Annotated in this window: 103 protein-coding genes, 2 tRNA genes and 5 pseudogenes (1 of these 110 only partly in view); 49 read left to right on the top strand and 61 right to left on the bottom strand. The window is 71.5% G+C overall.

The features are described 5' to 3' along the window. The 4 genes from VT52_RS29275 to VT52_RS29260 form a co-directional block, all read left to right on the top strand. On the top strand, positions 1-466 hold the 3' portion of the coding sequence (locus VT52_RS29275; RefSeq protein WP_046427674.1) for a ribose-phosphate diphosphokinase. It extends 515 nt beyond the left edge of the window; 466 of the gene's 981 nt are visible here — the last part of the coding sequence; its start codon lies off the left edge, out of view; it ends in the stop codon at positions 464-466. A gap of 199 nt (positions 467-665) precedes the next feature. Continuing rightward, positions 666-1,265 carry a 50S ribosomal protein L25/general stress protein Ctc gene (locus tag VT52_RS29270; RefSeq protein ID WP_046427671.1) on the top strand — a complete coding sequence of 200 codons (600 nt, stop codon included), beginning with the start codon at positions 666-668 and terminating at the stop codon, positions 1,263-1,265. A 75-nt stretch (positions 1,266-1,340) separates the two neighbouring features. Continuing rightward, on the top strand, positions 1,341-1,943 hold the full coding sequence (gene pth / locus VT52_RS29265) for an aminoacyl-tRNA hydrolase (RefSeq protein WP_046427668.1): 603 nt from the start codon (positions 1,341-1,343) through the stop codon (positions 1,941-1,943). Between the two features lie 52 nt (positions 1,944-1,995). After that, positions 1,996-2,505, top strand: a complete 510-nt coding sequence (locus VT52_RS29260; protein WP_107481479.1) for a hypothetical protein — start codon at positions 1,996-1,998, stop codon at positions 2,503-2,505. A gap of 65 nt (positions 2,506-2,570) precedes the next feature. Here VT52_RS29260 and ppc read toward each other — a convergent pair whose 3' ends face one another. After that, entirely contained in the window at positions 2,571-5,303 is a 2,733-nt protein-coding gene (gene ppc / locus VT52_RS29255) for a phosphoenolpyruvate carboxylase (RefSeq protein ID WP_046427661.1), read from the bottom strand. 305 nt (positions 5,304-5,608) lie between these two features. Between ppc and VT52_RS29250 the strand changes: the two genes are divergently transcribed. Continuing rightward, positions 5,609-6,616 (top strand): acyl-CoA desaturase, encoded by a 1,008-nt coding sequence (locus VT52_RS29250; RefSeq protein ID WP_046427658.1) that lies wholly within the window; start codon positions 5,609-5,611, stop codon positions 6,614-6,616. After that, on the top strand, positions 6,613-7,290 hold the full coding sequence (locus VT52_RS29245) for a TetR/AcrR family transcriptional regulator (RefSeq protein WP_046427655.1): 678 nt from the start codon (positions 6,613-6,615) through the stop codon (positions 7,288-7,290). The genes VT52_RS29250 and VT52_RS29245 overlap by 4 nt, the downstream gene beginning before the upstream one ends. 202 nt (positions 7,291-7,492) lie before the next feature. Here VT52_RS29245 and VT52_RS29240 read toward each other — a convergent pair whose 3' ends face one another. Beyond that, complete coding sequence (locus VT52_RS29240; RefSeq protein WP_046427653.1) at positions 7,493-7,855, bottom strand: VOC family protein; 363 nt, start codon at positions 7,853-7,855, stop codon at positions 7,493-7,495. A 2-nt stretch (positions 7,856-7,857) separates the two neighbouring features. Continuing rightward, on the bottom strand, positions 7,858-8,670 hold the full coding sequence (locus VT52_RS29235) for a trans-aconitate 2-methyltransferase (protein WP_046427651.1): 813 nt from the start codon (positions 8,668-8,670) through the stop codon (positions 7,858-7,860). Positions 8,671-8,773: 103 nt separating this feature from the next. Between VT52_RS29235 and tamR the strand changes: the two genes are divergently transcribed. Next, complete coding sequence (gene tamR / locus VT52_RS29230; protein ID WP_046427648.1) at positions 8,774-9,271, top strand: MarR family transcriptional regulator TamR; 498 nt, start codon at positions 8,774-8,776, stop codon at positions 9,269-9,271. Here tamR and VT52_RS29225 read toward each other — a convergent pair. Beyond that, positions 9,230-9,997: a LuxR C-terminal-related transcriptional regulator gene (locus VT52_RS29225; protein ID WP_046427645.1), complete on the bottom strand. Its 768-nt coding sequence runs from the start codon at positions 9,995-9,997 to the stop codon at positions 9,230-9,232. The genes tamR and VT52_RS29225 overlap by 42 nt on opposite strands. A 119-nt stretch (positions 9,998-10,116) precedes the next feature. Between VT52_RS29225 and VT52_RS29220 the strand changes: the two genes are divergently transcribed. Beyond that, on the top strand, positions 10,117-10,560 hold the full coding sequence (locus tag VT52_RS29220; RefSeq protein ID WP_046427719.1) for a GNAT family N-acetyltransferase: 444 nt from the start codon (positions 10,117-10,119) through the stop codon (positions 10,558-10,560). Positions 10,561-10,585: 25 nt separating this feature from the next. On the opposite strand, the gene galK is transcribed toward VT52_RS29220, so the two are convergent. The 3 genes from galK to galT are packed head-to-tail and all read right to left on the bottom strand — an operon-like array spanning position 10,586 to position 13,760. Next, the gene (gene galK, locus VT52_RS29215; RefSeq protein WP_046427642.1) at positions 10,586-11,740 is read right to left on the bottom strand and encodes a galactokinase; all 1,155 of its coding nucleotides are present in this window, start codon (positions 11,738-11,740) and stop codon (positions 10,586-10,588) included. Next, the gene (gene galE / locus VT52_RS29210; RefSeq protein ID WP_046427639.1) at positions 11,740-12,702 is read right to left on the bottom strand and encodes a UDP-glucose 4-epimerase GalE; all 963 of its coding nucleotides are present in this window, start codon (positions 12,700-12,702) and stop codon (positions 11,740-11,742) included. Before galE ends, galK begins: the two co-directional genes overlap by 1 nt. Continuing rightward, positions 12,699-13,760: a galactose-1-phosphate uridylyltransferase gene (gene galT, locus VT52_RS29205; protein WP_046427636.1), complete on the bottom strand. Its 1,062-nt coding sequence runs from the start codon at positions 13,758-13,760 to the stop codon at positions 12,699-12,701. The genes galE and galT overlap by 4 nt, the downstream gene beginning before the upstream one ends. 158 nt (positions 13,761-13,918) lie before the next feature. On the opposite strand from galT, the gene VT52_RS29200 reads away from it, so the two are divergent. Together VT52_RS29200 and VT52_RS29195 are read left to right on the top strand one after the other, a co-directional pair. Continuing rightward, positions 13,919-15,613 (top strand): sodium:solute symporter family protein, encoded by a 1,695-nt coding sequence (locus tag VT52_RS29200; protein WP_046427633.1) that lies wholly within the window; start codon positions 13,919-13,921, stop codon positions 15,611-15,613. A 20-nt stretch (positions 15,614-15,633) separates the two neighbouring features. Continuing rightward, on the top strand, positions 15,634-15,939 hold the full coding sequence (locus VT52_RS29195; protein WP_046427631.1) for a hypothetical protein: 306 nt from the start codon (positions 15,634-15,636) through the stop codon (positions 15,937-15,939). A gap of 52 nt (positions 15,940-15,991) precedes the next feature. Here the strand turns inward: VT52_RS29195 and VT52_RS29190 are convergent, their stop codons facing one another. From VT52_RS29190 to VT52_RS29175, 4 genes are all read right to left on the bottom strand, one after another. Beyond that, positions 15,992-16,684, bottom strand: a complete 693-nt coding sequence (locus tag VT52_RS29190) for a helix-turn-helix transcriptional regulator (protein ID WP_079175349.1) — start codon at positions 16,682-16,684, stop codon at positions 15,992-15,994. Between the two features lie 216 nt (positions 16,685-16,900). Then, a complete protein-coding gene (locus tag VT52_RS29185) occupies positions 16,901-18,751 on the bottom strand; it encodes an outer membrane protein assembly factor BamB family protein (RefSeq protein WP_079175348.1) in 1,851 nt (616 codons plus the stop codon). 76 nt (positions 18,752-18,827) lie between these two features. Next, positions 18,828-20,780: an outer membrane protein assembly factor BamB family protein gene (locus VT52_RS29180; protein WP_046421014.1), complete on the bottom strand. Its 1,953-nt coding sequence runs from the start codon at positions 20,778-20,780 to the stop codon at positions 18,828-18,830. 271 nt (positions 20,781-21,051) lie between these two features. Beyond that, on the bottom strand, positions 21,052-22,860 hold the full coding sequence (locus VT52_RS29175; protein WP_046421013.1) for an ABC-F family ATP-binding cassette domain-containing protein: 1,809 nt from the start codon (positions 22,858-22,860) through the stop codon (positions 21,052-21,054). A 181-nt stretch (positions 22,861-23,041) separates the two neighbouring features. Here VT52_RS29175 and VT52_RS29170 point away from each other — a divergent pair. Further along, positions 23,042-23,634: pseudogene (locus VT52_RS29170) on the top strand (Uma2 family endonuclease). 3 nt (positions 23,635-23,637) lie between these two features. On the opposite strand, the gene VT52_RS29165 reads toward VT52_RS29170, so the two are convergent. From VT52_RS29165 to rsmI, 6 genes are all read right to left on the bottom strand, one after another. Then, positions 23,638-24,531 carry a 4-(cytidine 5'-diphospho)-2-C-methyl-D-erythritol kinase gene (locus VT52_RS29165; protein WP_046421012.1) on the bottom strand — a complete coding sequence of 298 codons (894 nt, stop codon included), beginning with the start codon at positions 24,529-24,531 and terminating at the stop codon, positions 23,638-23,640. Between the two features lie 31 nt (positions 24,532-24,562). After that, the gene (rsmA, locus tag VT52_RS29160; RefSeq protein ID WP_046421011.1) at positions 24,563-25,432 is read right to left on the bottom strand and encodes a 16S rRNA (adenine(1518)-N(6)/adenine(1519)-N(6))-dimethyltransferase RsmA; all 870 of its coding nucleotides are present in this window, start codon (positions 25,430-25,432) and stop codon (positions 24,563-24,565) included. Positions 25,433-25,579: 147 nt separating this feature from the next. Next, the gene (locus tag VT52_RS29155; RefSeq protein WP_079175347.1) at positions 25,580-26,833 is read right to left on the bottom strand and encodes a ubiquitin-like domain-containing protein; all 1,254 of its coding nucleotides are present in this window, start codon (positions 26,831-26,833) and stop codon (positions 25,580-25,582) included. Positions 26,834-26,850: 17 nt separating this feature from the next. Next, a complete protein-coding gene (locus VT52_RS29150; protein WP_046421010.1) occupies positions 26,851-27,780 on the bottom strand; it encodes a TatD family hydrolase in 930 nt (309 codons plus the stop codon). A gap of 77 nt (positions 27,781-27,857) precedes the next feature. Next, a complete protein-coding gene (locus VT52_RS29145; protein WP_046421008.1) occupies positions 27,858-28,274 on the bottom strand; it encodes a hypothetical protein in 417 nt (138 codons plus the stop codon). 261 nt (positions 28,275-28,535) lie between these two features. Beyond that, positions 28,536-29,384, bottom strand: coding sequence for a 16S rRNA (cytidine(1402)-2'-O)-methyltransferase (gene rsmI / locus VT52_RS29140; protein WP_046421007.1), 849 nt, complete (start codon positions 29,382-29,384; stop codon positions 28,536-28,538). Positions 29,385-29,489: 105 nt separating this feature from the next. Between rsmI and VT52_RS29135 the strand changes: the two genes are divergently transcribed. The 4 genes from VT52_RS29135 (at position 29,490) to VT52_RS29115 (ending at position 34,400) form a co-directional block, all read left to right on the top strand. Further along, positions 29,490-31,238, top strand: coding sequence for a dolichyl-phosphate-mannose--protein mannosyltransferase (locus VT52_RS29135; RefSeq protein ID WP_046421006.1), 1,749 nt, complete (start codon positions 29,490-29,492; stop codon positions 31,236-31,238). Between the two features lie 594 nt (positions 31,239-31,832). Further along, positions 31,833-32,135, top strand: a complete 303-nt coding sequence (locus VT52_RS29125) for a hypothetical protein (protein WP_046421003.1) — start codon at positions 31,833-31,835, stop codon at positions 32,133-32,135. A 30-nt stretch (positions 32,136-32,165) separates the two neighbouring features. Beyond that, the gene (locus tag VT52_RS29120; RefSeq protein WP_046421002.1) at positions 32,166-32,594 is read left to right on the top strand and encodes a hypothetical protein; all 429 of its coding nucleotides are present in this window, start codon (positions 32,166-32,168) and stop codon (positions 32,592-32,594) included. A 141-nt stretch (positions 32,595-32,735) separates the two neighbouring features. After that, entirely contained in the window at positions 32,736-34,400 is a 1,665-nt protein-coding gene (locus VT52_RS29115) for a penicillin-binding transpeptidase domain-containing protein (protein ID WP_046421000.1), read from the top strand. A 9-nt stretch (positions 34,401-34,409) separates the two neighbouring features. Here the strand turns inward: VT52_RS29115 and VT52_RS29110 are convergent, their stop codons facing one another. Continuing rightward, the gene (locus VT52_RS29110) at positions 34,410-34,748 is read right to left on the bottom strand and encodes an SsgA family sporulation/cell division regulator (protein WP_046420999.1); all 339 of its coding nucleotides are present in this window, start codon (positions 34,746-34,748) and stop codon (positions 34,410-34,412) included. A 183-nt stretch (positions 34,749-34,931) separates the two neighbouring features. On the opposite strand from VT52_RS29110, the gene VT52_RS29105 reads away from it, so the two are divergent. The 4 genes from VT52_RS29105 to VT52_RS29090 all read left to right on the top strand — a co-directional run bounded on the left by VT52_RS29105 (position 34,932) and on the right by VT52_RS29090 (position 38,781). Further along, positions 34,932-35,981, top strand: coding sequence for an energy-coupling factor ABC transporter permease (locus VT52_RS29105; protein ID WP_046420998.1), 1,050 nt, complete (start codon positions 34,932-34,934; stop codon positions 35,979-35,981). Position 35,982: 1 nt separating this feature from the next. Beyond that, on the top strand, positions 35,983-36,744 hold the full coding sequence (gene cbiQ, locus VT52_RS29100; protein WP_046420996.1) for a cobalt ECF transporter T component CbiQ: 762 nt from the start codon (positions 35,983-35,985) through the stop codon (positions 36,742-36,744). Positions 36,745-36,751: 7 nt separating this feature from the next. Further along, on the top strand, positions 36,752-37,528 hold the full coding sequence (locus VT52_RS29095) for an energy-coupling factor ABC transporter ATP-binding protein (protein ID WP_046420995.1): 777 nt from the start codon (positions 36,752-36,754) through the stop codon (positions 37,526-37,528). Between the two features lie 74 nt (positions 37,529-37,602). Beyond that, complete coding sequence (locus VT52_RS29090) at positions 37,603-38,781, top strand: serine hydrolase domain-containing protein (protein ID WP_107481477.1); 1,179 nt, start codon at positions 37,603-37,605, stop codon at positions 38,779-38,781. 60 nt (positions 38,782-38,841) lie between these two features. Here the strand turns inward: VT52_RS29090 and VT52_RS29085 are convergent, their stop codons facing one another. Next, on the bottom strand, positions 38,842-39,147 hold the full coding sequence (locus VT52_RS29085) for a DUF1876 domain-containing protein (RefSeq protein WP_240509920.1): 306 nt from the start codon (positions 39,145-39,147) through the stop codon (positions 38,842-38,844). 79 nt (positions 39,148-39,226) lie between these two features. Further along, complete coding sequence (locus VT52_RS29080; protein ID WP_046420994.1) at positions 39,227-40,111, bottom strand: NAD(P)-dependent oxidoreductase; 885 nt, start codon at positions 40,109-40,111, stop codon at positions 39,227-39,229. A gap of 310 nt (positions 40,112-40,421) precedes the next feature. Between VT52_RS29080 and VT52_RS39095 the strand changes: the two genes are divergently transcribed. Together VT52_RS39095 and VT52_RS39090 are read left to right on the top strand one after the other, a co-directional pair. Continuing rightward, entirely contained in the window at positions 40,422-41,084 is a 663-nt protein-coding gene (locus VT52_RS39095; protein ID WP_240509919.1) for a hypothetical protein, read from the top strand. A 41-nt stretch (positions 41,085-41,125) separates the two neighbouring features. After that, a complete protein-coding gene (locus VT52_RS39090) occupies positions 41,126-41,557 on the top strand; it encodes a hypothetical protein (protein ID WP_240509918.1) in 432 nt (143 codons plus the stop codon). A gap of 25 nt (positions 41,558-41,582) precedes the next feature. Here the strand turns inward: VT52_RS39090 and VT52_RS29065 are convergent, their stop codons facing one another. From VT52_RS29065 to VT52_RS29040, 6 genes and pseudogenes are all read right to left on the bottom strand, one after another. Continuing rightward, a complete protein-coding gene (locus tag VT52_RS29065) occupies positions 41,583-41,780 on the bottom strand; it encodes a hypothetical protein (RefSeq protein WP_046420991.1) in 198 nt (65 codons plus the stop codon). Next, positions 41,777-42,269 (bottom strand): annotated as a pseudogene (locus VT52_RS29060) (YbaK/EbsC family protein). Before VT52_RS29060 ends, VT52_RS29065 begins: the two are co-directional and overlap by 4 nt. Before the next feature lie 9 nt (positions 42,270-42,278). Beyond that, positions 42,279-42,470 carry a DUF397 domain-containing protein gene (locus VT52_RS29055; protein WP_046420990.1) on the bottom strand — a complete coding sequence of 64 codons (192 nt, stop codon included), beginning with the start codon at positions 42,468-42,470 and terminating at the stop codon, positions 42,279-42,281. After that, positions 42,467-43,312 carry a helix-turn-helix domain-containing protein gene (locus tag VT52_RS29050; RefSeq protein ID WP_167377754.1) on the bottom strand — a complete coding sequence of 282 codons (846 nt, stop codon included), beginning with the start codon at positions 43,310-43,312 and terminating at the stop codon, positions 42,467-42,469. Before VT52_RS29050 ends, VT52_RS29055 begins: the two co-directional genes overlap by 4 nt. 149 nt (positions 43,313-43,461) lie before the next feature. Then, on the bottom strand, positions 43,462-45,675 hold the full coding sequence (locus VT52_RS29045) for an MMPL family transporter (protein ID WP_046420988.1): 2,214 nt from the start codon (positions 45,673-45,675) through the stop codon (positions 43,462-43,464). A 112-nt stretch (positions 45,676-45,787) separates the two neighbouring features. After that, the gene (locus VT52_RS29040) at positions 45,788-46,381 is read right to left on the bottom strand and encodes a TetR/AcrR family transcriptional regulator (protein ID WP_046421018.1); all 594 of its coding nucleotides are present in this window, start codon (positions 46,379-46,381) and stop codon (positions 45,788-45,790) included. A gap of 181 nt (positions 46,382-46,562) precedes the next feature. Here VT52_RS29040 and VT52_RS29035 point away from each other — a divergent pair, with 181 nt between their 5' ends. Next, positions 46,563-49,850 (top strand): S41 family peptidase, encoded by a 3,288-nt coding sequence (locus VT52_RS29035; RefSeq protein WP_046420987.1) that lies wholly within the window; start codon positions 46,563-46,565, stop codon positions 49,848-49,850. Positions 49,851-49,953: 103 nt separating this feature from the next. On the opposite strand, the gene VT52_RS29030 is transcribed toward VT52_RS29035, so the two are convergent. The 4 genes from VT52_RS29030 to VT52_RS29015 form a co-directional block, all read right to left on the bottom strand. Beyond that, a complete protein-coding gene (locus tag VT52_RS29030) occupies positions 49,954-50,163 on the bottom strand; it encodes a hypothetical protein (RefSeq protein ID WP_046420986.1) in 210 nt (69 codons plus the stop codon). Positions 50,164-50,258: 95 nt separating this feature from the next. After that, a complete protein-coding gene (locus VT52_RS29025) occupies positions 50,259-51,143 on the bottom strand; it encodes an SDR family oxidoreductase (RefSeq protein WP_046420983.1) in 885 nt (294 codons plus the stop codon). Then, positions 51,140-52,066 (bottom strand): alpha/beta fold hydrolase, encoded by a 927-nt coding sequence (locus VT52_RS29020; protein ID WP_046421017.1) that lies wholly within the window; start codon positions 52,064-52,066, stop codon positions 51,140-51,142. The genes VT52_RS29025 and VT52_RS29020 overlap by 4 nt, the downstream gene beginning before the upstream one ends. A gap of 20 nt (positions 52,067-52,086) precedes the next feature. Further along, positions 52,087-53,652 (bottom strand): flavin-containing monooxygenase, encoded by a 1,566-nt coding sequence (locus tag VT52_RS29015; protein ID WP_046420981.1) that lies wholly within the window; start codon positions 53,650-53,652, stop codon positions 52,087-52,089. Positions 53,653-53,798: 146 nt separating this feature from the next. Here VT52_RS29015 and VT52_RS29010 point away from each other — a divergent pair, with 146 nt between their 5' ends. Beyond that, complete coding sequence (locus VT52_RS29010; protein WP_046420977.1) at positions 53,799-54,476, top strand: MerR family transcriptional regulator; 678 nt, start codon at positions 53,799-53,801, stop codon at positions 54,474-54,476. Between the two features lie 91 nt (positions 54,477-54,567). Here the strand turns inward: VT52_RS29010 and VT52_RS29005 are convergent, their stop codons facing one another. Continuing rightward, the gene (locus VT52_RS29005; RefSeq protein WP_046421016.1) at positions 54,568-55,362 is read right to left on the bottom strand and encodes an exodeoxyribonuclease III; all 795 of its coding nucleotides are present in this window, start codon (positions 55,360-55,362) and stop codon (positions 54,568-54,570) included. Positions 55,363-55,447: 85 nt separating this feature from the next. Here VT52_RS29005 and VT52_RS29000 point away from each other — a divergent pair, with 85 nt between their 5' ends. After that, positions 55,448-55,924, top strand: coding sequence for a GNAT family N-acetyltransferase (locus VT52_RS29000; protein ID WP_046420976.1), 477 nt, complete (start codon positions 55,448-55,450; stop codon positions 55,922-55,924). Between the two features lie 156 nt (positions 55,925-56,080). Here VT52_RS29000 and VT52_RS28995 read toward each other — a convergent pair. The 7 genes from VT52_RS28995 to galU all read right to left on the bottom strand — a co-directional run bounded on the left by VT52_RS28995 (position 56,081) and on the right by galU (position 61,504). Then, a tRNA-Ala gene (locus VT52_RS28995) sits at positions 56,081-56,154 on the bottom strand. 91 nt (positions 56,155-56,245) lie between these two features. Continuing rightward, positions 56,246-57,409: a divisome protein SepX/GlpR gene (gene sepX, locus VT52_RS28990; RefSeq protein WP_206306631.1), complete on the bottom strand. Its 1,164-nt coding sequence runs from the start codon at positions 57,407-57,409 to the stop codon at positions 56,246-56,248. Between the two features lie 121 nt (positions 57,410-57,530). Continuing rightward, a complete protein-coding gene (locus VT52_RS28985; protein ID WP_172624771.1) occupies positions 57,531-58,139 on the bottom strand; it encodes a GNAT family N-acetyltransferase in 609 nt (202 codons plus the stop codon). 20 nt (positions 58,140-58,159) lie between these two features. Next, positions 58,160-58,660: a MogA/MoaB family molybdenum cofactor biosynthesis protein gene (locus VT52_RS28980; protein WP_046421608.1), complete on the bottom strand. Its 501-nt coding sequence runs from the start codon at positions 58,658-58,660 to the stop codon at positions 58,160-58,162. Next, entirely contained in the window at positions 58,657-59,169 is a 513-nt protein-coding gene (moaC, locus tag VT52_RS28975; RefSeq protein ID WP_046421609.1) for a cyclic pyranopterin monophosphate synthase MoaC, read from the bottom strand. Before moaC ends, VT52_RS28980 begins: the two co-directional genes overlap by 4 nt. Before the next feature lie 104 nt (positions 59,170-59,273). Then, a complete protein-coding gene (glp, locus tag VT52_RS28970) occupies positions 59,274-60,596 on the bottom strand; it encodes a molybdotransferase-like divisome protein Glp (RefSeq protein WP_046421610.1) in 1,323 nt (440 codons plus the stop codon). Beyond that, positions 60,593-61,504, bottom strand: coding sequence for a UTP--glucose-1-phosphate uridylyltransferase GalU (galU, locus tag VT52_RS28965; RefSeq protein WP_046421612.1), 912 nt, complete (start codon positions 61,502-61,504; stop codon positions 60,593-60,595). Before galU ends, glp begins: the two co-directional genes overlap by 4 nt. 183 nt (positions 61,505-61,687) lie before the next feature. Between galU and VT52_RS28960 the strand changes: the two genes are divergently transcribed. Further along, a complete protein-coding gene (locus VT52_RS28960; RefSeq protein ID WP_046421614.1) occupies positions 61,688-62,239 on the top strand; it encodes a 5-formyltetrahydrofolate cyclo-ligase in 552 nt (183 codons plus the stop codon). A 69-nt stretch (positions 62,240-62,308) separates the two neighbouring features. On the opposite strand, the gene VT52_RS28955 is transcribed toward VT52_RS28960, so the two are convergent. After that, positions 62,309-65,176 (bottom strand): penicillin acylase family protein, encoded by a 2,868-nt coding sequence (locus VT52_RS28955; RefSeq protein ID WP_046421615.1) that lies wholly within the window; start codon positions 65,174-65,176, stop codon positions 62,309-62,311. Positions 65,177-65,443: 267 nt separating this feature from the next. Between VT52_RS28955 and VT52_RS28950 the strand changes: the two genes are divergently transcribed. The 6 genes from VT52_RS28950 to mscL all read left to right on the top strand — a co-directional run bounded on the left by VT52_RS28950 (position 65,444) and on the right by mscL (position 71,357). Next, the gene (locus VT52_RS28950; protein ID WP_240509921.1) at positions 65,444-67,030 is read left to right on the top strand and encodes a potassium/proton antiporter; all 1,587 of its coding nucleotides are present in this window, start codon (positions 65,444-65,446) and stop codon (positions 67,028-67,030) included. 291 nt (positions 67,031-67,321) lie between these two features. After that, positions 67,322-68,617, top strand: a complete 1,296-nt coding sequence (locus VT52_RS28945) for an MFS transporter (protein WP_046421617.1) — start codon at positions 67,322-67,324, stop codon at positions 68,615-68,617. 67 nt (positions 68,618-68,684) lie between these two features. Further along, a complete protein-coding gene (locus VT52_RS28940; protein ID WP_046421618.1) occupies positions 68,685-69,005 on the top strand; it encodes an FmdB family zinc ribbon protein in 321 nt (106 codons plus the stop codon). 114 nt (positions 69,006-69,119) lie between these two features. Further along, positions 69,120-69,953 (top strand): S-methyl-5'-thioadenosine phosphorylase, encoded by an 834-nt coding sequence (locus tag VT52_RS28935; RefSeq protein WP_046421619.1) that lies wholly within the window; start codon positions 69,120-69,122, stop codon positions 69,951-69,953. A 180-nt stretch (positions 69,954-70,133) separates the two neighbouring features. Then, complete coding sequence (locus VT52_RS28930) at positions 70,134-70,760, top strand: hypothetical protein (RefSeq protein ID WP_079175344.1); 627 nt, start codon at positions 70,134-70,136, stop codon at positions 70,758-70,760. Between the two features lie 138 nt (positions 70,761-70,898). Beyond that, positions 70,899-71,357: a large conductance mechanosensitive channel protein MscL gene (mscL, locus tag VT52_RS28925; RefSeq protein ID WP_046421621.1), complete on the top strand. Its 459-nt coding sequence runs from the start codon at positions 70,899-70,901 to the stop codon at positions 71,355-71,357. Positions 71,358-71,400: 43 nt separating this feature from the next. Here mscL and VT52_RS37265 read toward each other — a convergent pair whose 3' ends face one another. Beyond that, positions 71,401-71,577: a hypothetical protein gene (locus tag VT52_RS37265; RefSeq protein ID WP_107481475.1), complete on the bottom strand. Its 177-nt coding sequence runs from the start codon at positions 71,575-71,577 to the stop codon at positions 71,401-71,403. A gap of 94 nt (positions 71,578-71,671) precedes the next feature. On the opposite strand from VT52_RS37265, the gene VT52_RS28920 reads away from it, so the two are divergent. The 4 genes from VT52_RS28920 (at position 71,672) to VT52_RS28905 (ending at position 76,258) form a co-directional block, all read left to right on the top strand. Then, positions 71,672-72,922: a low temperature requirement protein A gene (locus VT52_RS28920; protein ID WP_046421622.1), complete on the top strand. Its 1,251-nt coding sequence runs from the start codon at positions 71,672-71,674 to the stop codon at positions 72,920-72,922. A 40-nt stretch (positions 72,923-72,962) separates the two neighbouring features. Continuing rightward, on the top strand, positions 72,963-73,988 hold the full coding sequence (locus VT52_RS28915; protein WP_046421623.1) for a P1 family peptidase: 1,026 nt from the start codon (positions 72,963-72,965) through the stop codon (positions 73,986-73,988). Between the two features lie 151 nt (positions 73,989-74,139). After that, positions 74,140-75,354, top strand: a complete 1,215-nt coding sequence (locus tag VT52_RS28910) for a L,D-transpeptidase (RefSeq protein ID WP_206306630.1) — start codon at positions 74,140-74,142, stop codon at positions 75,352-75,354. Positions 75,355-75,511: 157 nt separating this feature from the next. Further along, positions 75,512-76,258 (top strand): DUF6227 family protein, encoded by a 747-nt coding sequence (locus tag VT52_RS28905; protein ID WP_046421629.1) that lies wholly within the window; start codon positions 75,512-75,514, stop codon positions 76,256-76,258. 73 nt (positions 76,259-76,331) lie between these two features. Here VT52_RS28905 and VT52_RS28900 read toward each other — a convergent pair whose 3' ends face one another. Beyond that, the gene (locus VT52_RS28900; protein ID WP_046421631.1) at positions 76,332-76,580 is read right to left on the bottom strand and encodes a hypothetical protein; all 249 of its coding nucleotides are present in this window, start codon (positions 76,578-76,580) and stop codon (positions 76,332-76,334) included. A gap of 177 nt (positions 76,581-76,757) precedes the next feature. Between VT52_RS28900 and VT52_RS28895 the strand changes: the two genes are divergently transcribed. After that, positions 76,758-77,744, top strand: a complete 987-nt coding sequence (locus VT52_RS28895; RefSeq protein WP_046421632.1) for a helix-turn-helix transcriptional regulator — start codon at positions 76,758-76,760, stop codon at positions 77,742-77,744. A gap of 536 nt (positions 77,745-78,280) precedes the next feature. Here VT52_RS28895 and VT52_RS28890 read toward each other — a convergent pair. The 3 genes and pseudogenes from VT52_RS28890 to VT52_RS28880 form a co-directional block, all read right to left on the bottom strand. Beyond that, positions 78,281-78,679: pseudogene (locus VT52_RS28890) on the bottom strand (TetR/AcrR family transcriptional regulator); the annotation flags it as partial. 992 nt (positions 78,680-79,671) lie between these two features. Next, a complete protein-coding gene (locus VT52_RS28885; protein WP_046421634.1) occupies positions 79,672-80,700 on the bottom strand; it encodes a sigma-70 family RNA polymerase sigma factor in 1,029 nt (342 codons plus the stop codon). Positions 80,701-81,222: 522 nt separating this feature from the next. Then, positions 81,223-82,029 carry a dioxygenase family protein gene (locus VT52_RS28880; RefSeq protein ID WP_046421636.1) on the bottom strand — a complete coding sequence of 269 codons (807 nt, stop codon included), beginning with the start codon at positions 82,027-82,029 and terminating at the stop codon, positions 81,223-81,225. A gap of 130 nt (positions 82,030-82,159) precedes the next feature. Between VT52_RS28880 and VT52_RS28875 the strand changes: the two genes are divergently transcribed. After that, positions 82,160-82,669, top strand: coding sequence for a MarR family winged helix-turn-helix transcriptional regulator (locus VT52_RS28875; RefSeq protein ID WP_046421638.1), 510 nt, complete (start codon positions 82,160-82,162; stop codon positions 82,667-82,669). 19 nt (positions 82,670-82,688) lie between these two features. Here the strand turns inward: VT52_RS28875 and VT52_RS28870 are convergent, their stop codons facing one another. Together VT52_RS28870 and VT52_RS28865 are read right to left on the bottom strand one after the other, a co-directional pair. Then, positions 82,689-84,224: an MFS transporter gene (locus tag VT52_RS28870; protein ID WP_206306629.1), complete on the bottom strand. Its 1,536-nt coding sequence runs from the start codon at positions 84,222-84,224 to the stop codon at positions 82,689-82,691. A gap of 192 nt (positions 84,225-84,416) precedes the next feature. Then, positions 84,417-85,076, bottom strand: coding sequence for a TetR/AcrR family transcriptional regulator (locus VT52_RS28865; RefSeq protein ID WP_046421640.1), 660 nt, complete (start codon positions 85,074-85,076; stop codon positions 84,417-84,419). Between the two features lie 356 nt (positions 85,077-85,432). Between VT52_RS28865 and VT52_RS28860 the strand changes: the two genes are divergently transcribed. From VT52_RS28860 to VT52_RS28850, 3 genes are all read left to right on the top strand, one after another. Then, positions 85,433-86,743, top strand: coding sequence for a M6 family metalloprotease domain-containing protein (locus tag VT52_RS28860; RefSeq protein ID WP_079175342.1), 1,311 nt, complete (start codon positions 85,433-85,435; stop codon positions 86,741-86,743). 99 nt (positions 86,744-86,842) lie between these two features. Further along, positions 86,843-88,003, top strand: coding sequence for an alpha-hydroxy-acid oxidizing protein (locus VT52_RS28855; RefSeq protein ID WP_046421644.1), 1,161 nt, complete (start codon positions 86,843-86,845; stop codon positions 88,001-88,003). Between the two features lie 166 nt (positions 88,004-88,169). Then, a tRNA-Arg gene (locus VT52_RS28850) sits at positions 88,170-88,245 on the top strand. Positions 88,246-89,084: 839 nt separating this feature from the next. Here the strand turns inward: VT52_RS28850 and VT52_RS28845 are convergent. Continuing rightward, positions 89,085-91,853 (bottom strand): type 1 periplasmic-binding domain-containing protein, encoded by a 2,769-nt coding sequence (locus VT52_RS28845; RefSeq protein WP_046421645.1) that lies wholly within the window; start codon positions 91,851-91,853, stop codon positions 89,085-89,087. Positions 91,854-92,497: 644 nt separating this feature from the next. Here VT52_RS28845 and VT52_RS28840 point away from each other — a divergent pair. Beyond that, a pseudogene (locus tag VT52_RS28840) lies at positions 92,498-92,776 on the top strand (hypothetical protein); the annotation flags it as partial. Between the two features lie 94 nt (positions 92,777-92,870). Here VT52_RS28840 and VT52_RS28835 read toward each other — a convergent pair. Beyond that, positions 92,871-93,083 (bottom strand): DUF397 domain-containing protein, encoded by a 213-nt coding sequence (locus tag VT52_RS28835; RefSeq protein ID WP_107481473.1) that lies wholly within the window; start codon positions 93,081-93,083, stop codon positions 92,871-92,873. After that, positions 93,080-93,946 (bottom strand): helix-turn-helix domain-containing protein, encoded by an 867-nt coding sequence (locus VT52_RS28830; protein ID WP_046421648.1) that lies wholly within the window; start codon positions 93,944-93,946, stop codon positions 93,080-93,082. Before VT52_RS28830 ends, VT52_RS28835 begins: the two co-directional genes overlap by 4 nt. Positions 93,947-94,337: 391 nt before the next feature. Between VT52_RS28830 and VT52_RS28825 the strand changes: the two genes are divergently transcribed. Genes VT52_RS28825 through VT52_RS28815 form a run of 3 tightly spaced genes read left to right on the top strand, consistent with a single transcriptional unit; the run spans position 94,338 to position 97,570 of the window. Further along, positions 94,338-94,607 carry a hypothetical protein gene (locus VT52_RS28825; protein WP_046421650.1) on the top strand — a complete coding sequence of 90 codons (270 nt, stop codon included), beginning with the start codon at positions 94,338-94,340 and terminating at the stop codon, positions 94,605-94,607. Beyond that, positions 94,600-95,211, top strand: coding sequence for a DUF6879 family protein (locus VT52_RS28820; RefSeq protein ID WP_046421651.1), 612 nt, complete (start codon positions 94,600-94,602; stop codon positions 95,209-95,211). Before VT52_RS28825 ends, VT52_RS28820 begins: the two co-directional genes overlap by 8 nt. Next, positions 95,204-97,570: an ATP-binding protein gene (locus VT52_RS28815; protein WP_107481472.1), complete on the top strand. Its 2,367-nt coding sequence runs from the start codon at positions 95,204-95,206 to the stop codon at positions 97,568-97,570. The genes VT52_RS28820 and VT52_RS28815 overlap by 8 nt, the downstream gene beginning before the upstream one ends. A 5-nt stretch (positions 97,571-97,575) precedes the next feature. Here VT52_RS28815 and VT52_RS28810 read toward each other — a convergent pair whose 3' ends face one another. Next, complete coding sequence (locus VT52_RS28810; protein WP_046421654.1) at positions 97,576-98,415, bottom strand: methionyl-tRNA formyltransferase; 840 nt, start codon at positions 98,413-98,415, stop codon at positions 97,576-97,578. Positions 98,416-98,474: 59 nt separating this feature from the next. On the opposite strand from VT52_RS28810, the gene VT52_RS28805 reads away from it, so the two are divergent. Further along, positions 98,475-98,849, top strand: coding sequence for a hypothetical protein (locus VT52_RS28805; RefSeq protein ID WP_046421656.1), 375 nt, complete (start codon positions 98,475-98,477; stop codon positions 98,847-98,849). Between the two features lie 172 nt (positions 98,850-99,021). Further along, a complete protein-coding gene (locus VT52_RS28800; protein ID WP_046421658.1) occupies positions 99,022-99,507 on the top strand; it encodes an ATP-binding protein in 486 nt (161 codons plus the stop codon). A 54-nt stretch (positions 99,508-99,561) separates the two neighbouring features. Here VT52_RS28800 and VT52_RS37660 read toward each other — a convergent pair whose 3' ends face one another. The 4 genes and pseudogenes from VT52_RS37660 to VT52_RS36210 form a co-directional block, all read right to left on the bottom strand. Then, complete coding sequence (locus VT52_RS37660; RefSeq protein ID WP_143070938.1) at positions 99,562-100,194, bottom strand: hypothetical protein; 633 nt, start codon at positions 100,192-100,194, stop codon at positions 99,562-99,564. A gap of 150 nt (positions 100,195-100,344) precedes the next feature. Next, positions 100,345-101,289, bottom strand: a complete 945-nt coding sequence (locus VT52_RS28785; RefSeq protein WP_143070937.1) for a hypothetical protein — start codon at positions 101,287-101,289, stop codon at positions 100,345-100,347. Beyond that, a complete protein-coding gene (locus VT52_RS28780) occupies positions 101,286-101,891 on the bottom strand; it encodes an RNA polymerase sigma factor (RefSeq protein WP_240509916.1) in 606 nt (201 codons plus the stop codon). The genes VT52_RS28785 and VT52_RS28780 overlap by 4 nt, the downstream gene beginning before the upstream one ends. A 154-nt stretch (positions 101,892-102,045) precedes the next feature. After that, a pseudogene (locus VT52_RS36210) lies at positions 102,046-102,366 on the bottom strand (tyrosine-type recombinase/integrase); the annotation flags it as partial. A gap of 232 nt (positions 102,367-102,598) precedes the next feature. Here VT52_RS36210 and VT52_RS28775 point away from each other — a divergent pair. The 3 genes from VT52_RS28775 to VT52_RS28765 all read left to right on the top strand — a co-directional run bounded on the left by VT52_RS28775 (position 102,599) and on the right by VT52_RS28765 (position 105,149). Next, the gene (locus VT52_RS28775; RefSeq protein WP_206306628.1) at positions 102,599-103,537 is read left to right on the top strand and encodes an NAD-dependent epimerase/dehydratase family protein; all 939 of its coding nucleotides are present in this window, start codon (positions 102,599-102,601) and stop codon (positions 103,535-103,537) included. Further along, on the top strand, positions 103,534-104,490 hold the full coding sequence (locus VT52_RS28770) for an RNA polymerase sigma-70 factor (protein WP_046421664.1): 957 nt from the start codon (positions 103,534-103,536) through the stop codon (positions 104,488-104,490). The genes VT52_RS28775 and VT52_RS28770 overlap by 4 nt, the downstream gene beginning before the upstream one ends. 80 nt (positions 104,491-104,570) lie before the next feature. Further along, positions 104,571-105,149 carry a carboxymuconolactone decarboxylase family protein gene (locus tag VT52_RS28765; protein WP_046421666.1) on the top strand — a complete coding sequence of 193 codons (579 nt, stop codon included), beginning with the start codon at positions 104,571-104,573 and terminating at the stop codon, positions 105,147-105,149. Between the two features lie 190 nt (positions 105,150-105,339). Here VT52_RS28765 and VT52_RS28760 read toward each other — a convergent pair whose 3' ends face one another. The 7 genes from VT52_RS28760 to VT52_RS28730 all read right to left on the bottom strand — a co-directional run bounded on the left by VT52_RS28760 (position 105,340) and on the right by VT52_RS28730 (position 111,740). Further along, positions 105,340-106,557, bottom strand: coding sequence for a glycosyltransferase (locus tag VT52_RS28760; RefSeq protein WP_046421668.1), 1,218 nt, complete (start codon positions 106,555-106,557; stop codon positions 105,340-105,342). After that, positions 106,554-107,354 carry a MerR family transcriptional regulator gene (locus VT52_RS28755; protein WP_046421669.1) on the bottom strand — a complete coding sequence of 267 codons (801 nt, stop codon included), beginning with the start codon at positions 107,352-107,354 and terminating at the stop codon, positions 106,554-106,556. Before VT52_RS28755 ends, VT52_RS28760 begins: the two co-directional genes overlap by 4 nt. Before the next feature lie 320 nt (positions 107,355-107,674). Further along, positions 107,675-108,310: a hypothetical protein gene (locus VT52_RS28750; protein WP_143070936.1), complete on the bottom strand. Its 636-nt coding sequence runs from the start codon at positions 108,308-108,310 to the stop codon at positions 107,675-107,677. A gap of 145 nt (positions 108,311-108,455) precedes the next feature. Further along, positions 108,456-108,701 (bottom strand): ferredoxin, encoded by a 246-nt coding sequence (locus VT52_RS28745; protein WP_046421681.1) that lies wholly within the window; start codon positions 108,699-108,701, stop codon positions 108,456-108,458. Positions 108,702-108,706: 5 nt separating this feature from the next. After that, positions 108,707-110,062, bottom strand: coding sequence for an NADH-ubiquinone oxidoreductase-F iron-sulfur binding region domain-containing protein (locus tag VT52_RS28740; protein WP_240509915.1), 1,356 nt, complete (start codon positions 110,060-110,062; stop codon positions 108,707-108,709). Next, positions 110,059-110,796 carry a ferric reductase-like transmembrane domain-containing protein gene (locus VT52_RS28735; protein ID WP_079175340.1) on the bottom strand — a complete coding sequence of 246 codons (738 nt, stop codon included), beginning with the start codon at positions 110,794-110,796 and terminating at the stop codon, positions 110,059-110,061. Before VT52_RS28735 ends, VT52_RS28740 begins: the two co-directional genes overlap by 4 nt. Further along, positions 110,793-111,740, bottom strand: coding sequence for an FAD:protein FMN transferase (locus VT52_RS28730; RefSeq protein WP_046421672.1), 948 nt, complete (start codon positions 111,738-111,740; stop codon positions 110,793-110,795). The genes VT52_RS28735 and VT52_RS28730 overlap by 4 nt, the downstream gene beginning before the upstream one ends. Positions 111,741-112,383: the final 643 nt, after the last annotated feature.

Here is a 112,383-nt window from a genome sequence, read left to right as displayed (position 1 = left end):
GACGGTGGTGTCGCCGGACGCGGGCCGGGTGCGGGTGGCGGACCGTTGGTGCGACCGGCTGGGTGCGCCGCTGGCGATCGTGCACAAGCGGCGTGACAAGGACGTGGCGAACCAGGTGACCGTCCACGAGGTCGTGGGTGAGGTCGAGGGCCGCGTGTGTGTGCTGGTGGACGACATGATCGACACCGGTGGCACGATCTGCGCGGCCGCGGACGCGCTGTTCGCGCACGGTGCGGAGGACGTCATCGTGACGGCGACGCACGGTGTGCTGTCGGGTCCGGCGGCGGACCGGCTGAAGAACTCCCGGGTGAGCGAGTTCGTGTTCACGAACACGCTGCCGACGCCGGCGGAGCTGGGCCGGGAGCAGGACAAGATCACGGTGCTGTCGATCGCTCCGACGATCGCGCGCGCGGTGCGTGAGGTGTTCGAGGATGGTTCGGTGACCAGCCTCTTCGACGAGCAGTGAGGTTTCTTCGGGTGAGCCGTCGCGGCTAGCCGAAGATCCTTTTGGTACGGCCTCCGGGTCCGGGTAAGCTTCTGGAGTTGCTCGGCGAGGGAGGCCGTACGCGTGCGTACGGCGGTCCGTTATCGACGCGCTCTTCGTAGCAGGCCGTTCGTGGCCGGGTGACCACGTCCGTCTCTGGTTACCACGAGGAGTGATTCACATGTCCGAGGTGAAGATCGCCGCCGAGTCCCGCACCGAGTTCGGCAAGGGTGCGGCCCGCCGCATCCGCCGTGACAACAAGGTCCCGGGTGTTCTGTACGGCCACGGTTCCGCCCCCCAGCACCTGACGCTGCCGGGCCACGAGCTGCTGCTGGCGCTGCGTACGCCGAACGTCCTGATCTCCCTGGACATCGACGGCAAGACCAACGAGCTGGCGATCCCGAAGGCCGTCGTGCGCGACCCGCTGAAGGGCTTCCTGGAGCACGTCGACCTGCTGCTGGTCAAGCGCGGCGAGAAGGTCACGGTCGAGGTTCCGGTGCACACCGAGGGCGAGCTGGCCCCGGGTGGCAACCTTCTCGAGCACGTCCTGGCCGCGCTGCCGGTCGAGGCCGAGGCCACCCACATCCCGGAGTCGGTCACCGTCTCCGTGGAGGGCCTGGAGGCCGGTGCCTCCGTCCACGCCAAGGACATCAAGCTCCCCAGCGGTGTCTCGCTGGCCGTCGAGGAGGACGCCGTCGTTCTCCAGGTCCTGCAGGCCCAGGCCGAGGAGACCGAGGGCGAAGAGGGCGCGGCCGAGGGCGAAGAGGCCGCCGAGGCCTGATCCTCGCTCCGTCATCATCTGTTCAGCCGCCGCTCTCCCTCGCGGGGAGCGGCGGCTGGCGCGTATCAAGGAGACATGGACGTGACCACCCCCGCCAATGACCCCTGGCTGGTTGTCGGGCTCGGGAATCCCGGGTCGGAGTACGCGATGAACCGGCACAACGTCGGCTTCATGGTGGTGGACCTGCTCGCGCAGCGGATCGGGGGGAAGTTCAAGCGGGCGGGGAAGGCTCAGGCGCAGGTACTGGAGGGCCGGATCGGTCCCGCGGGTCCCGCGGGCCGCCGGGTGGTCCTGGCGAAGCCGATGTCGTACATGAACCTGTCCGGTGGCCCGGTGAACGCGCTGAAGGACTTCTACAAGGTGCCGGTGGCGAACATCGTGGCCGTGCACGACGAGCTGGACATCGACTACGGCACGCTGCGGCTGAAGCTGGGCGGCGGTGACAACGGGCACAACGGCCTGAAGTCGATGACGAAGGCGATGGGCGCGGAGTATCACCGGGTCCGGTTCGGGATCGGTCGTCCGCCGGGGCGTATGCAGGTGGCGGACTTCGTGCTGAAGGACTTCTCCGGCGCGGAGCGCAAGGAGCTGGACTATTTCGTGGACCGTGCGGCGGACGCGGTGGAGGCTCTGGTGATCGAGGGCCTGGAGCGGGCGCAGGGCACGTACAACTCCTGACTTGTACGGCTATGCCGCCGGTCCGGGTTGACCGGGCGCAGGGGTATGGCCAATGATCCCGGCCATGCCTGCCACCGCCAGCCGTTCCGCTCGTCAGGCGTCCGTGTCCGCGTTGCGGTTCGGGCGGGTCGCGACGATGGGGGCGATCGCCGCGTTGATCGTGTTCGCGGGGGTGTGGGGTTCCTGGGGGAACGCCCAGCACGTGCTGCTGACCAAGGGCCGCGAGCAGGGCACGGTGAAGGTGACCGCCTGTTCGGGCGGTACGTGCGACGGTGCGTTCACGCCGACGTCGCCGGGGGCGCGGGCCCGTGCGCGGGTGGAGATCGCGGAGGCGGTCGCGGTGCGCAAGGGGCGGACGTACGACGTGGTGCTGAAGCCGGGCGGTTCGGACGCGCTGCGTTCGGGTCCGGCGGGCATCCTGTACGCCTGGGTGCCGCTCGCCGGTGCGTTGCTGCTGGCCTCGGTGGTGGTCGCGGGCGGGATGCGGCTGCGGCGGGTGGCGTGGGGGCTGGGACTCGCGGGCCTCGGCCTGCTGACGGCGGCGTTCGTCGCGGTCCAGTGAGATCTTGACACGAGGGTGCCCCCGGGGTCCGTACGACCCCGGGGGCACCCTCGTGCGGTGTTCGGTCAGCCGGTGTTGCGCAGGCCCGCCGCCACGCCGTTGACGGTGAGGAGCAGGGCGCGGGAGAGCAGCGGGTCGGGTTCGCCGCCGGCGGCGGCCTCGTCGCGCTGGCGCTTGAGCAGGGCCACCTGGAGGTAGGAGATGGGGTCCAGGTAGGCGTCGCGGATGGTGAAGGTCTGCTTGAGGGCGGGCTGGGCGTCGAGGAGTTCGGCGCCGCCGGTGATGCGCAGGACCTCGCGGACGGTGAGTTCGTGTTCGGCCTTGATGGTGTCGAACACGTGCTTGAGTTCGTCGGGGACGAGGGTGTCGACGTAGTGCTGGGCGATCCGCAGGTCGGTCTTGGCGAGGGTCATCTCGACGTTGGACACGAAGTTGCGGAAGAAGTGCCACTGTTCGTGCATCTCGTCGAGGACGCCGTCGAGGCCGGCCTCGCGCAGGGCCTTGAGGCCGGAGCCGACGCCGAACCAGCCGGGGACGATCTGCCGGGACTGGGTCCAGCCGAACACCCAGGGGATGGCGCGCAGTCCGTCGAGCGAGACGCCCGAGCCGGGGCGGCGGGAGGGCCGCGAGCCCAGGTGCAGGTCGGCGAGCTGGTCGACCGGCGTGGAGACGAGGAAGTACGTCGGCAGGTCGGGGTCCTCGACGAGCTCGCGGTAGGCGGCGTGGGCGGCGTCGGAGACGACGTCCATGGCGGCGTCCCAGCGGGCGAGGGCCTCGTCGGACTGGCGGGGCGCGGTGTGCAGGGCGGATGCCTGGAGGGTGGCCGCGACGGTGAGTTCGAGGTTCTCCCGGGCCAGGGACGGGATCAGGTACTTGTCGGAGATGACCTCGCCCTGTTCGGTGACCTTGATCTCGCCTTCGAGGGTGCCCCAGGGCTGGGCGAGGATGGCGTCGTGGGAGGGGCCGCCGCCGCGGCCGACGGTGCCGCCGCGGCCGTGGAAGAGGCGCAGCCGCACGCCGTAGCGGTGGGCGACGTCGCGCAGCCGGCGCTGGGCGCGGTGGATCTCCCACTGGCTGGTGGTGATGCCGCCGAACTTGGAGGAGTCGGAGTAGCCGAGCATGACCTCCTGGACGTCGCCGCGCAGCGCGACCAGGCGCCGGTAGGACGGGTCGGAGAGCATGTCCTCCAGGATGGTGTCGGCGGCGCGCAGCTCGTCGGTGGTCTCCAGGAGGGGGACGATGCCGATCTTGGCCCAGCCGGCGTGCAGGTCGACGAGTCCGGCCTCGCGGGCGAGGACGGCGGCGGCGAAGACGTCGTCGGCGCCCTGGCACATGGAGATGATGTAGGACTCGATGACCTCGGGTCCGAAGACGTCGAGGGCCTTCTTGACGGTGCCGAAGACGCCGAGGGTCTTGGCGCCGGCGGCGTCGACGGGGGCCGGGGTGGGGGCGAGCGGCCGGCGGGAGCGCAGTTCCTTGGCGAGGAGCTTGGTGCGGTACTCGCGGGGCATGTCGGCGTAGCGCCAGGATTCCTCGCCGAGCCGGTCGAACAGCTGGCCGAGGGCGTGGTGGTGGGCGTCGGCGTGTTCGCGGACGTCCATGGTGGCGAGCTGGAGGCCGAAGGCGGCGAGGGTGCGGATGGTGCGGGAGAGCCGGCCGTCGGCGAAGAGCGCGCCGCGGTGGCGGCGCAGGGATTCCTGGATGAGGCGCAGGTCGGCGAGGAGTTCGGCGGTCCCGAGGTAGTCGCGGCCGTCCTCGTGGGTGGTGCCCTTGGCGAGGCGCTGCTTGGTGTTCTCCAGCTTCTGCCGGATGCAGGTGGCCTTGAGGCGGTAGGGCTCCTCGGCGTTGAGGCGCTTGTAGCGGGGGCTGATCTCGGGCAGCAGGTCGAGGTCGGCGCGCAGGGAGTCGAGGAGTTCCTCGGTGGCTCCGGTGTAGCGGATGGAGTTGGAGAGGAGGCCGCGCAGTTCGTCGATCATCTCCAGGGCGTCGTTGATGCCGTGTTCGTGCTGGAGGATGAGGACGTCCCAGGTGACCTGGGGGGTGACGTTGGGGTTGCCGTCGCGGTCGCCGCCGATCCAGGTGCCGAAGGTGAGGGGGCGGGTGTCGTCGGGCAGCCGGACGCCGACGCGCTCCAGTTCGGCGGTGAGGTCCTCCAGGACGTCGCCGACGGCGTCGGCGTGGAGTTCGTCCAGGTAGTAGATGGCGTTGCGGGCCTCGTCCGCGGGTTCGGGGCGTACGACGCGCAGCTCGTCGGTCTGCCACACCAGGTCGATGTTCTCGGCGAGGCGGATGTCGTGGCGGCGGCGGTCGGAGTCCAGGACGGGGGTGTCCAGGAGGGCCGCGATGCGCCGGAGCTTGTTGAGGACGGACCGGCGGGCCGCCTCGGTGGGGTGCGCCGTGAAGACGGGCCGGACGTTGAGGTGCTGGACGGTGGACCGCAGGTGTTCGGGGTCGGCGTCCTTGAGGCGGTCGGCCGTCCGGGCGATGAGACCGCCCTCGGCGGCGCGCCTGGCGCGCAGTTCCCGGCCTCGGTGCACCTGTTCGGTGATGTTGGCGAGATGGAAGTAGGTGGAGAAGGCGCGTACGAGCTTGGCGGCGGTCTCCAGTTCGGTGCCGCGCAGCAGCTCGGCGGCGGCCTCGCCGTCCTCGCGGGTAAGGCGGCGGACCTTCTCGACCAGTTCGAGGAGCTCGGGGCCCTCCTGCCGTACGAGGGTCTCTCCGAGGAGATCACCCAGGCGGCGGATGTCGGCGCGCAGCTCGGTGCTCGTCGTGGTGGTCTGGTCGTCGGCACTGCTCACAGGTGCGGCTCCTTGCAGTGTTGAAGCGTCTCGGGGAGGTACCCGGCCGTCTGCCGCGCGGCCTGTGCCGCATACGGGCCGGAGCGTCCGGGAAGGAAACTTCAGCGGACCGCGCTGTCCGACCGATTCCAAGGATAGGTGTCGATGGGGACGCGCAGGCTCTCAGGGCTCTTGCCGCCGCTCGGCACGCTGCCATACTTACGTCGCCGTAGGTTACGGATCCGTAGGGACGTGCGGACTCCCCGCGTCCGGTTCCGCCGGCCCGGCGCACCCACCCCCGACCCTCGACCCCACAGGGGACGCGCATGACCTCACATTCCGATGTGATCGAAGAAGCCCGTAAGGCCACCGGCACTCCCCCTCCGCTGGCCACGCTGGGCGGTGAGAAGAAGCGGTCGATCGAGCAGGTCACACTGCTGCTGTTCATCACCGTTCCGTTCCTGGCGCTGGTGGCCGCGGTGCCGCTGGCCTGGGGCTGGGGGGTGAGCTGGCTCGACGTGGGCCTGCTGGTGTTCTTCTACTACCTGGGGTGCCACGGCATCACGATCGGTTTCCACCGGTACTTCACCCACGGTTCCTTCAAGGCGAAGCGGCCGCTGCGGATCGCGCTGGCGATCATGGGGTCGCTGGCGGTGGAGGGGCCGCTGGTGCGCTGGGTGGCCGATCACCGCAAGCACCACAAGTTCTCCGACGCGGAGGGCGACCCGCACTCCCCGTGGAAGTACGGCGAGACGGTTCCGGCGCTGCTCAAGGGCCTGTGGTGGGCACACATCGGCTGGATGTTCGACGAGGAGCAGACCTCGCAGGAGAAGTACGCGCCGGATCTGGTCAAGGACCCGGCGCTGCGGGCGATCTCCCGGCAGTTCGTGCTGTGGACGGCGCTGTCCCTGGTGCTGCCCGCGCTGATCGGCGGCCTGGTGACGATGTCCTGGTGGGGCGCGTTCACCGCGTTCTTCTGGGGTTCACTCGTGCGGGTGGCGTTGCTGCACCATGTGACGTGGTCGATCAACTCGATCTGCCACGCGGTGGGCAGGCGGCCGTTCAAGTCGCGGGACCGTTCGGGCAACGTGTGGTGGCTGGCGGTGCTGTCCTGCGGCGAGTCCTGGCACAACCTGCACCACGCCGATCCGACCTCGGCGCGGCACGGGGTGCTGCGCGGGCAGCTCGACTCGTCGGCCCGGTTCATCCGGATCTTCGAACGGCTGGGGTGGGCGTACGACGTGCGCTGGCCGTCACGCTCGCGTATCGATTCGCGCCGCGGCGACGTGGATGGCGGCTCCCGGCGCCGGGGGGAGGCCGCCGAGGCGGCATGATTGACGCCGTGGCGACCGATTCCAGCAGCAATCCAGGCACTGACAAGCAGCGGCGGACCCGCCGGACCCGTATGACCGGTGCGGAGCGCCGCCAGCAGCTGCTGGAGATCGGTCGCACGCTCTTCGCGGCGAAGGGGTTCGAGGGCACCTCGGTGGAGGAGATCGCGGCGAAGGCCGGGGTCTCCAAGCCGGTGGTGTACGAGCACTTCGGCGGCAAGGAGGGGCTGTACGCGGTGGTGGTCGACCGCGAGATGCGGCGCCTGCTGGACATGGTGACCGGTTCGCTGACGGCCGGCCATCCGCGTGAGCTGTGCGAGCAGGCGGCGTTCGCGCTGCTCGACTACATCGAGGAGTGCACGGACGGTTTCCGCATCCTCGTCCGCGATTCGCCGATCCCGCAGTCGACGGGGTCCTTCGCGTCGCTGATCTCGGACATCGCCACCCAGGTGGAGGACATCCTGGGCCGCGAGTTCAAGTCCCGCGGCTTCGACCCCAAGCTCGCGCCCCTGTACGCGCAGGCCCTGGTCGGCATGGTCGCCCTGACCGGCCAGTGGTGGCTGGACGTGCGCCGCCCGAAGAAGGCGGAGGTGGCGGCGCATCTGGTGAATCTGGCGTGGCACGGCCTGGACGGGCTGGAGCAGCGGCCGCGGCTGATAGGTCATCGGAAGAACTGAGGCCCGCCGGAGAAGGTGACACCGGTGGTCACGTGAGTACACCTTGCGGCGTCATGGCCGCATGGCTCGGATCGCGATCAGTTCCGCTCGTTCCCGGCTCGGCGGCCTCGTCCGTCGCGCCGCGCACGGCCGCGAGACCATCGCCCCGACCGATCACGGGCATGTGGCCGCGCTCCCCGTGTCACCACAGGTGACGGAGGATCTAGTGCCGCGGCTCCAGGAACTCCAGCCGGTTGCCGACCGGGTCCTCGGAGTAGAAGCGCAGATGGCCCGGGAGGTCGTCGTCCCAGGTCACGGGGGCGCCCTGAGCGGCGATCCGGGTGGCGTACGCCTCGATGCCGCGGACGCGGAGGCCGGGGTGGGCCTTCTTCGCGGGGCGGAAGCCGGGTTCGGTGCCGAGGTGGAGGCGGACGGGGCCGGCCTCGAACCAGCAGCCGCCGCGGGCCGCGAGCACCGGCGGTTTGGCCACCTCGGTCATGCCGAGGATCCCGACGTAGTACGAGCGCAGCGCGTTCTCCGATCCGGGGGGCGCCGCGAGCTGCACGTGATCGAGGGCGACGAGCACGCTCAGGCCTCCTTCACAGCGACGGCGAACAGGCGGCGGAAGGGCAGGACGGTGCCGTAGGGCGCCTTCGGGTAGGCCGCGCGCAGCAGGTCGCGGTACTCGGCGAGGAACGCCTCCCGGGCCTCGGGATCGTCGGCGAGCACGGTCAGGACGGGCCGCAGGCCGGTGCCCTTCACCCAGTCGAGGACCGGGTCCTCGCCCTCCAGGACGTGGAGGTACGTGGTCCGCCAGACGTCGGTGGCGCAGCCGAGGCGAGCGAGGCGGTCCAGGTAGGCGCCGGGGGTGTGCACGGAGTCGGTGCGGCGCGGGACGTCGGCGAGCCGGTCCCGCCAGCGCGGGGTGGCGGCCAGTTCGCGCATGAGGACGTGCTGCGGGGCGTCGACGTTGTCCGGCATCTGGAAGGCGAGGGTCCCGCCGGGCCTGAGCGCCCCGGTCCAGTCGGCGAACCGGTCGAGGTGCCCCGGCACCCACTGGAGGGTGGCGTTGGAGACGATCAGGTCGTACGGCTCCTCGGGCGCCCAGGTGCGGGCGTCGGCGTGGGCGAAGTCCAGGCGGCCGCCGCCGTGGGTGGGGCCCTCGTGCCCGGTGTGGGCCGCGTCCAGCATCTCGGGCGAGTTGTCGTACCCGGTGATGTGCGCGGTGGGCCAGCGCCGGGCGAGGGTGGCGGTGGCGTTGCCGGGGCCGCAGCCGAGGTCGGCGATGCGGGGCCGGGCGCCGGGCAGGTCGGGGACCCGGGCGAGGAGGTCGGCGAAGGGGCGGGCGCGGTGGCCGGCGTGCCGGAGGTACTGGCCGGGGTCCCAGGTCGGTGTCGTCATGACATCCACCTTCCCGCCACATATATCTCGATGTCAAGATACTTGATGAACAGATACTCGACTCCAAGAGACTTCACATCGACACAACCACTACACTGATCCCATGGAGGACGAGGTCGATCGGCTGGTCGCAGCGTGGCGCCGGGAGCGTCCGGACCTCGACGTGGAGCCGCTGGAAGTGCTCAGCCGGGTGAGCCGGCTCGCCCGGCACCTGGACCGCGCCCGCCGGCTCGCGTTCGCGGAACACCACCTGGAACCCTGGGAGTTCGACGTGCTGACCGCGCTGCGGCGCGCGGGCACGCCGTACCAGCTCTCCCCCGGACAGCTGCTGACCCAGACCCTGGTCACCTCGGGCACCATGACCAACCGGATCGACCGCCTGGCGAAGAAGGGCCTGGTCGAACGGCTCCCCGATCCGAGCGACCGGCGCGGTGTGCTGGTGCGTCTGACGGACACCGGACGGGACCGCGCCGACCAGTCCCTCGCGGGGCTGCTGGCGCAGGAACGGGCCATCCTCGGTGAGCTGTCCCGGGCGCAGCGGGCCGAACTGGCGGGCCTGCTACGCCAGTTGACCGCCCCGTTCGACAACATTCCCGGCTAGGTCCACCGGGCCCACCCCGGCCCGGCGGGCGAGCGCCACGGCGGCCAGGGTGGAGTGGACGCCGAGCTTGCCGAGGACGTTCTGCATATGGGTGCGGACGGTGTGCGGGGAGAGGTACAGCCGCTCGGCGACGGCCTTGCGGCCCAGGCCGGCGACCATGCAGCGCAGCACCTCGCGTTCCCTCGGCGTGAGGGACTCCACCAGGCGTTCGCTCTCGCTGCGGTGTCTGCGGGCGGCGGTCAGCTCCTTGAGCACGCCGGTCAGCAGGGCGGGCGGCAGATGCGTCTCGTCGCGCAGCACGCCCCGGATCACCGCGAGCAGCCGAGACAGGGAGCAGTCCTTGGCGACCCAGCCGCAGGCGCCGGCGCCGAGCGCGAGGGCGGCGCGGCGCGGATCGTCCTTCCCGGCGAGGACGACGGTGCGTACGGCGGGGTGGGCGGCGCGCACCCCCGCGACCAGCGAGAGCCCGTCGACCAGTCCCTCTTCGTCCGTGTCCCGCACGGGTACCGGCGAACGGCCGCCGACCGGCCTGCCGCCCAGGTCGGCGTCCACGAGCAGGACGTCGTAGCGGCGGCCCTCGGCGACGGCCCGCTCCAGGCAGCGCAGTGCGGCCGGGCCGCTGCCGGCGGCGGCGACCTCGACATCGGGCTCGGCGGCCAGGGCGGCGGCGAGCGACTCGGCGAAGATGCGGTGGTCGTCCACGACCAGGACTCGGATACGAACCACAGAACCCCCTGAACGGCACCGTCCCCCAACCGGTCGCTGGCATCTCAGCGTACGGATACCGGCACGCAGCGGAAGGAGATTTACAGAACTGGCCGTCCGGCGCGTTTATGGTGTGCCGCATGTTTCGTATCGAGGCGGAAGTCGACAAGGCACGACAGGAACTGCTCCGCAACCGGCTGCTGGACACCAACACGGCGGCCTCCCCGGTCCTCGCGGCCCTGCGCGGCACCCCCGCCGAACGCGAAGTCCCCCTGCACGTCTGGGCCCTCGATCCGGCCGGCGCCCTCGCGGGCGGTCTGGTGGGCCACACCTGGACCGCCTGGCTGCACGTCACCTACCTCTGGGTGGACGCCGCCCACCGCGGCACCGGCCTCGGCTCCCACCTCCTGGCCCGCGCCGAGCACCTCGCCACCGCCGACCGCGGCTGCGCCGCCGCCCGCCTGGAGACCTGGGACTTCCAGGCCCCGGCCTTCTACCGCAAACAGGGCTACGAGGTGGTGTGCGAGATCCCCGACTATCCGCCGGGGATCACGGAGTACACCCTGGTGAAGCGGCTGCGCTGACGGGCGCCGGCCGCCGGGCCGGGCGTCAGACCAGCCGGCGGGCCCCCGTCGACGGGACCGCCTCGAACACCCGGGGGGTCTTGAACCCCGCTGCCGCGAAAGCCGTTTCCAGGGACTCGGTCAACGAGGGGACCCCGGTGGCCTCCGTGAGGACGACGGCCGAGCCGCCGAAGCCGCCACCGGTCATGCGGGCGCCCAGGGCGCCGCGGGCGAGGGCCGTGTCCACGACCAGGTCCAGTTCCGGGCAGGAGATGCGGAAGTCGTCGCGCAGCGAGGCGTGGCCCTCGGTGAGGATCGGGCCGATGGCGCGAGGGGTGCCGGCGCGCAGCAGGGTCACCGTGCGCTCGACACGCTCGTCCTCCGTGACGACATGGCGGACCAGGCGGCGGACCTCCTCCTCCTCGCCCAGCCGGGCCAGCGCCGCGTCCAGGTCGGCACGGGCGATGTCGCGCAGGGCGTCGACACCGAGCAGGGCCGCGCCCTTCTCGCAGCCGGCGCGGCGCTTGCCGTACTCGCCGCCGCTGTGCGCGTGCTCGACCTGGGTGTCGACCACGAGGAGGCGCAGGCCCTCGGCCGCGAGGTCGAAGGGGATCTGCCGCTGGGACAGGTCGCGGGTGTCGAGGAAGAGGGCGTGGCCCGGCTCGCAGCACGCGGCCGCGGTCTGGTCCATGATCCCGGTCGGCGCGCCGACGTAGACGTTCTCGGCGCGCTGGCACAGCCGGGCGAGCTGCCACCGGGCGAGGTCGAGGCCGTACAGGTCGCGCAGCGCGAGGGCGATCACGACCTCCAGGGCGGCGGAGGAGGAGAGGCCCGCGCCGGTGGGCACGGTCGAGGAGAGGTGGATGTCCGCGCCGGTGACCGGGTGGCCCGCCTCGCGCAGGGCCCAGACGACGCCCGCCGGATACGCCGTCCAGGCGGGGTCGCCGCCCGGCGCGAGGGCGTCGAGGCGCAGCTCCACGACGCCGCCGGCCATGTCCGCCGAATGCAGGCGCAGCAGGCCGTCGTCCCGGCGGGAGACCGCCGCGACCGCCTGCTGGGGCAGTGCGAACGGCATGACGAAGCCGTCGTTGTAGTCGGTGTGCTCGCCGATCAGGTTGACCCGTCCCGGCGCCGCCCACACTCCCTGCGGGCGCGCTCCGTACAGCTCGGTGAAGCGCTCGGCGACCTGCTGTGCCCCCACTAGTTCTCCTTCGACGGGTTCTGCGCGAACTCCCAGGCATCCGAGACGATGTCCGCGAGCCGTGCCCGGGTCGGGTTCCAGCCCAGCCTCTCGCGCGCGGTGTCCGCGGCGGCGACCAGGACGGCCGGGTCGCCGCCGCGGCGCGGCGCGACGACCTCGGGGATCGGGTGCCCGGTGACCTCCCGGACGGTCTCGATGACCTCGCGGACGGAGAAGCCGTTGCCGTTGCCGAGGTTGCAGATCAGGTGCTCGCCGGGGCGCGCGGCCGTCAGTGCCAGCAGGTGGGCGTCGGCCAGGTCGGCCACGTGGATGTAGTCACGCACGCAGGTGCCGTCGGGCGTCGGGTAGTCGTCGCCGTAGACGGAGATGGCGTCGCGGCGGCCCTGGGCGACCTGGAGGACGAGCGGGATGAGGTGCGACTCGGGGTCGTGGCGCTCGCCGTACGCGCCGTACGCGCCCGCCACGTTGAAGTAGCGCAGCGAGACCGCCGCGAGGCCGTGGGCGTTCGCCTCGCTGGTGATCATGTGGTCGACGGCGAGCTTGGACGCCCCGTAGGGGTTGGTCGGGCGGGTCGGGGCGCTCTCGGTGATCGGGACCTGCTCGGGCTCGCCGTAGGTGGCGGCCGTGGAGGAGAAGACGAGGGTGCGCACGCCGGCCTCGCGCATCGCGCCGAGCAGCGCGAGGGTGCCGGCGACGTTGTTGTCCCAGTACTTCTCGGGCTTCACCACGGACTCACCGACCTGGGAGAACGCGGCGAAGTGCAGCACGCCGCGGTAGGAGGCGTCGAGCCACTTGGCGGCGTCGCGGATGTCGCCCTCGATGAATCCGGCGCCGGCCGGGACGCCCTCGCGAAAGCCGGTGGAGAGGTTGTCGAGGACGGTGACCTCGTGTCCGGCCTCCAGCAGATGCCGGGCCACCACGCTGCCGACGTAACCCGCGCCACCCGTCACCAGGTACTTCATGAAGTCGCTACCTCTCGCAGTCGCTCGGCCGCGCGTTCCGGCGGCACGTCGTTGATGAACACGCTCATGCCGGACTCGGAACCCGCGAGAAACTTCAGCTTGCCGGAAGTGCGGCGGATGGTGAAAAGCTCCAGATGGAGCGCGAAGTCCTCCCGCGTCACCCCGTCGAAGCCGGCGAGTGTGCCGAACGGCGCCTGGTGCCAGGCGGCGATGTACGGCGTCGGCGGCTCGCCCGGCCCGAAGAGCCGGTCGAAGCGCCTCAAGAGTTCCAGATACACCTGGGGAAACTCTGTGCGCGCCGCCTCGTCCAGGGCGAGCAGATCGGGGACGCGGCGCCTGGGGTACAGGTGGACCTCGTACGGCCAGTGCGCCGCGTACGGCACGAAGGCCACCCAGTGTTCACCCTCCAGGACGACCCGCTCGGCGGCGAGTTCACGCTCCAGGACGGCGTCGAAGAGGTTCGCCCCGCCGTTGGCCTCCTTGTGGGCGGCGAGCGAGCGGAGCATCAGCGCGGTGCGCGGGGTGGTGAAGGGGTAGGCGTAGATCTGCCCGTGCGGGTGACCGAGGGTCACGCCGATCTCGGCGCCGCGGTTCTCGAAGCAGAACACCTGCTCGACACAGGGCAGCTGCGACAGCTCCGCCGTGCGGTCGGTCCACGCGTCCAGCACCAGGCGCCCCTGCCCGGGGGACAGATCGGCGAAGGAGGCGTCGTGGTCGGAGGTGAAGCAGACGACCTCGCAGCGCCCGGAGTCGCCGGCCAGCGAGGGGAAGCGGTTCTCGAAGACGACGACGTCGTACGAGGAGTCCGGGATCTCGCTGAGCCGCTCACCCTCGGTCGGGCACAGCGGGCACTGGTCGGCCGGCGGGTGGTAGGTGCGGCCCTGGCGGTGGGAGGCGACTGCGACCCGGTCGCCGAGCAGCGGATCGCGGCGGATCCCGGAGCTGGTGGCCGTGCGGTCCAGCGGGCGGCGGTCGACGGCGTCGCGCACGGTGTCGTCCCGCAGGTCGTAGTAGATCAGCTCGCGACCGTCGGCCAGCAGGGTCGGGGTCTTCTTCACGCCGGACTCCTCTCAACAGAATCAAACATAACAGACCACAACCGGACACAGAATCAGATCATCACAATCGAACAAAGATCACCATCAGAAGTGTTCATTTTCTAAACACACAGGCGTAGGTTCCGCTCTGATCAGTTCGCGCAACGAAGCGAGTTCTCATGCAGACCCCCACATACGCGCACACGTATCTGGCGGCGGCCGGGCTACGGCTCCCGACCAACTGGCTGGACTACACGATCCTGGCGATCTACTTCGTCGTCGTGCTCGGTATCGGTTTCGCCGCCCGCCGCTCCGTCAAGACCAGCCTCGACTTCTTCCTGTCCGGACGCTCGCTGCCCGCCTGGATCACCGGCCTCGCCTTCATCTCGGCGAACCTGGCGGCCACCGAGATCCTCGGCATGGCCGCCAACAGCGCCCAGTACGGCGCCTACACCGTGCACTGGTACTGGATCGGCGCCATCCCCGCCATGGTCTTCCTCGGCCTGGTGATGATGCCCTTCTACTACGGCAGCAAGGTCCGCTCGGTCCCCGAGTTCCTGCTGCTGCGCTTCGACAAGGCAGCCCATCTGCTCAGTTCGATCCTGTTCGCCTTCGCCGCGATCCTGATCGCCGGCGTCAACCTGTACGCGCTCGCGATCGTGGTCCAGGCCCTGCTGGGCTGGCCCCAGTGGGTGGCCATCGTGGTCGCCGGCGCCTTCGTCCTCGCGTACATCACCCTGGGCGGTCTGTCCTCGGCGATCTACAACGAGGTGCTCCAGTTCTTCGTGATCCTGGCCGCGCTCATCCCGATCACCGTTCTCGGGTTGCGCAAGGTCGGCGGCTGGGGCGGACTGACCCACAAGCTCGCCGAGACCCACGGGCACAACTTCACCACCGCGTGGGGCGGCACCGGCATCGGCAGCACCAACCCGCTCGGCGCGAACTGGCTGACGATCGTGCTCGGTCTCGGCTTCGTGCTCTCCTTCGGCTACTGGACCACCAACTTCGCCGAGGTCCAGCGCGCCCTGTCCGCGAAGAACCTCTCCGCCGGGCAGCGCACCCCGCTGATCGCCGCGTACCCGAAGATCTTCATCGTCTTCCTGGTGATGATCCCGGGCCTGGTCGCGGCCGCACTGGTGCCGGACATCGGTACCAGCGGCTCCGGTCTCCAGTACAACGACGCGATCCCCTATCTGATGCAGGAGCTGCTGCCCAACGGTGTGCTGGGCATCGCGGTCACCGGTCTGCTCGCCGCGTTCATGGCCGGCATGGCGGCCAACGTGTCGTCCTTCAACACCGTGTTCACCACGGACATCTGGGCGAAGTACGTGGTGCGCGGGCGGGAGGACGGGTACTACGTCCGGTTCGGCCGGTGGATCACCGTGATCGGTGTCTGCGCGTCGGTGGGCACGGCGTTCCTCGCCTCGTCCTTCTCCAACATCATGGCCTACCTCCAGACGCTGTTCTCCTTCTTCAACGTGCCGATGTTCGTCGTCTTCATCATCGGCATGTTCTGGAAGCGGGCGTCGGTGAAGTCCGGCTTCTGGGGGCTGCTGGCGGGCACCGTCACCGCGATGGTCAACTACTTCGTCCTCTACAAGAGGGGGATCGTCTCCATCCCCTCCGACCAGGGCGCCAACTTCGTCTCGGCGATCGCCGGGTTCGTCGCCGGCGCGGTCGTGATGGTCCTGGTGTCGCTGTTCACCGAGCCGAAACCGGCGCAGGAGCTCCAGGGCCTGGTCTACGGCACCCGGTCACCGGGGATGTCGGAGCCGCCGGCGCCCGGTGACGACGCCTGGTACCGGAGGCCGGCGCTGCTGGGCTGGGGCGCCGTCGTACTGGCCGCCGTCTGCTACATCCCGTTCTCGTTCTGACGCGGGAGGATCGAGGGAACATGTCCGAGAACTCCGAACACCATTACACCGAGGACGAGATCGCACGCGAGGTCACCGAGCTGGAGACCAGGTCGGCGACGGCGTCCCGCATCTTCGATCTGCGCCGCATCATCGGCGGGCTCTTCGTGGTCTACGGCGTGATCGTCACGATCACCGGCATCACGGACTCGCGGGCCGCGATCGACAAGGCGCAGGGGGTCAACATCAACCTGTGGACCGGGATCGGGATGCTGGCGCTGGGCGTCTTCTTCCTGGTGTGGCTGAAGCTGCGGCCGGTGACCGTGCCGCAGCGGCGGGAGGACTAGCGCCGTTCCCGGGGGCGGACCGGGCCGCGCCCGGGAACGGCGGGGCCGAGGTCTACGGCTGAGGCCCCGCCGGGTGGTTCAGCGGACCCGCGCGGTCCAGCAGACCCGTACGCGCGGCCAGGGCCGCCGCTTCCAGACGCGAGCCGACACCCAGTTTCATCAGCACCCGCTGCACATGGGTCCGGGCCGTGCTCGGGGCTATGCGCATGCCGGAGGCGATGACACGGGTGTCCTCGCCGTCGGCGACCCGGACGAGGACCTCGACCTCGCGCGGGGTCAGGACGCCCAGCAGACGCTGGGCCTCGTCGTCGGGCTGGGCGGCGGGGTTCAGCAACTCCCCGAACGCCTCCCGGAGGAGCCCGGGGGCCACCGCCGACTCACCCGCCCGCGCCTTCAGGATCGCCCGCTCGACGCCCTCGATGCGCTCGTCGTGCCGTACGTACCCCGACGCCCCGGCGGCGAACGCCGCGGCGATCCCCCGCGGCGAGGGCACCGGGCCGAGCACCACCACCGCCACCTGCGGCCGCTCCCGCTTGATCTTCGCCACCGGGTCGAAGACCCCCGGCTCGGCCGGGGCGGCCGTGCCCAGCAGGCACACCTCGGGCGCCCGCGCGATCACCAGATCGGCGGCACCCGCGGCGGGCGCGGCCGAGGCGAGCACCCGGTGCCCGCGCAGTTTCAGCGCCGATGCCAGCGCCTCCGCGAGCAGGCGATGGTCGTCCACGACCATGAGCCGTACTCCCATTGAGCAACCCCCCAGTCCCGCCCGTGAATGCCCCACTATGGACGTCCACCGGCCCGATGGACAGAGGGCCCCCCGGCACCCCGCCCCTTTGCATGACCCCGGAAGCTACACGCTTGTTCGACGCCGCGCTGCCCTGGACAGCGGAAGTGCCCCGGACCGATGACATCCGGGGCACTGCTGACCAAGTCACCTGTTCGGGTGATTGTGTGCCGGTGGTCAGCCGTCCGTGCCGAAGGCCAGCACCAGGTACGACTTGTCGTCGTTCGGGTCCGCCTTGTCGACGAAGACGTCGGACATGTACAGCCGGCCGTTCGCGAAGAGGATCTCCGCGTAGTCCGGCAGCATGCTGCCCTCCGCACGCCGGACGCTCTGCGTGGACGGGTTCTCCAGGAGCTTGGTCTCCTTGAAGGTGGAACCGTCGATGCTGACGATCTGGCCGCCCTTGTCGTACGGCGGCTTCTTGTAGGCGATCAGGTTGCCGCCGTCCATGCGCAGCGGCGACAGCAGATAGCCGTCCCCGGCCTCGGCGCGCTGGCCGGTGGGCTTGCCGGTGGTCAGGTCGAAGGCGACGACCTCGTTGGTGGTGCTGTAGGAGGTCCCGCTGCCGTCGTGCTCCTCCGTCGGCACGAACAGCTTGCCGCCGCCGACGACGACCTCGTGGCAGTCCTCGATGCGGGTGATGCCGTCGCAGCGGCCGCCGTAGTTCTTGCCCGGCGCGGAGATCCGGGCGAGCAGCTTGCCGGTCTTGTCGTCGATGGAGAAGTAGTCCGAGATGCCGCTGCCGTCGCCCGCGCTGTCGCCGACGTCGGCGGCCACCACCAGCGGGTCGGTGGAGACGATCGAGGCGTACTCGATGCCCGGGTCCATCTTGTACTCGGAGACGACCTTGCCGGACCGCGGGTCGATGGTCTGGATGGACAGCTGGGTGTTGTCCGAGTCGCCGCAGCTGCGCACCGCGACCAGCTTGGCGCCGCCGCCGTAGCCCGAGTCGTAGCAGTCCTCGCCCGGCTTCGGCTGCCACAGCGGCTTGCCGGAGTCGATGTCGAAGGCCGCGCCGCCGTTGGTGTCGCCGAGCGCGACGGTGCGCTGGGAGACCGTCACGTTCTGGTAATTGACCGGGTAGTCACCGACGTTGACGGTCTTCGTCCACAGCTTCTTGCCCGCGTCGAGGTCGATCGCCGCGATGTCGGAGCAGCCCTCGTACTTCTTGTTCGTCGGCTGGTACGTGATCGCGGTCTTGTCGTCGTCGGTGATGTGCCGGCTGGCCGCGCAGACCGGGCCTGGCAGCTTGACCGTCCACAGCTCGGTGCCCTTGACCGGGTCGTAGCCGACGACCTCGTCCACACCGGTCTTGGCGTACACCTTGTCGGTCAGCCAGGAGCCGGAGGTGCTCACCGTGTCCTTCACGGAGGGCGAGGGGACCTGGAAGAGGACCTTGGCCGCCGTGTTCGCCGGCACCTTCTCCTTGCCTCCGGTCGAACCGCCGGAACCCTTGTCCTGGCCGCCGCCGTCGGTGCCGCCGGAGGAGGCGGTGTCCTGCTTGGTGCCGCCGTCACCGGAGCCCGCGTACCAGATGCCGCCGGCGACTATCAGCGCGATGACGACGGCCGCCGCGATGACGATGTACAGCGCGGTGTTGTTCCGCCCGCCACCGCCGCCCTGCGGCTGCATCGGCATGGTCGGGGGCTGGCCCGGATAGCCGTAGCCGGGCTGCCCGGACTGCTGCATGGGCTGGGTGGGCATGGCGTACGGGTTCTGCTGCGGCGCCCCGTAGGGGCCGGAGGGCTGCTGGCCGTACGGGTTCGGGGGTGCGGCGGGGTAGCCGTAGCCGGCCGGCGGGGGCGGCGTCGGCTGCGGGTAGCCGTAACCGGGCGCCGGCTGCTGCGGGGGGCCGGGCGGCGTCGGCTGGGGCGGCTGCGGGGGCTGCTGGCCCGGGGTGCCCTGCGGGGGCGGCGGGGCCGCGGGGGGCTGCTTGTCCAGCGAGTGCGGCGGGACGGGCGGGGTCGGCGGGCCGAAACCCCCCTGCTGCGGGGGCTGGTTCGGCGGGGGCGGGGGCGGCTGGGTCATGGCTCGGGTACCTCGGTGACACTCGGAAGGCCGGACGGCGGACGGAACGGGAGTAGGGCCCGGAAGCGGGCCGGGCTCAGTTGCCGAAGGCCATGATCAGCTTCTCCTTCGCCTGGTCGCTGCCGTTCAGCCGGCCGGCCGAGATGATGAAGCGCCCGTCGGCCCAGTCGATGACACCGTTGTAGAAGGTGTCCTCGATCTCCGCGGTGCCCTGCGGGTTCTGGAGCAGCTTCGTGGTGGTGTGGGTGGAGCCCGCGGTCGGGATCGAGACCACCTGGCCGCCCGCGTCGTACGACGGCCGCACATACGCGATGAGCTTGCCGCCCTCGATCTTCATCGGGGCCATCGGCTCGTCCGCGGGGGACTTGACCCGCCACTTCGCGGTGCCGGTGGAGAGGCTGATCGCGACGATCTCGTTGGCGCTGGAGGTCGTGTCCGTGGGCAGGTAGAGCGTGTCGGCGTCGGCCGCGACGCCCTGGCAGCCCTGGAGGTCGCGCTCCAGGATCGCCCAGCCGCAGCTCGGGGAGAACTTCTCGTCGACCTTGACCTGGGAGCGGAACTTGCCGCCCGAGGTGAAGGTGGAGATGTTCCACACCTTCTTGTCCTCGTTGGTCAGATAGACGACCAGCGGGTTCATCGAGTACACCCGGCTGACCTGCCAGCCCTTCTTGAGGGACTGGGTCCACTTCACCTTGCCGGTGGCCGGGTCGAGTTCCCGGAGCTCGTCGTGCTCGGTGCTGGTCGAGGCCGCGCAGGATGCCACCTGGACGAGCTTGCCGTCGCCGCCCGCGTACCCGGCGGGGAAGCAGGCGTTGCCGTAGCGCTTCTTGTCGTACAGCTTCTTGCCGCTGTCGATGTCGTAGGCGGTGCCCGACTCGGAGCGGCCGACCATCAACGTGCGCCCCGCCACGCTGAGTTCGACGTTGAGCGCACTGTCGAACAACCCGCCGTCGGCGACCTGGGCGCTCCAGCCCTTCTTGCCGGTGGCGAGGTCGAGCTGGGTGAGCTGGTTGCACTTGGCGTTGTCGCTGACGCCGTTCATGTACGCCACGACGACCTTGCCGTCGTCCGACTTCTGCGGGGTGACCGCGCAGATCTTCTGCGGGAAGGCGACGGGTCCCCAGGGGGAGGAGCCGTTGCCGGTGTCGTAGGCGAAGACCTGCTTGTACGCCGCCTTCACCACGGTGTTCCCGGCGACCCACATGCCGGGGGCGTCGGCGCCCGAGCCGGGGGCGTCCGGTGCCGACTTGTACCAGAGCACCTTCGCCTCGCCGGACGCGCGGCCCTTGTTGAGGTCCTCGGGGTCGTCGCCCCCGGTGGCCGACGAGGAGGCCGAGGGGGCGTCGGACGCGGTCGGCGCGCCGCTGCCGCTCTGCTCGGCCACGGGCTTCTTCTTGCCGTCGTCGCCGCTGGTGACGGCGTAGACGGTGCCGGCTATGACGAGCAGCGCGGCCGCCGCGGCGCCCACGATCAGCGCCGTCTTCTTCCCGCTGCCGCCACCCTGGGGCGGGAAGGGACCGCCGGGGGCGCCGGGGTACGGCGGCTGCGGCGGGAAGCCGTGACCGGGCTGGGGCTGCTGCCCGTAGGGGCCCGGCGGCTGGGGCTGCTGCGGGTAGCCGTAGGGACCCGGGGTTCCGGGGGCCGCGGGTGCTCCGTAGGGGCCGGGGACGCCGGGGGCCCCGGGTGCCGCGGGGGCGCCGTAGGGGCCGGGCTGCTGCGGGTAGCCGTAACCGGGCGCCGGCTGCTGCGGGGGCTGGGGCGGCTGCCCCGGCTGCGGCGGCGGGCCGGGCTGGGCCTGGGGCGCGGGCTGGGCCTGGGGCGCGGGCGGGACCGGGGCCGCGGGCGGCTTGGAGAGGACCGTCGGCGGCGGAGCGGCGGGAGCGGTCGGCGGCTGGGCCGGGACCGGCGGCTGGTTCCCCGAATCCCTCGGATCCCTCGGATCCCTGGGATCCCTGGGATCCCTGGGATCTCTCGGATCCTGCGGTGCTCCGAAGCCGCCGCCGGGCGACTGGTCGGGCGGCTGAGTCATCAGCGCTCTTCCCCCTCGTTCACTGATTTTTAGCCACGCCCTGAGGTTCTTGACGGACCCAAGGTCGTTGTGGAGACAGTTTTCAGACGGCTCTTTGTATCACCCGGCGCGGACAGCACAGCGGGCCGGATCCGCCCTGTTCCCAAGGGAGAACCGGCCCGTGATGCCTCCGTTACGCGCCTTCACGCCCCCTTCACGCGGCGCACGCGCGGCCCGTCGCGCGCCGGGGAGCGGCCGTCCGCCGCGCTGGCTGATTCGCGGCGGCGAAGGACTACGCGTCCTCCGCCAGTTCCAGCCAGCGCAGCTCCAGTTCCTCGCGCTCACCGGCGAGCTCCCGCAGCTGGGCGTCCAGTTCGGCCACCTTCGCGAAGTCGGTCGCGTTGTCGGCGATCCGCGTGTGCAGCTTGGCCTCCTTCTCGGAGACCTTGTCCAACTGGCGCTCGATCTTCTGGAGTTCCTTCTTGGCGGCGCGCTGGTCGGCGGCGCTCTTCTCCTGCGTGGCCGGCTTGGGCGCCGCGGCGGCGCCGCGCTCGGCGACCGCCTCCTCCATCCGCAGGCGCCGCTCCAGGTACTCGTCGATGCCGCGCGGCAGCATCCGCAGCGCGCCGTCGCCGAGCAGGGCGAACACCCGGTCCGTGGTGCGCTCCACGAAGAACCGGTCGTGGGAGATGACGATCATCGAGCCGGGCCAGCCGTCGAGGACGTCCTCCAGCTGGGTGAGGGTCTCGATGTCGAGGTCGTTGGTGGGCTCGTCCAGGAAGAGGACGTTGGGCTCGTCCATCAGCAGCCGCAGCAACTGGAGCCGGCGGCGCTCACCGCCGGAGAGGTCGCCGACCGGCGTCCACTGCTTCTCCTTGGTGAACCCGAAGGTCTCGCAGAGCTGACCCGCCGTCATCTCGCGCCCCTTGCCGAGGTCGACGCGCTCGCGCACCCGCTGCACCGCCTCCAGGACCCGCCAGGTGGGGTCGAGTTCGGCGACCTCCTGGGAGAGGTAGGCGAGCTTGACCGTCCGGCCGACGGCGACCCGGCCGCCGGCCGGCTGCGCCTCGCCCTGGGTGCGGGCGGCCTCGGCCATGGCGCGCAGCAGCGAGGTCTTGCCGGCGCCGTTCACACCGACCAGGCCGATCCGGTCGCCGGGGCCGAGCTGCCAGGTGACGTGCTTCAGCAGCACCTTGGGACCGGCCTGGACGGTGACGTCCTCCAGGTCGAAGACCGTCTTGCCGAGCCGGGAGGAGGCGAACTTCATCAGCTCGCTGCTGTCGCGGGGCGCCGGCACATCGGCGATCAGCTCGTTGGCGGCCTCCACCCGGAAGCGGGGCTTGGAGGTACGGGCGGGCGCGCCGCGGCGCAGCCAGGCCAGCTCCTTGCGGATCAGGTTCTGCCGCTTGGTCTCTTCGGTGGCGGCGATGCGCTCACGCTCGGCGCGGGCGAAGACGTAGTCGGAGTAGCCGCCCTCGTACTCGTACACGTCACCGCGCTGCACGTCCCACATGCGGGTGCAGACCTGGTCCAGGAACCAGCGGTCGTGGGTCACGCAGACGAGCGCCGAACGGCGGTTCCGGAGGTGCCGGGCGAGCCAGGAGATGCCCTCGACGTCGAGGTGGTTGGTGGGCTCGTCCAGGACGAGCAGGTCCTGCTCCTCGATCAGCAGCTTGGCCAGCGCGATGCGGCGCCGCTCGCCACCGGACAGCGGACCGATGACCGTGTCGAGCCCCTTGGGGAAGCCCGGCAGGTCCAGGCCGCCGAACAGGCCGGTCAGTACGTCCCTGACCTTGGCGTTCCCGGCCCACTCGTGGTCGGCCATGTCGCCGATCACCTCGTGGCGGACGGTGGCGGCGGGGTCGAGCGAGTCGTGCTGGGTGAGCACGCCGAGACGTAGCCCGCCGGAGTGGGTGACGCGGCCGGTGTCGGCCTCCTCCTGCTTGGCGAGCATCCGGATCAGGGTGGTCTTCCCGTCGCCGTTGCGGCCGACGACCCCGATCCTGTCCCCTTCCGACACACCGAGCGAGACGCCGTCCAGCAGGGCACGGGTGCCGTACACCTTGCTGACGTTCTCGACATTGACCAGGTTGACGGCCATTTCACTCCTGTGCGCGGGGCGGTATCGACATGCGGCTCCGCCGCGTGGGTCAGCCTTCTAGCGTAGGGCCTCGGGGGCGGGGGATGACGCGCGAGGGGATGGTCACTCTTTGTGATGACGTGATCGGGAACGGACCGCTACCGTGGAGGACAGGCAGCGGGATCCCGTCCATGGAGGAACCATGACCGCCGAGCCCGCAGAGCACCGAGTCCACTGGCCGGTGCCGCCGCACGACGGCTACACCGTGGATGACCTGTTCACACTGCCGGATCTCCCGCCGCACACCGAGCTGATCGACGGGAGCCTGGTTTTCGTGAGTCCGCAGCGCTACTTTCACTTCGCCGCGATCGACCTGCTGGTCAGCGGTCTGCGCCGCACTCTGCCGTCCAGCATGAGGGTCGCGCGAGAGATGACCGTCGTGCTCGACAAGCGCAACGGACCCGAGCCGGACATCTGCGTCGTCCGCGCCGAATCCCTCACCGACCGGCGTCAGACTCGCTTCGAGGCGGCTGACGTGCTGCTCGCCGTCGAAGTCGTCTCACCCGACCCCGAAGCCCGCGGTCGCGACTCCAAGCCGCGCAAGTACGCCGCGGCGGGTATTCCCAATTTTGGCTGGTCGACATGGCGGGCGAGGACGATCATCCGGTCGTCCAGGTCCACGAACGTGGGGAAGCCACCGGCACTTACGCGCTGACCGGCATCCACCACGAGCACGTCAAGATCACTGTTCCCTACGACATCGATATCGACCTGACCGCCATCGACGCGCTCTGAGCCCTACAGAACCGTCGCCCCCGCCACCGGGCCCGCCGCCGTCCGTACCGTGCGGCAGGTGCCGGAGGCGGAGAGGGCCTCCGCGGCCTTCCGCGCCGCCTCGGCGTCCCGGGCGAGGAAGGCCGTCGTCGGGCCCGAGCCCGAGACGAGCGAGGCGAGCGCGCCCGCCTCGCGGCCCGCCGTCAGGGTGGCCGCCAGTTCCGGGAAGAGGGACAGCGCGGCCGGCTGGAGATCGTTGGTGACGGCCGCGGCCAGGGCGTCGGCGTCGCCCTCGGCCAGCGCGTCCAGCAGGTCCTGCGAGGCCACCGGCTCGGGGATCTCCCGCCCCTGGGCCAGCCGGTCGAACTCGCGGAAGACCGCCGGCGTGGACAGCCCGCGCCCGGCCATCGCGAACACCCAGTGGAACGTGCCGCCGGCGTCGAGGCCGGTGAGCCGCTCGCCGCGGCCGACGCCCAGCGCGGCACCGCCGACCAGACTGAAGGGAACGTCACTGCCCAACTCGGCGCAGATGGCGAGGAGTTCGGCGCGCGACGCGCCCGTGCCCCACAGCCTGTCGCAGGCGAGCAGCGCGCCCGCGCCGTCCGCGCTGCCGCCCGCCATGCCACCGGCGACGGGGATGTCCTTGTCGATGTGGATGTGCACGGCCGGCTCGATGCCCCGGCGCGCGGCGAGCGCGAGGGCGGCGCGCGCGGCGAGGTTGGTGCGGTCCAGCGGGACCTGGGCGGCGTCCGGGCCCGCGCAGGTGACGCGCAGTTCGTCGGCGGGGGTGACCGTGACCTCGTCGTAGAGGCCGACGGCGAGGAAGACGTTGGCGAGGTCGTGGAACCCGTCGGGGCGGGCGGCACCCACCGCGAGCTGGACGTTGACCTTGGCGGGGACGCGGACCGTGACGCTCACTGCGCTCCTTGGGCTGTGCGGGCTGCCGGTGTCAGACGCCGGTCTGGGCGTGCTCGGCGATGCGGGCGAACTCCTCGACCGTCAGCGACTCGCCGCGGGCCTGCGGGGAGATCCCGGCGGCGACCAGGGCGGCCTCGGCGGCGGCCGCGGAACCGGCCCAGCCGGCGAGCGCGGCCCGCAGGGTCTTGCGGCGCTGCGCGAAGGCCGCGTCGACCACGGCGAAGACCTGCCGCTTCGTGGCCGTCGTCGCGATCGGCTCGGTGCGCCGCACGAGGGAGACGAGCCCGCTGTCGACGTTCGGCGCGGGCCAGAAGACGTTGCGCCCGATGGCGCCGGCCCGCTTGACCTCGGCGTACCAGTTGGCCTTCACGGAGGGGACGCCGTACACCTTGGAGCCGGGGGCGGCGGCGAGGCGGTCGGCCACCTCGGACTGCACCATCACCAGGGTGCGCTCGATGCTCGGGAAGGTGTCGAGCATGTGCAGCAGCACGGGGACGGCGACGTTGTACGGCAGGTTCGCGACGAGCGCGGTCGGGGCGGGGCCCGGCAGCTCGGTGACGTGCATCGCGTCGGAGTGGACGAGGGCGAAGCGGTCGGCGCGGGCCGGCATGCGGGCGGCGACGGTCGCGGGGAGGGCGGCGGCGAGGACGTCGTCGATCTCCACGGCGGTGACGCGGTCGGCGGCCTCCAGCAGCGCGAGGGTGAGCGAGCCGAGCCCGGGGCCGACCTCCACGACGGTGTCGTCGGGTCGGACCTCGGCGGTGCGGACGATACGGCGGACCGTGTTCGCGTCGATCACGAAGTTCTGGCCGCGCTGCTTGGTGGGGCGGACACCGAGCGCGGCCGCGAGCTCGCGGATGTCGGCGGGGCCGAGGAGGGAGTCGGGGGCGGGGCTACTCACGGGACAAGGGTACGGGGCGGCGGAGGGCGCCCCTGACAAGCACCCCGCGCCGCGGCGTCCCGGTGGAGCGCGGGGCCGCGTCGGCACGCGAGGCCGCGACCGGCCACGACGCGCCCGCGCCCGGGACTCCGCGGGGCTCCCCCGGGCCTACCCGTGCAGTCGCTCCCCGCAGTGCGGCCAGGGGCTCTCCCCTCGCCGCGCGTACAGCTTCTTCGCCCTGTACGTCTGTTCCGACTCCGACGCGTCCTGGGGCAGCCCGCTGCCCCCGAGCGTGTGCCACGTGTGCGCGTCGAACTGGTAGAGGCCCCCGTACGTCCCCGAGGCGTCCACCGCGTGCGGATCGCCCCCGGACTCGCACACCGCGAGCCCGTGCCAGTCGAGCGCGTCGACCGGGCGCCCGGCCCGCGGCGCCGCCTTCGTGCCGACCTTCACCACCTGCCGCCGCGGCCGCCGCACCACTTCCGATCCCTCCCGGCGCGGCTCCTGGCGCACCCCGTTCACCGTGCGCAGCAGATACGTGATCCGCCGCAGCCCCGGGCGCCCGGGGCTGGCGACGACCTCGGTGCCCGTGAGCAGCGTGGGGTCGTAGGTCCGCTCGACACGGAACGGGATCTCCTCCTCGCGGACCTCCCGCCCGCCGGTCACCCGCAGCACCGTGACGCTCTGCCCGTCGCGCGGGAAGCTGTCGGCCGGGACGGAGAGCGTGTCGTCGGCGCCCAGGGTGACCCCGGCCTCCTCGACCGCCTCCCCGACCGTCGCCGCGTTGGTGCGGATGGTGCGGGCCCGCCCGTCGGCCATGACCGTGACCGCCCGCTCGGTGCGCACGTCGAGCGCGAGCCCGGCCCGGCCGATGCTCTGGGAGCGCGAGGCCGACAGATACGCGCCCTCGGCGCGCACCCCCAGCTCCCGCAGCGCCCCGTCCACGGTCCGCGCCGTCGTCCACACCTGGTGCCGCCGGCCGTCCAGGGTGAGCCGCACGGGGCGGCCGTGACGCACGGCGATCGCGTCGCCGCCGGCGAGCGGTGTGTCGGGGGCGGGTGCGACCAGGTCGTGCTCGCCCACCTGGACGCCCTCCTCGGCGAGCAGCGCGTTCACGTCGTCGGCGAAGGTGTGCAGCGCCCGCGGCCGGCCGTCGACGTCGAGCCGGATCGCCCGGTCCTGCGCGACGAACGCGGTGGTGCCGCCGGCCAGGAAGGCCACCACCAGCGCCTGTGGCAGCAGCCGGCGCACCACGGAGTCCGGCCGCCCGGCCGCCCGCCTCCCGCGCCGGCGCGCACGCCGGCCACCGCGCCGTCCCGCCGACGTACCCGTCTCCAACCGCCGTTTGCTGCTCACGCCGACACGCTCCAGAGGGGCCGAAAGGTCCGGATCGGGGGCAGAACCTAGCGGAGCATCGGTCACTCTCCAAAGCGACGCGACTACGGAACGCTACGAAATGGGGGCTGTGCCGGGTAGTCGAAGGCGCGGGCCGTGTTCGCGTTCAGGGCCGTCGCCAGCGCGTCTTCGTCGATACCGCGGACGGCGGCCATGGCGCGCACGGTGACCGGAACGAGGTACGGCGCGTTGGGCCGTCCGCGGTACGGCGCCGGGGTGAGGAAGGGCGCGTCGGTCTCCACGAGGACCAGTTCCAGCGGGGCGACGGCGAGGGCGTCGCGCAGGTTCTGGGCGTTCTTGAAGGTGACGTTCCCGGCGAAGGACATGAAGTAGCCCTCGCGGGCGCAGACCTCCGCCATCGCGGCGTCGCCGGAGTAGCAGTGGAAGACGGTGCGCTCGGGGGCGCCCTCCTCCTTGAGCACGCGCAGCACGTCGGCGTGGGCCTCGCGGTCGTGGATGACGAGCGCCTTGCCGTGCCGCTTGGCGATCTCGATGTGCGCGCGGAAGGACCGCTCCTGGGCCTCCTTGCCCTCGGGGCCCGTGCGGAAGTGGTCGAGGCCGGTCTCGCCGACGCCCCTGACCTCGGGCAGCGCGGCGAGCCGGTCGATCTCGGCGAGCGCCTCGTCCAGCGCGGCCTGACCGCCCGGCTCCCTGGCCCCCTTGCGGGACCATCCGTCGGGGTCGCCGTGGACGATGCGCGGCGCCTCGTTGGGGTGCAGGGCGACGGCGGCGTGCACGTTCTCGTAGGTCCGCGCGGTCTCCGCCGCCCACCGGGACCCGTCGAGGTCGCAGCCGACCTGGACGACGGTGGTGACCCCGACCGACGCGGCCTTCGCCAGGCCCTCCTCGACGGTGCCGGACTGCATGTCGAGATGGGTGTGGGAGTCGGCGACGGGCACCCGCAGGGGTGCGGGCAGCGGCGGCGCCGCGTTCCTGTCGCCCTGGGAGCCGCTCTGGCCGGCGTTCGAAGGCATGTCCCGATCCTACGAAAGGGAGGCGGCCCCGGGCTCCGGGGCCGCTCGCCCGGAGCCGGACGCCCGGAGCCGGGGGCTCAGCCCGCCTTGCGCTGGAAGGGGTGCAGCAGGTCCGACAGGTGCCAGTGGTGGTGCGTCCCGGCCACGGGCACCCCGTCCCCACCGGCGGCCGGCACCTGCGGCACCTCCACCGGCCCGGCCAGCGGCGCGCCGCGCCGGCCCGCGCCCCGTACCGACGACACCTGCCCGGCGCGCATGATGCGCAGCACGTGACCATCGCAGTTCTGGCAGCTGGGGCTGCGCAGCGGTGACGGCACGACGTGCCCGTCGGCCACGTACAGCACGTACTGCTGCCCGTCGGCGTCCGTGTGGTGCTCTATCTCGTACGACTGCTCCCAGCCGTGCCCGCAGCGCATGCAGGCGAATGAATACGACTCGTGAACAACGGCTGTGGCCGTACCGCGGAGGCCGGTCTGCCCTGCGATCTCACTCATGCCAGCTCCTCGTTTCCGCTGGACGAGCACCCCCTGAGCGGGGTCCCTTCGACCAGTGGACGCCTTCGCCGGGGCGAATGCACCAGGGCTGTCGAGTGTTGGAGGCGATTTGAGTCTTCCTTGCCGAAAAGCCCCCGCGGACCGCCTCCGCGCTTTGCCAACGGCGACAGCCTTTTGCCGCCCATTGGCCGACGCGCTCATTCGAGAAGAGCCCTGCTCAGAGGGTGGATTTTACTCAGGTCCCGGGCCCGGGCAGCGCCCTCACCGGTCGGCTTGCTTCGCAGCCACGACGGCGTCGAACACGACCCTCTTCGGCACCCCGGCCGCCACCGCCACCGCCGCGATCGCCTCCTTGCGGCGCTCCCCGGCCTCCTCGCGCACCCGCACCCGGCGGACCAGTTCCGCCGCGTCCAGCTCCTCCGGGCCGGTCTCGGGCGCGCCCTCGACCACGACCGTGATCTCTCCGCGCACCCCCTGCGCGGCCCAGCTCGCCAGCTCGGCCAGCGGGCCCCGGCGCACCTCCTCGTACGTCTTCGTCAGCTCCCGGCAGACCGCGGCCCGCCGCTCGCCGCCGAAGACCTCGGCCATCGCGGCGAGGGTGTCGTCGAGGCGGTGCGGGGCCTCGAAGTAGACCAGCGTGCGCCGCTCGGCCGCGACCTCGCGCAGCCGGGAGAGCCGCTCGCCCGCCTTGCGCGGCAGGAAGCCCTCGAAGCAGAACCGGTCCACGGGCAGCCCGGACAGGGCGAGCGCGGTGAGCACGGCGGACGGTCCGGGTACGGCGGTGACCCGGATGTCCTTCTCGACGGCCGCCGCGACCAGCCGGTACCCGGGGTCGGACACCGACGGCATGCCCGCGTCCGTGACGAGCAGCACCCGCGCCCCGCCGGCCAGCTCCTCGACCAGCTCGGGCGTGCGCGCCGACTCGTTGCCCTCGAAGTACGACAGCACCCGGCCGCCCGGCGTGACGCCGAGCGCCTGGGTGAGCCGGCGCAGCCGCCGGGTGTCCTCGGCGGCGATGACGTCCGCGGCCTCCAGCTCCTTCACCAGCCGGGGCGGCGCGTCCGCGATGTCGCCGATGGGGGTACCTGCGAGGACAAGGGTTCCAGTCACACCCCCATCCTCGCAGGGGTCCGCGAGCCGGGGGAAAACGACCGCTTCGCGGCCCGCGCCGTGCGTGCACGGGACTCGCACAGCACCGTTCCCTACGATGGCGCGGTGACCAGTACCGCGTCCTCCATGGATCTGAGGCAGGGCCAGGCGCCGCACGACCGGCGGCCGCCGTGGCAGCAGCGGCTGCGCCGGTTCGGGTACGCGCCGGCCAAGGACACGCCCGAGGGCGACGTCCGGGACCGGCTGGTGCCGCCGTACACCCGGCCCGGTCCCCGGCTGTGGCGGGCGCTCGGCGTGCCGCCCGTCCTGGCCGACCGGATCGCCCGCTGGTCGGGCTGGGTGGGGCCGCTGCTGGTGACGCTGGTCGCGGGCGTGCTGCGGTTCTGGAACCTGGGCAGCCCACGGGCGGTGATATTCGACGAGACGTACTACGCCAAGGACTCGTGGGCGCTGGTGCACCGCGGCTTCGAGGTCAACTGGGACAAGAACGCCAACGACCTGGTCCTCCAGACGCACGGGCATCTCGCGATCCCGGCGGACGCGGCGTACGTGGTGCACCCGCCGGTCGGGAAGTACGTGATCGGGCTCGGCGAGCTGATGTTCGGGTTCAACCCGTTCGGCTGGCGCTTCATGACCGCGCTGCTGGGCACGCTGAGCGTGCTCATGATCTGCCGGATCGGGCGCCGGATGTTCCGCTCGACGTTCCTGGGCTGTGTGGCGGGCGGACTGCTCGCGGTGGACGGGCTGCACTTCGTGATGAGCCGCACCTCGCTGCTCGACGGCGTGCTGATGTTCTTCGTGGTGGCCGCGTTCGGCTGTCTGCTCATCGACCGGGACCGGTCACGGGCGAGACTGGCCGCCGCGCTGCCCGTCGGACCGGACGGCCTGGTCCGCCCCGACGCCGAGGTCGCGGACTCCGTCCGGCTCGGCCCGCGCCCCTGGCGCTGGGCGGCCGGACTGATGCTGGGCCTGGCCATCGGCACCAAGTGGAACGGCCTGTACATCATGGTCGCGTTCGTCGTGATGGCGGTGCTGTGGGACGTCGGCGCCCGCAAGGTCGCCGGTGCCCGCCGTCCGCGCCTGGCGGTCCTGAAGCACGACCTCGGCCTGACCTTCCTGTCGACGGTCCCGGTGTCCATCGCCGTCTACCTGCTGTCCTGGCTGGGCTGGATCCTCTCCCCCACGGACGGCACTGGCGGTTACTTCCGCAACTGGGCGGTCACCGACGGCCGGGGCGGCTTCTGGTCCTTCCTGCCGGACTGGCTGCGCAGCCTGTGGCACTACGAGCACGAGGTCTACGAGTTCCACCTGCACCTGGACTCCCCGCACACCTACCAGTCCAACCCGTGGAGCTGGCTGGTCCTGGGCCGCCCGGTGTCGTACTTCTACGAGTCGCCCTCCCCCGGCACCGACGGCTGCCCGGCGGACGCGGGCCAGAAGTGCGCCCGCGAGGTGCTGGCCCTCGGCACCCCGCTGCTGTGGTGGGCCGCCTGCCTGGCGATCGTGTACATCCTGTGGCGCTGGGCGTTCCGCCGCGACTGGCGGGCCGGCGCCATCGCCTGCGCGATCGCGGCCGGCTATCTGCCCTGGTTCCTGTACCAGGAGCGGACGATCTTCTTCTTCTACGCGGTCGTCTTCGTGCCGTTCCTGTGCCTGGCCGTGGCCATGCTGATCGGCGCGATCATCGGCCCACCGGGCGCGAGCGACACCCGCCGCGTGGTCGGCGCCACCTCCGCGGGCGTCCTGGTCCTGCTGATCACCTGGAACTTCATCTACTTCTGGCCCCTGTACACGGGCACCGCGATCCCGATCGACCAGTGGCGGGCGCGGATGTGGCTGGATACGTGGGTCTAGCGGAGCGGACACCACGGAGGGCGCGGCCGTCAGGCCGCGCCCTCCGTGGTCGAGGTGCCTGACCTGCACATATCCCCTGTTCCCTGACGAATTGTCACGGGTCACGCTACACTGCGTACATGTGATGCGCACCATACGTGAAACCGGGGGGTGAACGGGCGTTGGGGAATGACACATGGCCGATTCTGGCCACCGTCGCTTCGGCCATCGGACTGGCTACTACCGTCAGTCGCCTGCTGAGTTCGGGAGCGAAGGAGGCATTACGCCTGATCGATCTCAGCTCGGGTGCTCTGCGCATAGAGCCGGAGAGCCGGAGAGAGTCGGTCGCCGGGCGCCTGTCCGGGGCGGACGCGGAAGCCTTCCTCCGGAACTATGTGAAGGCCGCCGAGGCCGAAGAGACGGACCGGATCCTCAGAACGTCCAAAGTCGAGGTGAGAGGTGACTGAGGGCCCAGTCGCATCCGGGGGAGGCAATGCGCCTGAGTTACCTCGACCAAGAAGTGACACGCGGACAGCGCCGAGGAAGACGTCCACACCGAGGGCCAGGAAGAGGACCAAGCAGGTCGCTGCCGCCGGTGGTGGATTCGGCGGGACGATGCTGCTCTCCCTCGCGCATTCGGTCCCCCAGAACACCATCTGGCCGGCGATCCTGACCTGGTCCTCCCCTGGTTTCGCGGCGCTTTCGGGCGCCTTGCTGCCGCTGATGAAGGAGCAGGGGGCGAGATGGGGCGTGAATTTCAAGGTGTGGCGCTCGGCGCGCGTACTCAAAAAACTTCTCGCCAGGGACGACCTGACTCCCGAGCGGAGGACGGAACTCGAATCCTTCCTGGACGAGGTGAACAAGCATCGCGCCCATGACGAGATAACCCGCATCCGGGAAGCCTTCGCCAGAGACTAGGCCCGCGCCCGGCCGCATATGATCATGGGCATGTCCGAACTGCGTGAGCGTGCCGCGCGCAATCAGCTGGCGCCCGGGGAGCAGCTCCTGGCGTACGCCTCCGTCGTGCCCGCGGCCGGCGCCAAGGGCGTCGGTGTGAACCTCGGCGGTGTGCTCGCGAACGATCTGATGAGCCAGGTCGGTGCGCGGGGCGGGATGGCCGGAGGCATCGCGTCGCAGCTGCCCCCGACTTCCGGTGCCCTGCTGCTGCGGGTCACCGACCAGCGTGTCGGGCTGGTGAAACCGTTGGACGGCACGCCGGTGTGGGAGGTGCCCAGGTCCTGGGTGGCGCGGGTCGAACGGCGGCCCCGGCTCCAGTTGATGGCGCGTTTCCGGGTGCACTACGCCGACGGTTCCTGGCTCGCCTTCCTCACCATGCGCCGCCGGAACATCGAGCGTCTCCGCGGCTTCCTGGGCTGAACCCCCCGTCCGATTGTCGCAACCGTGCTACGGAATGACCGGAGACGTCACCCGCGCCGCGCGGGACTCTAGGGTGAATGCCGTCGTTGGGGAGTCGAGGGGCTGCGGGGACCCTGGGCAAGGGCGGAGGAAGCAGAGGCTGTGGGGAAGAGAAGACGGGCCGCCGAACGGCGCACGGCCCCTCCCGGCGTGATAGGCGCGGTGGCCGCCCTGGTCGTCTGCGGGGCCGGGCTCACCGCCTACGCGCTGTACGGCGGCGGTTCGGCGGCCGGCGAGACGAGCGCCACCGCGCACCGCGAGCAGGTCAGGACCGGCCCCCTCAGCGCGGCCGAGGTGCACACCGCCGCCACCGCCTTCCTCACCTCCTGGCAGCACGGCCGGATCGCCGACGCGGCGGCCGCGACCGACGACGCCCCCGCCGCCACCACCCTGCTCACCGGCTACGGCAAGGACGCCCACCTCACCGGCGTCACGCTCACCCCGGGCACCGCCCAGGGCGCCAAGGTGCCCTTCTCCGTCAAGGCGACGGTGCGCTACAAGGGCGTCGAGAAGCCGCTGGCGTACGGCAGTTCGCTCACCGTCGTCAGGCGGGCGAGCGACGGCGAGCCGCTCGTCGACTGGCACTCCTCCGTCGTCCAGCCGGATCTGCGCGACGGCGACACGCTCGTCACCGGCGCCGCCGGCACCCCGCCCGTCAAGGCCCTGGACCGTGACGGCGACGAGCTGACGGCCGCCAAGTACCCGTCGCTGGGCACCGTTCTGGACGGGCTGCGCGAGAAATACGGCAAGAAGGCCGGCGGTACGGCGGGCGTGGAACTGCGCGTGGTGCGCGGCAAGGCGTCGCGGAAGGCGAAGCTGTCCGACAAGACGCTGGTGACGCTGAGCCGGGGCACTCCGGGCACGGTGCGGACGACTCTGGACCCGGCCCTCCAGGCGGAGGCCGAGTCGCAGGTCGGCAAGCAGGCTCGGGCCTCCGTGGTCGTCCTGCGGCCCTCCACCGGAGAGATCCTCGCGGTCGCCAACAGCGGGCACGGCTTCAACGTCGGTTTCCAGGGCGCGCTGGCGCCGGGCTCCACGATGAAGATCGTGACCTCGACCATGCTGTTCGAGAAGAAGCTCATCACCCCGGACGCCTCGCACCCCTGCCCCAAGACGTACAAGCTCGCGGGCTGGACCTTCCACAACGACGACGACTCCGAGATCAAGAAGGGCACGTTCAAGATCTCCTTCGGCGCCTCCTGCAACAACGCCTTCATCGACTTCGCGCCCAAGCTGTCCGACAGCGATCTGACCAAGGAGGCGCAGCAGGTCTACGGACTCGGGATGGACGACTGGGCCATCGGCGTGCCCTCCTTCGACGGCAGCGTCCCGGTGCAGAGCGGCGCACAGATGGGGGCCTCGCTGATCGGGCAGGGCGGGGTGCGCATGAACCCGCTGAACATGGCCTCCGTCGCGGCCACCGTGCAGTCGGGCCGCTTCCGCCAGCCGTACCTGGTCTCCCCCGACGTGGACCACCGCACCCTGGCGACGGCCGCGCGCACCATGTCCGCCACGACGCGGTCCCAGCTCAAGGAGGTCATGAAGTTCACGGCCGACTACGGCACGGCCGCCAAGGCGATGGCCGGCCTCGGCCCGGACTACGGCGCGAAGACCGGCTCGGCCGAGGTCGACGGGCAGAAGAAGCCGAACGGCTGGTTCACCGCCTACCGGGGCGATCTGGTGGCCGCGGGCGTGGTGCAGGCCGGGGGGCACGGCGGCGACACGGCGGGCCCGATCGTCGCGGACCTGCTCAGGAAGGGCGGCTGACCGGACCGGTCAGTTGTGCACGGGCACGGCCGTGTAGGTCCGGCGCAGAAAGCGGATCAGCGCCTTGGAGTCGAACTGGAGCACGTCGACACCGTGGTCGGAGTGGAACTCCACGACCGCCTGGGCCCTGCCGCACGGCCACACCCGTACGGAGCCGCTCTCGGTGGGCGCCCGCAGCCCGCGCTCCAGCAGGGCGCGGGAGAAGGTCCACTCATGGGCGCCCGGAAGATCGATCCGGACCGAGCGCGGATCGCCCTCGGGGTCGTACCTCAGCCGCACCGGGACGGCACCCGGGTCCACGTCATCCGTGACGACATGGGCGCGCGCGTACTGCTCGATCACAGACATGAGAACGCCCTTTCACGCTGAGTGACCTCCGTGAAAGCCACTTCGTACGCATTCGTCCGCTTCCATTCCAATGTCGCACATTTCGCACGACCCGCCCCCGGAGGCGGAGGGCGAGTACCCGGCACCGAGAGGCGATCACCTGGTACTTGCAAAGGGTTTGCAACGGACGTCTAAAATCGAACGATGCATGTACCTGACGGATTCATCGACGCCCCCACCTCAGCGGTCACCGGAGCGGTCGCCGCCGGCGCCCTCGCGGTGAGCCTGCGCGGCGCCCGCCGGGAACTCGGAGGAGAGAGAACCGCCCCGCTGGCCGGCCTCGTGGCCGCGTTCATCTTCGCCGTGCAGATGCTGAACTTCCCCGTCGCGGCCGGTACCAGCGGCCATCTGCTGGGCGGGGCGCTGGCCGCGATACTCGTCGGCCCCTGCACCGGCGTGCTCTGCGTGTCCGTGGTGCTGCTGATGCAGGGCGTACTGTTCGCGGACGGCGGGCTGACCGCGCTCGGGGTGAACATCACGGACATGGCGCTGGTCACCACCGTGGTGTCGTACGCCGTCTTCCGCGCCCTGCTCGCCGTGCTGCCCACCGGGCGCCGCTCGGTGACCGCCGCCTCCTTCGTCGCCGCGCTCGTGTCCGTGCCGGCCGCCGCCTGCGCCTTCACCCTGATCTACGCGATCGGCGGCACCACCGACGTCTCGATCGGCAAGGTCGCCTCCGCGATGATCGGCGTCCATGTGCTGATCGGCCTCGGCGAGGCGGTCATCACCGCGCTGACGGTCGGCGCCGTGATCGCCGTACGCCCGGACCTGGTGCACGGCGCCCGCGGGCTGCGGCGGCGGCTCCGGCTGCGGGTGGACGGCCGGCTGATCGACGCGCCGGTCCCGCCCGTCCTGCCCGCGGCGGCGCCCGCCTCGCGGCGCAAGGTGTGGGCGACCGGCCTCGTCGCCTCCCTCGTCCTCGCCGGCTTCGTCAGCTTCTACGCCTCCGCGAACCCCGACGGCCTGGAGAAGGTCGCGCACGACAAGGGGATCGACACCAAGGCGGAGAAGCACGCCTCGGCCGGTTCCCCGCTCGCCGACTACGGCGTCAGGGACGTCTCCGACGCGCGCCTGTCCGGGGGGCTCGCGGGCGTGATCGGGGTCGGGGTCACGGTGGTCGCGGGCAGCGCGGTGTTCTGGGCGGTGCGCAGGCGCCGCGACACGGACGTCTCGCCCGTCAGCCACGGTCTCTGACATGGGTGCGGGGCACGCGCATCGCCTCTACCGGCACGGGGAATCGCCCGTGCACACCCTCCCGCCGCACACCAAGCTCGCGGCCGCGTTCCTCTTCGTGCTGGTCGTGGTCTCGACCCCGCGCGAGGCGATGTGGGCGTTCGGGGCGTACGCCGTGCTGCTCGCGGCCGTGGCGGAACGCGCCCGGGTGCCCGCCGGGTTCCTGCTGCGGCGGCTGCTGATCGAGGTGCCCTTCGTGGCGTTCGCGGTGCTGCTGCCGTTCGTCGCGGAGGGGGCGCGGGTGCACGTCCTCGGCCTCTCGCTGAGCGTCGAGGGACTGTGGGGCGCCTGGAACGTGCTCGCCAAGGGCACCCTCGGCGTCGCCGCCTCCGTGCTCCTCGCGGCCACCACGGAACTGCGCCAGCTCCTGCTGGGCCTTGAGCGGTTGAAGCTGCCGCCGCTGCTGGTGCAGATCGCCTCCTTCATGCTCCGCTACGGCGACGTCATCACCGACGAGATGCGCCGGATGCGGATCGCCCGCGCCTCCCGCGGCTTCGAGGCACGGGGCGTACGGCACTGGGGGGTGCTCGCCAAGTCCGCCGGCGCGCTGTTCATCCGCTCCTACGAGCGCGGGGAGCGCGTGCACCTGGCCATGGTGAGCCGGGGGTACGCCGGTTCGATGCCCGTCATCGAGGAGGCGACCGCGTCCCCCGCCCAGTGGCGCCTCGCCCTCGCGCTGCCCTGCTCCGCCCTCGTCGTCTGCCTGTCGGGATGGACCCTGTGAATTGGGGATGGACCCTGTGAGTACGACCGCTGCCTCGCTGGAGGTCTCCGGCCTCGCCTTCGCCTACCCCGACGGCCATCAGGCCCTGTTCGGCGTCGACTTCACCATCGGGCGCGGCGAACGGGTCGCGCTGCTCGGCCCCAACGGCGCCGGCAAGACCACGCTGGTGCTGCACCTCAACGGCATCCTCGGCGGCGGCGCCGGGGCGGTCACCGTGGCCGGACTGCCCGTGGACAAGCGGCACATGGCGACCGTCCGGCAGAAGGTCGGCATCGTCTTCCAGGACCCGGACGACCAGCTGTTCATGCCGACGGTGCGCGAGGACGTGGCGTTCGGCCCGGCGGCGGCCGGCCTCAAGGGCGCCGCCCTGGAAGAACGCGTACGGCACGCCCTGGACCGGGTCGGCATGGGCGACTTCGCCGACCGGCCGCCGCACCACCTCTCCTTCGGACAGCGGCGGCGCGTCGCGGTGGCGACCGTGCTCGCGATGGAGCCGGAGATCCTGGTCCTGGACGAGCCGTCCTCCAACCTCGACCCCGCCTCCCGGCGCGAGCTGGCCGACATCCTGCGCTCGCTGGACGTGACGGTCCTGATGGTCACGCACGACCTGCCGTACGCCCTGGAGCTGTGCCCGCGCTCGCTGATCCTCAGCGACGGCGTGATCGCGGCCGACGGCCCGACGGCGGACCTGCTGTCCGACGAGGAGCTGATGCGGGCGCACCGCCTGGAGCTGCCGTTCGGTTTTGACCCCAGGGTGACAAAGCTAACGAAAAAGGACGGCTGATCCCGCCGAGGAATCGCAGGCCCACGCCCGCTGTTGCACCCACTGTCGCAGGTGGGTGGAAGGGAACGCGAGACATGGAGAGCGGGGACGTGCTCGTGAACGGCACGGTGGCCGAGGGCTTCGAGCCGGTCAGGGAGGCGTTCGCAGCGAACTTCGCCCTGCTCGGGGAGCGCGGCGCGGCGGTCGCCGTGTACCGCGACGGACGGCGAGTGGTCGACCTGTGGGCGGGCACCAAGGACGTGGACGGTACGGCTCCCTGGGAGCCCGGCACCGCCCAGATCGTGCGCTCGGCCACCAAGGGCGTCGTCGCCGCCGGGCTCCTGCTGCTGCACCAGCGCGGTGAGCTGGACCTGGACGCGCCGGTCGGCACGTACTGGCCCGAGTACAAGGCGGCGGGCAAGGAGCGCACCCTCGTACGCCATCTGCTCGCGCACCGCGCGGGTGTGCCCGTCCTGGACCGCCCGCTGACCCCGGCCGAGGCCGCCGACCCGGACCTCGGCGCGGCGGCCGTCGCCGCGCAGGCCCCGGTGTGGGAGCCGGGCACGGACCACGGCTACCACGCGCAGACGTACAGCTGGCTGACCGGGGAGCTGATCCGGCGCGTCACCGGGCGCCCGGTCGGCGCGTGGCTGGCCGACGAGATCGCCGGGCCGGTCGGCGCGGACCTGTGGCTCGGTCTGCCGGCGGCCGAGCAGGGGCGCGTCGGCCGGGTCGGGGACATCGAGGCACCGCGGGCGGCGGGCGCGCTGAAGCTGCGTCCCAAGCGCGCGGTGTCCGCGGCCTACGCCGACCCGGACTCGCTCACCCGGCGCGCCTTCGCCGCGATCACCCCGCTCCCGGACGAGAACGACCCCGGCTACCGCGCCGCCGCCCTGCCCGCCTCCAACGGCATCGCGACGGCGGACGGACTGGCCCGGGTCTACGCGTCGCTGATCGGCGAAGTGGACGGCGGTGTCCGGCTGTTCACACCCGGGACGGTGGAGCTGGCCCGCGCCGAGCGGTCGGCGGGGCCCGACCGGGTGCTCGTGGTCAACACCCGCTTCGGCCTCGGCTGCATGCTGCACGGCAGCGCGTCCCCGCTCCTCGCCCCCGGCTCCTTCGGCCACCCGGGCCGCGGCGGCTCCCTCGCCTTCGCCGACCCGGAGTCGGGCATCGCGTTCGGCTATGTCACCAACGGCTTCCGCAAGAGCGTGACGGCGGATCCGAGGGCGCAGGCGCTGGTAAGGGCGCTGAAGGTGGCGCTGGGGGCGTGAGTCAGCCGAGGACGCGCGCCGCCTCGTAGCGGCGCGCTCCCGTCACCCGTCATTCGGGGCTCAGACGTGGATCGGATGCGACGTCCGCCCCGACTCCGCGTCGATCTCCGCGTGCGCCTTGTCCAGCAGCTCCAGGGCGATCTGGTTGAGCGCACGGGCCCCGGCGATCTCCTCGCCGACCCTCGGCTGGTCGTTGTCGATGTGGTGGCGGCTGGCGTGTCCGTGCCCCCGGATCTCGCTGCCGTCGGGCAAGCGCACCAGGGCCACCGCGCGCGTGTGCTGACCATCCTCCTCGAATTCCAGCTCGACATGCCACCCGACAGCGGTGTGCATCCTGGTCCGCGTCTGTTGCATGGTCTGCGTCATGTCGGCCACCTCCGGGAAACGCACATTCCGGCTGTTTCCAGGGTGCTCCCGGCCGCGGGGAACGTCACCTCGGCCCGGCTCAGTCCTTGCCGTCGAAGCTCGCGAAGTACGCGGCGGCCATGTCCTCCTGGCCGTGCCCCTGGGCGGCCGCGCGGGCCAGCCGTTCGGCGGTGGCCTCGGCCACGTCGAGGCGTACGCCGCTCCGCCGGCCCGCGGCCACGATCAGCCGGGCGTCCTTCTCGGCGGTGGTCACCGCGAACGACGCCGGGGTCAGCCTGTCCTCCAGGAGAACTCCGGACTTGGCCCGCAGATAGCCCATGTCGAGCGGGCCGCCGCCGATCAGCTCGAAGAAGTCCCGCGGGTCGACGCCGAGGCCCTTGGCGAGGGCCAGCGTCTCGCCGGTGGCCGCGGTGACGGCGAGCACCCAGCTGTTGGCCACCAGCTTCAGCCGGCTGGCGCTGCCCGCGGCGCCGTCCTCGCCGGTCCACAGGGTCTTGGCGCCCACCGCGTCGAACACCGGCGTGACCGCCGCCCGCCCCTGCGCCGGCCCGGCCGCCAGCACGGTGAGCCGACCGGCCTCGGCGGGCTCCTTGGTGCCGAGCACGGGGGCGTCGTAGAAGAGCAGTCCGTGCTCACGGGCGAACGCGGCCAGGTCGGTGATCAGTTCGGACCCGGCGGTGGTGGACTGCACCCAGGCAGCCCCCCGGCGCAGCGCCGGCGCGGCCTCCCGCATGACCTCCAGCACGGTGTTGCCGTCGTAGAGCATCGTCAGGACGACATCGGCGCCCTCCACGGCCTCGGCGGGGGTACCGGTGATCCGGGCGCCCTCGGCGGCGAGTGGCTCGGCCTTGTCGCGCGTGCGGTTCCAGGCACGCACCTCAAGCCCCGCACGGCACAGATTGCGGGCCATGGCGGCGCCCATGATGCCGGTGCCCAGGACGCTGACGGTCGGCTTGTCGCTCATTGGCGCTCCCTGAAGTCATAGTGTGTCGTCTCCAGCTTCCCGTACCACGGGAGGCGCCGCGGGAACCGGCTCGACCGCCCCGGCGTGCGGCATCGGCCCGGTACCGACGACCAGCAGTCCGGCCGACGACAGATGACGGCAAGCAGAAATTCAGCCACAAAGGCTCAATACAAGTGCGCCAGACTCTTCAGTCGTGCGGTACCTAAAAACATGCTCAGATAGTGGGCGATTACTTTGAGCAGCCGCCACTAATCGCATAGCGTCCTAGCATCGAACCGCCGGACCAGCGGTCGTACAGCAGGGGGGAACCATGGGCATAGGTATACGGCGAACCGTCATCGCGTCCAGCACGGACTTGTTGCTTTGCTTCGCAGCAGTCGGGACAGCAACCGCGGACCAGGAATCGCCGATTCCGGGCGCCGGCGACACCGAGCAGGCAGCGGCTACAGACTCCATCTCCGCGGACGCCATCACGGAGATCAATGACCGCACTGGCTGGGACGACGATGAAGCTACAGCTGTAGTACAGCCGAAATACTGTGCCGGCCCGCAGACATGGATCGATATTACGTCGAAGAAGAATTACCACATCGCATCATGGTGGAATGGGACCAAATACAAAGACGGACCCGGCGGATCCATGACCGCCAGCGTAACCAAGTCCGGGACCATCTCGGCGGAAATTTCGGGTAGTACGGAAGTATCGGCGAGTTCGGTCGTCGTGGCGGCCAAGGCTTCTGTCAGCGCCAAGATCGGTGGCAGCGTCAGTATCACCACTGGTCATACCTACGCGCACAACATCTCCAAGAAAAAGTACGGTCATCTACAGTACGGGTCTTGGGGCTACAAGGTGTCGTGGGCGAAGTACCGGCGCAAGGGGGACGGATGCCACGGTGCGACTTTGATCGACAGCGGTACAGCAACACTGCCCACATCGGAGACCGGCTGGAAGTACTGGGAGACCGCGTCATGAGGCCCCGACCCGTGTGGCTCCTCGGGTGTGCCCTGGCGCCGGTGCTCCTTCTCACAGCCTGCACATCGCACAACGACCCCGCGCCCAGCCAGGGCCCTTCATCCCCGGCTGCACACCGGAGTGGCGGGGCGCAGGCCGATAAGAAGCTCACGGCACAGGCGCAGTCCGCGCTCGACGCGGCGAGTGACGATGGCAGTTCCATGGTCGAGTCGGGCGTCGAGCGCGTCTCGGACGGCGTGCACACACGACCCGACCTGGCTCAGGGCACGGACTACAAGCTGACCGTGGTGTGCGCTGGGAAGGGGGCTGCGGAGATCGTCGTGGCGCCGTCCGGCGCGGGCGGGAAGAAGGCGGTTCCCTGCGACGGGTCCGTGGTCTTCGAGCGTTTGACGGCCGAAGGCACGCTCAAGGTCGATGTCCAGGGGGAGCCCGGCGCGGCGGGCATGATCGCCTGGCGCATCAACAAGGCTTGAGCAGCACGGGGCGCTGACGGTGGGCCTACTCGACGTGCAGCATCAGCCCGATCACGACGACCAGCGGCCCGGCCGCCGCGAGCCGGGCCGCACCGAAGCGTTCCGGAACACGGCGCCGATGGATCAGGTGCGGCCAAGCGCCCGCCGCCGGGCCGACGCGAAGGGGGCAGTCAGCAGCCCGATCGGCACCCAACAGCACGGCGGCGGTGACCAGCGGCGTCACGAAGTCCGCTCACGCACGTCCACGAGCGTGGCCTGTGCGTGAGCGACGAGTTCCTTCGGTTCGATCGGGAAGACGGCGTACGGCGTCCCGGCGGCGGCCCACCACCACGTCGTGCGCGAGCAGCGACCGGTCGGCGAGCACGCGGGTCCGGGTGCGGTGCCCGAAAGGCGGCAGGCCCCCGATGGCGTACCCGGTGACCTCGCGCACCACCTGCGCGTCGGCCCGCCCCACCTTCTGGACCCCCAGCTCCTCCCGGACCCGCTCCACGTCCACCCGGGAGGCCCCGTCCATGAGCACGAGCACCGGCACCCCGTCGGCGGCGAAGATCAACGACTTGCAGATCTGGCTGAGTTCACACCCGATCGCGGTGGCCGTCTCCGCGGCGGTCCTGGTCCCCTCGGGAAACGTCCGCGCCCGCCCGAGCACGTCCTCCAGGCCCAGGTCCTTGAGTGCTTCCGCGAAACGGGGGTGGGTGGCTGCTGTTGTCATGCGGGCACGTTAACGAGGCTCTCCGACCAGAGCGAGGAAATCTGCCCAGGCGGAGGGGGCGACGGTCAGGTGTGCGGTGCGGGGGGTCTTGGAGTCGCGGACGTGGACCGTGGCCGGGGTCGTGGCCACCTCGACGCAGTCGCCGGGCTCGTTGCTGCTGCTGTAGCTGCTCTTGAACCAGTGGAGTTCCGGCGTGCTCATAGTCTCCCCAGCGCTTGCTCGATGAAGGCCCGCGACTCCCTCGGCGGGAGCGCCTGCGTCCGGATCATCCCATAGCGCAGCTCAAGGATCCGAAGGTCGCGGGGACTCTCGACCGGGCGTCCGTTGAAGGCTCCGTCCGAACGGCCGATCGCGGTGCCGTCGGCGAATTTCAGCACCTCCAGCGGGCCGTGCATCCCGGCGTGATCCTCCCGTTCGGTAGGCATGACCTGGATCGATACGTTGCGCAACCGGCTGATCTCCAACAGGTGTTCAAGCTGGTGACGGAGCACCATTTTCCCACCGATCGGGCGCTCCAGCGTGACCTGTTCCTGGATGAAGCTGAGCGAGGGAACCGGTTCCCGGCCGAAGACGGACTGCCGTCCCGTGCGCCCGGCGACCTCCCGTTCGATGACGTCCCGCGGGAGGGGAGGCTGCCGTACCTCGTAGAGCGCCGTCATGTACTCGGCCGTCTGCAACAACCCATGGATGTTGTGGTTGCTGTACAACAGCATCTCCACTGCCCGGTCCTCCAGCTCCTTCAGCCGGCGCACCTTCTTCGGGTACCGGGCCCGTCCCATGTCCTCCATGAAGGCCCGGAGATGGCCGTTCGCGTGCAGCACATGGTCGGCCTTGTCCAGGAACTCCGGGCGTGGAATGCGCTGGCCCCCCTCGATCTTCCGGATCAGGTCCTCGCCGTACCCGAGCACTTCCGCCAGTTCGCCGGGGCGCAGCCCCGCCGCCTCCCGGCACACCTTCAGCAGTCGCCCCACCGCCTGCACCACCGGTTCGATCTCGTCACCGGGTTCGACGTCCCAACCGGCCTCGTCCACGCCGTCGTCCACGTGCCACCTCCCGTCGTCGCCATACCCGTACAACGTGCGGGACAGCCAGGACAGCACGGGACGGACCCCGGACAAGAAAGAAGCCGGTGAGGGTGCAGCCCCGTCCCCACGGGCACCCTCACCGGCCGTTCAACTGCAGGAGCCGTACGTCAGGCGCGTACCAGCTCCCGCTCGTCCTCCGTGCCGTGCGCGGCGGACTCCGTGCGCAGGCCCTCGCCCTCGACGTCCACGTTGGGCAGGATCCGGTCCAGCCACTTCGGGAGCCACCAGGCGTGCTTGCCCAGCAGGGCCAGGACGGCCGGGACGATCGCCATGCGGACGACGAAGGCGTCGAAGAAGACGGCGACGGCGAGGCCGAAGCCGATCATCTTGACCATGGACTCGCTGGAGCCGATGAAGCCGGAGAAGACGGCGATCATGATGACGGCGGCGGCGGTGACGACGCGGGCGCCGTGCCGGAAGCCGGTCACCACGGCCTGGGTCGGCTTCTCGCCGTGGACGTACGCCTCGCGCATCCGGGTCACCAGGAAGACCTCGTAGTCCATCGCGAGGCCGAAGACCACGCCCACCATGAAGATCGGCATCATCGACATGACCGGGCCGGTCTGCTGGACGTCCATCAGGCCGGACAGCCAGCCCCACTGGAAGACCGCGACGACCGCGCCGAGCGCCGCGAGCACGCTGAGCAGGAAGCCGAGGGCCGCCTTCAGCGGAACGAGGACCGAGCGGAAGACCACGATCAGGAGGAGGAAGGCCAGGCCCACGACCAGGGCGAGGTAGGGCAGGAGCGCGTCGTTCAGGCGCTGGGAGACGTCGATGTTCATCGCCGTCGAGCCGGTCACCAGGAGCTTCGCGTCCGTCTTCGCGGTGATGTCCGCGCCCTTGCCGCGGATGGTGTGCACCAGGTCCTCGGTGGACCTGGAGGACGGCTTGGACTTCGGAACGACCGTGATGATCGCCGTGTCGCCCGCCTTGTCGGTCGTGGCCGGAGTGACCGCGACGACGTCCTTCAGACCCTTGATCTCGTCGCCGACCTCGCTGAAGGCCGTCTTGGGGTGCGCGCTGTCCTTGGCGTCGACGACGACCATCAGCGGGCCGTTGAAGCCGGCCCCGAAGCCCTCGGACAGCAGGTCGTAGGCGCGGCGCTGGGTGGTGGAGGTGGGCTGGGAGCCGTCGTCGGGCAGGCCGAGCTCCAGGGAGGAGACCGGGACGGCCGCCGCGCCGAGGCCGATCACGCCGAGCAGGAGGACCGGGAGGGGACGCCGTACGACGAAACTCGCCCAGCGGGTGCCCATGTTGGGGCGGCCCGGCTTCTTCGCCGGACGGCCGCCGCCGAGCAGCTTGCTCTTCTCGCCGGCCGGCTTGACCCTGCGGCCGGCGTAGCCGAGCAGCGCGGGGATCATCGTGAGCGCGATCAGTACGGCGATGGCGACCGTACCCGCCGCGGCGATGCCCATCTTGGTCAGCATCGGGATGTTGACGACGGAGAGGCCGACCAGCGCGATGACGACGGTCAGGCCGGCGAAGACCACCGCGGAGCCCGCCGTGCCGACGGCGCGGCCCGCCGCCTCCTCGCGCTCGCGTCCCTCGGCGAGTTCGGCGCGGTAGCGGGAGACGATGAACAGGGCGTAGTCGATGCCGACCGCGAGGCCGATCATCATCGCCAGCGTGGAGGTGGTGGAGCCCAGGTCGAGCACGGAGGCGAGCGCGGTGATCGAGGAGACGCCGATGCCCACACCGATGAGCGCGGTCAGCAGCGGCAGCCCGGCCGCGAGCAGGGAACCGAAGGTGATGACGAGGACGACGGCGGCGATGCCGATGCCGATCAGTTCACCGGCACCCTCCTCGGGCATGGCGGTGAGCGCGTCACCACCGACCTCGACCGTCAGCCCGGTGTCCCGCGCCTCCTGCGCGGCCTCCTTCAGCGCGTCGCGTGAGGAGTCCTTCAGCTCCATGCCGGAGACCTTGTACTTCACCGAGGCGTAGGCGATGGAGCCGTCCCGGCTGACGGCGTGCCCGGTGTACGGGTCGGCGACCGAGGCGACCTCGGAGCCGTGGCCCAGTTCGCGCACGGTCTTGTCGACGGCGGCCTTGTTGGCCTTGTCGGTCATCTTCTCGCCGGCCGGCGCCTTGAAGACGACCCGCGCGGTGGCGCCGTCGGCGCTCATCCCGGGGAAGCGATGCTCCAGCAGGTCGAACGCCTTCTGGGCCTCGGTGCCGGGGATCGAGAAGGAGGAGTTGCCGGCGGCCGGCGCGGAGGCCGCGCCCACCCCGGCGAGGGTGAGCAGCGCGACCCATATCAGGGCGACGAAGTGCCGTCGCCGGAAGGCGAGCCGGCCGATTCGGTACAGGAATGTGGCCACGGAGGCGTACTCCCGGTCAGGTCGTGGGGTTCATCAGGGCAGGGGTGATCAGCCCGACGACGTGAGCGGTGACGTCAGATGATGGGCTTGATGGGGAGGTGTGCGAGGAGGGTCAGGCGCCGAGGGCGGGGAGGACCACGGCGTCGATGTACGAGGTGAGGAAGTCCTGGGTGGGTGGCTGGTCCTCCAGGAGGGTCCTGGTGGCGAAACCGCCGACCATCATGTGCACCATGAAGTCGATCGCCGGGCAGTCCGGGCGGACCTCGCCCCGGTCGACGGCCCGCTGGAGCATCTGCCGGCCGTTGACGATCTCCGCTTCGAGGATCTGCGCCCGGAACGTCTCGCGCAGGTCCTCGTTGTGGTGCATCGCCATGGCGATCCCCCGCATCAGGGCGGAGTTCTGCGCCATGGTGCAGTCGTCCTCCATCGCCACGAGGGCGTGCAGGTCGCCGCGGAGGGAACCGGTGTCGATGTCCCCGAGGTGGCCGCGCTTGTTGTGCCGCAGCGCCTTGACCACCAGCTCGGCCTTGCCGCCCCACTGGCGGTAGAGCGTGGCCTTGCTGGACCGGGTGCGGGCGGCGACGGCGTCCATGGTCAGGGCGTCGTAACCGACCTCCCGGAGCAGTTCCAGCACGGCCTCGTACAGCTCGGCCTCGCGCTCGGGGGTGATCCGACTGCGACGCGCAGCCGCGACGGCCTCGGTCATGTCGTCCACCCTTCCGCTCCGGTACTTCCTCGCGTACGTGCGTCTTCGTACGTCCATGAAGATACCCCCCTCCCATTCGAAACGAAACAGTTTCGTACGTGTGCTCCATCACGAACGTGAGGAACGGATAAGAAGGGCACATAAGTTGCCCGCCCCCAGCGCGCGGAAAAGCATGGGGAGGGTGAGCTATCTGCGCTTCCCCCACCTCAGCGGCGATCTGCTGTGCTTCGTGTCCGAGGACGACCTGTGGCTGGCCCCCCTCGACGCCCCCGGCCGCGCCTGGCGGCTCACGGCGGACCGCACCAAGACCGGGCACCCGCGCTTCTCCCCCGACGGCGGCCGGATCGCGTACACGAGCTGGCGCAGCCTGGCGCCCGAGATCCATCTCGTGGACGTCACCGGAGGACCCGCGCGGCAGCTGACGTACTGGGGCAGCACCGACACCCAGGTGTGCGGCTGGTCCCCGGACGACGACATCCTGGCGGTCGCCTCGCACGGGCAGCCGTTCTCCTACTTCACCTGGGCCTACAAGGTCGCCCTCGACGGCGACCCGGGCGGCCGGCTGCCCTGGGGCCCGGTCAGCGAGCTCCAGGTCGCCGACCTCGACGGCGAGCGCAAGACACTGCTGCTCACCGGCACCCCGCCGCACGAACCCGCCTCCTGGAAGCGCTACCGGGGCGGTGCCATGGGCCGCCTGTGGCTGCACGGCGAGCGCCTGCTGCCCGACATCGGCGGCCACCTGTCCAGCCCCATGTACGTCGCCGGGCGGATCGCCTTCCTCTCCGACCACGAGGGCGTCGGCAACCTCTACTCCTGCGCCTACGACGGCACCGACCTGCGCCGCCACACCGACCACGACGCCTTCTACGCCCGGCACGCCTCCAGCGACGGCACCCGGGTGGTCTACCAGTGCGCGGGCGACCTGTGGATCGTCGACGACTTCTCCCCGCGGGGCACCCCGGGCAAGCTCGACATCCGCCTCGCCGGGCCCGCCGCGGGACGGCGCCGCTACCAGGTGCCGGCCGCGCAGAACGTCGACGGCATCTCCGTGGACGAGACCGGCCGGGCCAGCGCGGTCGTGGTGCGCGGCAGCCTGTACTGGCTCACCCACCGCGACGGCCCCGCCCGCACCATCGCGGACACCCCCGGGGTCCGGGTCCGGCTGCCGGAGATGCTGGGCTCCACGGGGCAGGTGGCCTATGTGTCCGACGCCGAGGGCGAGGACGCGGTGGAGATCGCCCAGCTGCCCCGGGCCACCGGCGACCGCCCGCCCCACCGGCTCGCCCAGGGGTACCTCGGCCGGGTCCTGGAGATGATCTCCGACCCGGACGGCGAGCGCCTGGCCGTCGCCTCGCACGACGGCCGGCTGCTGCTGATCGACGTGCCCGAGGAGCCCGGCGCCGGGGTCCCCGAGTCGCCCGGCACCGGGGTCGGGGCGGAGACCGAGGAGGGCGCGGTCACCGAACTGATCCGCTCCGCCAACGGCCCGGTGCGCGACCTCGCCTTCTCCCCCGACGGCACCTGGCTCACCTGGTCCCACCCCGGCATCGGCCGCTCCCTGCGCCAGATCAAGCTGGCCCGCATCAAGGACCGGCTGATCCTGGACGTCACCGACGGCCGCTTCGAGGACGAGACCCCCGTCTTCACCCGCGACGGCCGCTACCTCGCCTTCCTGTCCTGGCGCGGCTTCGACCCGGTGTACGACGTGCACACCGGCGACCTGTCCTTCCCGCTCGGCAGCCGCCCCTACCTGGTCCCGCTGTCCTCGGCCACCCCCTCGCCGTTCGCCCTGAACCCCGAGGGACGCCCGGCGGCCGGCGGGCTCGACCCGCTGGAGGAGGAGGAGACCGCCGAGGCGGGCACGGTGACGGTCGAGGTGGAGGGCCTGGCCAGCCGGGTCACCCCGTTTCCGGTGATCGCCTCCAAGTACTCCTCGCTGCACCCCGTCGCGGGCGGCGGACTGGTCTGGCTGCGCTGGCCCATCTCCGGCGCGCTCGGCGAGACCTTCGCCAACCCGGCCGACACCAGCGGCCGCCCCACGCTGGAGTACTTCAACATCACCAAGGCGAAGAAGTCCGAACTCGTCGGCCACCTGGACTGGTTCGCGGTGAGCGGCGACGGCAGCCGGCTCGTCGTGGTGGACGAGGGCGAGCTGCGCGCGGTGCCCTCCACCGAACCCGGCGACGCCGACAGCACCGTCTGGATCGACCTGCGCCGCATCCTGCACGGGGTGGACCCGCCCGCCGAGTGGCGCCAGGCGTACGACGAGGCGGGCCGGATCATCCGCGCCTACTTCTGGGACCCGGGAATGAGCGGCATCGACTGGGACGCGGTGCTCGACCAGTACCGCCCGCTCGTCGAACGGGTCGCCTCCCCCGACGAGTTCGCGGATCTGCTGCGCGAGGTCCTCGGCGAACTCGGCACCTCGCACGCCTACGTCACCGCCGCCCGCCGCAACGAGGGCCCGCCGCACTACCAGCGCTGGCAGGGCCTGCTCGGCGCCAACCTGGTGCGCCGCGACGCCGGCTGGACGGTACGGCGCATCCTGCCCGGCGACTCCTCGGACTCCAAGGCCCGCTCTCCGCTGGCCGGTACGGGCATCCGCGAGGGCGCGGTCCTCACCCATGTCGACGGCCGCCCGGTCGACCCCGTCACGGGCCCCTTCCCGCTGCTGGCGGGATCGGGCGGTACGACGGTGGAGCTGACGTTCACCCCCGCGGAGGGCACCGGACGGCCCCGCCGGGTCGCCGTCGTCCCCCTGGTCGACGACCGGCCGCTGCGCTACCAGGACTGGGTGGCCAAACGCCGCGACGTGGTGCGGGAGCTGAGCGGCGGCCGGTGCGGCTATCTGCACATCCCCGACATGGGCGGCTCGGGCTGGGCCCAGTTCAACCGCGACCTGCGCATGGAGGTGTCCCGGCCCGCGCTGATCGTGGACGTGCGCGGCAACGCGGGCGGGCACATCAGCGAGCTGGTCATCGAGAAGCTGACCCGCACGATCCTCGGCTGGGACCTGACGCGCGACGCCCAGCCGGTGTCGTACACCTCGAACGCGCCCCGGGGCCCGGTGGTGGCGCTGGCCGACGAGGCGACCTCCTCCGACGGCGACATGATCACGGCCGCGTTCAAACTCCTCGCACTGGGACCGGTGGTGGGGCAGCGCACCTGGGGCGGAGTCGTCGGCATGACCGGCCGCCACCGCCTCGGCGACGGCACCGTCATCACCGTCCCGATGAACGCCGCCTGGTTCGACGCCTACGGCTGGTCCGTCGAGAACCACGGCGTCTCCCCGGACCTGGAGATCCTCCGCACCCCCCTGGACTGGGCCGAGGGCCGCCACGCCCAGATGGACGACGCGATCCAGCTGGCCCTGAAACTGCTCGAATCCGACCCGGCCGCCGTCCCCCCGGACTACTCGGACGTCCCGGACCGCTCCCGCCCGCGGCTGCCGCCGAGGACGACTTCCTGAGGAGCGGCGCGCTCACCCGAACCGGCCACCCCGGAACACGAGCGCGGGGCGCCCTCCGCAGCGGAGGGCGCCCCGCACACCCGGCCGAAGCCGAGCGCCGCGGCTACGCGTCGTAGTCGTGGTCCATCCGGTCCTGCATCTCCGTGTCGTCGATGTCCTGACGACCGCGGTTCGGCTGCTGGCCCTGCTGGGGGCGCTGGCCGCGCTGGGGCTGGCCGGGCTGGCCGGCGCGCTCACGCGCCTGGTCCATCTTGCCCTTGCCCTTCTGCTGCCACTGGCCCTGGTCCTGGTGCTGCTGGTCCTTCATACCCATGTGGGTTCACTCCTGTGGTGAGTGAGAGTGGGGAAGTCGGCCCCTCAGCGGGGCCACGACCAGATTCACACGGCCCACCACGCTGCGCATGTGGATCAGTTACGTTCCGTGACCCGCGCCGCCTCGTCCGCCGCGCCGCCCGCGCCGACCAGCCCGGACCGCATCCCCTTCAGCCGCGGCCCGAACCGCCTCATCTCCCGCTGCCCCACCGACCCGATGAGCCCCGGGAGATACCCGCGCACGCTCTGCATGCCCCGTAGCCACCACTGCGCGTACACATGCGACGAACGCCGCTCGATGCCCGCGACGATCCGGTCCACGGCGGGCCCCAGCGGATACGTCTTGTTCGACGGCCACGGCAGCCGCTGCCGCAACTCCCGCATGACGTCGTCCTGATCGGCCCCGCGCACCATGTCGGTGTCGGTCCAGGACAGGTACCCGACGCCGACCCGGACCCCCTGGTGGCCGACCTCGGCCCGCAGGCTGTGCGCGTACGCCTCCACACCGGACTTTGAGGCGCAGTACGCGGTCATCATCGGCGCCGGGGTGATCGCCGCGAGGGAGGCGATCTGGAGCAGGTAGCCCCGGCTCTCGACCAGCACCGGCAGGAACGCGCGGGCGGTCACCGCCGAGCCGATGAGGTTGACCTCGATCACCCGCCGCCAGGCGTCCGGGTCGGAGTCGGCGAACGGACCACCCGTCGCCACACCGGCGTTGGCGACCACGATGTCGACCTTCCCGAACCGCGCCTTCACCTCGCGCGCCACCCGGGCCATCGTCTCGTGGTCGGTGACATCGGCGTACCAGTGTGCGCTCTCGCTGTGCAGCCGTCCGGAGACCTCCTTGAGGGCCTCCTCCTCCAGGCCGACCAGCGCCACCTTCGCACCGCGCGCGGAGAGCTTGCGGGCGAGCAACTCGCCGACGCCGCGCGCCGCTCCGGTGACGACCGCGACCTGTCCCTCGAGATCGACCCTGCTCATGCGCCCTCCTTGACCGGCCGGGGAGCGGATTCCCCGGCCCCCGTGACATACGTGCTGACGAGTTCCCGGATACGGCCCGTGACCCTCTCGGGCTCCTCGACCGGGGTCATATGGCCGGCGCCGGACAGTTCGGTGAGGCCGGCGCACCGCGGCAGTTCGGCGACCAGGGCGTGGGCGTGCACCGGGGGCAGGAGGCGGTCGGCCGTGCCGTGCAGGACCGCGGTGGGCATGTCCAGCCGCCGGACACCGTGGTCGAGATCGAGCGAAGCGAGCACCTGGGACCAGGCGTACCGGGCCCCGGTCGGGCAGCCGTGCACGATCCGCGCGCACGCCTCCACCATCTCCGGTGTCGAGCGGGCGCCCATCGTGCCGTACTTGAGGATCCGCCTGGCGAGCGGCGTGACCGGTCCGAGCGGGGCGCGCGAGCCGAGGATGCCCGCGCTGAGCCGGGTGCGCAGCGGCCCCTCGCGCAGGGGCAGCACCCGGGCCTCCGCCACCAGCCGCGAACTGCCGGTGCTGGCCAGCAGGACGGCCGCCGCGTGGGCGCGGAAGCGGGGCCGCTCGGCCGCCGCCATGACCGTCATGCCGCCCATGGAGTGCCCGACGAGCAGGGCCTGTTCGCCGTCCACGAGGGTCGCGGCGAGCACCGCCTCCAGGTCGTCCGCGAGCGCGCGGGTGGTGCACACGGGGCTCGCGGGGCTGCGCCCGTGCCCCCGCTGGTCGTACACGATCACCCGGTGGTCCCCGGCCAGTTCCCGGATCTGCGCCGCCCAGAAGGCGGTCGAGCAGGTCCAGCCGTGGGAGAGGACGACAGCGGGCGCGTCCTCGGGCCCGTGCACCTCGACGTGGAGCCGCGCGTCGTCGGTGGAGGGGACGGTGAGTTCACGGGCGGGGGCGGGCGGGGCGTAGGCGCCGGTGGTCATGCGGGTGGCGCGGGGGCGGCTCACGCGGCGACCTCGTCCGTCTCGGCGGCCTTCGAAGTCCCGCTGCTCTCGCGGGACTTCGAGTTCTTCGCGTCCTCGGGGGCCGCACCAGGCCCGGGTGCCCGGATCACCTCGTACTCCCCGAGGTCCACCTGCCGGGTGGCGCGCCGGAACTCGGTCGTCGTACCGGGCCACACGGTGGTGTTGCGCCCGCTGGCGTCGAGGTACCAGCTGGTGCAGCCGCCGGTGTTCCACACGGTCCGTTCCATCCGCTCCTGGACCTTGTGGTTCCAGGCCGCGACGGCGCCGGGCCGGGCGTCGAGGGCGGTACGGCCGCCGAGGACGTCGAGCTGGCGCAGGTAGTCGGCCATGTAGTTCAGCTGGGACTCGATCATGAGGATCATGGAGGAGTTGCCGAGGCCGGTGTTGGGCCCGACGACCGTCATGAAGTTCGGGAACCCGGTGGCGGTGGCGCCGCGCAGCGCCCGCATGCCGCCCTTCCACGCCTCGGCGAGCGTGATGCCCTCCGCGCCGACCACGCGCTCGGCGATCGGCATGTCCGTGACGTGGAAGCCCGTACCGAAGACGATCGCGTCGACCTCGGCCTCGGTGCCGTCGGCGGCGACCAGGGTCGAACCCCGCACCTCGCTGAGCCCGCTCGCGACGACGTCCACATGGGGCCGGGCCAGCGCCGGGTAGTAGGTGTTGGACAGCAGGATCCGCTTGCAGCCGATGCGGTAGTCGGGGGTGAGCCTGGCGCGCAGGTCCGGGTCCTTGATCGCGCGGGCGATGTTGCGCCTGGCGAGCCGCTCGACCAGGCCGAGTTCATCGGGGTGCTTGGTGAACGCCTGCACCTGGAGTTCCCGGATGCCCCACAGCAGGCCGCGGCGCAGCTGGGTGGTGAGCGGCAGCGAGCGGTGCAGCCAGCGCTCGGCGGGGCTGATCGCGCGGTCCACCCGGGGCATCACCCAGGGCGGGGTGCGCTGGAAGAGGGTGAGCCGGCCGACCTGCGACTGGACGGCGGGCACGATCTGGATGGCGGAGGCACCGGTGCCGACCACGGCCACGCGCTTGCCGCGCAGGTCGTAGTCGTGGTCCCAGCGGGCGGAGTGGAACACCTTGCCGGGGAAGGACTCCAGGCCCGGGATGTCGGGCACCTTGGGGTCGGACAGCGGTCCGGTGGCGGAGACGACGACATCGGCGGTCAGCGCCCCGCGCGTGGTCTCGATGTGCCAGCGCAGGTTCTCCCGGTCCCAGCTGAGCAGCCTGACCTCGGCGCCGAAGCGGATCTGCGGGCGCAGGCCGAAGACGTCGGTGACGTGCTCCAGGTAGGCGCGGATGTGCCGCTGTCCCGAGAAGGTGCGCGGCCACTCGGGGTTGGGCGCGAAGGAGAAGGAGTACAGGTGCGAGGGCACGTCACAGGCGCACCCGGGGTAACTGTTGTCCCGCCAGGTGCCGCCGACGTCCTCGGCCCGTTCCAGGACGACGAAGTCGGTGATCCCTTCGCGGCGCAGCCGCACGGCGGCGCCCAGTCCGCCGAAGCCGGACCCGATCACCGCCACCCTCACATGCTCGTGCTCGGCCATCCCGGAGCCTCCACGCCTCACCTTGGAATACCGCTCGTCAATGCTGCCAGTGAACACTGGCACGATGGGACTGTAGAGCAGCTCCGTACCGAGCGGTAGGGGGCGCGGTAAGGAAAGTTACCGGCGGTACACCATAGGCTTCGGGCGTGGCAGCAGACACCGAGAACCCGGAGGCGGCCCATCGGGGCCCGCGCGAGTACCGCACGGACGAGCTGGCCCGACTGGCCGGCATCACCGTGCGCACCCTGCGCTTCTACCGCGAACGCAAGCTGCTGCCGCCACCCCGCCGCGAGGGCCGCATCGCCTGGTACGACGACCACCACCTGGCCCGGCTGCGCACCATCGGCGCCCTGCTGGAGCGCGGCCACACCCTGACCGGCATCGCGGAGCTGGCCGAGGCCCTGGACCAGGGCCGGGACGTCGCCGACCTGCTCGGCGTCGGCGCCCCCACCGAGGAGGAGCCGATCCGCCTCACCCCGGAGGAACTGGCCGCCCGCTTCGAGGGCGAGGTCACCCCGGAGAACCTGGCCGCCGCCATGGAGCTGGGCTACCTGGGCACCGACGGCGACAAGATCGTCCACATCAGCCGGCGTCTGCTGGACGTCTCCTCCGCCCTGGTCCGCGAGGGCATCCCGCTCGCCGAGGTCCTCGCGGCCGGCGTCCGCGTCCGGGAACACGCCGAGGCCCTGGCCACCCTCTTCTCGGACCTGATCCGGCGCCACGCCCCGGAGGAGGACCTGCACCGCCTGCGCCCGCTCGCCCGCAGCGTGGTGGAGGCGGAGCTGTCCCTGGCCATGGACCGGCAGCTGAACAAGGCGGATTAGGCCGCGGGGCCGCCGCGGCGGCGGTGCCGCGCGCACGGCCGGACCGGACACGCCCCGCCCGGCCTCCGGCGCCGAGCGGGCGGCGCCGGCCTCACATCTCGAAGGTCACCGTCACCGGGGCGTGGTCCGACCACCGCTCCTCGTGGCAGGCCGCCCGCTCCACCACGGCCTTGACCGCGCGCCGGGCGAGCCCGGGGGTGGCCACGGCGAGATCGATCCGCCACCCGGAATCGTTGTCGAAGGCCCGCCCCCGGTACGACCACCACGTGTACGGGCCGTCGACGTCCGGGTGCAGGGCCCGTACGACGTCGACGTAGCCGCCCTCCTCGGGGGCGAGGACCCGGCCGAGCCAGGACCGCTCCTCGGGCAGGAAGCCGGAGTTCTTGGTGTTGCCGCGCCAGTTCTTGAGATCGGCCTCGCGGTGGGCGATGTTCCAGTCGCCGCAGACGACCACCTCGCGCCCCTCGGCGGCGGCGCGCCCGCGCAGCGCCTTGAGGTGTTCGAGGAACTCCGCCATGAAGCGGATCTTCTCGTCCTGCCGCTCGGTGCCGACCTCGCCGGACGGGAGGTAGAGGGAGGCGACGGTGACACCGGGCAGATCCACCTCGGCATAGCGCCCGCTGCCGTCGAACTCGGCGGACCCGAAGCCGATCCGCACCCGGTCGGGCTCGCGCCGGGTGTACAGGGAGACGCCCGCGCGCCCCTTGGCGGCCGCCGGGGCGTGCACCACGTGCCAGCCCTCGGGCTCGCGCACCTCCGCGGGCAGTTGGTGCGGCTCGGCGCGCACCTCCTGGAGGCAGACGACGTCCGCCCGCGTCCCGGCCAGCCACGGCACGAAGCCCTTCTTGGCGGCGGCCCGCAGCCCATTCACGTTCACCGAGGTCACAGTCAGCACCGGAGCACGATACCGGCACACTGGACGAAGCCCTCACGAGCGAGGGGTCCCTCCCGCACGGAAGCGCGATGCCCAGATGAACATTCGCCGCGTAGGTTTCGACCACCCCGACGCCATAAAGCTCAACGACGCGGTGCAGGCCGAATACGCCCTCCGTTACGGCGACGACGGCGATGAAACCTTCCTCACCCCGCAGGACTTCCTCCCGCCCCGGGGCGCGTACCTGATCGCGTACGACGAGTCCGACCGCCCGGTGGCCACCGGCGGCTGGCGCAGCCAGGAGCGCAACGACGAGGGCTACTCGGACGGGGACGCCGAGCTGAAGCGCATGTATGTGATCGAGGAGGTGCGCGGCCGGGGCCTGGCCCGCCGGATCCTGACCGCCCTGGAGGAGGACGCCCGCGCGGCCGGACGCCGGCGGATGGTCCTGGAGACGGGCACCAAGCAGCCGGAGGCCATCGCCCTGTACGCCTCCAGCGGCTACACGCTCTGCCCCAAGTTCGGTTTCTACCGCTTCCACGAGGAGAGCCGCTGCTTCGCGAAGGACCTGTAGCCGGGGCGACGGTCGCGGCGGGGCCGGAGCGACGGACGCGAAAACCCCCGCCACGGCCGCCGGGCGACGCGACCGGTGAGACGGCCGTACAAGGCGAAACGGCCGTACAACATGTCAGAGCCCCGGTCGGTTTCCCGACCGGGGCTCTGAGCTGCGTGGACCTGAGGGGATTTGAACCCCTGGCCCCCTCGATGCGAACGAGGTGCGCTACCGGACTGCGCCACAGGCCCTTGCAACGAGTGAAACTCTAGCACCCTGATCGGGGTGCTTGGAAATCCGCTCCCGAACTGGTCAGGGGCCGCTTCCCGGATGTGGCGGCCGTCACTCGTTGGCGGCGCGCGGACGGTCGCCGTCCTCGTACTGGTCGAAGAGCGGTGTGCGGCCACGCTCCCGGGAACGGCGGGCGGAGGCGGCACGGCGGGCGTCGCCGCGGCCGTCGGCCGGCCGGTCCGCCTCGGCGGACGCCTGCTCGTCCTCCCCGGCCGCGGGCGCCTGGTCCGTCTCCTGCTCCGGGACGACCGAGCTGGACCGCGCCGAGCTCCAGGTGTCCGGGCCGCCCAGGTCGACACCGGAGGTGGCCCGCGGCGCGACCGGCGCGGTCACGTACGTGGGCAGGGGCACCGGCACCGGGTCCCAGCTGTCCCCATGTCCGGGCCGCCGCTGCCGCTCGCGCTGCTGGTCGACCCACTCGGCGTGGTCGGTCTGCTCCACCAGGGCGCGCCGGTCGGCGGCGAGTGTGGAGAGGCCGGGGTCCGTGTCGGTCCCTGTGGCCTCCTCCGGTTCGTCGGCGGCGCGGGCGGCCTCCGGGGTCGCGCGCCGTCGCGGCTGGCGCTCACGCAGTCGCTTGGCGGCGGCCTCGGCACGGCGGCGGTCCATCTGGTAGGCGAAGCGGCGGCGTTCCTGGGTGCGCAGATAGGCGATGTAAGCGCTGAGGAGCACGGCGGGGGCGGCGGGCGCCCACAGGAAGGCGAGGCCGCCGACGGCCGCGACGATCGCGCCCACGGTGAAGGCGAGGAAGAGCAGCACGGTGGTGCGCCGACGGCGCGCGAGCACCTTCGTGCGCCGGGCGCGCGCTGCGGCCGCCTGTGCCGAAGGCACGCGTCGGGGTGCCGGCGCGTGCCGCCGTACCGGGGCCGCGGGGGCGTGTCCCCGGTCGGCTTCCGGGCTCCGGGACGCCTCGGGCTCGCCCTCCACCAGGATCTGACGGCGCGTCGGGGGCACGGCGAAGGCCCGGACGTCCACCGAATCGGTGACGGCGTCCGGATCGACGGCGCCCTGCTCCCCCTGGTCGGTGGAGCGCGCCCGCAGGTCCTTGGCGTATCGGCGCTCCATCCCCGCCCGTCCGGAAAGCAGCCGGATGGCGGTACTGAAGCGTTCCGTCGGACGGGCCTCGTTCAGCTCGTCCTGCCTACGGAGCCACATCGGCACCAAGTAGGCGGCCCAGGCCCCGACAATGACTGCGTAGATGAGGCCGCTGCTGCTCACGACTCACACGGTAGAGGGGTTTGACCGAAGGTATCCGCCAATTGAGCCGGTGTGTCGCACGATCTGGCTGATATTTCCAGCATTTTTTGCGACCGTTAGGATCAGAATTTCGAACGCATATTCAATTTCTCGGTCCCTGTGCCGCCGACCGTGCCCGCCGCCACCGTCCGAGCAGCCCGTCCGGCACCTCCTCCGCGGTCAGCGCGAAGACCAGATGGTCGCGCCAGGCGCCGTCGATGTGCAGATAACGCGGCCGCAGCCCCTCCTCGCGGAACCCGAGCTTCTCCACCACCCGGCGGCTGGGCCGGTTCTCGGGGCGGATGCACACCTCGATGCGGTGCAGTCCGACGGTGCGGAAACAGTGGTCCACCACCAGCGCGACGGCCGTCGGCATCACCCCGCGCCCGGCCACCGACTCGTCGACCCAGTAGCCGATGTGCCCGGAGCACATCGACCCCCAGGTGATTCCGGCGACCGTCAACTGCCCGACCAGGCGCCCCTGGTACTCGATGACGAACGGCAGCATCCGGCCCGCGTGCGCCTCCCGGCGCAGATGCCGGACCATCTGCCGGTACGTCGGCCGGTGCGCGACCGGCCCGCTCGGGGTGGGGGGCGGGATCGTGGCCTCCCAGGGGCGCAGCCAGTCCCGGTTGCGGCGGTTCACCTCCCGCCACTCCCGCTGGTCGCGCAGCTTTATCGGCCGCAGGACGACATCGCCGTCCACCAGCACGACCGGCCAGGTCGACCCGTTCAGTGCGCACCCCCCGTGCTGGGTCTGGCGTGGTCGCCACCGCGGATCTGGTCGACGGCGTGGGCCAACAGGGGCTCCAGGACGGCCAGTCCGTCCTTCACCCCGCCCGTGGACCCCGGCAGGTTGACGATCAGGGTCCGGCCGGCGACCCCGGCGACGCCCCGGGAGAGCGCGGCGGTCGGCACCTTCCCCATGCCGAACGCCCGGATGGCCTCGGCAATGCCCGGCACCTCGTGGTCGATGACGGCGCGGGTCGCCTCGGGGGTGCGGTCGGTCGGGGTGAGGCCGGTGCCGCCGGTGGTGACGATCGCGTCGTACCCGGCGGCGGCGCCCTCGCGCAGGGCGGCCTCGACCGGCTCCCCGTCGGGAACGACCCGGGGGCCGTCCACGGCGAAGCCGAGGCGCGCGAGGCCGTCGGCGATCAGCGGGCCGCCCCTGTCCTCGTAGACGCCCGCGGCGGCCCGGTTGGAGGCGGTGATCACCAGGGCGCGGTAGCTCATGCCCGGCTCCAGTCGCCCGACTTGCCGCCGGTCTTCTCCAGCACGCGTACGTCCGTGATGACCGCTCCCTTGTCGACCGCCTTGACCATGTCGATCACGGTGAGCGCGGCGACCGTCACCGCGGTGAGGGCCTCCATCTCGACGCCCGTGCGGTCCGTGGTCTTCACGGTGGCCAGGATCTCGACGGCGTCGTCCGCGACCGACAGGTCCAGTTTCACACCCGACACCGACAACGGGTGGCACAGCGGGATCAGGTCCGGGGTGCGCTTGGCGCCCATGATCCCCGCGATCCGCGCGGTGGCCAGCGCGTCTCCCTTGGGCACCCCCTCGCCGCGCAGCAGCTCGACCACGCGGGGCGAGACCAGGACACGACCGCCGGCGCGTGCGGTGCGCGCGGTGACGTCCTTGCCGGAGACGTCGACCATGCGGGCCGCGCCGGCCGCGTCGAGGTGCGTGAGGTGATCCTGGGCGGGGTTTCCGGGGGTCTGCCCCCGGGACGGTTCGGTCATGCTGTGCGGCGCTCCCGGTCCGGGCCCGCGCCGTGCGGTGCGCGGGCCTGCTGTGCGCGACACGCTACCGCCAAGCGGTCTCGCGCAGCCGCCCCGGACGTGCTTCAGCCGAGCGGTACGACGTCCACCTCGGTGCCGGGCTCGACGGACTCCATGTCCTCGGGTACGACGATCAGCGCGTCCGCGTGCGCCAGCGCCGCCACCAGGTGGGAGCCCGCGCCGCCGACCGGGGTGACCTCCCCGTCGGCGTACCGGCCCCGCAGGAACTGCCGGCGGCCCTTCGGGGAGCGCAGCGCCTTGTCCGCGGTGAGCGTGGCCCGCACCACCGGCCGGTGCAGATCGGTGAGGCCCATGAGGGCGCGGATCGCGGGGCGGGCGAACAGCTCGAAGGAGACGTACGAGGACACGGGGTTGCCCGGCAGCGCGAGCAGCGGCGTGTGGTCGGGTCCGATGGAGCCGAAGCCCTGGGGCTTGCCGGGCTGCATGGCCAGCTTGCGGAACTCGATGCCGCCGCCCGGCACGTCCTCGTCGCCGATGTCCGCCAGCGCCTCCTTGACCACGTCGTACGCCCCGACGCTCACTCCGCCCGTGGTGACCAGCAGGTCGGCGCGGATCAGCTGGTCCTCGATGGTCGAGCGCAGGGTCTCGGCGTCGTCGGCGACGGCGCCCACCCGGTAGGCGATGGCGCCCGCGTCCCGCGCGGCGGCGGTGAGGGCGAAGCTGTTGGAGTCGTAGATCCGGCCGCGGCCCAGCTGCTCGCCGGGCTGGACGAGTTCGCTGCCGGTGGAGACGACGACCACGCGCGGGCGCGGGCGCACCCGCACCGTGCCCCGGCCGATCGCGGCGAGCAGGGCGATCTGCGACGGGCCGAGGATCGTCCCGGCCTCCAGAGCGCGATCACCGGCCTTCACGTCGCTGCCCTCGGCCCGTACGTGCGCGCGTGCCTCGACGGGACGGTGCACGCGCACCTGGCCCCCGGCGTCCTCGGGGGCGAGGCTGCGGGCCCGCATGCCGCCGGCCGGGCCCTCGCCGAGCCCGCCGTCGGTCCACTCGACGGGGACGACGGCCTCGGCACCGGGCGGCAGCGGGGCACCGGTCATGATCCGGGCGGCCTGGCCCGGTCCGACCCGCACCGGGTCGTCCGCGCCCGCCGCGACGTCCCCGACGACCTCCAGGGCGGCCGGGAACTCCTCGCTCGCGCCCTCCACATCCGCGATCCGCACCGCGTACCCGTCCATCGAGCTGTTGTCGAACGGCGGCAGCGACACCGGCACCGTGACGTCCTCGACCAGGACACAGCCCTGGGCGTCGAGCAGTTGGAGTTCGATGGGCTCCAGGGGCTGGACCGTGGAGAGGATGTCCTCCAGGTGCTGGTCCACCGACCACAGGTCGTCTTCGCCGGTCGGGCGGGTCGCGGCGCTGCTCAACTCTGCTGCATCTCCTCGGCTACGTAACTGCGGAGCCAGGTCCGGAACTCCGGGCCCAGGTCTTCACGTTCGCATGCGAGCCTGACAATGGCACGCAGGTAGTCGCCGCGGTCGCCGGTGTCGTAGCGGCGGCCCTGGAAGACGACGCCGTGCACCGGGCCGCCCGGCTTCTCGTCGGTGGCGAGCTGCTGGAGCGCGTCGGTCAGCTGGATCTCGCCGCCGCGGCCCGGTTCCGTCTTGCGCAGTATGCCGAAGACGTGCGGGTCGAGCACATAGCGGCCGATGATCGCGTAGTTGGAGGGGGCGTCGGCGGGGTCGGGCTTCTCGACCAGGCCGGTGATCTTGACGGTGTCGCCCTCGGCGGTGGCCTCTACGGCCGCGCAGCCGTAGAGGTGGATCTGCTCGGGCGCGACCTCCATGAGGGCGATCACGCTGCCGCCGTGCTCCTCCTGGACCTCGATCATGCGCTGGAGCAACGGGTCGCGCGGGTCGATCAGGTCGTCGCCGAGCAGGACCGCGAAGGGCTCGTGGCCGACGTGCGGGGCGGCGCACAGCACGGCGTGGCCGAGGCCCTTCGGGTCGCCCTGGCGGACGTAGTGCATGGTCGCCAGGTCGCTGGACTCCTGCACCTTCGCGAGCCGGCTCGCGTCGCCCTTCTTCTGGAGGGCGGACTCCAGCTCGTAGTTGCGGTCGAAGTGGTCCTCCAGGGGACGCTTGTTACGACCGGTGATCATCAGGACGTCGTCGAGCCCCGCGGACACGGCCTCCTCGACCACGTACTGGATCGCGGGCTTGTCGACGACCGGCAGCATCTCCTTGGGAGTGGCCTTGGTCGCCGGCAGGAACCGGGTGCCAAGACCCGCCGCCGGAATGACAGCCTTGCTGATCCTGGGGTGCGACTGAGTCATGCCCGCCACCTTAACCGGCGACCCTCGGTGCGACCTGGGGCTCCGCTTGGTCCAGCCTTTGACCACGGCCCGGACGGCACCGACGCCGTGCGGCGGACGGAAAGGATGCGGGAACGACCCGTGGAAGACGACGGACGCGTGACAGAGCCTGACAAGAGGACGTTGCGGCGAGGTCTCCTCGCGATGAGGAACGGGCTGCCGGACGATGACGTACGGGAGTCGGGCCGGGCGCTGGCCGCGCGCGCCCTGGAGCTGCCCGAGCTGGCGGGGGCGCGCACGGTCGCCGCGTACGTCTCCGTCGGCGCGGAACCCGGCACCGGCGCGCTCCTGGACGCGCTGCGCGCGCGGGGCACCCGCGTCCTGCTCCCCGCGCTGCTGGACGACAACGACCTGGACTGGGGCGAGTACACCGGGCCCGGCTCGCTGACGGAGGTCCGGCACGGCTCGAAGATGGCCCTCCTCGAACCCTCGGGCCCGCGGCTCGGCCCGGACGCCGTGACGGGCGCGGACGTGGTCCTGCTGCCCGGACTCGCGGTGGACGCGCGCGGGATGCGGCTGGGGCGCGGCGGCGGCTCGTACGACCGCGTGCTGGCCCGGCTGGAGCGCGCGGGCGCGCGTCCCCGCCTCGTGGTGCTGCTCTACGACACGGAGGTCGTCGCGCGGGTCCCGGTGGAGGAGCACGACCGGCCGGTGCACGCGGTGGTGACGCCGTCCGGGGCACGTCGCTTCGCCTGAGGCGGCCGGATACGCACGACGGCCCTCCACGGGCGCGTGGAGGGCCGTCGTGCTCAGCGGGTGCGGTGGTTACGGCTTGAGGACGAGGGTGTCGCTCGTGCTCGCGTCGACCGCCTTGGAGGAGTACGACCAGGGCAGCAGCTCGCCCTTGGCCCACTTGTCCGTCTGGTCCGTGTAGTGCGCGCTGAACGCGTGCCCGGAGGCGCCGGTCAGGTTGATCCACTTGGACTTGTCGAGGTCGGCGAGGTTGACGACCATCCGCATCGACGGCACCCAGACCACGTTGTAGCCGCCCGCGGCGTTCCAGCCGGTCGCGTCCACGGCCGCCTCACCGCCGTTGAGCTTCCAGGGGCCGCGGTTGAGCAGGTACTGGAGCACCTTGGGGCCGTCGGTGCCGAGCGTCTGGTTCTTCAGGAACAGCCGGTGCAGCCGGCCCCAGCTCCAGGTGTCGATGTCCTTGCCGAGCTTGGCGGTCAGCTCCCAGCGGGCGTCGATCATGGCGCGCGCGAAGAGCTGGTCCATGTTGTTCGCCGCCGGGCGGGTGCCCTGCTTGGGCGTCTTCCACCAGTCGCTGTCCGGCTTGTTCATCAGGTTGCGCACGACCTCGAACCAGCGGTCGCCGCCGTCCGGCTGCGCCTCGTCGGCGGCGCGCATGCCGCACTCGCGCACCTTGGTGTTGTCGTCGTCCACCGGGCCGGTGCTGTCGATCTTGTCGACCCACAGGCACTGGCCCTTGACCCGCAGCTCCTTGGGGAGCTTGTTGCCGAAGGCGAGCTTGAGGACGTTGCGCCACACGGCGTTGAAGTACGCGGCGGCGGCGGAGTCGGAGTCCTGGGTGTAGTCCCAGCCCTCCAGCAGCTTCTGCGCGTCACGCACGTTCTTGTCGGACAGGTTGATCTTCAGCAGCTTCGGCACCATGAGCTTGGCGATCTCGCTGCTGTCGTCCAGCTGCATCTGCCGCATGTCGTCGGTGGAGATCTTGCCGCCGCCCTTGATCTTGGACTCGATCAGGTCGGTGATCCGCTGGCTGCGGGTGCCGTAGCCCCAGTCGGTGGTCAGGGTGTACGGGTACTTGTCCTTGTCGACCACGGCCTGGTTGGCGGTGACGATGTAGCCGCGCTTGGGGTTGTACTCGTACGGCAGCTCGCCCTGCCGGATGTAGCCGGTCCAGCGGTACTTGGGGTCCCAGCCGGGCGCCGGGACGGAGCCGTCGTCCGCGGCGGAGCGCGTCGGGATCCTGCCCGGCAGGGTGTAGCCGATGTTGTCGCGGGTGTCGGCGTAGATCAGGTTCTGCGAGGGCACGTCGAACTTGGCGGCCGCCGCGCGGAAGTCGTTCCAGTTGCCGGCCTTGTCGAGCGCGAAGACGGCGTCCATGGAGGTGCCCGGGTCGAGCGCGGTCCACTTGAGGGCGACGCCGTAGCCGTCGCCGCGGTCCGGGGCGGCGGCGTCGACGGTGGCCTTCTTGCCGACCTGGACCAGCTCGTCGTCGCGGTCCGACAGGAGCGGCATCCCGTCCTGGGTCTCGCGCACGACGATCGTCTTGGAGGCGCCGCCGGCGACCTTGATGGTCTCCTGGCGGGTCTTGAAGGGCCGCACCTTGCCGTCGTAGAGGTAGCCGCCGGCGGTGACCTTCTCCAGGTAGAGGTCGCTGACGTCGACCCCGGAGTTGGTCATGCCCCAGGCGATGTCGGCGTTGTGGCCGATGATCACACCGGGCATCCCGGCAAACGTGTAACCCGTGACGTCGTACTGGCACTTGGCCGAGACGGTCCGGCAGTGCAGGCCCATCTGGTACCAGACGCCCGGCAGGGACGCCTCCAGGTGCGGGTCGTTGGCGAGCAGCGGCTTGCCGGTGATGGTGTGGCTGCCGCCGACCACCCAGGAGTTGGAGCCGATGCCCTGACCGTTCACGCCGACGGCCGCCGGGAGGTCACTCAGGGAGCTGTAGAGGCCACCCAGTTGGCTCGTGAGGCCCGAACCGGAGGTGCCCGAGGGTCCGGAGCCGGTGGCGCCCGTCGTGCCCGCGGAGGAGCCCGTGGCGCCGCCCGCGCTGCCCGTCGTACCGGTGCTGCCCGCGGTCCCCGTCGTGCCGGTGCCGGTACCGGTGCCCACGGGCGTGCCCGGGGCGGCGCTCTGCTCGAAGCTCTTGCTCAGCGCGTCGTACTGGCCCTCCTGCACGATCGGCTTGTTGCGGCTGTACGGGTAGTCCGGGTAAAGGTCCTGGATCTGCTGCGGCCCGAGCCGGCTCGTCATCAGCGCGCGGTCGATCTCGTCGCGCATGTTGCCGCGCAGGTCCCAGGCCATCGCCTTCAGCCAGGAGATCGAGTCGACCGGGGTCCACTGCTCGGGCTTGTAGTCGTTGGTCAGGTCGAGGGCGGCGTACTCCAGGGAGATGTCCTTGCCGCTCTTGCCCTTCAGGTACGCGTTGACGCCCTTGGAGTAGGCGTCCAGGTAGCGCTTGGCGGAGGCCGACAGCTTGGTGTCGTACTCCTGTTTGGCGACCCGGTCCCAGCCGAGGGTGCGCAGGAACTCGTCGTTCTTGACCTGGCCCTTGCCGAACATCTCCGACAGGCGCCCCGCCGTCATGTGCCGGCGCACGTCCATCTCGTAGAACCGGTCCTGCGCCTGGACGTAGCCCTGCGCCATGAACAGGTCCTCGTCGGAGGACGCGTAGATCTGCGGGATGCCGTTGCCGTCCCGCTTGACGTCGACCGGGCCCGACAGCCCGTCGAGTGTGATCGAGCCCGTGGTCTGCGGGAGGGAGGCACGCACGGTGCTGACCGACCAGAAGCCGCCGTAGGCGATGCCCGCGATGACGGCCAGGACCAGCAGCAGGACGAGCAGTCGGGCTTTGCGCCCCTTCTTCCTGCCTGACTTGGCGGGCGCGGCACCGGTGGTGGCGGTGTCACCCGTTGTGGCGGTGGTGTTCGGGGGCATCGCTGTCCTTGCTGTCCTAACGCGAGCGGCAGGTCGGGCCATGACTTTGAATGAGCGCTGGAGCAACCATAGGCGCAGGACCCTGTGCGCCTTGACGCGGAGTCGGGAACCAGCGCGCACGAGCGTTCGATCCCTTCCCCCTAACGTCAAGAAAGCGTCAAGAATTAGGTAAGGTAACGAAGTACCTGGATGCGGTGCGCCGCAGCCTCGGATCTTGTGTTCGCGCGTCCGCGCGCCCCGCGCTCGGGCCAAGGAAGGGAACCGCCGCTGACTGTTCACCACCTCAACCAGCTTCTGCTCGTCTGCTCCCTCGTCCTGCTGGTCGCCGTCGCGGCCGTGCGGATCTCCTCACGCAGCGGGCTCCCCAGCCTGCTCGTCTACCTGGGGATCGGCGTCGTCATGGGCCAGGACGGCCTGGGCCACATCCACTTCGACAGTGCCGCGGCCACACAGGTCATCGGCTACGCGGCCCTGGTCGTGATCCTCGCCGAGGGCGGCCTCGGCACCAAGTGGAAGGAAGTGCGCCCGGTCCTGTCCTCCGCCGCCGTCCTCGCGACCGCGGGCGTCGCGGTCAGCGTCGGGGTCACCGCGGCGAGCGCGCATTACCTGGTCGGGCTGGAGTGGCGGCAGGCGCTCATCATCGGCGCGGTGGTGTCCTCGACGGACGCGGCGGCGGTCTTCTCCGTGCTGCGCAGAATCCCCCTGCCCGCACGCGTGACGGGCTCCCTGGAGGCGGAATCGGGCTTCAACGACGCCCCGGTCGTCATCCTGGTCGTCGCGTTCTCCACGGCGGGACCGGTCGAGCACTGGTACGTGCTGATCGGCGAGATAGCCCTGGAACTGGCCATCGGCGCGGCCGTGGGACTCGCGGTGGGCGCGATCGGCTCCTGGGGACTCAAGCACGTGGCGCTGCCCGCCTCCGGCCTCTACCCGATCGCCGTCCTCGCGATCGCCATCTCGGCGTACGCGGCCGGCGCCCTCGGGCACGGCAGTGGCTTCCTCGCGGTCTACCTGGCCTCCATGGTGCTCGGCAACGCCAAGCTGCCGCACTGGCCGGCCACCCGCGGCTTCGCCGAGGGGCTCGGCTGGATCGCCCAGATCGGCATGTTCGTCCTGCTCGGCCTCCTGGTCACCCCGCACGAACTGGGCGACGACGTCGTACCCGCCCTGGTCATCGGCCTGGTGCTGACCATGGTGGCCCGCCCGCTCAGCGTGGTGTTCAGCCTGACCCCGTTCCGGGTGCCCTGGCAGGAGCAGACCCTGATGTCCTGGGCGGGACTGCGCGGCGCCGTGCCCATCATCCTGGCGACGATCCCCATGGTGAACGGCGTCGACGGCAGCCGGCGGATCTTCAACATCGTCTTCGTCCTGGTCGTCGTCTACACCCTCGTCCAGGGGCCGACGCTGCCGTGGCTGGCGCGCACGCTGCGCCTGGGCGAGAAGGGCGAGGCGGCCGACCTCGGCATCGAGTCGGCACCCCTGGAGCGGCTTCGCGGGCACCTGCTGTCCGTGACCATCCCGGAGGAGTCCCGGATGCACGGCGTCGAGATCTCCGAGCTGCGGCTGCCGTCCGGATCCGCCGTGACGCTGGTGGTGCGCGAGGGCAAGTCGTTCGTACCGCTGCCCAGCACGGTGCTGCGGCGCGGGGACGAACTCCTGGTGGTCGCCACCGACCCGGTCCGCGACTCGGCGGAGGCGCGGCTGCGCGCGGTCGCCCACGGCGGCAAGCTGGCGGGCTGGCTGGGCACGGACGGCACGGACGCCCGGGGCGCTCGGCCCGGGGGCTCCAAGCCGGGGCACGCGCGGGCCGGGGGCTCACGTTCCGGGGGCTCACGCTCAGGGGGCTCACGTTAAGAGCAGGTTTCCCGCGGTTCACACCTGGCGTACGCGCCGCGGAATCCCAGGCGACCGGCTCGACGGTGCTCGTTTTCACAGCCGGTGCGGGGGTTGCCCCTGTACGATGAAGGGGCACCCTGATCGAACCAACTCTGCCTGACGCAGAGCTGGCGCGACCGTATGGCGGCCGCGACGCCCCCCACCTTGCCGTGGGCGCCGGTATCTACCGCAGTCCGCGCAAGAGGACAGCTCTCGGCGCCCGGACCCCACACGGGACGCGCGCTACCAGGCGGCAGAAAGGCACGGGCCGTGGGATCCACGGTCACCGACGAAGCGGCGAAGACCTCGACCGCCTCCTCCCGCCCCGGATACGGAGCACTGCTGCGCACCCGCGGCGCCTGGACCTTCCTGCTCCCCGGCTTCGCGGCACGCCAGCCGTTCGCGATGCTCACCCTGTCCATCGTGCTGCTGGTGCAGCACACCACCGGCTCGTACGGCGCCGCCGGTGCCGCCGCGGCCGTCACCGGTGTCTCCATGGCGCTGTTCGCGCCCTACAGCGGGCGCCTGGCCGACCGCTACGGCCAGCGCGCCGTGCTGGTCCCCGGCGTCCTGGTGCACACCGTGTCGGGTCTGTCCCTGACGGCGCTCGCGCTGGCGCACGCCCCGCTGTGGGCGCTGTTCCTGGCGGCCGTGCCGACCGGCGCCTCGGTGCCGCAGGTCGGGCCCATGGTGCGGGCGCGCTGGGGCGTGAAGCTCCAGGGCTCACCCCTGATGGGCACCGCGGCCGCGTTCGAGTCGGTCACGGACGAGCTGACCTTCGTGTTCGGGCCCCTGCTGGCCACCGCCCTGTGCACCGCCGTCACCCCGGCGGCCGGTCTGCTCACGGAGGCGGCGCTGACCCTCGTGGGCGGTTTGCTGTTCGCCGCGCAGAAGAGCACGCAGCCCGCGGTGTCGGTCACGGCCGGGCCCGCGCGCGTGGGGCACGGCTCCGCGCTCCGGACCCCCGGTGTCCGGGTGCTGGTCGTGACCTTCCTCGGCATCGGCTCGGTCTTCGGCGGCATGCAGGTCTCCCTGGCCGCCTTCACCGAGTCGATCGGCGAGCCCGGCCTGAACGGCGTCCTGTACGGCGTCTTCGCCGCCGGGAACATGCTGTCCGGCATCGTCTGCGGCGCGATCGCCTGGAGGACGGCACCCCAGCGGCGCCTGGTCGTCGGCTACGCCGCGCTCGCGCTGACCGCGTCCGCGCTCTGGACGGCGCACTCGGTGCTGCTGCTCGCCGCGCTCGGCCTGCTGGTCGGCATGTGCATCGCGCCGTCGCTGATCACCGGCTACACGCTGGTCGAGGCCCTGGTCCCGGCCCGCGCCCGCACCGAGGCGTTCACCTGGCTGACCGGCGCGGTCGCGCTCGGCCAGGCGGCCGCGGTCACCGTCGCCGGGCAGTTGGAGGACCGGCTGTGGGGCGGCTCGGGATTCCTGGTGCCGATGGGTGGCACGGTGCTCGCCCTGCTGACCCTGGTGGCGCTGCGATCCGCGCTGATCGCGCGCCAGGAGACGCAGACCGTGGCACGTGGCGTCGGTCACCGCTCGCCGGTGACGGTGGACTGATCCCGGGGAATACGTCACTATGGAGCGTCGTTAGCACTCAATGAGTGAGAGTGCCAGGAGGAAGACAGTGCCGACCTACCAGTACCAGTGCACCGAGTGCGGCGAGGGCCTCGAGGCGGTGCAGAAGTTCACCGACGACGCCCTGACCGAGTGCCCCAGCTGCGCCGGGCGCCTGAAGAAGGTGTTCTCCGCGGTCGGCATTGTCTTCAAGGGCTCCGGCTTCTACCGCAACGATTCGCGCGGCTCCACGTCGAGCAGCAGCCCGGCGGCGAAGCCGTCCGGCTCCGCCTCGTCCGGTCCGGCGGCCGGCACGTCCTCGGCCTCCTCCGACTCGAAGTCGTCGACGACGACGTCCACATCGAGCTCGGCCGGCACGTCCGCCGCCTGAGGCCGCGCGCTTCATCCCTTTTGACGCCCGCCCTGCCGTCCCGCGACGGCGGGGCGTCCGGCGTTCTCCGGCAAGGTCTGCTGCGCGGCGTCACGGCCAGCTAATGTCTTGGCCATGGCGAACGCAGAGATCGGCGTAATCGGCGGCTCGGGTTTCTACTCGTTCCTCGACGACGTGACCGAGCTACAAGTGGACACTCCCTACGGGCCGCCCAGCGACTCCCTGTTCCTCGGCGAGATCGCCGGCCGGCGGGTCGCCTTCCTGCCCCGGCACGGCCGCGGCCACCATCTGCCGCCGCACCGCATCAACTACCGCGCCAACCTGTGGGCGCTGCGTTCCGTCGGCGTCCGGCAGGTCCTCGGCCCCTCCGCGGTGGGCGGTCTGCGCGGCGAGCACGGCCCCGGCACGCTGCTGGTGCCGGACCAGTTCGTGGACCGTACGAAGTCCCGGGCCCAGTCGTACTTCGACGGGCTGCCGCTGCCCGACGGCAAGGTGCCGAACGTCGTGCACGTGTCCCTGGCCGACCCCTACTGCCCCACCGGACGGGCCATCGCGCTGAAGGCCGCCCGTGGCCGGGACTGGGAGCCGGTGGACGGCGGCACACTGGTCGTGGTCGAGGGGCCGCGCTTCTCCACCCGCGCCGAGTCGCTGTGGCACCAGGCGCAGGGCTGGTCGGTGGTGGGCATGACCGGCCATCCCGAGGCGGCGCTCGCCCGCGAACTGGAGCTGTGCTACACCTCCCTGACCCTGGTCACCGACCTCGACGCGGGCGCCGAGACCGGCGAGGGGGTCTCCCACGAAGAGGTTCTCCAGGTGTTCGCGGCCAACGTGGAACGGCTGCGCGGGGTGCTCTTCGACGCGGTGGGCACGCTGCCGGGTACCGGGGAGCGGGACTGCCTGTGCGTGAACGCCCTCGGCGGGATGGACCCGGGATTCGAACTGCCGTAGCGGGGCGGGCGGAGCGGCTGGAGGCTGTGGACGAGCCGCCGTGAAGGGCGCGGAATCACCCGGCCGGGTGGGCGAGTTGTCCACAACCGGGCGGTGGTCCACCGGCTCCGGCGGGATCCGGCGCGAGACGTCATCGTGGGCATCGCAAGCCGACGCCCCTCGTCACAGGCGGTGACCTCGATGCCCATCCCCTTCTCCCGCCCGCCCTCGGCCGCGTCCTCCGCGTCCGCCCCGCGCACCGCGTTCCCCCCTCCGCTGCGCCCGCCCCGGCCCCTGGGCACGGACGCGCCCGCGACCCGCGAGGTACCGCCGTTCCCCCCGGTGCGGGTGCGCGGCGGGCGGTGCCGGGTGCACCGGCTGGTACGGCACCCGGGGCGGACGGCGGCGGCCGGACTCGTGCTGACCGCGGCCGCGCTGGTGGCCGCGGGCCCGGGGACCCCGGCGGAAGCACACCGCGCCGGCGCGGCAGCACCGCCCGCCCGTTCCGCGCGCGGGCATCCGCCCGCGACTCCCCCGCGCCCGCTCCGCCCGGCGGACCTGGTCGCGGCGCCGGTGCGGATCGCCGACGCCGCCACGGTCCGGCTGCTGCGCCCCGGTGACCGGGTCGACGTGGTCGCCGCGCAGGATCCGTCGGCCGGGGGCGGCGCGCGGGTGCTCGCGCGCGGGGTGCGCGTGACACGGGTGCCGGAGCCGCTTGACGGCGCGGCCGAGACCGGCGCGCTCGTCGTACTGGCCGCGCCGCGCGCCCTCGCGGCCGGGCTCGTCGGTGCGAGTGCCACGGCGCGGCTGGCGGTGACGCTGTGCTGAACCGAGTCGGACTTTTTACTGGCGGCGCGCTGTCAAGTCCCTCCTTCGGGGGATGGGATTGGACACTATGGCCGCACCGTGCCGTAGGTTGCGGAGCGTTTTGTTCCACGACTTGTCCACGCGAGGAGCGTCCCCGAGGTGAGCGCGAAGAAGGAACCGAGCGTCCTGCAAGGCTTCAAGGCCTTCCTGATGCGCGGCAATGTCATCGACCTGGCGGTGGCGGTCGTCATCGGCGCCGCCTTCACGAACATCGTCAACGCGCTGGTGAAGGGGATCATCAACCCGCTGGTCGGCGCGATCGGCACCCAGAACCTGGACAACTACAGCACCTGTCTGAGCACCTCGTGCCACGGAACGCACGGCATCCAGCTGATGTGGGGTTCCGTCCTCGGCGCCGCGCTGTCCTTCCTGATCACCGCCACGGTGGTGTACTTCATGATGGTCCTGCCGATGTCGAAGTACCTGGCCCGGCAGGCGGCCCGCAAGGCGGCGCGGGAGGGCGCCAAGGAGGTCGTCGAGGTGTCCGAGCTGGAGGTGCTCAAGGAGATCCGCGACGCCCTGGTCGCCCAGCGCGGCACGGGGCACGACGACCACTAGGGCCCGCGACCCCGGCCGGGTCCGGGAGAGAGCCGCCGGCGGTTCAGATGTGGTGGGGCGGCTTCTCGTCGAGGAAGCGCTTGAGGTCGGCGGCGCTGTCGCCGGCCGGCCGCTCGCCCCAGCCGCGGTCGGTGTCGTCCGAGGACTGCTGGTCCAGCGGATCGTCGAAGACCAGCGCGGGCTTCGGGGCACGCGGTCCGGGTGCGGGGGCATCACTCATGCGTCCAGGGTACGGCCCCCCTCCCGGTAGGCCGTCGGCCGCCGGTGAGCGCCCGCGCAAGCCCCCGGCCCGGTTTTCTGCTGTGCTGAGAGGCATGACGCCGAGTTCCACCCCGGCGCCCGCAGCCCCGGGCGCATCCCACCCCGCATCCCACCCCTCCGGCCCCGTGCGAAGGCTCACCGCGCGCGGGCGCGACGAGGCCCACCGGGTCTCCTCCCCGCTGGAGCTCCTCTTCGACCTGTCCTTCGTCGTGGCGGTCTCGCAGGCGGGCGTGCAACTGGTGCACGCCGTCTCCGCGGGCCACCCCGGCACCGGTGTCCTCAACTACGCGATGGTGTTCTTCGCCATCTGGTGGGCCTGGATGAACTTCTCCTGGTTCGCCTCGGCGTACGACAACGACGACGTGCTCTACCGGGTCGTCACCCTGGTGCAGATCGCCGGCGTCCTGGTGCTGGCCGCCGGTGTCTCCCGGGCCTTCGAGCAGCACGACTACATGACGGTCTGGCTCGGCTACGTGATCATGCGGCTCGCGATGGCCACCCAGTGGCTGAGAGCCGCGCGCACGGCCGAGGGCACCGAACGCAGAGCCGCGCTGCGCTACGCGGGCGGGGTGCTGCTGTGCCAGGTCGGCTGGGCCGGCCTGGTGGTGCTGCCGCAGCCGGCGCGGCCCTGGGTGTTCCTGGTGATGGCCGTCGCGGAGATGTGCGTGCCGCTGCTCGCCGAGCGGGACCACCAGACCTCGTGGCACCCGCACCACATCGCCGAGCGGTACGGACTGTTCACGATCATCGTGCTCGGCGAGACCATCGCCTCCGCCACCGTCGCCGTGAAGTCGGCCGTGGACGAGCACTCGGCCCTGGGCGAGCTGCTGCCGATCGCGGCGGGCGGGCTGCTGATCGTGTTCTCCGCCTGGTGGATCTACTTCGTGGTGCCCATCCACGGCCATCTGCGCTCCGGCGGGCGGGCGTTCCTGTGGGGGTACGGCCACTATCTGATCTTCTCCTCGGCGGCGGCGATCGGCGCGGGCCTGGAGGTGGCCGTGGAGGAGGCGGTCGGCACGGCGCACATCTCCGCGACGGCCGCGTCGGCCGCGGTGACCCTGCCGACGGCGCTGTACCTGCTGACCGTCTGGGCCCTGCACGCACGGCACTTCAAGGTCGGCGCCGCCCAGCAGCTGGTGCTGCCGGTCACCGCCCTGCTGGTGCTCTGCTGCACCTTCCTGGGCGGCTGGTCGGTGCTCGCGGCGGGCCTGGTCTGCGCGGCGGCGGTGGCCACCGGGGTGACCCTGACGGCCCGCACGACCCGGAGGGAGCGCACGGCGGACGCCGGACCAGCGGCCGGCTGAGCCCTTCGGCGGCGGGCGGGGCTCGGGCAGACTGGCGGCCATGACAGTTGACGCGCTGACAGATGTCGCCGGGGTGCGGGTCGGGCACGCCACCCGGACCGGGGACGGCAGGCTCACCGGGACCACCGTCGTACTGGCACCGGAGGGCGGGGCCGTGGCCGCCGTGGATGTACGCGGGGGCGGGCCCGGCACCAAGGAGACCGACGCGCTCGATCCGCGCAACGTGGTCCAGCGGGTCGACGCGATCGTGCTCACCGGGGGCAGCGCCTACGGACTCGACGCGGCGTCCGGGGTGATGGCCTGGCTGGAGGAGAACGGGCGGGGTGTGCGGGTCGGACCCGATCCGGCGCATGTCGTACCGGTGGTGCCCGCGGCCTGCGTCTTCGATCTGGGGCGCGGCGGTGACTTCCGGGCCCGTCCGGATGCCTCGACGGGCCGCGCGGCGGTGGAGGCGGCGGCCGCGACCGCTTCGGGCGCCCCGGTGCCGCAGGGCTGCGTGGGAGCCGGCACGGGTGCGGCGACCGGCCGGCTCAAGGGCGGCATCGGCACGGCGAGCACGGTCCTCGACTCGGGGATCACGGTCGCCGCCCTGGTGGTCGCGAACGCGGCGGGTTCGGTGATGGATCCGGAGACGGGTGTGCTGTACGGGGAGTTGTACGACGGCCGGGTCGCGTACCCGGAGAAGAAGGTGCACGAGGCAGCGCTGCGGCGGCTGGAGGAGTCCGGCGCGGGCCGTACCCCGCCGCCGCTGAACACGACGCTCGCGGTGGTCGCGACCGACGCCGGCCTGACCAAGGCCCAGGCCCAGAAGCTGGCCGGCACCGCGCACGACGGCATCGCCCGCGCCGTCCGCCCGGTCCACCTGCTGCACGACGGCGACACGGTCTTCACCCTGGCCACCGGCACCCGCCCCCTCGCCGCCCATCCGCTCGCCCTCAACGAACTGCTCGCCGCGGGCGCGGACCTGGTGACCCGGGCGATCGTCCGGGCGGTACGCGCGGCCGATCCGGTCGACGGGCCGGGCGGAGCATGGCCGTCGTACGGGGAGTTGTACGGGCGCTCGTAGGGGGAAGCGCGTCACCGCCGGACGGGGATTGTCGCGGTTCTGTCACGTCGTGGCCTTACGAGGTCTTGGGGGGAACCTCAGGGACTGTTTGCGCACTCTTTCTCGGCGCATGGGAACGGACCACGCACACCACACGAAACTGGAGCAGCCCGTGAGAACGCCGGACATTGCAGCGCGGCGCGCACTGGGGGCCTGTGCCGCCCTGATGGTCGGCGCCCTCACCCTGACCGCCTGCGGCGGTGACGCCGACGCCTCGAACAAGGGCGGCGGCGGGGACACCCCGAAGACCTCGACGGCGAAGATAGCGATCTCGGCGAAGGACGGCGCGACGGACGCGTCCGTCAACGCGACCGGGGTGAAGGTCAGCGACGGCACGCTGACCGACGTGAAGATGACCGTGTCGGGGTCGGGGCAGTCCGTGCCGGGGGCGATATCGGCGGACGGCCACAGCTGGAAGCCGAAGCAGCGGCTGGCTCTGGGCACGAAGTACCAGATAGCCGCGCAGGCGAAGGACGCCGAGGGGCGCCCGGCGGCCGCCAACGCCATCTTCAGCACCGTCGGTTCGGCGAACAGCTTCATCGGCACCTACACGCCGGACGACGGCACCACGGTCGGTGTGGGCATGCCGGTGTCGTTCACCTTCAACAAGTCGATCAGCGACAAGAAGGCCGTGCAGTCGCACATCACGGTCAACTCCAGCAGCGGCCAGCAGGTGGTCGGGCACTGGTTCGGCGACCGGCGCCTGGACTTCCGGCCGAAGGAGTACTGGAAGGCCGGCTCCAAGGTCACGATGAAGATCGACCTGGACCATGTGCAGGGCGCCCAGGGCCTCTACGGCGTGCAGAAGAAGAGCGTCTCCTTCACCGTCGGGCGCTCGCAGGTCTCCACGGTCGACGTCAACACGCAGACGATGACCGTGGTGCGCGACGGCCGGACGCTCAAGTCGGTGCCGATCTCCGCGGGCAGCCCGGAGCACACCACGTACAACGGGCAGATGGTGATCTCCGAGAAGTTCACCCAGACCCGGATGAACGGCTCGACGGTCGGCTTCGGCGGGGAGTACGACATCCCGGACGTGCCGCACGCGATGCGTCTGACGTCCTCGGGCACCTTCATCCACGGCAACTACTGGTACAAGAAGAGCAACCCGCCGTTCGGCCGGCAGGGCACCAGCCACGGCTGCGTCGGCCTCGCCGATGTGCAGGGCGCGCAGGGCGACACCTCCGCGAAGTGGTTCTTCGACAACTCGCTCGTCGGCGACGTGGTGATCGTGAAGAACTCCCCCGACTCCACCGTGGGCCCGGCCAACGGCCTCAACGGCTGGAACATGTCCTGGAGCGACTGGACCGCCGGAAGCGCCGTCTGACCGACGGGTTTTGACGGGGTTTGGGGCCGCGCGGGAACTTCTCGCGCGGCCCGCACGTTTTTCCGGTGTTCGTTTTCCCCATTCCCGGACATGACGTCCGATCGAGGGGCTACGGTATGCACCCACAAGGTGACATGCAGCAACGCCGGGAGATGCCTTGAGCGTTCCGTACGAGACGGCAGCGCCCGAACCAGCCGAGTCGCCCGAGTCGCCCGAGGAGCACCTCGCGCGGCTCCTCGGCCGTGCCCTGAACTCCTTCGAGCTGCCCGACGAGGTGATCCGGCGCCTCGACTGCGCGCTGGCGTACGACAGTTCGCTGTACTCCGCGCACCACAGCGCCGGGCTGCACCGGGAGACGTACCGGCACACCTGGCTGCTCGCCGACGGCTCGGCGGTCACGCTGTGGGAGCTGGCGCACAACGCCACCCCGGGCGGCGCCCCGGATCACGAGGTGTACACCGACGAGGAGGAGCTCCGGACGGCCACCTCGCGGCTCGGATTACCCGCGGACGCGCCCGAACTGGATCTGCCCGCGCCGGCCTGGCTGTGGGCTCTCCCCGCTCCCCGGCACGTGTTCGCCTGCGGCGACTCCGCCGATCACGCCCGCCGGCTGCTGCGCCGCGCGGAGAACCCGGACCGCCCCGACGTGCACACGGCGGCCCTGCTGGCCACGGCGAGGGCGCACGAGATCACCCAGGCCTTCGGCCGTCCGGGCCGGGCGGGCCGCTCAGGGCTGAGTTATGTGCTGTACGAGCACGCGTTCCTGCTGCCGGACGACAGCGAGGTCTCCCTGTGGGAGGTCGAGCACACGGCGACGCCGGACGGCCGCCATATGTGCGAGGTGTACATGTCGGAGGACGCGGCCCGCTCCGCGATGGAGCGGCGGGCGGCCCGACAGGGCTGACCGACGGACCGACGGACCGACGACGGATCGTCCGGCGGGCGGCGGGGCGCGGGCGGCCCGGCGGCCGGGCCGGTCAGCGGTGGCCGAGCTGTCGTATCAGCCCGGCGAAGGCGTCCTGTTCGGCCGGGGTCAGCTCCACCGACTCCCGCAGCGGGCCGGTCCGCTGGGCCGGGAGGAACGGCAGGCGGGCGGCCGCGAGTTCGCGAAGCGCCTGTGCGCGGAACCGGCGCAGCAGACGCAGCACGCCGATCGCCCAGACCACTCCGGCCAGGGTGAGGAAGACCGCGGCGACCAGCTGGAGAGTCGACAGATGCTCGGGCATACCCACCAGTACACACCACGGCGGGGCACTTCGGCCCCGGACCGTGACGTATCTCGCAGGTGCCGTGAACAACACACACCGAATCAACCGGACCAAAGGGACGATCGGCGGCCGTGCGGTGAACGCCCCTCGCCAGTAGGCCAGGTACTGGCCTACTGGTAGGGCATCCTCGGGCGCATGACGACCGCCACACCGGCACGGCTGCTCCGGCTGCTCTCCCTTCTCCAGACGCCCCGCGAGTGGCCCGGCGGCGAGCTGGCCGAGCGGCTCGAGGTGTCCCGTCGTACCGTCCGGCGGGACATCGACCGGCTGCGCGAGCTGGGCTATCCGGTGGAGGCGACGAAGGGCGCGGACGGCGGGTACCGGCTGGTCGCGGGCACGGCGATGCCGCCGCTGGTACTGGACGACGAGGAGGCCGTCGCCATCGCGGTCGGGCTGCGGGCCGGCGCCGGGCACGCGGTGGCGGGCGTGGACGAGGCGTCGGTGCGGGCCCTCGCCAAGCTGGAACAGGTCCTGCCGGCCCGGCTGCGGCACCGGGTGTCCACCCTCCAGGCCGCGACCACCCCGCTGACCGCGGGGGACGGCGCGAGCATCCCGGCAAGGACGCTGACCCTGCTGGCGTCGACCGTGGCGGGGCGAGAGCGGCTGCGGTTCGCCTATCGCGACAAGGAGGGCGGCACGTCCCGCCGGCTGACCGAGCCGCACCGGCTGGTGTCGACGGGGCGGCGCTGGTACCTGGTCGCGTACGACCTCGACCGCGCGGACTGGCGCACGTTCCGGGTGGACCGGGTGAGCGAGCCGTTCGCCACCGGGGTCCGGTTCGAGCAGCGGGAGTTGCCGGCGGGCGGCGCGGCGGAGTACCTGCGGCAGTCGATCGAGCAGTGGCAGGAGGCGTACCCGTTCGAGGTGCGGTTCGCCGCGTCGGCGGCGGAGGTCGCCGAGCGGCTCCCGGCGGCGCTCGGGACGCTCACGGACGACGGCGAGGGCGGCTGCGTCCTGGCGGGCAGCACCGGCGATCCGGTGGATTGGCTGACCGTCCGGCTGACGCTGACGGGGTACGAGTTCACCGTGCGACGACCGGACGAACTTCTCTCGCATGTAAGGGAGTTGGGGAGACGGCTGAGCCGGGCCGGGGGTGTCCGGGACCTCCCGGGAAACCCCTAGTACGCGCCGTCCCAGTCGAAGCCGCCCAGGGCCTTGAGGTTGCGCAGGGCCAGCGCCGCGGGTCCGTCCGGGCCGGTGGGCGGGGAGGCGGTGGCGGCCCAGGACTGCACGGCGACGCGTACGGCGCTCCCGGCGACGGCGGCGGCGAAGCGCAGGTCGGGGGTGATCACGGGGACGGGGAGCGGAGGCTCGGCCGGCTCCGTGCCGGGAACCGGCTCCGTGCCGGGGCGCGGCCCCGCGTCGAGGGGCGGCTCCGCGTCGACGGGCGCGGCGAGCGGATCGGGGGTGGCTCCCGGCAGCCCGGCGAGCGGATCGCCGACAGCTCCCGGTCCCCCGGCACCGACCGTTCCAGGCGCCCCCGGCACTCCGGCGGACGGCCCTCCCCCGGACGACCCGCTCGCGTACGGATCCCCCACGAACAGCTCCCCCGCGAACGGATCGCCCGCGAACGGATCGCCCGCGAACGGCTTCCCCACGGCTGTCTCCTCCCCGGCCGCATCCGCACCCTCCGCGCACGGCACCCCCCATCCGGGCGTCGCCAGCCGCCTCGCCAGGATCTCCGCCAGCGCCTCCTCCGACGTCTGGCCCACCTCGGCCCAGACCTTGCGCAGGGCGGGGCTGGTGTCGGTCAGGCGGATCAGGGTGCGGACCCATTCCCAGGAGGCCGCCGAGACCCCCGCGCCCGGGGTGAGGGTGTGCTCGACGGCGTGCTCCAGGGCCTGCGGGACGGTGAGGCGGGCCGGGGCGGTACGGACGGCCTCGGCCCAGCGCTGGGCGCCGGCGGCGTAGAGCGGCGCGACCGCCTCCTCCTTGGTGGCGAAGTAGCGATAGAAGGTGCGCGGTGCGACGCCCGCCCGCTGGGCGATGTCCTCGGCGCGGGTGGCCCGCAGTCCCTGGCGGACGAACAGGGCCGCCGCGGCGCGGGCGATCTCCATCCGGGTCTCGACCTTGCGGCGCTCGGTGAGGGAGGGGGCCGGCACGGCGCCGGACGGTGACCGCGGGGTGGCGCCGGAGGCGGAGCCGGGGGTAGGACCGGGGGTGGTGCTCATCTCGGCAGGCTATGCCCGTGTGGCAGAATCTGCCATCCGGCGGTTCACCCCGGGGTTCAGGTACGGGGTGGGCCGCCCCTTGCCGTCTCCGCCGCCGTCACGCCGCTCCCAGCGTCACACGACCGGGCCGCTCCCGCAGAGGGGAGACCGCGCGTAGGGCTCGTACGGGCCGGCGACGACGATCCGCACGGCGGCGCCCGCATGTGACCCGCGCACCCCGGTCCGGATCCCCGCCTCGCGGATCCCCGGCCCCCGGGTCCCCTTGCTCCCGCCTCCCCCTTCCCCGCTTCTCGGCGCGACCCGAACTCCTCTGTCCGCCGGGGCTCTTGAGGACCACTCGGCCACCATCCTTCCACCGCCGGGCCATTGGCGGCAGGAACCTCCGCACCGGTCGGGCAACACCTTCGGCCGCCGAGGGCATCCCTCGGCGCGCTCCCGCCGCCTGGCGGGGAAATGCCGTTGCGAACCGGTGGGCGTCGCGGCGCAGAGAACCGGGCTCCGGCGCCCGGGGGGGGTGGGCGCCGAAGCCCGGCTCTGGGAAGTCCCGGCGCCGGGGGGGATGTGCGCGGGGACGTGGCTCGCGTGGGGTCGGCCGATGGTGCGTGGGGTCGGCCGGGTGCGGATCGATGTGTCGGTGTGACGAGCTGGTTCGGCTGGTCCGCGGGTGACTCGGTGTGGGGAGTGCGGCGTTCACAGGGGCCCGCCGACGGGCCCGGAAGGGTTGTTCCCCCGGTCCCGGCGGTTGAAGCGGCCCGGGAGCGCCGTGTTTGCGCCGTCTTTCGCGACCCGGCGTACGCGTCCCCCCGCCCCCTGTGCGCCGCCGGCCCGCAGCCCCGGCCTCCCGCTGTTCCCCGGCTTCCGCTGTTCCCCGGCTTCCGCTACGCCGCCGCGTCGAACCCGGTGTCCCGCGCCAGCTTCTTCAGCTCCAGCAGGGCGTGCTTCTCGATCTGCCGGATGCGCTCGCGGGTCAGACCGTGCTCCTTGCCGACCTCGGTCAGGGTACGCTCGCGGCCGTCCTCGATGCCGTACCGCATCTTGATGATGGAGGCCGTGCGCTGGTCCAGGCGGCCGATCAGGTCGTCCAGTTCCTCGCTGCGCAGCAGGGTCATCACGGACTGCTCGGGGCTGACCGCCGAGGTGTCCTCCAGCAGGTCGCCGAACTGGGTCTCGCCCTGGTCGTCCACCGACATGTTCAGCGAGACCGGGTCGCGGGCCCAGTCGAGGACGTCGGTGACACGCTCGGGCGTGGAGCCCAGCTCCGCCGCGATCTCCGTGGGCTCCGGCTCACGGCCGTGCTCCCGGTTGAACTCGCGCTGCACCCGGCGGATGCGGCCCAGCTCCTCCACCAGGTGGACGGGGAGCCGGATGGTCCGCGACTGGTCGGCGATGGAGCGGGTGATGGCCTGGCGGATCCACCAGGTGGCGTACGTGGAGAACTTGAAGCCCTTGCGGTAGTCGAACTTCTCGACGGCGCGCACCAGGCCCGCGTTGCCCTCCTGGATCAGGTCGAGCAGGGGCAGACCGCTGCGCGGGTAGCGCCGGGCGACCGCGACGACGAGGCGGAGGTTGGAGCGGATGAACACGTCCTTGGCCCGCTCGCCCGCGGCGACCAGGGACTCCAGCTCCTCAAGGGTGGCGTCCGAGGTGGTGTCCTCGAACCCGTCGAGGACCTGTCGCGCGAACACACCCGCCTCGATGGTCTGGGACAGCTCGACCTCCTTGGCGGCGTCGAGCAGCGGTGTGCGCGCTATCTCGTCGAGATACATGCCGACCAGGTCGCGGTCCGCGATCTCGCCGCCGCGAGCGCGAACGCCGCTTGTCGAGTCGGCCGTCCCTCCCCCGGAGCCGACGGCCTGGGAGGTGCCCCCATAGGCGGACTTACGACGGGCGACGGCACGGGTTGCCATGCGTGCTCCCTTGCGATGGTGGGCTGGCGGGTGGTCCTGGACGCTCGGCACTCCGGGGCTGTCCTCTGGACTCTCCCCTGAGTGCCCTGCATCCGATGGAAACAACGACTGGAATCAGGACAGAATTCCCAACCTGCCCCTCAATTTTTCTGATCATGCAGTACCCTGTTCCGCCGCATGGGAGGCGAGATGCCGCCCGAGCCCACAGAGATGCAGGTCAGACCGGGTGTCGAGGGGAATCCCGGCGCTCTCACGGAGATCCGCGACCACAGGGTGCGCAAGACGGCCATCACGTTCGACACCGCCCCTCTCACCCCGCGTGAGCGCCGGCCCCGGCCGCTCCCCCACCCGGAAGACGGCACGCACCGCCCGATGGTTGCCACGCGGGCCTCCCGGACACCGGCGCCCACCGGGCCGCGGGGCACACCGGCTCGGGCGCCACGGGGACCCGGCCCGGCACACGGAGGAACGCACCGGGGCCGGCCCCCGGAAGTCCCACGAAGCCGCCGCCACCCCCCGCGGCTACCCGAACTGCACGGACCGCTTCGCCAGCCCCATCCAGAACCCGTCGATCACCGACTTCTGCCCGTCGAGCTCGCCGCCGGCCTCCGCCGCGCCCATGGTGACGAAGAGCGGGGCGAAGTGCTCGGTGCGCGGGTGCGCGTAGCGGCCGGCCGGGGCCTTGCCCAGGAAGTCGAGCAGGGCGTCCCAGTCGCGGTCCGCCAGCGCGCGCCGGCCCCAGTCGTCGAACTCGGCGGACCAGCTCGGCACGCCCCCGCCCGGATTGCGCAGGGCGGCGAGGTTGTGGGTGAAGAAACCGGAGCCGATGATCAGCACGCCCTCGTCGCGCAGCGGGGCGAGCCTGCGGCCGATGTCCATGAGCCGCACCGGGTCCAGGGTGGGCATGGAGACCTGGAGCACCGGGATGCGGGCGTCCGGGTACATCTCGACGAGCGGGACGTAGGCCCCGTGGTCCAGGCCGCGGTCGGGGATGTCCTGGACGGGCGTGCCGGGGGCGCGCAGCAGCTTGCGGACCGAATCGGCCAGCTCCGGCGCGCCCGGGGCGTCGTACCGGACCCGGTAGTAGTGCTCGGGGAAGCCCCAGAAGTCGTGGACGAGCGGGACGGTCTCGACCGCGCCGAGGGCGAGCGGTGCCTCCTCCCAGTGGGCGGAGACCATGAGGACGGCCTTCGGGCGGGGCAGCGCCGCCGCCCAGGCGGCGAGCTGGCCGGGCCAGACCGGGTCGTCGGCGAGCGGCGGGGCGCCGTGGCTGAGGTACAGGGCGGGCATCCGCCCCCCGGTGGCGCGCTCCGTTGCGGCGACGGACATGACGGCGACTCCCTCTCGTCCCGGCGGGACCGGACCCATCCGGCCATATGCTTTAACTCTCAAGCTCCTAGGGAAACACCGTACGCCCAACTAGTTCAAGTTTCAAAGAGACATTTCGTAAAGTGGACCCATGAACACGGCACCGGACTCCGCCGCACCGCACCGCTGGCTCACCCCCGAGGAACAGCGCGTCTGGCGCGCGTACCTGCACGCCACCACCCTGCTGGAGGACCACCTCGACCGGCAGCTGCAACGCGACGCGGGCATGCCGCACATCTACTACGGCCTGCTCGTCACGCTCGCCGAGGCACCGAAGCGCCGGCTGCGGATGACCGAGCTGGCGATGAAGGCGAAGATCACCCGCTCCCGGCTCTCGCACGCCGTCGCCCGGCTGGAGAAGAACGGCTGGGTGCGCCGCGAGAACTGCCCGTCCGACAAGCGCGGCCAGTTCGCGGTGCTCACCGAGGAGGGCGCGGCCGTGCTCGGCCGTACCGCCCCGGGCCATGTGACCGCCGTACGCCAGGCCCTGTTCGACCGGCTCAGCCCGGAACAGCAGAAGGCCCTCGGCGAGATCATGGAGATCGTCACCGAGGGCCTGCAGCCGGACGAGGAGGGTGCGGACCTCCCCTGGCTCCGCTGACTCACCGAGTCCGCGAGGGTCAGTGGACCACCACCGGCACCGGCGCCTCGTCCTCGACGCCCGCGCCGGAGGCCACCTGGGTGGAGCCCGGACGCCCGGCGTTGACGAAGGTGAAGGCGATCAGCGCGGCGGCGCCCAGGATGCCGACGGCGAAGGCGATCGCCGTGCTGTAGCCGTGCACCATGCTCTGGAGCCCCACCAGCTGCTGCTGCGGCTTGGTGGCGGCACCGGCGATGTGGTCCTTGAGGTACGACGTCTTCGCGGACGCGGCGATGGTGTTCAGCAGCGCCGTGCCGATCGCGCCGCCCACCTGCTGCGAGGTGTTGACCATCGCGGAGGCGACACCGGCGTCCCGGGGCTCGACGCCCTGGGTGGCCAGGGACATGGCCGGCATGAACGCCGTACCCATGCCGAGGCCCAGCAGCACCATCGCGGGCAGCAGCAGGGTGGTGTACGACGAACCGATCTCCAGCTGGGTCAGCAGCAGCATGCCCAGACCCGCGACCAGGAAGCCGGGGCCCATCAGCAGCCGGGCCCGCACCCGGGTCATCAGCCGGGCGCCGATCTGGGTGGAGCCGGTGATCATGCCGGCCACCATCGGCAGGAACGCGAAGCCGGTCTTGACCGGGGAGTACCCCTTCACGATCTGGAGGTAGTAGGTCAGGAAGAGGAACAGGCCGAACATGCCGATGATGGCGAGGCCGAGCGAGAGGTAGATGCCACCGCGGTTGCGGTCGCGGACCACGCGCAGCGGCAGCAGCGGGGCCTTGACCCGGGACTCGACCAGCACGAACGCCAGCAGCAGCACCGCGGACGCCACGAACATCGACACGGTCAGGGCGTCGCTCCAGCCGTCGGACTCGGCGCGCGTGAAGCCGTACACCAGGGCGACCAGGCCGAGGGTGGACAGCAGGACGCCGGGGATGTCGAGCGGGGCGCGGTTGCGGCCGCCCTCCGGCTCGCGGATGACCAGGGTGGCGCCCAGCGCGGCGACGACGGCGAACGGCACGTTGACGAAGAACGTCCAGCGCCAGTCCAGGTACTCGGTCAGGAAGCCGCCGAGGATCAGGCCGACCGCGCCGCCGCCGCCCGCGATGGCGCCGTAGATACCGAACGCCTTGGCACGCTCCTTGGCGTCCGTGAACATCACGGCCAGCAGGGACAGCGCGGCGGGCGCGAGCAGCGCGCCGAAGACACCCTGGAGGGCACGGGCACCGAACATCATCGGGCCCGAGACGGCGAGACCGCCGAGCGCGGAGGCCATCGCGAAGCCGATCAGACCGGTGAGGAAGGCGCGCCGGCGGCCCCACTTGTCGGCGATCCGGCCACCGAAGAGCAGCAGACCGCCGAAGGCGAGGGCGTAGGCCGTGACGACCCACTGCCGGTTGCCGTCGGATATGCCGAGGTCCTTCTGGGCCGAGGGCAGGGCGATGTTCACGATGGTCGAATCGAGGACGACCATCAGCTGGGCGAGCGCGATGAAGACGAGCGCTTTCCAGCGGTTGGCGTCGCCGGACGGCACGGCGACGCGGGGAGCCTTGAGGGCTTCGGACATGGGTGTACCCACTTCGGGACTTCGGGAGTTCACGAGTGCGGAGCTTCGTGACCAGGTGACGGAAAAATGACGAGAAAACGACAGTGAACGGAACGCGTCAGGAAAGCGGACGACGACGACTGGGACGACGGATACGGCGGCTACGGCGGGTACGGCGGATACGGCTGGCGTGGAGGGCGGGAGCGGTTCGGACTATGCGGCCGTACCGCACTGGCGGAGTTCCCCGACGGTGACGGCGGTGCCCGGTAGCACGGAGCGCGCCGGGGCCCGCAGGCCGTCGAGGAGAAGCTGGAGGTGGCGGTGGACGAACCGGTCGCCGCGCGGGCAGTCGGTGCCGGCCGGGGGCCGGCTCAGCTGGGCCACGGCGATCATCAGGTCGCCCACTCCGACGTCGGACCGCAGCTGACCTGCCGTCACGGCCCGTCCCATGACCTCCGCCACGAGGCTCTCGACACGCTCGCGGGCGGCTTCCAGGTCAGGGTGGTGCCGGTCGAAGGTGCTGGAGACCATCGGGCACAGCGCGCTGATCCGCTCGTCGGCGCAGGCGTGCACGAAGTGCTCCAGCGCGGCGAAGGCGTCCCCGGTCTCCGCGAGGGCCAGTTCGGCCGCCTCGGCCGTACGGTCCATCACGGAGCAGACGACCTCGCGGACGAGGGCGTCGCGGTCGGGGAAGTTGCGGTACAGCGTGGCGTTGCCGACGCCGGCCCGGCGGGCGATCTCGTCCAGCGGTGCGTCCGGGCCGTGCTCGGTGAACATCTCCCGGGCGGCGGTGACGATCCGCTCCCGGTTGCGCAGGGCATCGGCGCGGGGCCGGGTCACCTTGCGCGGTGCGGGGCGGGTGGCGGTCGTCACTGGGTGCTCCTCGGTCGGTCCGGCCGGCGGGATGTCCGCAGGGTTGCCGGCGGGGTGCCGGTGCGGTGTCGGTGTGCTCTGACGATCCGGGGACCCGGTCCCCGTTTCAGGCGAACACACTTCCAAACGGGGAAAGGGTCCCCACTTATTTCCCGCACCCGGAAAGAGATCCTGTGAGCTGGGACACATTCACCGCGGGCCCGAATTCACCCTCCCGCGCCCGCACTTCCCACGTTCGGTCCCGCCCTTCCCACGATCGGTCTCGCCCAGCGCGCGCCCGCCGGGGCCCCGGCACAGGGTGATCGCAAGGGCGCAGCCAAGAGACCGGCGGCTGCCGTGGAGCGAAGGGTCCGAGCATGCAGCCGCAGTCGCCCCGCCGCATATCCCCCGACCAGGACCCCAGCGGCATATCCGCGCGCCGCATACCCTCGCGCCGGATGGCCCTCGCCGCGGTGACCGCGCTGACCCTCGCGATCAGCACCTCCGCCGGAACCGCCCGCCTCACGGCGCCCTCCACCGCCGGGCCGACCGGCCTCGCCCGCACCGCCGCCCTCTCCCCCTGCATGATCCACGGCGGCCCCGACGTCCAGATGACCGAGGGCGTGCCCACCCCGCACGGCTACGCCCGCTCCACCGGCACCGTGCACGCCCTGACCCTGATGGTCGACTTCTCCGACGCGCCCGGAGAGGGCAGCGCGATGGACCGCTTCCACGAGTTCTTCCCGCGCACACAGGACTGGTTCCGCACCTCGTCGTACGGGCGCCTGGACTACCGGCCCGAGACGCCGGTGACCGACTGGCTGCGGATGCCGAAGCCGTTCAAGGCGTACGACATAGAGCGCGGCGCACCCTTCGACCCCGGGTACCGGCAGCTGGTCCAGGACATCGTGGCCGCGGCCGACCCCAAGGTCGACTTCCGCTCGTACGACCTGCTGAACATCCTGGTCACCCCGAACGCCGGGCCGTCCGCGCTGGACACGGTGCTGTCGGTGACCTTCGCGGGGAACGCGGACGCGCCGGTGGCCGACGGGGTGCCGGTCGCCAACGCCTCCTTCATCTACTCCCGCCAGGACGACGGCTCCGGCTCCTTCCCGCGCACCGGCTACCGGGTGCTGCCGCACGAGAACGGCCACGCCTTCGGCCTGCCGGACCTGTACACCCAGGACGGCGGGGGCACGGTCGGGCACTGGGACATCATGAGCGAGGACTGGGGCGCCAACAACGACATGCTGGCCTGGGACAAGTGGAAACTGGGCTGGCTGGACGGCTCCCAGGTGGGCTGCGCGGCGAAAGGCGGCAGCGTCGAGTACTCCCTGACCCCGCTGTACGAGTCCGGCGGCGGCAAGCTGGTGATCATCCCGGTGGACGGCCACACGGCGTACGCCCTGGAGGTCCGGGCGCAGGGCGGGAACGACGAGGCGATCTGCTGCCCCGGCGTCCTCATCTACAAGGTGGACGCCACCGTCGACACCGGCCGGGGCCCCATCACGGTCTACGACGCCCACCGCGACAGCGGCGGCTGCACCCGCAGCCCCAACGTCCAGGCCGAACTCTCCGACGCCCCCTTCACCCCCGGCCAGACCTTCAAGGACCCGCGGCACTCGATCGTGGTGCGGGTGATGGGAGAGGACGACGGAACGTACCGGGTGCGGGTGACACGGACCTGAGGCGGCGGGCGGATTCCCCCGTCCCTGTTGCCGGTGGGCGGTCCCGCCCTGTAGGGGTCCAGGGGGCCCGCACGCGGCGGGCCGGAGCAGGAGGACCTCATGGCGTTCGCCGACTACCAGAACGAGATCTACCTCGACGGCCTGCGCGGAGTGACACCGCGGCTGCCGATGACCTTCGCCGAGCTGGAACCGCCCGCGCTGGCCGCGCTGACGCCCTCGGTACGGTCGTACGTCGCGGGCGGCGCCGGGGACGAGCACACCCAGCGGGCCAATGCCGGCGCGTTCGAGGAGTGGGGCCTGATACCGCGCATGCTGGTGGGGGCGAAGGACCGCGACCTGTCCGTCGACCTCTTCGGGATGCGCCTGCCCTCACCCCTGTTCATGGCCCCGGTCGGGGTGATCGGCCTGTGCGCCCAGGACGGCCACGGCGATCTGGCCACCGCCCGCGCCGCCGCCCGCACCGGCGTACCGATGGTCGCCTCCACCCTGACCGTGGACCCGATGGAGGAGGTGGCCGCCGAGTTCGGCGACACCCCGGGCTTCTTCCAGCTCTACACCCCCACCGACCGGGAGCTGGCCGAGAGCCTGGTCCAGCGGGCCGAGGCGGCCGGGTTCAAGGGCATCGTGGTCACCCTGGACACCTGGATCACCGGCTGGCGCCCCCGCGACCTGGCCGCGAGCAACTTCCCCCAGCTGCGCGGCCATTGCCTGGCCAACTACACGAGCGACCCGGTCTTCCGCTCCCGCCTCGCCAAGTCCCCCGAGGACGACCCCTCGGCCGCGGTCCTGCACTGGGCCCTGACCTTCGGCAACCCCCTCACCTGGGACGACCTGCCGTGGCTGCGCTCGCTCACCGACCTGCCGCTGATCCTCAAGGGCATCTGCCACCCCGACGACGCCCGCCGCGCCAAGGACGCGGGTGCCGACGGCATCTACTGCTCCAACCACGGCGGCCGCCAGGCCAACGGGGGCCTGCCGGCCCTGCACTGCCTGCCCGGCGTGGTCGAGGCCGCCGGCGACCTGCCCGTCCTCTTCGACTCCGGGGTCCGCTCCGGCTCCGACGTCGTCAAGGCCCTCGCCCTGGGCGCACGAGCCGTCGGCATCGGCCGCCCCTACGCCTACGGCCTCGCCCTGGACGGCGCCGACGGCATCGTGCACGTCCTGCGCACCCTGCTGGCCGAGGCCGACCTCCTCATGGCCGTCGACGGCTACCCCACCCTGGCCGACCTCACCCCGGACGCCCTGCGCCACCTGCGCTGAACACCTGCCGCCGGACCGCCAAGGGCAGGCACCGGACCTCCTGCCGAAACGCCCTCACGCCCCTCCCACGCCCCTCACCTCAGCGGCGCCCTCCCCCCTTCCCCGCCACCCTCCCGATCCCGGCATCCGCCCGAGCCTCGATCCGGTACCCTGTGGGTCGAGCCCCGCCTTCGTAGCTCAGGGGATAGAGCACCGCTCTCCTAAAGCGGGTGTCGCAGGTTCGAATCCTGCCGGGGGCACCAGGCAAAAGGCCCCGGACCGATCATGGTCCGGGGCCTTTGACATCTACTTCTGACATCAACGGGGACGGTCACTGACGACCAGGGCGTCCCCTGATGGGACAGCCCGTATGGATCATGTCCTCAGGCTGCCTGCCAGGACCCCGCGGAAGAGGCTCACAGCAGCGTCAAGCTGACTCATCCATGTCACCCCACGGCCAGAGCATCAGTCGTCGACTTCGGCACACCAACAAGTGTCACGCCCAGGATCCTCCTGGAGGACAAACGGTACGTCGACGCCGTCACGCCACCCAAGCGCCACGAAGTGGTCTCGCGGGAAAGCGTCGGCTGCAAACAAGGCCGCCCAAGGGCTGTCACAACTCTGCCCAGTCTGCTGATAGGCGCCATCGCACCCGCGCCCCGTCCATGTCCACGCAGATCTCCCAGGAACGCGGCTAACTTCTGCGCTTCCCCCCTACCTCTCCACGGAGAGCTTTTCCGGCAAAGCCTCTCCAGCGTCACCTGCTTGGGGCCACTTCTTCCGCGCAGCCTGTCGGGAGATCCCCCAGGCAACTCCAACTCGGCTGTAGCTGGCACCCGTTCCGACGGCAGCTTGCACAGCATCCGCAGCAAGGTCCTGAACAACCTCTTGCATGTAACGCAGCACACACAGGTGAGCAAGCTGCCAGTCAGCGCACCGAGTCACGCCTGCCGGGGCGGTGTGACCATTGTCCATACACTCCCGGGCGATCAAGTTCCGCATCTGGAGTCACGCGGGCACCATGTACCGCCGCATGGGCCGACCGGCGGTATGAAGCTTCACGTCCTGAGTGGGACCGAAGCTGTGCGCGCCGAGCTGAGCGTCACCCGGCGGCGTCGCACGGGACCCCCTGCTTCTGGTACTGATAACCCGCGCCCTGCTTGTACGCGCCGCACGCCACCACCGCCTCCGGCTGGTCCGCCACCTGCTGGAGCAGGACCAGGGTCTTGTCGACGGGCGGAGCGTTGACGTCGGCGCCGTAGGAGACGTACCCGGTGGCCCCGTCGAAGGTGATGCCGTCCTGGAGCGAATGCAGCACGTTCGCCCGGTCGACGGTCGGGTCCGCCTGATATGCCTCGATCACCGCCTGGGACAGCACGTGGAAGGCGTCGTACGAGACCGCCGAGTGGCCGTCCTGCTGCCAGGGATCGGCGCCCGTGGTGGTCTCCTTGACGAAGTTGGTGTACTCCCTCACGAACTGTCCGGTCTTCGTGCTGGCCCGTCTGTCCGCGGACGGGAGCCGATGCGCGGAGTAGTAGAGGCGCAGCCATTCCTTGTTCGCGAAGACGCCGGTCTGCGCCACGTTGGTGAGTTCGTTTCCGCCGAGGACCGTGATGTCGTGGTCGGTGCAGGTGCCCGAGCGGTCCATGGCGTTGGCGAACGCGCTGAAGTCCTTTGCCCGCGCCGACCAGTACACGACGGAGTCGGGCTGCTTGCGCAGGGCCGTGCAGAGCTGCTTGGTCAGTGTGTCGGCGCTGGACGTCCTCATCGTGACGGGCGGTCCTCCGCCCCCGTACTGGTTCTCCTGGTTGTAGTCGAACACCGGCTCGGTACCGGGGAAGTCGTCGGTGAACTTGTCGGCCAGGCTGCGGCTGTAGAGATCGGCGGAGCTCTCGATCACGATGGCGTGCTGCGCGGGAGTGCACTGGGTCTCGGAGCTTTGGCGGGCCACGATGTTCTCCCGGTTCGCGAACGCGGCCTCGATGGCAGCCTCCGTCGAGTTGCTCGGTGTGAACGGCCAGTAACTGGTGCGGGCGGCGGTCTGCATCTCGTCGGCGGTCGCGGTGGTGCCGATGACCGGGATCCTGGCCCGGTCGAGCACCTTGAGCGCGGCCTGGGTCGACTCACGGCTCTGCGCGAATCCGAGGACGCCGACGATTCTCTTGTACGCAGGCTGCCCCGCTTCGCCACGGACCTCGCGGACCAGGTCCTCGGCCTTGGCCTCGGCGTTGCCGAACAACTCCCCGGTGGTGCGGACGTCGACAAGCAGCGGCACCAGGGAAGGGTCGTTGGCCGCCTGGTCGTTCAGGTCCTGCTGCCACAGTGCGATGCCGCGCAGCTCGGGGATGAGGCCGTCGAAACGGATCGCATCCTCGCCGACGGGCGGGTCGGAGACGAAAGCGACGACGGTCCGTACGGTCCTGTGCTGCGCGTAGTTGTCCATGACGCGCTTGTTCTGTCGGTCGATCTGGCCCCTGGCCGCCTGGTACCACTCCGTGGCGTGCACGGTGATCCTGGCGCCCGCGTCCTCGGCCACGGTCCGGGTGCCGCCGACACACTCGTAGGAGACGTCCGGGCCACCGAGGATCTGCCACGCGCCGACACCGAGCAGGATCGAGAACAGGCTCACACCGGTCACCGCCGTGGTGGCGACGGTGCGTCCGCTGATCCGGAACAGCCGTGGAAGGCAGTGTCGTACGACGATTCCGTCCCGTTCGAACGACTCGTCCTGCAGCTTCACCAGGGCCGGGCCGGTGGGTGGCTGCGGCTGCTGGAGCAACGGGCCCGCCTGTCCGAAGCCGATCGCCGTCGGGTTGCCCAGGGCGGTGAGCAACCGCGGCGAGGGCCGACCGACCGCGACGACGAGCGGGCCGGGCCGGCTCGCGGTATGGCCGCGCTCCTCGTGGAAAGCGCGCAGGAACCGCTCGACGGCCGCCACCCCCGGTGCGTCTTCCCGGGGTATCGGAACCAACAGCAGGGGTCGGGCGGTACGGCGGCGCCGTCGGGGCCGCCGATGGCCGACCGGGGGATCGGCGAGATCTTCGAGCAGCGCCCGGGTCAGCAGCCTTTCGAGGGCGTACAGGGATTCCTGGTGCCGTGGGTGGTCCTCGGGCAGGGCCATTCGGCGCAGTTGCCGGTCCGCGACCTCGTCCATGACCTCGAACATGGTCTCGGAACCCTCGGCCATACCCAATGCCTCGCCCAGCCACCCCTGGCGCCTGCGGCGTGCGAGGCGTCCGGGGCGCATCAGCCTGCGGGTCTTGCGTAGCTCCCAGCGCCAACGCGGGAGGGTACGGGTGATCCCGTGCCAGAGAGAGCCGAGCAGCCAGCCGCGTAACCCGCCGACCGGGGGAGCGTCGCCGCCGCCCAACGCCCAGAGGAAGGCCTGCGGACCTCCCTCACGCCGCTGGCGTCGGTTGAGACGCAGTTGCTCGTAGGCGTGCTCGCGCAGGGCGTGGGAGCCGGGCGCGGTGGTCCCCTGATCGAGGGCGCGTATGTACGAGACGGAGTCCGACAGCGGCCAGAAGCCTGGAAGCCGGTCCGGCGTCATGTTCTTGGGCAGGCCGAAGAAGAGCCCCCGGGCGGCGGTGCCGCTGAGCAGCTCACTGTCCTTCGAGGCCGTGACGAGGGCGTGCGGCACCGTCTGCCGGTCCTGGTCGTTCCGCGAGGCCCGCTCCAGCGCGTCGACCACACGGCGCACCCGGGCGTCGTACTCCGCCCCGCCGTCTCCGACGTCGAGGATGACGAGGGGCGGGGTGTACGCCAGCGATTCACGTTCGGCGGGCGCCAAGGCCTGCCGGAACATCCGTACGAAGTCGTCGGCTCCCTCCTCGTCGGGGAAGCCGCTCGCAGTGAGGGGCGGTGTGGGCACGAGAAACCTCTTTGGGTCCGGGTGTGCGGCCAACTGCGCCTAATGTCAAGGGGGATGAAAGATAATCACTGTTGACTGCGCGTCGCAACGGATTCCGGAAGCGCTTCGATATCGATTCCGCGCTTGTTCTGCGCCTCCTCCCACGCGCCTCGTCTTCCATCCGTCCCACAGCCCCCTTCACCCACCTATGCCGTGTCCGTGATCACGACGAGGCGATGGTCCGACACAGCGAGAAGTGTGCAGGCTGAAGTTACCGGTCCCGGAGCTGATGCGCCCGGGTATCGGGATGCTCGTGCCCACCGCCGGCACTGGATGTTCGAACACCGCGACGGGTGGCGCATCGGCGAGCGTCGCGGCCCAGTGCGCGGCGAGCAGGACGCGGGCTTTCCATGGCCTGCTCGGCCTCGGACCCCTCGTCCGGGGCCGTTTGCGTGAGCGGACGGGAGAGTTGATCCCCGAAATCTCTCCAGCGGATAAGCATCATCCGGCACGGACTCCGGCCCGGTCTTCTCCGAGCCATCGGGCTCTGGCTCCGCTTCAGGCACCCAAGGAGCGCACGAGCGGGCACGGAAGAATCGCGCTTCTGTCGAACGTGGTTACGCCTCTCCGGAGCCCAGGGCGGTTTCCGCGTCGTGGCCGCCCCAAAGGCACTCAGGCGCGACCAGCAGCGCCTCGAAGAACTGGAGTCGAGCATCGCCGGTGTTCTGATACGCCTGTCGGCGCTGGAGCTGGCACGCCCGGACGGCTTGATGCCCGTCTTCACGACCGGTGATGTCGATCGCCTGATGCGCGCGGCACACCGGATTCACAAGCTGGGCGACGGCGTCACGGTCAACAGCCGCGCGACAGATGTAGCGATCGAGATTGCCCGCAACAAGGACGGTTCGGCGGTCGTGTTCCCCGCGCTGCCCATGGAGACGTAGGCGGTTGTCCGAGTGACGTGTGGGTAGCGTGCGACCCCAGGCGTGGGCCCAGCCGACTGTGCGACCGGGCCCACGGGCGTTCCGAACGCACGGCTCAGACGGTCTGGTCGGCGGCCAGCCCGACGAACCCGGCCCACGCCTGGGGGGTGACCGTCAGAACCGGTCCGGACCGGACCTTCGAGTCCCGGATGTATATGCCGTCGACGGCGGCGGCGACCTCTACACACTCGCCGCCCCCGCCGCTGCTGTAACTGCTCTTGAACCAGGCCGACTCCGCCACGGTCAACTCGGTGCGTCGCAAGGTCATTTCACTCCCAGCAGTTCCTCGATGAAGTCCAGCGACTCACGAGGGGTGAGCGCCTGTGACCGGAGGATGCCATATCGGGCTTCGAGCTCACGGATCTTTCCGGCGCTGGTGTACAGGCGACTGTCGTCCTGGACCTCGGTGTACGCGATTCGTCGTCCTTCGGCGTTGTCGATCAGGTTGAAGGGCCCGCCCAGCCCGGCATGGTCCTCTCGGTCGGTGGGCATCACCTGAATCTCCACGTTGCGGTTCTGCCCCACGAGCAGGATCTGCTCCAGCTGTCCGCGAAGTGTTGCCAGTCCACCGATCGGCTTGCGCAGCACTACTTCCTCGATGATGAAGCTCAGCAGGGGCGCTGGGCGACGTGTGAAGATTTCCTGCCGCGCCATCCGTGCCTCCAACCGCTGTTCGATGACGTCGTCATCCAGCAGGGGGCGCTGCATCTGGAAGACGGCCTTCGCGTACTCCGTTGTCTGCAACAGACCCGGAACCGCAAGAGCCGCGTACACAGACAGGCCGACCGCGCTCGCTTCCAACCGCGCCATGTCCCGGAAGAACGCCGGATACTGCGCCCGCCCCACCTCCTCCTTCAGCGCCTTGAGGACGCCCCCGGCGTCCAGTACCTCGTCCGCGCGGTCGATGAACCTGGGCGGGGGAATCCGCCGCCCCTGCTCGAAGGATGCGATCGACTGGGCCGCGTAACCCGTGAGCTTGCCGAACTCCGGCCGTTCCAGGCTTGCCCGTACCCGCAGCAGCTTCAACTGCCGCCCGAACGCGGTCACCACGCCCGACCCTGGCTCGTCCTCCGGCCGAGGCCCGCCGTCATCCCGCGCGCCCTCGGTCTCGCCCTGCTCCACCGACTCCATCCGCTACCACCGCCTCCCCGGCCCGGTTCCCCGGCCCAACGCGCCCGCCCCGAACCGGTCACGCGGCGCCCCTCGTCGTACACCTCCCGCGCCGTCGCGTACAACCGGCACGCGACGGCGAGTCACCACTGGTCACGCTACGCCACCGCAGGGAGTGTTGGGGCCTGACCAGTGAGACCGCCGTCTCCGACCGCGTCCCCCGTGCGGCTTTTGCCCCGTGTTCCAGTCGCGGGAAGACCGCCCTGTCCGCACCGCAGCGTGGGCGCGCACAACAGTCCTCTCGGATAGAGGGTCCGTCAGATGGCTGATTCCCGCGAGCATCCGTGGACGGTCTGTCGCCGCATCCGTACGCTGGGTAGACGGTCTGGGCTGGGCGCACAGGGGGCGACGTATGGGCGATACGTGGGACGCGGATCCGCAGGCGCGGCTGGCCCGGCGCATCGGCCTCTCGCCATCCGAGTTGGGTACGACTGGGGGCAGGGACGGCTGTCCGGACATCTGGGAGCTCGACAACGGGGACTTCGCGGTCATCGGCCGTGACCTTACGGCGGCCTATTCCGAGGGGCTGCCCGAGGGTGCGGTGATCGGTGGTGGAGAACGCCTCGTGGTCATCCCGCGCGTCACTCTGCTGGCCGCCAAGACGCACATTCCGGATGCGTGACCTTCTGGGCGTCTCGTCCGGCGAGCGGCTGGGACGGGACGCCTACCGCGAGGACTTCCGCGGCAAGGATTTCGCTGTTGACGGGTGCGATTCGTGGAAGCTGGAACGTCGCCAGCACTTCCGTGAGCCGGGCGACCCGAGCTGGAGCGCCTTTGTCCAGGGAGACTGGGAGGAGGCGCTGAGGCTGATCGAGGCCCAGCGTGCCGAGTTCCTTGACCTGTCTCGTCTGGCCGCGCGTCATCGGTGCCGTCTGCTGCGTGTCCGTGTGGTGGAGCAGCCGCTCACGCCGTACCTGCGATGGGAGCTGCATCTGCTGCGTGCGCGGGCCGAGTGCGGTGAGCTGATCCGCGTCATCGGCCCGCAGCACATCGCGGCGTACGAAGGCGAGGGTCCAGTACCGGAACTGGTCACGCTGAACGACGACACGGTGTACGAGATCCTTTACGACGCGGAGGGTGTCCTGGAGGGGGCCGTGCGGTACCTCGGTGCGAGAACGCGGGATCGCGTCGCGGCGCGAGTTGAGGAGCTGTACGTGCTGGGTGAGGACATCGGCACGTTCTTCGACCGTGAAGTGGCCCATCTCAAGCCTCCGACGGGTGTATGAGCCGCGCGAGGAAGTCACCTCCTCGCTCTCCGGCACTGCCCGTGACGTCGTGCAGGCCCGCGACGTGCGGGGCGGGATACATTTCCACGCTCCGGCGACCGATCGCGTGCGACCGCCGGTTCCATACCAACTCCCATACGCCGGCGGGGGCTTCGTCAACCGACATGCTGAACGTGAGGCGCTTGACCGTCTCCTCGATGACGGTCTCGCCTCTGCGCGGGTGCTGCTGGTAACCGGCACTGCGGGAGTCGGTAAGACGTCTCTGGTGCTGCACTGGTCGCACGCGGTCCGTGACCGGTTCCCGGACGGCCAGTTGTATGCCGACCTGCACGGCTATGATCCGCAGGCCCCGGTCAGGTACGAGCGGGTCCTGGAAAGCTTCCTGCGGGTGCTCGGCGCCCCCGCGGACGCGGTTCACGCTGAGGGCGAGCACATGGCCGCGGCCTTCCGCTCATGGCTTGCCGGCCGCAGGCTGCTGATCGTGCTCGACAACGCCGCCAGCGTGTCCCAGGTCAGACCTTTGCTGCCGGCGACGCCGGGATGCCTGGTCATCGTGACCAGCAGGCACCGTCTGCCTGGCCTGACGATCCGGGAAGGAGCACGGCGCCTCACGCTGGACGTGCTCGACCAGGACGGCTCGGTCGCCCTGCTGCGCAGCGTCACCCAGGGCTACCGGGACGAAGACGATCCCGCCCAGGTGGTGGAGCTCGCCTCGCTGTGCGCGCGCCTGCCGTTGGCGCTCAGGATCGCCGCCGAGCGCGCGGCGGGGCGGCCGTTGATGCACCTGGCGGATTTGATCGGTGAGCTGCGTGACGAGTCCGGTCGGTGGGAAGTTCTGTCGGCAGAGGGCGAGGAGGAGTCTGAGGCGGTGCGTCCCGTGTTCACGTGGTCTTATCGGGCGTTGCCCTCGGATGCGGCCCGGCTCTTCCGGTTGCTCGGGCTGCACCCCGGGCCGGACTTCAGCGACACGGCCGCGGCAGCTCTCGCAGGCGTCGACGTCCGTACCGCGCGACGCCTGCTCGATGTCGTCGCTGCCGCGCATATGGTCGATCAGACCGCGCCCGACCGCTTCCGGCTGCATGACCTGCTGCGTGCCTATGCCGCCGATCAGGCACGACTGGAGCAGACCCCCCAGGAGTGCCACGACGCGCTGCGCAGGGTGCTGACCTGGTACCTGCACACTGTGGACGCGGTTCAGGCCCGCGTCGCACCGCAGGAGCCTCGCGTGGAGCTGGTTCCTGCCGACGCAGGACTGCCGGAGCCGCAGTTCACCGAGGCGGCACAGGCGATGCAGTGGTACGAGGCGGAACGCGACAATCTCGTGGCTGCCGTGCGCGCGGCCACGAGTGGCGGACTGGACCGGATCGCCTGGCAGCTGGCGGTGGTCCTGCGCGCCGTCTACATGACCAACAATCCGTTTCAGGACTGGCTCGCCACCTCGCAGATCGGTCTTGAGGCCGCACGGCGCGATGGCGATCGAGGCGCCGAAGCCGAACTGGAGGAGAGCCTCGGCATGGCGTACGCCCAGTCGCAGTGCCTGTCAGCCGCCGCCGAGCACTACGAGTCGGCGCTCACCCTGCGCCGAACACTGCGCGATACCTTCGGTGAGGCACTGACGCTCAACGGCCTTGGTCTGCTTGAACTACGCCGCCGCAACCTCGCACAGGCACAAGCGGCGCTCGAAGGCAGCAGGGCGCTGTTCACGGCGCTGAACGACGGTTTCTGGGAGCCTCGCGTGGCAGTCAACCTCGCGCAGGTAGAACTGGAACTCGGGCACCCGGCAAGCGCACTGGGCCCGCTGCGCCGGGGAATCGACGTGTTCAGGGCCCATGGCGACCGCCACGCCGAGGGCAATGCCCTCCGTCTCCTTGCCGCAGCGGAGTTGGACAGCGGAAACACGAATGCTGCGTTGGCACATGCCGAGCAGGCCGTAGCCATCGCCACCGAGATCCGGAGCACAGCCGCGGAAGGCTACTGGCTGCTGGCCTTGGGCGATGCCCAACGCGCGATCGGGCGTCCCACCCAGGCACTGGCCACCTGCCGTCGCGCCGCCGCACTCCAGGAACAGTTGGGCGACCGCGCCCGGCAAGCCGCCGCCTGGGACAGCCTCGGGCAAACGTGTCTGCAACTCGGCCGCGCTCAGGAAGCCTCCGAATGGCACCGCCGTGCCCTGGTCATCTACCGCGACCTTGAGCAGACTTGGGAGATGGCACGGACGCTGGCGCACCTGGCGGATGCCCTGGACCGTGCCGGCACACCGCAGGAGGCCGCCGACGCACGAGCGGACGCCTGCGACCTGCTCACGGCGTTCACCGATCCGCGCGCTGTACGGCTACGGGAAAGCATGGTTCAGCGGTGACAACCTCACGACGAGGCCACCCAGCGATCACGAGCCGGAACGGGCACCGACCCGGTGACCCACAGCGGCCCGTCCCCGCACCGCTTCCTCACCCCGCTCGCCTCCGTGAGGCTGGTCCGCAGCACACTCACCCACTCGCCCCGAACGACCGCCAGCGGCCCCGGCACGGCGAACAGGCCGAAACGGTAAGCCCGCACCAGGTTGTGAATCTCCCGGGCAGGCCGACTCCAGTCGATGACCGCACTCTCGGGACCCATGAAACCCTCGTACGACGCCAGCGACTCGTCCTGCGTCGTCCCGGCGAAACCGTCTTCCGCCAGGGCCAGCGCCTCCGGCACCAGCGCCCTGATCGTGGCCCGGACCTGTGTGAAGACCACGTCGCCCGCCAGACCGTCCGGCAGGGAGACGCCGCCGCGCTGCGCCACGACCGGTCCGCTGTCGAACGCCTCGTCCATCCAGTGAACCGTCACCCCGGTCTCCTCATCGCCGTGCCGCACGGCCCAGTGCACCGGCATGGGCCCACGGTGCCGCGGAAGCAGCGACGGATGAACGTTCAGCACCCCAAGCCGCGGTACGCGCAGCACAGACGCGGGCAGTCGCCACGGAATCCCGTAACACACGACAAGGTCAGGTTCGTAGCCGGCGAGGCTGAGCGCGAGACCCTGCGGGCTGCGGGGGACCAGCAGATCGGGTCCCGGCGGCATCGCAGCCAGAACCTCGTCCGCGGCAGCCCCACCCCGCGATGCAGCGCACACGTACGCGACCGGGGTGTGACCGGCTGTCTCACACGCCGCTTGTAAGTCCTCGAAGCCCTCAGCCCCGTACGACATCAGCACTACGCGCATCCGTCAGTCACCCTCCATATGACGGGCGAAGCCGAACCGCAAAGGTGCGTGATCACCGCATGGATCCGATGACATCCGTGCTGCTGCCCAGCGCCCAGTCCCTCGTCACGGCGATTCTCACCGACGGCTGGGCACACGTGCGCGACGCCCTGGCGCGCCGCTGGAGCCGGCAGACCGGCGAAGCACGAGCCGACGTCGAACGCCGCCTGGACACGGCCCACCGCCAGGCCTCGGGTATGGGCGATGACGAGGCCGTTCAGAGAGCGTACTGGGCCGGATACATGGCTGCCGTTCTTGCTGAGCGCCCGACTCTGCTCGACGTCGTACGGGAGCTGCCCGACATGCCTGACCTGCACAACACCAACAGCGGAACCGCCACGAACCTCATCCAGGCCCGCGACGTCCACGGCGACATCAGCTTCGGACCGCAGTAACGGGCCGGACAGGGGTCCACCGCCTCCCCGGCTCGGTTCCCCGGCCCAACGCGCCCGCCCCGAACCGGTCACGCGGCGCCCCTCGTACACCTCCCGCGCCGTCGCGTACAAACGGAACGCGGCGGTGCGTCACCACTGGTCACGCTACGCCACCGCCGGGAGCGTTGGGGTCATGAACAGTGAGACCGCTGCTCCCGGTCGCGTCCCCGCGCCCATCAGTCCCACAGGCCACTTCGAGATGCGCTTCAGCTCCACCCCGCGCGGCGCGCGGCTCGCCCGGCGTCTTGCCGGGCAGCGGCTCGACGCGTGGGGCATCCCGTACGACTGCGACACACACCACACGCTGACGCTGATCGTCGCGGAGCTCGCCGCCAACGCCGTCCGGCACGGCCGGGTCTCGGGCCGCGACTTCCACCTCTCGTTGGCCTGCGACGCAACGACCGTACGGATCGAGGTCACCGACACCCGCACCGAAGGCGTACCGGTCGTGGCGACGTCCACGGACCTCCGCGACACCGGCCGCGGCCTGCTCCTGGTGGAGCACCTCGCCGGCCGCTGGGACTGGCACCCGCGCCCCGGCGGCCCCGGCAAGACGGTCTGGGCGGAGTACGTCCTGCCGGTGGGAGGCCGACCTCCGGCCGCCGCCGTGCAGTTCTGACCCAGGGAAGCACCGGGTATCCGGTGAAGCGTGGCCCCCGACGGGGCTCCCCGGCTACGGAATCGCCTGGCAGCCGGCCCAGAGGGCGGCAAGACGCGACGGGATCTGCGGGACCGCGGCGCAGCCGCGCGGGTCGCGGGGCAGGCCGTCACTGGCGATCAGGGTCCAGAGGCCGTTGCCGGCACGGGCGAAGTACTTCATCACGGCGCCCTCGTCCTGGCTGGCAACCCGCTCGGCGTCGGTGGCGCCGGCGGTGGGCACGAACATGGCCGCCGCGTAGGGGGTGCCGTCGCAGTCGCCGTAGTAAAAGGTGCTGGTGCGGGGCCGGATGTGCACGAGTGGGGGTCGGCTCTGGCGCCCGTAGGCGGCGGTCACCTCGGCCTTGACCGCGGGCGGCACGGTGAGGGACCGGCAGCCAGCAGCCGCGGACGTGGAAGATGCGGGCGACGAGGGATTCTTGGTGGCCTGCCTCGGGGCGGCGGCCGTTCCGGTCGCTGCCGCTCTGGTGGCCGGCGGACTGGCCGCCGGCGAACCGGTCGCGGAGCTCGTGGTGACGGACGGGGAGGGGTGGCGGTCGGCGTTCGCCACACCGCTGGACGTGCAGCCGGTGACCAGGGTGATACCGGCGACGCAGAGGGCCGCCACGGCGGTGGCGGGACGACGGGTGGTGCGGCTGTTGCGTCTCAATGCGAACCTCACTTGTGCCGGCTGCCCGCGCGAGCGGCGCCGTCCTTGGTCGGGAGCGGATCCGAAAGTTATGGACGCTTGACGCGTTCATACGGATGCCCCGAGACCGCGAGGGGTCCGGGGGCATCGGTTCGGGTGGGGAGCAGGAGGTCAGCCGATCTTGTCGGCGGGCCCGGAGGACAGGTAGGTGACGCGAGTGGTCTCACCGCGGTCTCTGCCCTTGGTGCTGACGCTGGTGATCTCGAGCAGAACGCTGGTCCTGGGGTCGATCACCATGCGGTCGGTGCTGAGGGCGCCGGTGAAGACCAGTTCCGTGCCGCTGCGGCCGGCGCTGTCCTTCACCGTGCCGACGAGCTCGACCCCGTGCAGGCGGGCGAGGGCCCGGTAGAGCCCGGCGCGCAGGTCGGGGCGGGCGGGGGTCTCGCCGAGGAGGGTGCCGGCCTGGAGGAAGGCGGACCGGCCGGCGTACTCCTTGGAGCTGTTCATGAGGCTGACCAGCTGCGCCGGAGCGACGGGCAGCCTGTTCAGGTCGCTCCAGCTGTGCAGTTCCTTCGGCCCCAGGCCCCAGGCGAAGGCGCCCGCCTTCGTGTGCGTCTGACCGCCCACGACGACATGGACGGCGTTCATGGAGCGGGCGTAGTAGTAGTCGGCCGTGGAGGAGTTGTCGGTCCTGGGGGCCGACTTCGCTCCCGTGTGGCGTACCTGCTTCCGCACCTTCCAGTACCGCCCGCTGGAGGCCGACTTGGCGTAGGCCACGTCGGCGGTGTGGTCCAGGAAGGCGGCGGCGGTGACGGCCTGCGCCTGCTGCGGGGCGTGACCGCCGGACCGGCCTCCGCTACCCGTGGTGCCGTAGACCACCACCCCGGCCGCCACGGCCGCGGTCGCCAGCACTGTTGCCAGGATCCGCCGCCCATGGGCGGAGGAGCGCCGCCGGACAGGAAGCGCCACGGTGTGCTGAGCTGTCTCTTGCCGGGCCGCGGCCTCGACCGCCGCCAGCGCCTGGGCGACGGCCCGCGGAGCCGGGTGTTCGACACGGCCTGCGGCGTGGAGCGCCTCAGAGCCGGGGAAGTCCAAGAGCTCATCTCGCTGGGTCATGCCGATTCCTTCCGGTCCATGCGTGCGGGGGTGGCTGGTGTCAGGGTCAAGTGGCGTTCGGGAGACAGGCGTGCACGCAGCCGACCGCGTGCACGGTGCAGGCGGGAGCGAGCCGTACCGGCGGGGATGCCGACCGCGGCGGCGGCCTCCGTCGGTGTCAGCTGCTCCCAGGACACCAGCAGCAGCAACTCCCGCTCCTCAGCGGGCAGATCGGCCAGTGCGCGGCGCAGTTCGGGGGCCAGGGCGGCGGCGTCAAGCCGCTGGTCCACCGCCTGCCACGGGTCGACCTCGGCGGGTTCGGCTGTGGTGGCGACCCGCCTGGCCCGCCGGATGTGCCCGGCCAGGACGTTGCGGGCCACCCCGAACAGCCAGCCCCGGGCCGATCCGCGCGAGGCGTCGAAGGTGCGCCGTGCCACGAACGCCTGCAGCCAGGCCTCGGAGAGCAGGTCGTCAGCGGCGCCGGGTGCGCGCCGGACAAAGTAACCGTGCAGCACGGGTGAGAACTGCTCGACCAGTGAGGTGAACACGGCCGGGTCGCCCACGGCCCGCGTCAGCAGGGCGTCGCTGTCACCGCTGCCCTGGTGCTCGTGATCCGGTTCCACGGAGTCTCCGTCTCCGACCGCCGGACGGCGGTCTCAACCCGTACTTGTCGCGCGGCGCCCGGAGCGTTCGCGTCGCCCGCCCAGGCCCCGGACCGATCATGGTCCGGGGCCTTTGACATCTACTTCTGACTTCAACACCGGGTGGGCACTGGTGACCGGGGCACCCCCGCAGCAGCCGGTCCATGCGGCTCACGGCCCAACCTTGCGTGTCCTGCACGACACGGGACGCGACTCCGGCCGCCGTGAGGAGGGACGCGGTGCCGTGTCGGCCGTCGTGCAGCTGGATCACGCGGAGGCCGGCGGACTCGGCGGCCCGGATGAAAGAACGGTAGACGTTCCGCGGCTCGACCGGACGCCCGGTGCGGGTGGTGAAGACGTACGCCGACTCCTGCCACCCCTCCCCCGCCCGGACAGGCACCGCGGCTGACGCTGCCCGCGAAGCGGGAATGCCCGCGGTGGCTCCGCGGCGCGCCTGCGCCTTGCTCGACGGACTGATGAACGACTGGGGCCTGCGGGTTCCGGGCCGCGTACCGGCAGGCGAGGCGGAACGCTCCGGGACCGGGGGTACGCCGTCCGACGGTGGGCGGGGCGATCGACCCGTAGCCGTGCCGCCGCGGTACTTCTGAGGTCGGCTTCGCCGCCGATGTCACAGGGAGCGGGTCTGTCTCGTCTCGGGTGGCAGAGATACGGGTCCGAAGCGGAAGGTGATGGTCATGCGGGTTTTCGTGGCAGGCGGAACCGGGGTGCTGGGGCGGCGGCTGGTTCCGCAACTCGTTGCCCGCGGGCACCAGGTGACCGCGACGACGACGAGTGCGGCCAAGCTGCCGCTGCTGCAGCGGCTGGGGGCGGAAGGAGCCGTCATGGACGGCCTGGACGCGGCTTCGGTCCGCGAGGCGGTGGCCCGAGCCCGGCCGGACGTGATCGTGCACCAGATGACCGCGATCTCCCTGGCGCACGCCGGCAAGCCCGACCTCAAGCACATGGACCGCTGGTTCGCCACCACCAACCGGCTGCGGACCGAGGGGACGGATCACCTGCTGGCCGCCGCCGAAGCGGCGGGAGTACCCCATGTCGTCGCCCAGGGCTACGCCAACGGGAACGGCATCCGTGAAGGCGGCTGGGTGAAGACCGAGGACGACCCGACGGACCCGCTGCTGGGGACGTCCGCCGCTCCGGGAATGGCGGCGGTTCGCCACGTCGAGGAGGTGGTCCTCAAGGCTGGCGGGGCGGTCTTGCGTTACGGCGGGTTCTACGGGCCGGGTGCCACCGACGACCAGGTGGATCTGATCCGCAGGCGGCAGTTCCCTTTGGTGGGGCGCGCTACGGGTTACAGCTCTTGGGTGCATCTCGACGACGCGGCGAGCGCGACCGTCCTGGCGGTGGAGCAGAAGGCGCGAGGCGTCTTCAACATCGTCGACGACGAGCCGGTCCCGGCGAACGACTGGCTGCCGTACCTGGCCTCGTGCGCGGGCGCGAAGAAGCCGATGCGGGTGCCCATATGGCTGGCGAAGCTGTTCGCCGGCGAGGTGGCGGTGCTCATGATGACCGAGGGACGCGGCTTCTCCAACGCCAAGGCCAAGCGCGAACTCGGCTGGAAACTGCGCTACCCGTCGTGGCGGCAGGGCTTCAAGGAGGAGCTGGCATGACGCGGACCGAGGAGTTCGAGGAGCTGCGTCCGCTGCTGTTCTCCATCGCCTACCGGATCCTGGGAAGCGTGAGCGAGGCCGAGGACGCGGTCCAGGAGAGCTGGCTGCGCTGGGAGTGCTCCGCGACGCGACCCGCCTGCGCCAAGTCCTTCCTCTCGGCCGTGGTGACCCGGGTGGCGCTCGACGTCCTGCGCTCGGCTCGCGTACGACGGGAGAAGTACGTCGGACCGTGGTTCCCCGAACCGTTGCTGGCCGATCCTTACCAGGACCCGGAGCGCTCGGCCGAACTGGCCGACTCGTTGTCGATGGCGGCCCTGCTGCTGCTCGAGCGGCTCAGCCCGCTTGAGCGGGCGGTCTTCGTGCTGCGTGAGGTGTTCGCCTTCGGCTTCCCGGAGATCGCATCGGCGCTGGACCGCTCAGAGGTGGCATGCCGTCAGCTGGCCGTGCGGGCGCGCCGTCATATGGACGCGGGCCGTCCCCGGTTCGAAGCCGACCGGCGTGAGCGCGAGGAACTCGCCGAACGGTTCTTCGACGCCTTCCGCGAGGGAGACGTCGACGCGCTGCGGGAAGTTCTCGCCGCCGACGTGCACATGATCGGCGACGGCGGCGGCAAGGCCCCGCTGTGGGGCGAGGAAGGCGCATTCGGCATCGACATGGTGGCCCGCCGGGTCGCCGTGTTCGCCCCGCTGTTCACCGGGGTGGGCGGCGTCGTGGAACTGCACGAGGTCAACGGCCAGCCCGGCGCGGTCCTCCGCGCACGGGACGGCAAGATCCTCGGCACCTGGGCGCTCGACATCCTCGACGGCCGGATCCAGGCCATCCGCACCGTCATCAACCCCGACAAGCTCCAGCACATGGGCCCGGTGGCGGACGCCTGGGCGATTCTCCGCGAAGCGCAACGGGTCCGCCGATCCGCGGAACAGCCGCACGACGCCCAGCCGGCACGTCGGTAGTCACATCCGCGGTTCCTGCGATGTCTCCATGGCAGGCAAAACGCATCTACACGACAAAACACATCTACACGGAGGACAGCATGACGCTGCGCGTTCCGAAGGCGGAGCTTCCCACCGAGCTCGCCGAAAACATGATCAAACAGTTCGGTGCCGTGCCCGAGCCCGTCGAGGTGACGTGGCACAGCCCCAAGGTCGCCACGTCCAACATGGAGTTCGGCGGCGAGGTGGGCGCGTGGGACGCGGCAGACGCGAGTCTCAAGTCGTTCGCGCACATGGCCGTCGCGGCACAGGTTGGCTGCAGCTGGTGCCTCGACGTCGGCTACTTCCAAGTGCAGAACCAGAACCTGGACCTGGCCAAGGCGAGCCAGGTGCCGCGCTGGCGGGAGTCGGAGGTGTTCACCCCGCTGGAGCGGGACGTCCTCGAGTACGCCGAGGCCATGACGAACACGCCGCCGACCGTCACCGACGAGCTGTACGCGAGCCTGCTCGACCAGCTTGGCCCGGCGGCGATGGTCGAACTCACCGCATACATAGCCTTTGTCAACATGGCGACCAGGAACAACAACGCGAACGGGGTCACGTCGCAGGGCTTCTCCGATGCCTGCGAGATTCCGCTGGCCAAGCGCCCGGAGAAGTCCGACGTGGCATCGACGGCGTGACCGAGGGCCCGTCTCGTCGCCCGTCGCAGCCGGCCTGCTGTTCACCGTCGCCTACGGGACGCTCGGTTCGGCTGACGTCGCGCAGACCGTGCCGCAGGAGTCCTGGCCGCGGTGGGCCGACGTCGGCCGGGCCGTGCCGGCACCACCACGTCACCCTCGTCACCACCGCCCAGGCTCCGAACGAAAGACCCTAGCCGAATCTCACCAGCTGCCGGATGGCCTTGAGGGTCTCGCCCGGTCCGTCCTCGGTCACCATGTGTTGCGCGCCTCTCTCGGCGGCTCGTGTGTACGCCTGCTGCCTGACCACCCGGTCGAGTGAGTCGGCGAGCCGTTCGGCAGTCAGGGATCGGAAGGGGATCGGCTCGGTGGCGGCGCCGAGGGCAGCAAGCCGTCCTGCCCAGAACGGCTGGTCGGCAGTCACCGGCACGGGGACCGCGGGCACTCCGGCGCGCAACGCGGCCGCCGACGTGCCGGCCCCCGCATGGTGGACCACAGCAGCCAACCGTGGGAACAGCAGGGCGTGCGGTACGTCCCCGATACCGAGCACGTCGTCGCCGTCGGCCGCGAGCCCGGCACTGCCGGCCTGGAGGATGCCGCGCAGCCCGGCGCGGCGCACGGCTCGCACGGCGAGCTCGCTCAGCCGTTCCCCCTCGCCGGCCGCCATGCTCCCGAAGCCGATGAGGACGGGCCGGGGTCCGGCACGAAGGAAGTCCTCCAGATCCGTGGGGAGTCGGTCGGACGGATCGTGATGGGGCCACCAGTTGCCCACGACCTCCAGGCCGGGGCGCCAGTCGGAGGGGCGGGGCACCAGTGCCGTGCTGAAGCCGTGCAGGATGGGCCAGTTCGCCTGTTCCTGCCGGCCGCGCACAGCGGAGGCGGAGGCCGGAGGCAGCTGGAGGCGGTGACGCAGCTTCACCACCGCCTGTTCGAAGACCCGGTCGGCCATGCGAAGAGCGAAACGCCCGGCCATCCGGTTGGCGGGACGGCCCAGCGAGCGAGAGCCGAAGACGACGGGCGCGAAGTCGCCGGTCGGTGCGGCGGGTTGGAGGTATACACCGATGCTCGGCGTGCCCGTGGCCTCTGCGACATGCCAGCCCAGCGGAGCCGTGGTGGTCGGCAGCAGGAGCAGATCCGGGCCGTCGGCCATCGCGTCGGCAAACCCCTGGCCCAGTTCGGTGATGAACGCGGCGGCGGTACGCATCAGTTCACGCTTGCCCGACACGCCGCCATGCCCCCGCGGGTCGGCGGGCAGACTGCGGAATCGCAGCCCGGCTTCGCGTACGAGGGGCGCGAAAGTATCCGCGGTGGCGACGACCACGTCGTATCCGGCCCGGCGCAGTTCTACGCCCAGGCCCGTGTAGGGCGCGACATCGCCGCGTGATCCGGCTGCGGCGATCAGGATCCTCATCGGTTCTCCTCGGAATCGGTACGGCCGGCGGCGTGGCGGGCCGCGTTGGCGTGGACCGCCTTGCACGTGTAGGCGGCCAGGCCTGGGCGCTGCTGAGACGGCGGTACGACCAGGGCGAAGGCGCGCGGATCGGCGACGAAGTCGTCCGCGATGCGCCGGTGCATGTCAGGTGGGCAGGAGGTGAACCACCGTGAGATGTGCAGGCGGTGCTCCTCGGCGAGGTCCATGGCCGGCTCGCCGTCGTACGGCTCCCCCTCGTCGAAGGCCGCGAGCAGCTCCGCGCGCCAGGCAGCCGCCTCGCCCATGAGCTGCCGCCAGTCGTTCTTGGTGTGGGCAGCCGCGCGCGTCATCGCCTCCCGCTGTCCGTCCGACTGCGCCCACTTCAGCTCCGCCTCGGTGGCATAGCTCAGGTCGAATGTGATCTCGCCGAAGACGTCGAAGCGTTCCCGGGGAGTCAGGAACACCCCGGTCTGCTGGACCTCTATCGCCCGCTCCGCCACCTCGGCCAGCCGTCGCAGCCTGGCGATCTCCTCACTCAACTGCCGCTGCCGGGCGCGTAGATGTTCCAGGGCGTTCGACAGCGGGTCCCTGAGGATCGCGGCGATCTCGTCGAGGGGGAATCCGAGCTCGCGGTAGAAGAGGATCTGCTGGAGACGGACCAAGTCGGCGTCACTGTAAAGCCGGTAGCCGGCGCGGCTGCGGTCGCCGGGCGAGAGCAGCCCTGCCTTGTCGTAGTGATGCAGCGTACGTACCGTCACACCTGCGAAGGCCGAGACTTGTCCCACGGAGTAGCTCATCCACCTGACCTTTCATCGGCGTACAGCCTCAAGCCTGACGTAAGGAGAGGGTCAAGCCACCGACGCCGTTCCCCGCGTGATCAGCCCGCCAGTGCTCAGGGTGCCGCAGGTTCGAGTCCTGCCGGGGGCGCGGAGAGAAGGTCAGGTCCGGGAGGGGTTTCCTCCTCGGCCGGCCCTGCGGCGTTTCAGGGGTCGTGTCACAGGCGTGCCACCACGGGCCCGCAGCACCCTTCCCGTCGGGGCCGGAGGCCGCTTCCCCACCATCCCGGATCATGGCACCGAGCCGATCGGCGACCGCCCGGCCCCTGTCGCGGGCGGGGCTATCCGGTCCAGGCGGAGGCCAGGTGGACTCCGGCGAGTGCGACGACCAGTCCCGCGCCGAGCGCGGCCGCCAGCAGGGACCAGCGCACGACGCGCCGCGGGGCGGTGATCCCGTGGCGCGCGGGATGGCGGCGCAGGTCGGCGCCGATGAGGCGTGGCAGGCGCCACAGGTAGGCGAGGACGTGCACGGCTGTCACGGCGATCCAGCAGATGAAGCTGGCCTTGTGAAGCAGGAGCACAGGGACGGGCCCGGTATCGCGTCCGAGCAGAGCCAGCGTCACTCCCGTACCGAGGACGGCGATGCTCGCGACGACGATCAGCGGGCCGAGCACGCGCAACAGCGGTGCGGGCGGCCCTTTGCGGCGGTACGCGGGCGATCCGGTGTAGTAGCGGTAGAACCGGTAGCCGGTCGATCCGATCTTGAGGCAGACCGGGCCGGTCAGCAGCAACCCGATGAAGAAGTGCAGGGTGAGGAGTTGGCCGAGGAAGAGGATGGTGACGCCCTCGACGGCGAACAGGACCAGCAGCACCGCACCGGTCGCCGCGGTCAGCCGCTCGTTCCCCTCCGGGCCGCCGGACGGCATGGCCACCGGGCCGTCGGACGGCACGGTGGGCGGCCCGGACAAAGCGTCCACGGGTGTCCTGCCGCCGATCACGGTCACTCGTCCGTCCTCCTGATGATCAGGCCCCGCCGGCCCGGTTGGCAGTGCGGTCCTGCCCGCTCCCTCGCTGTGCGCCGGAGCGGGCAGAAGTATGTCTGACGCGGGGTTAAGAACTGGTTCACGTCCGCTGGGCGGGCTGCCGGTCCGGAACGCGCTCGGTTGCCCGGTCGAGGCGCAGTGCCAGTGCCGGGCACGCGGCCACCGCGCGCCGCGCGTGCCTGAGGGCGTCACCGGCGAGGGGGGCCGACGCCACGACCGGGTAGCCCCACTCGTCCAACTCGATTCGTTCCGGCAGGAGTTCGGCGCACAGGCCGTAGCCGTCGCATGCGATGCGGTCGATTCCGAGGGAGTACGTGCCGGCCATGCCGTTCACCTCCATTCCCGCTCGTCGGGTGCCGGTGCGTCCGGAACCGGCAGTACGGGCTCGTCGCCGGCCGCCGCACACGGCCCAAAGCTCAGGTGGTGCCGTACGTCGTCGGCGAAGACACGCAGGGCGGTCGCCGCGAAGCGTGACGCGCCATCAGGGTGCCGGCAGGCTCCGCGCCCGGCGAGCAGTCCCGCACGGTCCTCCAGTCGCCACAGCGACTCCGAGCCGGGACGTCCCCAGGCGAGGTCCGCGAAGTCCGCGGCGACGGCCGGCAGCCCGAGTCGGCACGGTCCGCACTGCCGTGCGCTCTGCGCCGCGAGGTAGCCGAGCACTCTGGCCGCCTCGGCCAGACCGCAGGCGCGGGCGGGAAGCGCCACGATCACTCCGGCACCGGGTCCCGCGCCGAGGGCCGCCAGGTCCTGTTTGGCGAACGGGACGCGCAGCGCCCCTCCCGCCGGCAGCCAGCTGCCGAAGAAGCCGCCCAGCAGGACGGATCCGAGTGGTTCCGCGGCTCCCCCGGCGATGTCCAGTACCTCACCGAGCGGTCGGCCCATCGGCACTTCGTAGACGCCCGGGGTGCGCAGCGCGCCGGAGAGGGTCACCAGCGTGGTGCCCGCGGCGTCGGGACGCCCGGCGCCCCGGAACCAGCCGGGACCGTAGCGTGCGATCAGTGCGAGGTGGGCGAGGGTCTCGACGTTGTCGATCAGGGTGGGACGCCGCCCGACTCCCTTCTCGAAGGGGCGCGGCGGGGTTGCCAGCGGGCGGGCATCGCCGCCGTTCAGCCATCGCACCAGGGACGTCTCCTCGCTGGAGACGTAGTGGTGGGGCAGTTCGTGCACCAGGACCGGTACCGGGTCGAGGCCCGGCCTCCGGCGTTCCTCGACGGCTTCGCGAAGAGCGCGTGCCTGGTCCCGCCTGGTGCGGGGCAGGCACAGGTGCGCCACGTCGGCGCCGACCGCGGCGGCGGCCAGCGCGGCGCCGTCCAGCACCAGGTGCGGGGCGAGGTCGAGCAGTGTCTCGTCCTTGCGGCTGGCCGGTTCGCTCTCCATGCCGTTGGCGACGACCACGGCGGTTCCCTTGCCGGCGGCGACGGTGCGCAGCTTGCGGCCGGTGGGGAAGGCGGCGCCGCCCCTGCCGGTCAGCCCGGCGTCCTCCACCGCGCGCACCAGGCGGTCGGCCGCGTCGGCGGTACGCGGAAAGGGGGGCGGCCCGTACCGGCGCAGGTGCTCGTCCAGGTCGGCCGCGCCGCCGGTGGCGTACCAGCCGTGCAGCAGCCGGGAACCGTACGGGCCCAGCATGCCCTCCCGCCCGACGCCGGCCTGCGGGGTTGTCCGTCCGTCGATCACCGCGTCGGTCATTCGGGTCCTCCCTCGTCATCGGCCGGTGCGGGCGCCGGGTGTACGGTGCCGGTGGCCGCAGGGGTGACGCCTCCCGCACGGTGGGCCCAACCCGGTTGCAGCGGACCGGAGTTCATGAAGGCGGCCAGCACCACGGGCACCGCCAGCGCGGTGGCGCCCGCCCAGAGCCGTACTGCGACCCGGCCCGGACCCGCCCGGTACAACCGCCACCAGACGGCGGCGACGACGAGAGCTACGCATACGGCGTACAGGGCCAGTTGCAGCGTGAGCCGGGTATCGGTGCCGGTCCCGGCGGCGTGGAAGAGCGCCACCGGCCAGGCGGCGTAGGCGAGCCAGTGCACGGCCTTCCACCGCCGCTGCCCCATGCGCAGCCGCACCGCGCTGGTGGCCGCGACCGCGAGCAGCAGGTCGAAGCCGACCGTGCCGAGGCCCAGCCACAACGGCCGGTACGAGGCGGTGAACGGCACCACCGTCACCAGCCAGCCCAGGTGGACGAAGCTGTCGAGGATCGCGGTGACGATGTGCAGGACCAGGAAGGCCAGGGTCAGCACCGACAGGTTGCGGTGCAGCGCGCTCACCTCGAAGCGGGCGATCCGCCGCGGTGTGTACCGGCCGCCCACGGCGATACCGAGCGCGACGGTCGCGGTGAGCAGCACCAGGGCGACGGTTCCGCCGGCCCGGGTCGCGTACCACAGCGGGCTGGGGCCGGCGGCGAGGGGGACGAGTCCGGTCATCGGGTGTCTCCCAGGTTGTCCTCGGGCCAGCCGCAGACTCGCTCGACTGTTCCGTCCACGTGTACCAGCCGCGCGGGAAGCCCCGTCCGGCGCAGCCGGCCCAGGGCGGCCGCGCCGAGGACGACGGCCTCGGTGCTGGCGGTGTTGGCGGCCACGCAACTCATGGCGGCGACGCTGACGGTCCGCCAGACCGGGGCGGGTATGTCACCGGTCGCGGGGTCGACGATGTGGTGCAGTCGGCGTCCACCGCGGCACCAGGTCCGCACGGTGGTGCCGGAGGTGGCGAGTCCGCCCTCGGCGATGCTCACCGTGGGCAGGGTCCCGGTGCCGAGTACCGCGTGGTCGTCGGCGACGGCGATCCGCCAGCCTCCGAGCGGTGCCCGGCCCGCGACGGAGATGTCCCCGCCGAGGTTGACCAGGACGCCGCAGCCCGTCACCTCGGCGGCTCTGCGCGAGGCACGGTCCGCGGCGAGGGCCTTGGCGGTCGCGCCGAGGTCGAGTGCGACGCCCGGGGGCAGCCGCAGCCGCCTGGCCGCACGGTCCCATTCCACCGCCCGCCACCCCGGGGACCGTCCGGCGGGACTCACGGGACCCAGGTCCTGCGGGCGCAGCGCGGCGAACGTGACGCCGTAGCCGAGCGCGCTCACGGCGGTGCCGACGGTGGGGTCCACGACGCCCTCGGTCGCCTCCGCCACGTGCAGCGCCACGTCCAGTGCCTCCGCGAACAGGGCGCTCGTGTGAACGGCGCCGCCCGCAGCCACGTTGGCACGCGACAGTTCCGAGTCGGTCCTGAAGCGGCTGCACGCCGCGTCGATGGCGGCGAGTTCGGAGTCGAGCACCTGCCGGGCCGCGTCCATCGCGTCCGGATCGGTGACGAGGAGTGAGGCGGTGGTCCCCAGCGCGGGGAAGGAGACCGAGGCCGGACCCGTGGCCGCGGGGGTCATGACGCACCCGACGTGGTGTGCGACGGCTGCGGCGTCGGAGTGGGGGGCTTCGTCGCAGTGGGTGCCGGGGCCGCCGGACGTGTGGCCGACGGCGCGACGGGGGTCGTCGGCCGCTTCGGCGCGGTCGTGTGCGGAGCCGTGCGGGAGGGCGGGGCGGTGGGCGCGCCCGACCCGGGTCCGGGCGCGGGGGACGCGGTTGCCGGTGCGGGCGTCGCGGGCCGGGAAGGGCTCACGGGGACGGGCTTCCCGGGCAAGGCGTGTGCGTACCCGGTGGCAAGCGTGACGGAGCCGGCCGCGGCCGCTACGGCCACCCAGCGGGTTGTGCTGCCGACCCGACGCAGTCCGCGTTCCCGGCGACGCACGGAACCGGCCGACGTGGGTTGGTCGGGGTGGGACATGGTTCCTCCTCGGCCATCGGTGTGCCGCTGTGAAGCACTCGGCACCTCGCGGCCACACCTGTGGGTATCCGTCCACCAGACTGCGCAAGCAGCTGTCGGGAACCGGTTCAGGAATCCTTCAGAACCCGCAAAGATCCACAAACATGCTGGTCAGGACGGTTAAGTCAGATTTACCGGAGGGGCGGGCGGATGACCGGAGCGGGAGAGGAGAGGAGAGGAGTGGAGAGGAAGGGGAGAGGAAGGGG

Origin of the sequence: Streptomyces malaysiense, from assembly GCF_000980885.2 — a bacterium.
In the GTDB taxonomy this organism is placed as follows: domain Bacteria; phylum Actinomycetota; class Actinomycetes; order Streptomycetales; family Streptomycetaceae; genus Streptomyces; species Streptomyces malaysiense.
The sequence above is the reverse complement of the archived record's forward strand: the minus strand, read 5'-3'. Positions and strand labels throughout refer to the sequence as shown.

Excerpts from the sequence above, each read along its gene's own strand:
- VT52_RS29270 (WP_046427671.1), top strand. The coding sequence starts at position 666 with ATGTCCGAGGTGAAGATCGCCGCCGAGTCCCGCACCGAGTTCGGCAAG.
- pth (WP_046427668.1), top strand. The coding sequence starts at position 1,341 with ATGGACGTGACCACCCCCGCCAATGACCCCTGGCTGGTTGTCGGGCTC.
- VT52_RS29260 (WP_107481479.1), top strand. The coding sequence starts at position 1,996 with ATGATCCCGGCCATGCCTGCCACCGCCAGCCGTTCCGCTCGTCAGGCG.
- VT52_RS29250 (WP_046427658.1), top strand. The coding sequence starts at position 5,609 with ATGACCTCACATTCCGATGTGATCGAAGAAGCCCGTAAGGCCACCGGC.
- VT52_RS29245 (WP_046427655.1), top strand. The coding sequence starts at position 6,613 with ATGATTGACGCCGTGGCGACCGATTCCAGCAGCAATCCAGGCACTGAC.
- VT52_RS29235 (WP_046427651.1), bottom strand. The coding sequence starts at position 8,670 with ATGACGACACCGACCTGGGACCCCGGCCAGTACCTCCGGCACGCCGGC.
- tamR (WP_046427648.1), top strand. The coding sequence starts at position 8,774 with ATGGAGGACGAGGTCGATCGGCTGGTCGCAGCGTGGCGCCGGGAGCGT.
- VT52_RS29220 (WP_046427719.1), top strand. The coding sequence starts at position 10,117 with ATGTTTCGTATCGAGGCGGAAGTCGACAAGGCACGACAGGAACTGCTC.
- galE (WP_046427639.1), bottom strand. The coding sequence starts at position 12,702 with ATGAAGTACCTGGTGACGGGTGGCGCGGGTTACGTCGGCAGCGTGGTG.
- VT52_RS29200 (WP_046427633.1), top strand. The coding sequence starts at position 13,919 with ATGCAGACCCCCACATACGCGCACACGTATCTGGCGGCGGCCGGGCTA.
- VT52_RS29195 (WP_046427631.1), top strand. The coding sequence starts at position 15,634 with ATGTCCGAGAACTCCGAACACCATTACACCGAGGACGAGATCGCACGC.
- VT52_RS29190 (WP_079175349.1), bottom strand. The coding sequence starts at position 16,684 with ATGGGAGTACGGCTCATGGTCGTGGACGACCATCGCCTGCTCGCGGAG.
- VT52_RS29185 (WP_079175348.1), bottom strand. The coding sequence starts at position 18,751 with ATGACCCAGCCGCCCCCGCCCCCGCCGAACCAGCCCCCGCAGCAGGGG.
- VT52_RS29180 (WP_046421014.1), bottom strand. The coding sequence starts at position 20,780 with ATGACTCAGCCGCCCGACCAGTCGCCCGGCGGCGGCTTCGGAGCACCG.
- VT52_RS29175 (WP_046421013.1), bottom strand. The coding sequence starts at position 22,860 with ATGGCCGTCAACCTGGTCAATGTCGAGAACGTCAGCAAGGTGTACGGC.
- VT52_RS29150 (WP_046421010.1), bottom strand. The coding sequence starts at position 27,780 with ATGCCTTCGAACGCCGGCCAGAGCGGCTCCCAGGGCGACAGGAACGCG.
- VT52_RS29145 (WP_046421008.1), bottom strand. The coding sequence starts at position 28,274 with ATGAGTGAGATCGCAGGGCAGACCGGCCTCCGCGGTACGGCCACAGCC.
- VT52_RS29125 (WP_046421003.1), top strand. The coding sequence starts at position 31,833 with ATGCTGCTCTCCCTCGCGCATTCGGTCCCCCAGAACACCATCTGGCCG.
- VT52_RS29120 (WP_046421002.1), top strand. The coding sequence starts at position 32,166 with ATGTCCGAACTGCGTGAGCGTGCCGCGCGCAATCAGCTGGCGCCCGGG.
- VT52_RS29110 (WP_046420999.1), bottom strand. The coding sequence starts at position 34,748 with ATGTCTGTGATCGAGCAGTACGCGCGCGCCCATGTCGTCACGGATGAC.
- VT52_RS29105 (WP_046420998.1), top strand. The coding sequence starts at position 34,932 with ATGCATGTACCTGACGGATTCATCGACGCCCCCACCTCAGCGGTCACC.
- cbiQ (WP_046420996.1), top strand. The coding sequence starts at position 35,983 with ATGGGTGCGGGGCACGCGCATCGCCTCTACCGGCACGGGGAATCGCCC.
- VT52_RS29095 (WP_046420995.1), top strand. The coding sequence starts at position 36,752 with ATGGACCCTGTGAGTACGACCGCTGCCTCGCTGGAGGTCTCCGGCCTC.
- VT52_RS29090 (WP_107481477.1), top strand. The coding sequence starts at position 37,603 with ATGGAGAGCGGGGACGTGCTCGTGAACGGCACGGTGGCCGAGGGCTTC.
- VT52_RS29085 (WP_240509920.1), bottom strand. The coding sequence starts at position 39,147 with ATGACGCAGACCATGCAACAGACGCGGACCAGGATGCACACCGCTGTC.
- VT52_RS29080 (WP_046420994.1), bottom strand. The coding sequence starts at position 40,111 with ATGAGCGACAAGCCGACCGTCAGCGTCCTGGGCACCGGCATCATGGGC.
- VT52_RS39095 (WP_240509919.1), top strand. The coding sequence starts at position 40,422 with ATGGGCATAGGTATACGGCGAACCGTCATCGCGTCCAGCACGGACTTG.
- VT52_RS29055 (WP_046420990.1), bottom strand. The coding sequence starts at position 42,470 with ATGAGCACGCCGGAACTCCACTGGTTCAAGAGCAGCTACAGCAGCAGC.
- VT52_RS29040 (WP_046421018.1), bottom strand. The coding sequence starts at position 46,381 with ATGACCGAGGCCGTCGCGGCTGCGCGTCGCAGTCGGATCACCCCCGAG.
- VT52_RS29030 (WP_046420986.1), bottom strand. The coding sequence starts at position 50,163 with ATGGGTATGAAGGACCAGCAGCACCAGGACCAGGGCCAGTGGCAGCAG.
- VT52_RS29025 (WP_046420983.1), bottom strand. The coding sequence starts at position 51,143 with ATGAGCAGGGTCGATCTCGAGGGACAGGTCGCGGTCGTCACCGGAGCG.
- VT52_RS29020 (WP_046421017.1), bottom strand. The coding sequence starts at position 52,066 with ATGACCACCGGCGCCTACGCCCCGCCCGCCCCCGCCCGTGAACTCACC.
- VT52_RS29015 (WP_046420981.1), bottom strand. The coding sequence starts at position 53,652 with ATGGCCGAGCACGAGCATGTGAGGGTGGCGGTGATCGGGTCCGGCTTC.
- VT52_RS29000 (WP_046420976.1), top strand. The coding sequence starts at position 55,448 with ATGAACATTCGCCGCGTAGGTTTCGACCACCCCGACGCCATAAAGCTC.
- VT52_RS28980 (WP_046421608.1), bottom strand. The coding sequence starts at position 58,660 with ATGAGCTACCGCGCCCTGGTGATCACCGCCTCCAACCGGGCCGCCGCG.
- moaC (WP_046421609.1), bottom strand. The coding sequence starts at position 59,169 with ATGACCGAACCGTCCCGGGGGCAGACCCCCGGAAACCCCGCCCAGGAT.
- galU (WP_046421612.1), bottom strand. The coding sequence starts at position 61,504 with ATGACTCAGTCGCACCCCAGGATCAGCAAGGCTGTCATTCCGGCGGCG.
- VT52_RS28960 (WP_046421614.1), top strand. The coding sequence starts at position 61,688 with ATGAGGAACGGGCTGCCGGACGATGACGTACGGGAGTCGGGCCGGGCG.
- VT52_RS28955 (WP_046421615.1), bottom strand. The coding sequence starts at position 65,176 with ATGCCCCCGAACACCACCGCCACAACGGGTGACACCGCCACCACCGGT.
- VT52_RS28935 (WP_046421619.1), top strand. The coding sequence starts at position 69,120 with ATGGCGAACGCAGAGATCGGCGTAATCGGCGGCTCGGGTTTCTACTCG.
- VT52_RS28930 (WP_079175344.1), top strand. The coding sequence starts at position 70,134 with ATGCCCATCCCCTTCTCCCGCCCGCCCTCGGCCGCGTCCTCCGCGTCC.
- VT52_RS37265 (WP_107481475.1), bottom strand. The coding sequence starts at position 71,577 with ATGAGTGATGCCCCCGCACCCGGACCGCGTGCCCCGAAGCCCGCGCTG.
- VT52_RS28920 (WP_046421622.1), top strand. The coding sequence starts at position 71,672 with ATGACGCCGAGTTCCACCCCGGCGCCCGCAGCCCCGGGCGCATCCCAC.
- VT52_RS28915 (WP_046421623.1), top strand. The coding sequence starts at position 72,963 with ATGACAGTTGACGCGCTGACAGATGTCGCCGGGGTGCGGGTCGGGCAC.
- VT52_RS28900 (WP_046421631.1), bottom strand. The coding sequence starts at position 76,580 with ATGCCCGAGCATCTGTCGACTCTCCAGCTGGTCGCCGCGGTCTTCCTC.
- VT52_RS28895 (WP_046421632.1), top strand. The coding sequence starts at position 76,758 with ATGACGACCGCCACACCGGCACGGCTGCTCCGGCTGCTCTCCCTTCTC.
- VT52_RS28885 (WP_046421634.1), bottom strand. The coding sequence starts at position 80,700 with ATGGCAACCCGTGCCGTCGCCCGTCGTAAGTCCGCCTATGGGGGCACC.
- VT52_RS28880 (WP_046421636.1), bottom strand. The coding sequence starts at position 82,029 with ATGTCCGTCGCCGCAACGGAGCGCGCCACCGGGGGGCGGATGCCCGCC.
- VT52_RS28875 (WP_046421638.1), top strand. The coding sequence starts at position 82,160 with ATGAACACGGCACCGGACTCCGCCGCACCGCACCGCTGGCTCACCCCC.
- VT52_RS28870 (WP_206306629.1), bottom strand. The coding sequence starts at position 84,224 with ATGTCCGAAGCCCTCAAGGCTCCCCGCGTCGCCGTGCCGTCCGGCGAC.
- VT52_RS28860 (WP_079175342.1), top strand. The coding sequence starts at position 85,433 with ATGCAGCCGCAGTCGCCCCGCCGCATATCCCCCGACCAGGACCCCAGC.
- VT52_RS28855 (WP_046421644.1), top strand. The coding sequence starts at position 86,843 with ATGGCGTTCGCCGACTACCAGAACGAGATCTACCTCGACGGCCTGCGC.
- VT52_RS28835 (WP_107481473.1), bottom strand. The coding sequence starts at position 93,083 with ATGACCTTGCGACGCACCGAGTTGACCGTGGCGGAGTCGGCCTGGTTC.
- VT52_RS28830 (WP_046421648.1), bottom strand. The coding sequence starts at position 93,946 with ATGGAGTCGGTGGAGCAGGGCGAGACCGAGGGCGCGCGGGATGACGGC.
- VT52_RS28825 (WP_046421650.1), top strand. The coding sequence starts at position 94,338 with ATGGGCGATACGTGGGACGCGGATCCGCAGGCGCGGCTGGCCCGGCGC.
- VT52_RS28820 (WP_046421651.1), top strand. The coding sequence starts at position 94,600 with ATGCGTGACCTTCTGGGCGTCTCGTCCGGCGAGCGGCTGGGACGGGAC.
- VT52_RS28810 (WP_046421654.1), bottom strand. The coding sequence starts at position 98,415 with ATGCGCGTAGTGCTGATGTCGTACGGGGCTGAGGGCTTCGAGGACTTA.
- VT52_RS28805 (WP_046421656.1), top strand. The coding sequence starts at position 98,475 with ATGGATCCGATGACATCCGTGCTGCTGCCCAGCGCCCAGTCCCTCGTC.
- VT52_RS28800 (WP_046421658.1), top strand. The coding sequence starts at position 99,022 with ATGAACAGTGAGACCGCTGCTCCCGGTCGCGTCCCCGCGCCCATCAGT.
- VT52_RS28785 (WP_143070937.1), bottom strand. The coding sequence starts at position 101,289 with ATGACCCAGCGAGATGAGCTCTTGGACTTCCCCGGCTCTGAGGCGCTC.
- VT52_RS28775 (WP_206306628.1), top strand. The coding sequence starts at position 102,599 with ATGGTCATGCGGGTTTTCGTGGCAGGCGGAACCGGGGTGCTGGGGCGG.
- VT52_RS28770 (WP_046421664.1), top strand. The coding sequence starts at position 103,534 with ATGACGCGGACCGAGGAGTTCGAGGAGCTGCGTCCGCTGCTGTTCTCC.
- VT52_RS28765 (WP_046421666.1), top strand. The coding sequence starts at position 104,571 with ATGACGCTGCGCGTTCCGAAGGCGGAGCTTCCCACCGAGCTCGCCGAA.
- VT52_RS28760 (WP_046421668.1), bottom strand. The coding sequence starts at position 106,557 with ATGAGGATCCTGATCGCCGCAGCCGGATCACGCGGCGATGTCGCGCCC.
- VT52_RS28755 (WP_046421669.1), bottom strand. The coding sequence starts at position 107,354 with ATGAGCTACTCCGTGGGACAAGTCTCGGCCTTCGCAGGTGTGACGGTA.
- VT52_RS28745 (WP_046421681.1), bottom strand. The coding sequence starts at position 108,701 with ATGGCCGGCACGTACTCCCTCGGAATCGACCGCATCGCATGCGACGGC.
- VT52_RS28740 (WP_240509915.1), bottom strand. The coding sequence starts at position 110,062 with ATGACCGACGCGGTGATCGACGGACGGACAACCCCGCAGGCCGGCGTC.
- VT52_RS28735 (WP_079175340.1), bottom strand. The coding sequence starts at position 110,796 with ATGACCGGACTCGTCCCCCTCGCCGCCGGCCCCAGCCCGCTGTGGTAC.
- VT52_RS28730 (WP_046421672.1), bottom strand. The coding sequence starts at position 111,740 with ATGACCCCCGCGGCCACGGGTCCGGCCTCGGTCTCCTTCCCCGCGCTG.